We start from the raw sequence: 101,551 nt of genomic DNA, 5'->3' as shown, positions 1-101,551 counted from the left end.
GCGGGCTTTTTCTGTGTTTAGGTACCGTCAATCGCATGAATGACATTGTGGTGCGGGGTATACGGACCGACGAATGGCGTCCGGTGAAGGCGTTGCGACTGGAAGCGCTCCAGGATTCCGATGCGGCGATCGCCTTTCTTGAGACCTACGAGGACGCCGCGGCGCGGCCGGACTCCTTCTGGCATGGGCGGGCCCTCGGGGCCGGGGCAGAGGACGGCGGTGTGCGCCAGTTCGTCGCCGAGGCGGCCGATGGGGAGTGGGTCGGGACCGTCACCGTGCTGGTGGAGGAGGCCGGCAGCGTCGACTGGGCCGGGCAGCCCGTCGAGCGGCGGCAGGGGCATGTGGTGGGCGTGTACGTGCGGCCTGAGTGGCGGGGCGTGGGGGTGATCCAGGCGTTGTTCGAGGCCGGGGTGGCGTGGGCGTGGGGGGTCGGAGTGGAGCGGGTGCGGTTGCTGGTGCACCAGAAGAATCTGCGGGCGCAGCAGGCCTATCGGAAGGCGGGCTTCGCACCGAGCGGGGTCACGGTGCCCGTAGGGGAGGGAATCGGGGATCTCTCGGGGGAGATCGAGATCGAGTTCGTGCGCGAGCGCGGGTAGGACTTCCTCAGACCGGTAGTTCGTGGTGGGGCCAGCGGGCCCTGGCCTGTTCGCGGGAGCGCAGCAGGGCCAGGGTGGGCAGGCCGCGGTCCGCACCGGTTGCCAGAAGGTCCGGGAGTTGGGGGAGAGGTGCTACGGCGGCGATATCGTCCAGGATCAGGGTCAGTGGTGGGTCGAGGCGACCGGAGGATGACCGTTCGGCCATGCGCCGGCCGCGCTCGACCACGCTGGAGACGAGGGCCGTAAGGAGAGGCATGGCGCCTGGGTTTGTCCTGGGGTCCTCGAGGGATTCGCCGACCACGTAAAGCGTTCCCCCTTCTTCCACGAAGGAATCCAAGGCGAGGGCATCATTTCGGTGAGGAGTGCATGCTTCGCGGATGTTGATCGTGGAAAGGGCGGCGAGGGCGCGGGAGGCGAGCTCGTGGGCGATGTCGCGGCGCTCGGGGTGGGCGGTGAGGGCGGCTTCCAGTTCGCCGGCCGAGCCCGGGGCGGCCTTCGGGTTGGTGCGGAGGGTGCGGACCGCGTCCTGGATTCCGGTGCCCTGGGACCAGCGGTGGACGTGGCGGATGGTGCGGCCGTCGATGGCGGCGGCGTGGAGGTAGCTGCGGAGGAGGGTTGCGGCGGTGTCGGTGACGGCTTGGTCGAGGCGAGCCGTGGGGCGTACGGGGGTGAGGAGGGCGGTGGCTCGGAGGGCCGCCGTCGCCTTGTCCTCGCAGCCGGTGGTGGGGGACCAGTGGAGGCGGGCGGGGGTGTCGCAGAGGTGAGTCGGGTCGTAGAGGTGGACCGGTCCCAGTTTGGCCCGGGCGTCCTTGGTCTCCTGCCAGAGGGAGGGGTTGGAGGTGAGGACGAGGGCCGCGCCCTCGGCGTCTCGGAGGGCCTGGGCGGCGGCGGCCTTGCGGGTGTCCGGTGGCGCGCAGAGGACGCCGCCTTCGGCGCGGGTGCTTCCCCCGCCGCCCGCCGACCCTTCATCCGGCGATGGGGAGGCCGACGTCGAGGGCGTCCCCACAGCCGGAGCGTCGGGGAGCTGTGGCTGGATGCGAGGCGGTTCCTCCGTCGGAACGGCTTCTTCGCGCGGTACCGGCACCTCGTGCCGCTGTGGGCCGCCGGCGGCTCGTCTGCGGGCCCGCACGGTCCGCCATCTGGCCACCGTCCCTATGGCGAACACCGTGAGGACGAAGAGGATCATCAGCTGGCCGATGAGGAGGCCCCAGAAGAGGCCGTAGCCGGAGAGGGCGGTGGGGGTGGCGTCGGGCCAGGCGCCGGGGATGTCGTGGGGCTGGGCGATGAGGTGGCGCATGGCCAGGGGGGTGCGGGTGAAGGTGACGCCCTTGGGCCAGGAGCCGTGGGTGAAGAGGGCGGCCAGGCCCGTGGCCGTCCAGACCAGGAGGGTCATGCCGAGGAGGAAGGCCAGCAGGCCCACCAGGAGGCCGTCGGGGATGCCGCCGGCCTGGCCGCCTTCGCGGCCGGGGGCGCGCTCGTCACCGGGTCTCATGGCACCCCCTTGCCGCTAGGCCACCGTCGACTCGGACGAGTCGTCCAAGTCGGCCAGGTGCTGTTCCATGAAGGCTGCCGCCCGGCGTTCCTGTTCGAGTTCGGCGGCGTGCAGGGCGTCCTCGGAGGTCAGGTGGTCCGTGGAGGACTCCGTCATGGCCCGGTCGGTGAAGACCAGGGGGCGTTCCGTCTCCGTGACCAGGTGTTTGACCACCTGGACGTTGCCGTTGACGTCCCAGACCGCGATACCGGGGGTGAGGGTGGGGATGATCTCCACCGCCCAGCGGGGGAGGCCCAGGACCCGGCCGGTGGCCCTCGCCTCGTCCGCTTTCTGGGCGTAGATCGTCCTCGTCGAGGCCATCTTGAGGATCGCCGCGGCTTCCTTCGCCGCCGCGCCGTCCACCACGTCGGACAGATGGTGGACCACCGCGACGAAGGACAGGCCGAGACGGCGGCCGAACTTCAGCAGGCGCTGGAAGAGCTGGGCCACGAAGGGGCTGTTGATGATGTGCCAGGCCTCCTCGACCAGGAAGATGCGCTTCTTCCGGTCGGGGCGGATCCAGGTGTGTTCCAGCCAGACGCCGACGATCGCCATGAGGATCGGCATGGCGATGGAGTTGCGGTCGATGTGGGAGAGGTCGAAGACGATCAGGGGGGCGTCCAGGTCGATGCCCACCGTCGTCGGGCCGTCGAACATGCCGCGCAGGTCGCCGTCGACCAGGCGGTCCAGGACCAGGGCGACGTCCAGGCCCCAGGCGCGGACGTCGTCTATGGCGACGTTCATCGCCTCCGCCGACTCCGGTTCGGGGTGGCGGAGTTGTTCGACGATGTCGGTGAGGACCGGCTGGCGTTCGACGATCGTCTCGTTGACGTAGGCGTGGGCGACCTTGAGGGCGAAGCCGGAGCGTTCGTCCAGGCCGTGGCCCATGGCCACCTCGATGATCGTGCGGAGCAGGGCCAGCTGGCCCGTCGTCGTGATCGAGGGGTCGAGGGGGTTCAGCCGGATGCCGTCGTTGAGGGCGGCCGTCGGGTCCAGGCGGATGGGGGTTATGCCGAGGGCCTGGGCGATGAGGTTCCATTCGCCGACGCCGTCCTCGCCCTGGGCGTCCAGGACGACGACCTGGCGGTCGCGGAAGCGGAGCTGGCGCAGGACGTAGGTCTTCTCCAGCGCCGACTTGCCGTTGCCGGACTCGCCGAGGACCAGCCAGTGCGGGGCGGGGAGCTGCTGGCCGTACAGCTGGAAGGGGTCGTAGATGTAGCCCTTCCCGGAGTAGACCTCGCGGCCGATGATGACGCCGGAGTCGCCGAGGCCGGGGGCGGCCGTGGGGAGGTAGACCGCCTGGGCCTGGCCGGTGGAGGTGCGGACGGGCAGGCGGGTGGTCTCGACCTTGCCGAAGAGGAAGGACGTGAAGGCGTCGGTGAGGACGGACAGCGGGTCCCGCATGTGAAGCCCCTACCTTCGGATGCCGGTGGCGAACGGGAGCGTGTTCACGAACGCGCGGTGGTGCTCGCGGTCGCACCACTCCAGCTTCAGGTACGACTTGCCTGCGGACGCCCTTATCGTGCGCTTGTCGCGGGCCAGGGCCTCGGGGGTCCGGGAGGAGACGGTGATGTAGCCGACCAGGTTGACGCCTGCGGCGCCGGAGGCCAGGTCCTCGCCCCGCTGGTCGAGACGGGAGTGGGCGGCGACGTCACGGGGGTCGACGGTGCGGTTCATCTTGGCGGCCCGGCTGGCCTCGGCCTCGTCGTTCGTCTTCTCGGTGAGCATGCGCTCGATGGCGATCTCGGTGGGTTCGAGGTCCATCGTGACGGCGACGGTGCGGATGACGTCCGGGGTGTGGACCAGGAGCGGTGCCAGGAAGTTGACGCCGACGGGGGTCATCGGCCATTCCTTCACCCAGGCGGTGGCGTGGCACCAGGGGGCGCGGGTGGTCGATTCGCGGGTCTTGGCCTGGAGGAACGTGGGTTCCATGGCGTCGAGCTCGGCCGGCCAGGCGTTGCGCCGGGTCATCGCCTGGATGTGGTCGATGGGGTGGTCCGGGTCGTACATGGAGTGGACGAGGGAGGACAGCCGGCCCTGGCCCAGGGGCTGGCGGACGCGGATGTCCGCCTCCTGGAGGCGGGAGCAGATATCGGTCAGTTCGCGGGCCATGACGACGGCGAGGCCGGCGTCGCGGTCCAGTTTGCGGCCGGACTGGGGGCGGGCGGCGCGGGCCATGGCGTGGGCCTCGGCGGCCAGCTCGCGGGTGTAGTGCATACAGGCGACGAGGTAGGCGCGGTGCTGCTCGCTGCTGGTGGAGACCATGGACTGGAGCTGGTCGTAGGACTGGGCCAGCCAGCCCGGTGCCTTGTCGTCGCCGCGCTGGGCGACGTCCTTGGCGTGGGCGTCGGGGTCGGCGGGGAGGGTGCGGGCGAGCATCTGCAGGCGGGTGACGAAGCCGTCGCCGTTGGCCACGTGCTTGAGGAGGGTGCCGAAGCGGTCGACGAGGGCTTCCTGGTCCTCGCTGTCGCGCAGGCCGACGCCGGGGCCCTCGATCTCGATGGCGGCGGTGACGGTACGCCGGTCGGCGTGCAGGAGTACGGCGATCTCGTCGGGGCCGAAGGGGGCGGCGAGCCAGTTGATGCGGCCGATGCCCGGGGGCGGGCCGACCTCGACCTCCTGGCCGTCGATGCGGGTGCCGGCCTCCATGGCGCCGGAGCGGTAGGTCGTGCCCTGGCGGAGGGTGCGCTTGTAGCTGCGGTTGATCTCGAACCACTTGTAGAAGGTGCGGTGCTTGTACGGCACGTAGACCGCGGCGAGCGCGATCATCGGGAAGCCGGTGAGCAGCACGATGCGCAGGGGGAGGAGGGGGACGAGGAGGCCGCACATCATGCCGAGGAACGCGCCGATGACGATGAGCGCGATCTCGCCGGTTTCGCGGTTGCGGCCGACGATGGCGTTCGGCCGGGCGCGGCCGATCAGATATGTGCGGCGGGGCGAGACCACGTGGGACACGTGGGCCAGATGGGAATCCGTCGTCAACGCCCTTCACCTCCCGTGCGGTTGTTGCGGGTGTTGCCTGCGTGCGGGGTGTTCACCGCGCTGCTGGAGCGGGGCGCGGGTGCGGCGGAGGGGACAGATCCGCCGCCTCCGTTCGAGGGACGTGAGCTGTGTGCGGCGACGCCGCCCGAGGCGGGGTTCGAGGGGCGGGGGCCGGAGGAGGGCTGGCCGCCTGCGCCGTTGTTGTCGGCGCGGGTGCTGTGGGTCTTGATGCCCTGGGCGACGAGGGTCGCGGGGGAGCTGATGACGGCGGCGGCCTTGCCCTCGGCGCCCTGCATGATCCGGTTGCTGCGGGAGTTCGCGATCTCGTCGCCGAAGCCGGGGACGAAGCGGTAGATCATCGCGCTGGCGAAGATGGCGAGCAGGATGATGGCGAGGCCGGAGACGACGGCGGAGAAGGCGTTGGGGCCGTCGTCGGAGGAGAGGGCGCCGGCGAGGCCGAGGACTATCACGATGACCGGTTTGACCAGGATGACGGCGATCATGATGCCGGCCCAGCGGCGGACGTGGCTCCAGAGGTTCTTGTCGACGAGGCCGGCGTAGACGACGGTGCCGAGGAGGGCGCCGACGTAGAGGAGGGCGGCCCGGATGACGAGCTCCAGCCAGAGGACGCCGGCGGCGAGGATGGAGACGAGGGAGACGACGATCAGCATGATCGGGCCGCCGCCGATGTTCTCGCCCTTGGCGAGGGCGGCGGAGAAGGTGCCGAAGAAGGTGTCGGTCTGGTCGCCGGTGGTCTTCGCGAGGACTTCGGTGATGCCGTCCGTGGCGGAGACGACGGTGTAGAGGATCAGGGGGGTGAAGGCGGACGCGAGGACGGTGAGCCAGAGGAAGCCGACGGCTTCGCCGATGGCGGTGGTGAGGGGGACGCCGCGGACGGCTCGCTTGGCGACGGCCAGGAGCCACAGGACGAGGGTGAGGACGGTGGAGGCGGCGAAGACGACGGCGTACTGCTGGAGGAATCTGGTGTTGGTGAAGTCGACGTTCGCGGTCTCCTTCACGGCTTCGCTGAGCTTGTCGACGGTCCAGGAGGCGGCGTCGGCACAGCCCTTGGCGAGGGAGGAGAGGGGGTCGAGGGTGTCGGAGACGCCGGGGTTGGTGGTGGTGCCGGTGGAGGTGTTGCCGCGTTCGCAGTACTTCTTGGCTTCGCCGGGGATGAGGCTGCAGTCGAGGGAGCCGCTGGGGGAGGGGGATGCCGAGCCCGACGGGGTGGGTGAGGGGTCGGGTGTGGGGGCCGCGAAGGCGCGGCCGGCCAGCAGGACGACGCTCGTCTGAACGGCCGTCACGACTCCGGTGAGCCTGAGCAGGCGGTGCGGGTTACCGGGCATAAGTGAACCCTCCGTACTCCTCGATGGCCTTGCTGATCTCGTCGGAGGCGGCGGCCTGATCGTCGCCGGGGACCGGGGCGGGGCCGTCCTTCTGGCTGTCGGTGCTGATCTTCCAGTCGCCGTCGGTCCAGGTCAGGTCGAAGGTCCAGGTCTTCCACGACGAGGTGACGGGGTCGGTCGAGTCCGTGCCGGACATGCCGATGAGGCCCAGGTACCAGACAGCGACCTGGGTGGTGGTGTCCGCGTATTTCCCGACCGTCGTGCCGACGGGGATCACGCGGGAGACGAAGGTGTTGCCCTTGGGTGCGTTGCCGTCCGCGTCGAGGCCCATCTTGGCGAGGAAGTCCGCCGAGTAGGCCTGGTCCATGGCGCCCTGCAGCCTGGCCGCGGCGTCCTTGGTGTAGACGGTGTCGACGAGGGTGTGTCTGCTGTTCTTCTGGAACATGCCGGTCGAGCCGAGGGCCACCGCGTAGTTGGCGGCGGCGGACTGGGCGCCCTGCGCGGTGTGCGCGAAGCCCGAAGGGATTCCGCCCGTCTTCGTGTCCACCGGCTTCGTCCCGCTCGCCGCGGTGGACGTCGTCTTCGGCTTGTTCGTGTCGGGGGTGGTTTCCGAGGTGGTGGAGTCGTCGCCGCCTCGGTTCGCGAAGGCGATGGCCGCGATGAGGAGGACGACGACGCCGACCACCGTGACCAGGCTGCGGGAGGAGGAGCGGGCGGGGCGGCGGGCGCCGCCGTAGGGGTCGGCCTCGGGGAGGCGGACGCGGGTGCCCGAGGGCTCGCCGTAGTCGTGTTCGTCGCCGGGAGTCATGTCGCGTTCGCCCCCTCGTTGCCGTACCGAAAAGCGTAGAAGTACGACGGTAGCCGTGCTGGTTCCCGCGCGGGCGCGGTGTGGTGACTCGACATCAGGGAAACGCAACCTCAGCCGGTGGGCACGACGGGTGGGTGGGGGAGGAGGGACGCCGGCGGGCGGCTATACGGCCATGCCGTACACGATGGTGAACAGGGTGCCGAGGGAGCCGATGATGAAGACGCCGGTGAGTCCGGCGATGATGAGGCCCTTGCCCTGTTCCGCACTGAAGGTGTCCCTCAGGGCCGTGGCGCCGATGCGCTGTTTGGCCGCACCCCACACGGCGATGCCGAGGCAGAGGAGGATGGCCACCGCCATCACGACCTCGATCATCACCTTCGCCTCGTTGCCCAGGCTGCCGAAGGGCCCCCAGTCCGGAGCGATTCCGCCGATGATGGTGTTGATGTCGCCCTTGTCGGCCGCGAACAGCATGTAAGTCACCGCCCCTGGTGGGTAGTTCCGCGTGGCCCCTGCCGAGTGCAGAGGTCAGGCCTCATTGTCGCCGACGATGCCGCAGTCGTATGTCGACTTGGCGTCATTGGCGGGTGGGATTCGTATGAATGGTGGGTATCGTCACTCTGTGTATCACGGGAGGTCACGCCGGGCAATGAGGCCGGAACGGAACCTGGGTGTGGTTCCGTCGTTGACCCACTTCGCGGCTCCGTACCGTTTCTGACGGCTGGTCGGGTGAGTGCACGTTTCGATGGTCTCATGTCCGCGTGGAACGCACGGCGAACAGGCCGCGGCTGGTTGCCGCGGCCCGTTCGCCCTTGCCGCCGTGGCCCCCACGGTCCACTGCGGTCGTTCTGGGGTGGTGAGGGGATGTCAGCCGGTGAAGGCGTCGGTTCCCTCGGGGGTGCCCACGCCGGTGGGGCCGTCGTAGCCCGTCCTGGCGGTGCACAGGTAGCCGGCGCTGGAGGAGCAGGTGCCGTTGCTGCCGCTGGTGACGTCGTTCAGGGACGAGGTGCCGAGGTGGGCGTAGGGGTACGAGGCCGGGTAGTCGCCGCTGCCGGGGGTGCCGGCGAGGGCGTAGACCGCGGCGATGATGGGCGCGGAGGCGCTGGTGCCGCCGAAGGTGTACCAGCCGGCGGTGACGCCGTAGGAGTCGTAGACCGAGACGCCGGTGGCGGGGTCGGCGACGGCGGAGACGTCGGAGACGGTGCGCTTGGCGCAGCCGGTGTCGGTCTGCCAGCCGGGCTTGGCGTCGTAGGAGGAGCAGCCGGAGCCGGTGCCCTCGGTGGAGCTGGTGTTCCAGACCTTCTCGGTCCAGCCGCGGGTGGTGGAGGACGAGGTCGACAGGGCGGTGCCGCCCACCGACGTCACGTACTTGGACGCGGCGGGGTACTCGGCGCCGTAGCCCTCGTCGCCCGCGCTGACGGTGATGGCGACGCCCGCGTGGTTGAAGTAGGAGGAGTCGTAGGAGGTGTCCGAGGAGGACTCGGAGCCGCCGTAGCTGTTGGAGACGTATTTCGCGCCGAGGGTGACGGCCCGGTTCACCGCGGTGCCGAGGTTGGCCATGGTGGCGGATTTGGCCTCGACCAGCAGGATGTCGCACTGGGGGCAGACCGCGCTGGCCATGTCGAGGTCGAGGGAGATCTCCTCGGCCCAGCCGCTGTCGGCGGAGGGGAGCGAGGTGGTGGAGCCGGTCTGGCCGACCTTCTTGAAGCAGCCGTTGGCGGTGGTGCAGGCGGGGAGTCCGTAATGGCTGCGGTACTTGGCGAGGTCGGCCTCGGCGTTGGGGTCGTCGTACGCGTCGACGATCGCGAGGGTCTCGCCGTCGCCGTTGCTGGCGGCGGCGTCGGTCAGGCCGTAGGCGTCCTGGAGGTCGGAGGGGCCGTAGCCGGTGGGGTCGGCGGCGGCGGCCTTGGGGGTGACCTGTGCGGTGTCGCCGGTCCGCCGGGCCTGCGCCTTCTGGAAGGCGGTGGTGCCGCCGGTGACGCGGAAGGAGTGGCAGGTGAGTTCGCCCGCGTGCTTGGGGGTGGCGCAGGGGGTGGCCGCCCAGGTGACCTTCGAGGGCTTGGCGGGGGAGGTGGTGGGGGCCGCGTCGGCGTGGGCCGCGGTGCCCAGGCCGGTGAGCACGAGGGCCGCGGTGCCGAGGAGGGAGGCGCCGGCGCGGCGCCATCTGCCGGGGGAGGCAGGGAGGGTGGGGGAAGTCGTCGTACGCAACGGACAGCTCCTGATGGTGGGTGACAGGGGCGGTGCGGGTGGGGGGTGATGCGTGGCCGTCGGTACGCGGTCCCCGGCGGCGGGCGGCGGCCCGCGACGACTGTGCGCTTGTTGAGTACGCGACAACAAGGAGCGTTGCGGAGTTCTGACTTCCGCCTTACTCGCGGGGGTGGGGGGATTGCCCGCCGATGGGGGGAGGATGGGTGGCGGGTGGCCGGTCCTTGACCCCGCTCACAGGCGGGCCACAGGGGTGCCGGGGCGGGCGGTCAGTGGCGGATCAGGCCGTGCAGGGTGTGGTGGACCAGATCGGCGACGCCCGCGAGGACCTCCTCGGGGGTGAGCATCTCGTTCGCGGCGAACGAGGCGTACCCGTGCAGGGTGGAGCCAAGGAACAGGGTCAGCCGGGCCGGTTCGCCCTCGACGATCTCGCCGCGCCGCTGCCCGTCGGCGATCAGCCGCTCCAGGCTGCCCACCGTGCGGTCGATCGCGGCGGCCATCCGGTCGGCGACGTCCGGGGTGGTGGGGGCGTGCTTGCGGGCGTACATCAGTTCCAGCAGCGCGGCGTTGTCGAGGGCGAAGCCCAGGTAGGCGCGGGCGAGCGTGGTGAGCCGCGGTTCGAGGGGGAGGTCCGGCGCGTCGGCGGCCTCCAGGGTCTCGGCCATGCGGTCGAAACCGGTGAGGGCGAGCGCGTCGAGCAGGGACTGCTTGTCCTTGAAGTGCCGGCCGGGCGCGGCGTGGCTCACGCCGATCTCGCGGGCGAGTTCGCGCAGGGAGAGGGCGGTGGCGCCCTTGTCGCGCAGGGTGCGCTCGGCGGTGGCGAGGAGGGCGGAGCGGAGGTCGCCGTGGTGGTAGGGGCGGCTCTCGGTGGGCGACGACGGCATGCGGACCATCGTATCCCGGTGTTGACGGCGTCAGCATTGTTGTCGCTGTCATCTTTGTTGACGTCGCCATCTTTGTTGTCGTTGACATCATTGTTGTCGGCGTCTACTTTGGCGGTATGGCAGCTGAGAAGAAGGCATGGAGTGCCGCGGACCTCCCCGACCTCACCGGACGCACGGTGATCGTCACGGGCGCCAACAGCGGCATCGGGTTCACCGCGACGCAGGCGCTGGCGGGGGCGGGGGCGCATGTCGTCCTCGCGGTACGGGACCCCGAGCGCGGGCGGGCCGCCGCCGCGCGGGTGAGCGGCGGCACCGAGGTGCGGCGGCTGGACCTCGCCGATCTGTCGTCCGTGCGGCAGTTCGCGGCGGACTGGGCCGGGGCCCCGCTGCACACCCTCATCAACAACGCCGGCGTGATGATGGTGCCCCGGGAGTCCACCGCGGACGGCTTCGAGCGGCAGTTCGGCACGAACCACCTGGGCCACTTCGCCCTCACCAACCTGCTGCTGCCGGCCGTCACCGACCGGGTCGTCACCGTCGCCTCGGGCGCGCACCGATGGGGCGGCGCGGTGATCCACTTCGACGATCCGAACCTCAGGGCCGGCTACACCCCGCAGCGCGCCTACGCCCAGTCCAAGCTGGCGAACCTGTTGTTCACGCTGGAGCTCCAGCGCCGGCTCGCCGCGTCCGGCTCGGCCGTACGGGCCCTGGCCGCGCACCCCGGATACTCCGCGACCAATCTCCAGAGCCACGCGGCCAGTCCGCTCGCCCGGGTCCTCATGCGCGTGGGCAACGCGCTGTTCGCCCAGGACGACCGCGCGGGCGCGCTGCCCACCCTGTACGCCGCCACCCAGGACCTGCCCGGCGGGAGCTACGTCGGGCCGGACGGCGTGGCCGAGATGCGCGGGGCGCCCACGCTGGTGGGACGCTCGGCGGCGGCGAGCGACGCGGAGGCGGCGCGCCGGCTGTGGACCCTGTCGGAGGAGCTGACGGGCGTGCGGTCGGGGGTCGGCGTGGGGTGAGCGCCCAAGGCCCCGGCCGCGCTCAGCGAGGGCCGAGGGTCCACACCGAGAGGGTGCGGTGGTCCTCGCTGTACGTGTACCAGTGGCCGGGGCCCAGGCCGGCCGGGGAGCTGGTGACCGGGGCCGGGTAGACGAGCGGCTCGGGGCGGGGCGTGTCCCGGGTCACCAGCCAGTGCCGGCCCTCGCCCCACTCCTCGTCCTGCCACACGGTCCCGGCGACCATCGTCGCGTCGTCGACGAAACCGCCGGCCCAGTCCCAGGCGGGCCACACCTCGTCGTCGCCCGGACCGGCGTCCGGGTGCCGGGGCACGCGCTCCTCCACGTCCCACTCCCCGACCTGCGTCCCGGCCGCCGTGTCGTACAGCGCGAGCGTGTCCTGGTCGTGCGAGACGGTCATGAAGTGCGCGCCGGACGGGCTCACGTCCAGCAGGGCCAGGTCCAGTCCCTCGAAGTACTCCACCGCCAGCCGCTCACCGTCCCAGCGGCCCCAGCGCATCGGCGCGCCGTCCTGGCCCTCGCCGATGCTCAGGCCCATCCGGCAGGGGTCCGGGTGCGGGACGTGGTCGCTGCCCGCGGCGGCCGACCGTGCGTCCACCCGGGCCAGCACCCGGCCGTCCTCGGGGGTGAGCAGCAGCCACTCGTCCACAGGCTGTGCATCCCGCTCGCCGCCCTCGGCCAGCGGGCCGCGTATGTGGGCCCACAGCAGCGAGCCGTCCACGGAGAAGCCGGCGGAACCGCCCTCGGGGTACCGGTGCCGGCGGTCGGTCGCGTACTCCTCGAACGAGCCGTGCGCCTCGGGGCAGCCCCAGCAGCCGTGCCGTATCTCCCACAGCGTGGCCCCGCCCGGGTCCACCGCGCGCAGGGCGTGCGTGCCCGCGAAGACGACGACGTCGGCGTCGGGGGAGACGGCACAGGTGCCGAAGCGGTGGGTCCACGGAGCCGGGATGCGTATGCGCTCCACCGGCCGGAACGCGTCGTCCAGCGGCTGTACGACCACCTCGTGGTCACCGCGCTGCACGAGCGCCGTACGCCCGCCGCGCAGCCGGAGCACCGTCGCGGGGGTGACATCGGGGCCGGGGAGCGGCGCGTCGAGCGTGGCGACGAGCCGGGCGGTGCGGGTCATGGCTCGAACCGTACGACACCCCACTGACAACGCCCCTCCCGTCACCCGCCGAGCTCGACGCCCTCCACGAAGTGGTCGAACTCCCCCGCGCGGACACCGAGGACGAAGGCGTCCCACTTGCGGCGGTTGGTGGTGACCACGTTGTCCGGGGCGGTGGTCTCGCGGAGGTAGACCGGGGCCTCGCCGTCGTCGTCCCCGTCCCCCTCGCCGAAGGCGATCTCGATCCACGGTCCGGGGCCGGTCGCCTCCGGCGGGGCGGCGCGCACCCAGGTGAGGCCGGCGGGGATGTCGGGGGATGCGGTCATGGGGGTGTTTCCTTCCCGCCGGGTGCAGGGCGTCGGGCTCTCGTCATCCGTATGGACCAGTGGTCCCCCCATTGTCTGACGCTTCTCTCACCTTTGTGGGTCACAGTGGGTCCGGTGAAGCCGGTGAAGCGAAACGCTCTGCTCGGTGCGGTCGGGCTGCTCGCCGTGGCCGCCACCTCCGCCTCCGAGGCGGCGGCCGACGGTGGGCCGGGCCCCCTGGGGGTGACCACGGTGGCCGCGGCCACGGCCGATTCGGCACGTGTCGGCGCGCTGTTCGACGCGGCGGACGCCGGCCGTCTGACCGGCGCCCACTTCTGTACGGCCTCCGTGGTCCACTCGCCCCACCGCAACCTCCTCGTCACGGCCGCCCACTGCCTCGGCGGGGACGGCGACCTCGTCTTCGTCCCGGGATACCGGGACGGCGGGGCGCCGTACGGCACCTGGAAGGTCGCCCGCGTCTTCCTGCCCGACGGGTGGGCGAAGGGCCAGGACGAGGACAGCGACGTCGCCTTCGCGACCCTGCGCGCCGACGGCGGCAGACAGATCGAGGACGTCGTGGGCGCCAACCGGCTCGCGACCCGTACGGCCACCGGCGCCACCGCCGTGACCGTCACCGGCTACCCGAACTCCCGCGAGACACCGGTCCGCTGCGTCAACCGCCCCACCGCCCACAGCTCCACCCAGCAGCGCATCGACTGCCCCGACTTCACGGGCGGCACCAGCGGCAGCCCCTGGGTCAACGGCGACGACCGGATAGTCGGCGTCCTCGGCGGCCACGAACAGGGCGGGGCGACGGCGGACATCTCGTACAGCGTGGTGCTGGGCGCGGAGGCCACTGAGCTGTACCAGGACGCGGCCTGCGATCCGTAAACCTCCCGGAGCCCGGAGAACCTGCAGAAACCACCCCGTACATGATCACCCCGAGGGACGGGGGCGCCTCTACACTGGCCGGGGCGGACTCCCGGTCGGCGAGGGGCGGTTGACGGTGCGTAAGGCATGGATCGTGGCGACCGCTGCCGTCGGTGCCGGTGCCGCCTTCATGATGGTGCTCGTCGTCGGGGTCTACATCGTCGCCGGGAACATGGTCAACGGCGTGGGGGGCAGCACCAGGTCGCTCGCCAAGGGCGCCGTGCCCGCCGCCTACAGCGCGATCGTGCAGAAGTGGGGCAATCTCTGCTCCGCCATCAATCCCGCGCTGCTCGCCGCGCAGTTGTACCAGGAGAGCGGGTTCAACCCGCGCGCGCAGAGCGCCGCCGCCGCACAGGGGATAGCGCAATTCATCCCGGGAACCTGGGCCACGCACGGCATCGACGGCGACGGCGACGGCGATCGCGACGTATGGGACCCGAATGACGCGATTCCATCGGCCGCTTCGTACGACTGCCAGCTCGCCTCGTACGTGAAGGACGTTCCCGGGGACCCCACGAAGAACATGCTCGCCGCCTACAACGCGGGGGCGTACGCGGTCATCAAGTACGGCGGTGTGCCGCCCTACAGCGAGACCCGGAACTACGTGAAGACGATCACGACGCTGGAGGAGTCGTTCGCCGCGCCCGTCTCCCGGGTCGATCCGTCGGAGCAGGCCGCCGGGGCCATCTACTTCGCCCAGAAGAAGCTCGGCACGCCCTATCTGTGGGGCGGCAACGGAACGGCTGACCAGGGGGGACGCTTCGACTGCTCCGGGCTGACCAAGGCCGCCTACGAGAGCGTCGGGATCACCCTGCCCCGGGTCGCCAACGACCAGTACAACGCCGGGCCGCACCCCAAGCGCAGTGAACTGCTGCCGGGGGACCTGGTGTTCTTCTCGACCGATCCCGGCAACTCCCGGGCCATCCACCACGTGGGTATCTACGTAGGCGGCGGATACATGATCGACGCGCCCTACACGGGGGCCGTGATCCGGTTTGATCCCATCGACACGGCTGAGTACTTTGGTGCCACCCGAGTGACCGAAGATGGCGCGAAAGCGCTCCCGACGAACGTCTGAGGCAGTCCGGGAAAATCCCCCTGAGCTGCGGCTTTGCATCTCTCTTCGATAACGTCTGAGTGATCATTCAGTGGAGAGTGGAACGTATCAACCGGGGCCGTGCGTTCCTGTTGAGGCGTGCGCACGAGAGATGCGCTGGGCAGAAGACGACGAAGGGGCCGCAGCACCATGGCTGGACTCGCCGATTCCGGGTCGAACCCCGACGTCGACCTGCTCTACGACATCAACGGTCTCGCCAAGGACGCCCCCCATTGGTTCGACCGGATCGTCGAGTTCGTGGGGGAGTACGGGCTGCTCCTCGCCATGGTCCTGCTGATTCTGTGGTGCTGGGCCGACGGGCGGCGCACGGTGCGGGGGGCCGAGGAGGCCTCGGCCGCGGTCGCCGCGCTCGTGTGGGCGCCGCTGGCGGCCGCCGTCGCCGTGCTGGTGAACGTGCCCATACGGGGATTCGTGGAGAGGCCCCGGCCGTTCCTCGATCACCAGGGGCTCGAGGTGCTGGTCTCCGGGAAGACCGACTACTCGTTCGTGAGTGATCACGCGACGCTGACCATGGCCATGGCCGTCGGACTGTTCGTCGCCAACCGGAAGTTCGGGTTCTACGGGATAGCGATCGCGCTGCTCGAAGGGTTCTGCCGGGTCTACATGGGCGTGCACTACCCGACCGACGTGGTGGGCGGGTTCGCGCTCGGGACCGCCGTCGCGCTGCTGCTGTCGCCGCTCGCCTCGCTGGCGCTCACCCCGCTGCTGAAGGCCGTCGAGCGCTCGCCCCGGGTGGGGTGGATCGTGCGGAGCAGGCAGGCGAGGGAGCGGGCCCGGGACGCGTTCATCCCGGGGGCCCGCTCCGGGGCCGCCGCCGAGGAGCGGGACCTCGCCGCCTGAGGCGCCCCGGGGATCAGAGCGCCTGCGGGTAGGTGAAGAAGCCCGTCGGGTCGTACTGCCGCTTCAGCTGGGTCAGGCGCGGCAGCGCGTCGCCGTAGTACGCCTTGCGCCAGTTCGTCAGGGTCGGGTCGGCGTAGTTCTGGTAGGCGGCGCCCGAGGCGTACGGCTGCATCGCCCGGTGGGCCGTGTTCAGCCAGGACTGGGCCGTCGAACCCGTCGTCCCCGCCCGCCAGGACACGAGGTACTGGGCCAGCATGCGTGAGCGGCGGTGCACGAAGGCCGTGGCCGTCGGGGAGACACGGTTGATCGCGCCGCCCAGGGCGGTGAGGGCGATGCTGCCGGCGCCGCCCTGGACGGCCTTGATCTCCTTCAGCAGGGTCTGGATGCCCGCCGAGGACAGGGAACGGTCGAAGAAGTCGCTGCGGGCGGTGTACGTCTCCCGGCCCAGCCTGCCCTGCGGGGAGCGGCCCGGGGTGGAGCCGGGCAGGTGGCACTGGGCGTCGGCGCTGAAGGAGGAGCAGCCCGCGTAGGCCTCCATGGCCTCCTCGTAGCCCTTGCGGCGCAGGGACACCGAGGACGCCGGGGCGCCCACCCGGTCGGCCAGGCGGTCGACGGCGTTCTGGAGCTGGCCGTAGGTGCCGATGCAGAAGGCGGCGACGGCGACCCGGGGGGTGCCGCCCGCGGAGTTCTCCAGGTGCAGGGAGGACCAGATCTCGTCCGGCTGGGACGGGCCCCACTCCTGCCAGGCCTTGATCACCGCGGCGGCCTTCGCCCATGGCCAGGTGAGATAGCCGGTCACGGCCTGCGGGGCGGCGTGGGTGCGGAAGCGCAGCTCGGTGACGACGCCGAAGTTGCCGTTGCCGGCGCCGCGCAGCGCCCAGAACAGGTCCTTGTTCTCGGTGGCGTTGGTGACGAGCTGCTTGCCGTCCGCCGTGATGACGGTGGCCTGGGTGAGGCTGTCGCAGGTCAGGCCGTAGGCGCGGGAGACGACGCCGTGGCCGCCGCCGAGGACCAGGCCGGAGACGCCGACGGTCGGGCAGGAGCCGGCCGGGATCGTGACGCCCTTCGCGGCGAGGGCGCGGTAGACGTCGATCAGCTTGGCGCCCGCGCCGACGACGGCCGAGCTTCCGCTCGCGCGGACGGTCCGCAGCCGGGAGACGTCGACGATGAGCCGGCCGTCGCCGGAGGACCAGCCGCCGTAGGAGTGGCCGCCGTTGCGGATCGCGACCTTGGTGCGGTGTGCGCGGGCGTAGGACAGGACGGCGCGGATGTCGTCGGCGTGGGCGACGTACGCCACGGCCGCCGGCTTCAGGTTGTCGAAGCGGGTGTTGTAGAGCTGACGGGCCGTCGTCCAGGAGGCGTCGCCGGGGCGGACCAGGGTGCCGTCCAGGTCGCGGGCGAGCGCCGCCCAGTTCGCGGGCCCGGTTCCGGCGGTGGTGGTGAGGAGGGTGAGGCCGGTGGCGCCGGCACTGGCGGAGGCGCTCGCTCCGCCGCTCTTCGAGGTGCTGCACGCCGCCGTGGTGACCGCGGCGACAGCGGCCGTTCCGCCTGCGATGAACGTACGCCGTTCCATGTTCTGCGCCTTCCGTCCGCCTGTCGGCATCTCGCGGCCTGTCGGTTTCATGGTGCGAGACGGGGCCCCGCGGCTACGGGTTCCCGCGGGCGGCGGCGGTGACGGAACGGTGACGTCAGCCGCGGGCGTGTCCCTCGGCGTCGGACCGGGCCAGGCTTCTCGCTCTGCGGGCCGGCCCGCGCCAGCCGCAGGTGCACCGGGCCAGGCAGAACCGGCCCTGCTCGACGGTCGTGGTGGTGTGTTCCCCGCCGGTGCGGGGAGGGGCCGAGCCGTCCTGCTGCGTCACGCAGACAACGTTACCCAGGAAATGTAAGAGGCACGTATGCCGGGGAACGGGACGGCGCGGACGACCCGTTCGGCGGTCGCGCGGGGGGTGGCGCGCGTGACGGGGGCACGTGACCGTCGTTAGGCGGGACGACAGGGGGACCCGTGACGGACGTACCGGCTGGGGGTAGGCAGACGATGACGGAGTGGTGGTACAGGCGGCGCGGACGGGGCGGTGCGGTGGTCGTGGCCGCCGGGCTGGTGGCCGGGGGGTGTCTGGGGGCGGCCGGGTGCTCGGGCGCGGGGGGCGCGGGCGGGATGGCCGACGGGGTGGCGGGTGCGGGGCACGCGCGCGGCGGTGAGGCGGTACGGCTGGTGCGCGGGGCCGCCGACACGCTGCGGGAGGCGGGCAGTTCGAAGGCGCGTACGTCCATGGAGATGGCCACCGGCGGGACCCGGGTGACCATCCGGGGCGAGGGGGTCTACGACTACCGCCGGCAGCGGGGGCGGCTGACGGTGCTGCTGCCGCAGGACCCGGCGGGGACGAGCGAGCACCGGCCGATCACCGAACTGCTCGCGCCGGGCGCGCTGTTCATGAAGCACCGCGGGGCCGGGGTGCCGGACGACAAATGGGTCCGGGTGGAGACGGCGACGCTGTCCGACGGGAACCTGGTGACGGGCGGGGCCACGGATCCGTTCGCCGCGGCGGAGGTGCTGCGCGGAGCGCGGACCGTGACGTACGTGGGGCGGACCGCGGTCGCGGGGACGGCGGTGCGGCACTACCGGGGGACGGCGGATCTGGCGGTGGCGGCGGAGGGTGCGTCGGCGGGGAGCAGGGGGGCGCTGGCCGCGGCGGCGAAAGGGTTCGCCACGGCCCGGGTGCCGTTCGACGTGTACCTGGACGACGCGGGGCGGATCCGGAAGGTCAGGCACCGGTTCAGCTTCGTCAACGGGCGGCAGGCGGAGGCCGTGGCGGTCGCCTCGACGACGCTGCTGTACGACTTCGGGGCCCCCGCCGACGTACGGCTGCCGGCGGCTCGGGACATCTTCGCGGGGCGGATCGCGGAGGACTGAGGTCACCGGGCCCGCGCAAGGACTAGCCCGTCCGTGCCATGCGCGCCGTGTGCACCGCTCCCTACTCTAGGAAGCCGGTGACGGCAGAGACGAGGTGATGCGCGTGGCTCCGGTCGGCGGTACGGCAGTTCAGGACTACGTGGCCCTCGCCGAGATAGAGCTGTGCGGGGAGCTGATCATCGCGGCCTCGGCGGCCGGGGAGGAACGGCTCAGCCTGGAGAGCATCGACCAGGTGCTGCGCGTGCGGGAGACGCCGGACGGGGGCGGGGCCGCGTCAGGTGCGCAGTAGACGGCCGATCGCCTTGGTCGCCTCCTCCACCTTCGCGTCGATCTCGTCGCCGCCCTTGAGGGCCGCGTCGGCGACGCAGTGGCGCAGGTGTTCCTCCAGGAGTTGCAGGGCGAAGGACTGGAGGGCCTTGGTGGAGGCGGACACCTGGGTGAGTATGTCGATGCAGTAGGTGTCCTCGTCGACCATGCGCTGGAGGCCGCGGATCTGGCCCTCGATCCGGCGCAGGCGCTTGAGGTGCTCGTCCTTCTGCTGGTGGTAGCCGTGCGTGACGTGCGGCACTGTCTCGGCGGGTGCCGGGTCGGTGGGCTCGGTGGCCTGTGTCGTCGTCATCGCGTCCTCCCGTTACGGACATATACCCCTGCCGGGTATATCGTAACGAACTTTGCCGGGTACAGGCCCCGTGCGGCCCCCGTGCTGATCACGCTGTCCGATAGGTGACACTGGGGGACGGCCCGATAGCCATGTCCGGATGGTGCGCTTAGCATCACCCCTGGCCACTGGCTTGACCGAAACCGATGCATCCCGAGGACCCCAAGTGCGCTTTCGTCTGACCCCCAGGGAGACGAGCTTCTACGACATGTTCGCCGCATCCGCGGACAACATCGTCACGGGCTCGAAACTCCTGATGGAACTGCTCGGGGCGGACACCGCCGGCCGGGCCGAGATCGCAGAGCGTATGCGGGCCGCGGAACATGCCGGTGACGACGCGACGCACGCCATCTTCCACCAGCTGAACTCCTCGTTCATCACGCCGTTCGACCGCGAGGACATCTACTCCCTCGCCTCCTCCCTCGACGACATCATGGACTTCATGGAGGAGGCCGTCGACCTGGTCGTCCTCTACAACGTCGAGAATCTGCCGAAGGGCGTCGAGCAGCAGATCGAGGTGCTGGCGCGGGCGGCCGAGCTGACCGCGGAGGCCATGCCGAACCTGCGGACGATGGAGAACCTCACCGAGTACTGGATCGAGGTCAACCGGCTGGAGAACCAGGCGGACCAGATCCACCGCAAGCTGCTGGCTCATCTCTTCAACGGCAAGTACGACGCGATCGAGGTGCTGAAGCTCAAGCAGATCGTGGACGTGCTGGAGGAAGCTGCCGACGCGTTCGAGCATGTGGCGAACACGGTGGAGACCATCGCCGTCAAGGAGTCCTGAGCTTTTCATGGACACCTTTGCTCTGGTCGTGACCATCTGTGTCGCGCTCGGTTTCACTTATACGAACGGTTTCCACGACTCGGCGAACGCGATCGCGACGTCGGTGTCGACACGGGCGCTGACGCCGCGGGCCGCGCTGGCGATGGCCGCGGTGATGAATCTCGCCGGGGCCTTCCTGGGGAGCGGGGTCGCCCATACCGTCAGCAGCGGGCTGATCGAGACGCCCGAGGGCTCGAAGGGGATGGGGATCCTCTTCGCCGCGCTGGTCGGGGCGATCGTCTGGAATCTGGTCACCTGGTACTTCGGGCTTCCCTCGTCCTCCTCGCACGCGTTGTTCGGCGGCATGGTGGGGGCGGCGCTGGCCGGGGGGACCCAGGTCATCTGGTCGGGCGTGCTCGACAAGGTCGTCATCCCGATGTTCCTCTCGCCGGTCGTGGGACTGGTCGGCGGGTACCTGGTGATGTGCCTCATCCTGTGGATCTTCCGGCGGGCCAATCCGCACAAGGCCAAGCGGGGGTTCCGGATAGCCCAGACCGTCTCCGCCGCGGGGATGGCGCTCGGGCACGGTCTGCAGGATGCGCAGAAGACGATGGGCATCGTGGTGATGGCGCTGGTCATCGGGGATGTGCAGACGGCCGAGGATCCGATTCCGGTGTGGGTGAAGGTCGCCTGTGCGGTGATGCTGTCGCTGGGGACGTACGCCGGTGGGTGGCGGATCATGCGGACGCTCGGGCGGAAGATCATCGAACTGGATCCGCCGCAGGGGTTCGCCGCGGAGACGACGGGGGCGTCGATCATGTTCACGACGGCGTTCCTGTTCAAGGCGCCCATTTCCACGACGCATGTGATCACGTCGGCGATCATGGGGGTGGGGGCCACGAAGCGGGTCAACGCGGTGCGGTGGGGTGTCGCGAAGAACATCGTGCTGGGGTGGTTCATCACGATGCCGGCTGCTGCGGTGGTCGCTGCGGGGGCGTTCTGGGTGGTGAACCTGGCGTTCCTGTAGGCGCGGGGTGGTGGCTGCGCGCCGCCCGAACCCGCCTTGCCCACCCGCCCACCCGTCTCGGTCCGTCGAGGGGTGGGCGCTGTGTCGGGGACGTGAGGGGAGGGGCGGGGCGGGGTGCGCGGGCCGTCGGGGACCGGCGGGGTCTCCCCCCGGGTACACATCGGCGGGGCTGCGCCCCGTGAGGCTGGAACGATGCCGGGGCCGCGACCGGGCCTGCGCCTGCCGCCGCGCCGGGTTGCCGGGTTGCCGGGTCGTCGTCCGAGAGCGACCGCGCCTGCGGTTGCCGTAGCTCCAGCGGTTGCCCGGAAGGGCCGCGTCCGTGCGGGTTCCCCTGCCGGGGCGTCGTTCGAGGTGCTCGTGGCTGCTGTTGCCGTTGTGTCGGGCGTTGCCCGACGGCAGTTCACTTGGGCCTGGGCTCAGACGTACCTGGGCCCGCCCCCCGAGGCAGTCGGGGGGCGGGCCCTTTGGCCTCGCGGTGGCACCGCCATGCAGCACCGCGAGGGGTTCGTGGTGTGCCTCGGTCAGCCGAAGCGGCCCGAGATGTAGTCCTCGGTGGCCTGGACGGACGGGTTGGAGAAGATGCGCTCCGTGTCGTCGATCTCGATCAGCTTGCCGGGCTGGCCGACGGCGGCGAGGTTGAAGAAGGCCGTGCGGTCGGAGACGCGCGCCGCCTGCTGCATGTTGTGCGTCACGATGACGATCGTGAAGCGCTCCTTCAGTTCACCGATCAGGTCCTCGATGGCGAGGGTGGAGATGGGGTCCAGGGCCGAGCAGGGCTCGTCCATGAGGAGGACCTTCGGCTCCACGGCGATCGCGCGGGCGATGCACAGACGCTGCTGCTGGCCGCCGGAGAGGCCGGAGCCCGGCTTGTTGAGGCGGTCCTTGACCTCGTTCCAGAGGTTCGCGCCCTTGAGGGACTTCTCGACGATCTCCGAGAGCTGCGACTTCTTGTAGTTGCCGTTGAGGCGCAGGCCCGCGGCCACGTTGTCGAAGATGGACATCGTGGGGAACGGGTTCGGGCGCTGGAAGACCATGCCGATCTCGCGGCGGACGGCGACGGGGTCGACGCCCGCGCCGTACAGGTCCTCGTCGTCCAGCAGGACCTTGCCCTCGACCCGGCCGCCCGATGTCACCTCGTGCATACGGTTCAGCGTGCGCAGGAACGTCGACTTGCCGCAGCCGGACGGGCCGATGAAGGCCGTCACCGTGCGCGGCTCGACCGTCATCGAGATGTCCTCGATCGCCTTGTGGGTGCCGTAGTAGGCGGTGAGCCCGCTTACATCGATTCGCTTGGACATGGTTACTACTTCACTTCCGTCTCGGTCGCTGAGCTGAGGGGCCGCGTCAGCGACCGGTCTTCGGGGCCTTCCAGCGGGCGATGGCCCGGGCCACGAGGTTGAGGATCATCACGAAGGCGATCAGCGTGAGCGAGGCCGCCCAGGCACGGTCGTACGCCGCCGTGGAACCGGCGCTCTGCGAGTACTGCTGGTAGATGTACAGCGGCAGAGACGCCTGCGCGCCCTCGAAGGGGTTGTTGTTGATGAACGGGTTGCCGAAGACGAGGAGCAGGACGGGGGCCGTCTCACCCGCGATTCGGGCGATCGCCAGCATGACGCCGGTGATGATGCCGCCGATCGAGGTGGGGACGACCACCTTGAGAATGGTGCGCCATTTCGGCACGCCGAGCGCCAGGCTCGCCTCACGCAGTTCGTTCGGGACGAGCTTGAGCATCTCCTCGGTCGAGCGTACGACCACCGGCATCATCAGGATCGCCAGCGCGAGGGAGCCCGCGAAGCCGAAGGGCTGCATGTCGAACATCAGCATGAGGCTGAGGATGAACAGACCCGCGACGATGGACGGGATGCCCGTCATGACGTCGACGAAGAAGGTCACTGCCTTCGACAGGCCGCCGCGGCCGTACTCGACGAGGTAGATCGCCGTGAGGATGCCGATCGGGGCGCCGATCAGGGTGGCGAGGCCGACCTGCTCCAGGGTGCCGATGATGGCGTGGTAGATACCGCCGCCCGGCTCGGAGTCGGCGACGACTCCCATGGAGTGGGTCAGGAAGTAGATGTCCAGGACCTTCACACCGCGCACGATGGTGGTCCACAGCAGGGAGACCAGGGGGACCACGGCCAGGACGAACGCCACCCAGACCAGGGAGGTCGCGATGCGGTCCTTCGCCTGGCGGCGGCCCTCGACCTTGGCTGCGATGCCGTAGGTGCCGGCGACGAACAGGAGTCCGGCGATCAGGCCCCACTGGATCTTGCTGTCCAGACCGGCGGCCAGGCCGATCCCGACGGCGACGACGATCGAGCCGCCGGCGATCGCGTACGGGGACCAGGTGGGCAGGCTCGCGCCGCGCAGCGTGCTGGGGCGCTTGTCGGCGACTGCGGTTGCGTGGCTCATGCGTTGGCCCCCGAGTACTCCTTGCGGCGGGCGATGATCATGCGGGCCGCGCCGTTGACCAGCAGGGTGATGACGAAGAGGACGAGACCGGAGGCGATCAGCGCGTCACGGCCGTACTCCGTCGCCTCGTTGAACTTGCTGGCGATGTTCTGGGCGAAAGTGCCGCCGCCGGGGTTCAGCAGGCTGGCGTGGATGTCGAAGTCGGGGGAGAGGACCGTGGCGACGGCCATCGTCTCGCCGAGCGCGCGGCCGAGGCCGAGCATGGAGGCCGAGATGACACCGGAGCGGCCGAAGGGGAGCACCGCCATGCGGATGACCTCCCAGCGGGTGGCGCCGAGCGCCAGGGCCGCCTCCTCGTGCATCTGCGGGACCTGGCGGAAGACCTCGCGGCTGACGTTCGTGATGATCGGCAGGATCATGATCGCCAGCAGGACGCCGACCGTCAGCATGGAGCGCGGCGCGCCCTGGTCCCAGGAGAAGATCCCGGTCCAGCCGAAGTAGTCGTTGAGCCAGCCGAACAGTCCGTTCATGTGCGGCACGAGGACGAGGGCGCCCCAGAGGCCGTAGACGATGGAGGGGACGGCGGCGAGCAGGTCCACCACGTACGCGATGGGGCCGCTCAGACGGCGCGGGGCATAGTGCGTGATGAACAGGGCGATCGCCACGGCGATCGGGACCGCCAGCGCCATCGCGATGATCGACGACACGACCGTGCCGAAGGCGAGGACCGCGATGCCGAACTTCGGCGGGACGAGGCCGGTGTTCCACTCGAAGGTGGTGAGGAAGTTGGCGTCGTCCTTGCTGATGGCGAGGTAGGCGCGGTAGGTCAGGAAGACCGCGATCGCCGCCATGATCACCAGCAGCAGGATGCCCGACCCGCGGGAGAGACCGAGGAAGATCCGGTCGCCGGGTCGGGTGGCGCCGCCGGCCGCGCGCTTCTGGGGGCCGTTGGCGGAGGTCGTGGGGGGAGGGTTGTCGTGGGGCGGGGGTGCGCCGTCGGCGCCTGTCTTCTGTGTGGATATGTCCATCGGGGTCTCCGGTCTGCGGAGCCGCTGCGGGAGTGGGCGGCTCGGGCGGGGCCGGCCCTCGGGCGGCCCCTGGCGGCGGTGCACCGGAAGGGTGCGGTCCGGTCCGGGTCTCCCCGGTGCCGGACCGCACCTTCAGATCAGCTCAGGCCGTCGATCGTGGTACGGACCTTGGAGATGATCGCGTCGGGGATCGGCGCGTAGTCGATGCCCGAGAGGATGCCCTGGCCCTCGGTGGAGGCGAGGTAGGTCAGGAACGCCTTCGTGGCGGGCAGGGTGGCGGCCTTGTTGCCCTTGTCGCAGACGATCTCGTACGTCACCAGGGTGATCGGGTAGGCGCCGTCGGCCTTGGTGGTGTAGTCGAGCTTCAGCGACAGGTCGCTGCCGGTGCCGACGACCTGAGCGGCGGCGACGGCCTTGGTCGCGCCCTCGGAGGAGGCCTTGACCGGGGCGGAGGCGCCGGTGTTGATGGAGACGACACCCAGGCCGTCCTTGGCGTACGACAGCTCCATGTAGCCGATGGCGCCGTTGGTCTGCTTCACGCCCTGGGCGACACCGGAGGAGCCGGCGGCGGACTGGCCGCCCTTGGCCTGCCAGGCCTTGCCACCGGAGTACTTCCAGTCGCTCGGGGCGGCGGCGATCAGGTACTTGGTGAAGTTGTCGGTCGTGCCCGACTCGTCGGAGCGGTGGTACGGCTGGATCTTCAGGTCGGGAAGCTTCGCGCTGGGGTTCAGCTTCTTGATCGCGGCGTCGTTCCAGTTGGTGATCTTGCCGTCGAAGATCTTGGCGATCGTCGAGGCGTCGAGCACCAGGTTGTCCACGCCGGAGACGTTGTACGCGACGGCGATCGGGCCCGCGACCATCGGCAGGTCGATGCCCTGGCCGCCGGAGCAGACGGACTTGGAGGCGGTGACCTCTTCGGGCTTCAGCGCGGAGTCGGAACCGGCGAAGGCGACCTGGCCCTGGGTGAAGGCGGTGACGCCCGCGCCCGAGCCGGAGCCCTTGTAGTTGACCTGGACGCCCGAGCAGGCCTGCGTGAAGTTCTTCACCCAGGCGTCGATCGCGTTCTTCTGCGCGGAGGAGCCGTCGGCCAGGAGCTGGCCCTTGGCGTCGTCACACTTGATCGAACCGGCGGCGGCGGTCGCGGAGGAGCTGCTGCTGCTGTTGCCGCTCGAGCCCGTGTCGTCGGAACCGCACGCCGTGAGGGCCAGGGCGCCGGAGACGGCGAGAGCGCCGAGGGTGAGGGCCCGCCGGTTCATGCGCTGAAGCTTCACTTGAGGGAGATCCTTCCAGTAGCCGCCGTCCTGAATTCGGCGGCGTGCGAAAGTCATGGGTGGCATGGGCGGGGCCTTTCGACCGCGCACCGCACCGGGTAAGGCTGAAATTAGGCAGATCAGGTGAAGGCGCCTACGGGCACGAGTGAACGGCGGGTGAACCCATGGGGAAGGCCCGGTTAGGTCACGGAACGCTTACGCCGAGGACACGGCGCGGTCCCGGGTCGGGTCCCGGGTCAGGAGAGGCGCAGGGTGTTCAGGAGAGCGTCCACCAGGTCACGGTCCCGGGGCTGGGTGAGGCGGGTGCGGGCCGCCGACGGGGACAGCCACAGGAGGCGGTCTACCTCGTCGTTCGGGCTGAAAGCGCCGGATACGGCCTCGGCCGCCCAGTAGCGGACCTGCTTGGGCCGGCCGTTCGCGTAGTAGCTCACGCTCGGCAGCACCGCGCCGGGCTCCGCCCGGTACCCGGTCTCCTCCCCGACCTCGCGCAGGGCGCCGGTCAGCGGGTCCTCCCCCCGCTTGAGCTTGCCCTTCGGGTGTGACCAGTCGTCGTATTTGGGCCGGTGAACGAGGCACACCTCCAGTTCACCGCCACTGGGCGAGCGCCGCCACAGGACGCAGCCTGCGGCCTGTACGGGGGTGGTCTGCAGGGGGGTCCGGTTCGGGGAACTCACTTCGTCCTCACCGCCTGGCTTTCCTACGTTCCTACATTCCGACGTCCTGGCCTGATGTCTTCCCGGCCGCCTGTCCTCCTGTTTACGGGCTGCTGTCCCGCGTCTTACGGCCGGGTGTCCATGACGTGCCGACCGCTGCTGTGCTACCTGCGCTACCTGTGCTCTACGGCCTCCGCTGTCCGACGGCCGCTGTTCGACCTCTGCTGTTCTACGACACGACGGCCGGGGTGCGCATCTCGGCACCGCCGCTACGGCGTACCGACGGTCTGCTTCTGCCAGCAGTGCTGGAACGCGTACCGCGCGGCCTCCACCTCGTGCCGCTGGTCCGCGTGCAGCACGCCGAGCGCGTACGCGGTGGCCGGCGCGATCCGGGGCGTGCGGGCCGCCTGGGCCGCGGCGGCCGCCGCCTCCGAGGCGTCCCGGTGCCGGTCGAGGGCCTGGCCCGCGGTCAGCAGCCGCACGTCCGAGGGGGCTCCGGGACCGTACAGGACCTCGCAGGCGTAGCGGTGCAGCCGCAGCAGCAGCCGGACCTGGTGCCACGGGGCGTCCTGCGGGTGCGGGGCCGGGTCCGGGGAGAGGCCGTGGATCAGGGCCTCGGCGTTGTAGGGGCTGCCCGCGGTGAGGAGGGGGAGCGTGGCGACGGCGTCCGCGAGGCGTTCCTCGGCGGCCGCGGCGAGGGGGCGCAGGTCGGTGGCGGGGGCGGCCGGGGTGAGCCGGACCTCGCTGGCGAGGACCGCGACCTGGTCGGCGACCGCGTGGAAGCGGGAGGAGCCGAGGGCCTGCAGGGCGGTGCTGTGGGCGCGGGTGCGGGCGAGGGTGAGCTGGCGGTCCAGGAGGGCGCCGGCCTTGGCGGCACCCACGGTGAGATTGGCGCGGTCGGGGTTCGCGGCGGTGCGGGTACCGCCCGGGGCGGCTGCCGCTCGCTGGGTGTGGGGGGCCGCGGCGGCGCCGCCCCGGCTGCCCGCCGCCGTGCCGGTTGCGGCCGTCCCCGTCCCGGCCGAGCGGCTCACGGCCGAGCGGGTCCCGGCCGTGCCGGCTGCCGGGGTTCCCGGTGTCTGGGGCGGGACCGGCGTGGAGCCCGAGAGGCGGTGCAGGGCGAGGAGCAGGCGTTCCAGGCGGGCCTCGTACGCGTGTTCCAGGGCCAGTGTGCCCGAGAGCCAGGCCAGTTCCGGGCGGATCTGCTCCGACCACTCGGGGTCGAGGAGCGGGCGGAAGGTGTGCAGGCTGCCGCTGATCCGGCGGGCCGTACGGCGCAGGGCGCGCGCCGCGTCGACGGCGTCCTCCGCGCCGCCCGGCGCACCGGGGGACGCGGCGGGGCCGGCGGCCGACGCGCCGCCCACCGCCGTACCACCGCCTCCCGTCTCCCGGTGCAGCCGCAGCGCACGGAGGAAGTCCGTGGCCTGGGCCCGCAGATAGCCCGCCAGCGCGTCCCCGGTCACGGGCCCGGGGGCGACACCCGGCCCGGCCGCGGAGTCCGTCACGTCATGGTGTTGCTGTGCCACGCCGGCGCCTCCGGGCGTCTATGAGCATCTCCTGGACGTTGCGCAGGGGCTGGCCGTCCGGGTCGGTCGCGTGCCGGGTCCATTCGCCGTCCGGGCCGAGGTGCCAGGAGGAGGTGGCGTCGGACATGCCGGTCTCCAGCAGGCGGTTCAGGGCGGCCCGGTGCGCCGGGTCCACGACCCTGACCATGGCCTCGATACGGCGGTCGAGGTTGCGGTGCATCATGTCGGCGCTGCCGATCCACACCTCGGGCTCGCCGCCGTTGCCGAAGGCGAAGACCCGGGAGTGCTCCAGGAAGCGGCCGAGTATCGAGCGGACCTTCACGTTCTCCGACAGGCCGGGCACGCCCGGGCGCACCGCGCAGATGCCGCGCACCCACACGTCGACGGGCACGCCCGCCTGGGAGGCCCGGTAGAGGGAGTCGATCAGGGCCTCGTCGACGATCGAGTTGACCTTGATCCGGACGTACGCCGGACGCCCCGCGCGGTGGTGCTGGATCTCCTTCTCCACCCGGGAGATCAGTCCGTCGCGCAGCGACTTGGGGGCGACGAGGAGACGGCGGTAGGTCTCGCGGCGCGAGTAGCCGGAGAGCCGGTTGAACAGGTCGGAGAGGTCCGCGCCGACCTGCGGGTCCGCGGTGAGCAGCCCGAGGTCCTCGTAGAGCCGGGCCGTCTTCGGGTGGTAGTTGCCGGTGCCGACGTGGCTGTAACGCCGTAGCGTCTCGCCCTCCTGACGGACCACCAGGGACAGCTTGCAGTGCGTCTTCAGGCCGACGAGGCCGTAGACGACATGGCAGCCGGCCTCCTCCAGCTTGCGCGCCCACTTGATGTTGGCGTGCTCGTCGAAGCGGGCCTTGATCTCGACCAGCACGAGGACCTGCTTGCCGGACTCGGCCGCGTCGATCAGCGCGTCCACGATCGGCGAGTCGCCGGAGGTGCGGTACAGGGTCTGCTTGATCGCGAGGACGTCCGGGTCGGCGGCCGCCTGCTCCAGGAAGGCCTGGACGGAGGTGGAGAAGCTGTCGTACGGGTGGTGCAGCAGCACGTCGCGGCTGCGCAGGGCGCCGAAGATGTCGGGAGGGGAGGCGGACTCCACCTCGGCGAGGTCGCGGTGCGTGCCGGCGATGAACTTCTTGTACTTCAGCTCGGGCCGGTCGAGGCCGTGGATGCGGAAGAGACCGGTGAGGTCGAGCGGGCCGGGCAGCGGGTAGACCTCCGCCTCGGAGATCTTCAGCTCGCGCACCAGCAGGTCGAGCACCGTGCGGTCGATGGACTCCTCGACCTCCAGGCGCACCGGCGGGCCGAACCGGCGCCGCATGAGCTCCTTCTCCAGGGCCTGGAGCAGGTTCTCGGCGTCGTCCTCCTCGACCTCGAGGTCCTCGTTGCGGGTGAGCCGGAAGGCGTGGTGCTCCAGCACCTCCATGCCCGGGAACAGCTCCTCCAGGTGGGCGCCGATGACGTCCTCGATGGGGACGTACCGGCCGGGGGAGGCCTCCAGGAAGCGGGAGAGCAGCGGCGGCACCTTGACGCGCGCGAAGTGGTCGTGCCCGCTCACCGGGTTGCGGACGACGACCGCGAGGTTCAGCGAGAGACCCGAGATGTACGGGAAGGGGTGCGCGGGGTCGACGGCCAGCGGGGTGAGGACCGGGAAGATCTGGTGCCGGAAGAGGGTGAACAGGCGGGCCTGTTCCTTCTCGGTCAGCTCGTTCCAGCGGACGAGGTGGATGCCCTCCTCCGCGAGGGCGGGGGCGACGTCCTCGTGGTAGGTCGCGGCGTGCCGGGCCATGAGCTCGCGCGAACGGGCCCAGATCATCTCCAGCACCTCGCGGGGCTGGAGTCCGGAAGCGGACCGGGTGGCGACACCGGTCGCGATACGGCGCTTCAGTCCGGCCACCCGGACCATGAAGAACTCGTCCAGGTTGCTCGCGAAGATGGCGAGGAAGTTCGCCCGTTCGAGCAGGGGTGTGTTCGGGTCCTCGGCGAGTTCGAGCACCCGCTCGTTGAAGGCGAGCCAGCTGCGCTCCCGGTCGAGGAAGCGGCCCTGCGGGAGCCGGACCCCGTCGGCCTGGGATTCCTCGTACGCGTCGAGGTCGGCGTCGATGTCGGGTTCCAGATCGGAGACCGCGGCCGCGACGGTGTGCGGGCGGTGCGCGGCTATGGAGCCCACGGAGGGCTGCGGGTGCTGGACATCGGCCTGAGGGGCGTGTGACTGGCTCATGGACCCATTCTTCCGCGTCAGCAGTGATACGGGCGCGTCAGAACGTGCAGGCGGGAGCATGACGGGCTGCCCGTCGGGGTCGTTCCCCTCGGGGGGCGGCGAGGCCTCGGGCGCGGCGGGCTTCATTCGCCGAGCCTCGCAAGGTCGTCTTAACCGATGGTTACGGAGACATGGCGTGCGGGATATCGGGGGGCGGCTCGCGGGCGTCGGGGCCGGGTGGTGTGAGGGCTGGTGGCGCTGGGTGGGGTGGACGGGGTCCGGTGGCGCGCTGGGTGGGGTGGACGGGATCTGATGGCGTTGGGTGCGGTGACGGGGTGCGTACGGCCGTCTCCCCCGCGGAGGGGCGTACGCACCCCGGGCTCACCCGGGCCGCCGCCGGTTCAGGCCGTGCGGCGGCGTACCAGCCGGTAGACGGCCACGGTGGCGAGGACGGTGACGGCGAGCACGATCCCGGTCTCCAGGAGCTGGATCGGCCAGTAGTGGGATTCGGGGTGGTAGGAGGCGTAGTAGCCGGTGAGGCCCTGCTCGTCGACGCAGCGCCGCATCTCGGCGGCGCTGCCGTCGCACCGCCAGGACGCGAAGTTCGCGACCCGCCGGCCGTGGATCAGCGCGCCGTTCTCCACCTGCCATGCGGCGTCGGGGATGTGGGGGTGGCCGTTCGTCGTCGAGGTGCTGGTCACCGTGGGCCACAGCCGGGCGCGGTACAGCGAGATGCCGAAGGAGAGTGCCCAGGTCGTACCGGTGGCGGCGGCGAGGGCGGGCAGCGCGCGGCGCAGCAGCAGCCCGGCGAGCGCGCCGATGGCGAGGGCGCACAGCACGTAGGCGACGGCCGCCGGGCCGCGGGCGGTGAACGCTTGGCCCATCCAGTCGTGGTAGAGGAGGTCCCGGTTGCCGTCCCAGGCCCAGCGGAAGAGGAGGACCAGCGCGGTGGTGCTCGCGGTCAGCACCAGCGCGGGCACGGCGAGCTTGGCGGTGAGCCAGCGGACGGGGCTGATGCCCTGGGTCCACGCGAGGTGTGCGGTGCCGTTCTCCATCTCGCGGCCGATCAGCGAGCCGCCGGCGAAGGCGGCCACCACGAGCAACGAGTAACCGAGGCACAGACCGATCAGGTCCATGCCACTCATGAAGTACAACGTCGTCGTGTCGCAGAAGTCCTGGCCCACGCGGTCGCAGGCCTCCTGGGCGGCGCGCTCGTCGTCGGCGGTGACCGTGCCGAGCCACACCAGGCAGCCGCTCAGGCCGACGACGACGAGCGTCCAGACGACGAGCGCGGTGCGGTGCAGCCGCAGGACCGTACGGACGGTGCCCCAGGAGGCACCGGGCGACACGGCCTCGGTGGCGGGCTGCGGGGCGGCGCCGGTTCGCGGGCGGGCGACGGCGGTCATACGGCTGCCTCCTGAGCGGGGTAGGGCGAGCGGGCGGGTCGGGGAGTGCTGACGGTGCTGCCGGTGTCGGCAGTGGTCGCGGTGTTCACGGTGCTCTCCGTACTCACGCCAGGGCCTCCTCGGGGGCGGCCGGGGCGAGGGAGGCGGCGTCGGGGTTGCGCAGATAGGCGAGGAGGAGTTCCTCCAGGGAGGGCGCCGAGGTGCGCCAGTCGTCGGGGAGGCGGCCGGCGGGGCGGATCAGCGCGGTGACCTGGCGGCCGGTCACCCGGGACTCGACGACCGTGTGCGCGGAGAGGCCGGCGAGCCCGGCCACCGCCGTGCCCTCCACGCCTTCCGTGCCCTCCACGCCTTCCGTGCCCTCCACGCCTTCCGTGCCCTCCACGCCCTCCGTGGCCTCCACGCCCTCCGCCGTCGCGCTCACGCGCGCGTGGGCGGCCAGCAGCTCGTCGATCTCCCCGGCCAGCCGCACCCGGCCGCCGCCGACCAGCAGCAGATGGTCGCAGGAGTCCTCCAGCTCGGCGACGACGTGCGACGACATCATGATCGTCGTCCCGTGCTGTGCCGCCTGGGACATGAGGGCGCCCATCAGCTCGTGCCGGGCGAGCGGGTCGAGGTCGGCCATCGGCTCGTCCAGGAGCAGCAGCTCGGGCCGCTTGGCGAGGGCGAGCGCGAGGGCGACCCGGGTGCGCTGGCCGCCGGAGAGCGCGCGGATCCTGCGCCGGGGGTCGAGCTCGCCCGCGGCGACGATCCGCTCGGCGGCCGCGGCCTCCCAGCGGCCCGGGTTGAGGTGGGCGCCCATGCGCAGGGTCTCGGCGATCGTGAGCTGGGGGTGCAGCGGCTTGTCCTGGGCGACGTAGCCGACACGCGCGCGTGCGGACGCGGGGTCGGTGCCGAGGACGGTGACGGTGCCCTCGGTGGGGACCAGCAGCCCGGCGGCGAGGGAGAGGAGCGTGGACTTCCCGGCCCCGTTGGGCCCGACGACGGCGCAGACTCGTCCGGCGGGCAGCCGGAACGTGCAGTTCCGCAGTGCCCAGCCCCCGCCCCCGCGTCGGCCGAATCGCCTGCCGAGCGCGGTGGCCGTCATGGCGAGGTCGGTCATGAGGGGTCTCCTTGGGGGTGTGCGGGCTCCGTGCGAGCGGCCGGCGGGGCGAAGTGTTCATCGAGTACGGCGGTGAAGAGCGCGGCGACGTCCTCGCGGTCCAGGCCGGTGTCCCGGGCGCGTACGGCCCAGGCGTCCAGTTCGGTGCGCAGGGGCGAGTCGGCCGGGGCGGTGCTCAGGCCGCGCCGCACGAACGTGCCGAGCCCGCGTCGCGCCTCCACCAGCCCCTCGCGCTCCAGCTCGCGGTACGCCTTCAGCACGGTGTTCGGGTTGATGGCGGTCGCCTCGACGACCTCGCGGGCGGTGGGCAGCTTGTCCCCGGGCCGCAACACGCCGAGCCGCAGGGCCTGTTTGGTCTGCTGGACGATCTGGACGTAGGTGGCCACGCCGCTGTGCCGGTCGATGCGGTACTCGACCACGCGGATCACCCCCTTCCCTACTTTCACTAATTGAGTAGTGAAAGGGTGGTGGAAGGGAGGGGGGAAAGTCAAGATCGAGAAGGCTGCCGGTCCGCCCCGGGCGCTTCCGCCGGAGACCCAACTGCCCTTTCGCGGACCCGTGATCGGGACGAAAGGCCAGGTCGCGGCGGTGGGCGGCGGCGCGCCACGGCTCGAGGAAAATTCGTGGGCCGGACCGTGAACCGATCGGCGGGGCCGGACCGATGAGGGGATGTGAGCGAAACGAGAAGCGACGGGGAGCTGCTGCGGGCCATCGCGGCAGACGCGGACCGTCACGCCTTCGAGGAGCTGTACCGGCGGTTCGCGCCGTGGCTGACCGCGCGCATGCGCGGCCGCTGCGCCGACCCCGGGATAGTCGACGACGTCGTGCAGGAGACGTTCCTCGCGGTGTGGCGGGGCAGCGCCCGCTATCGCGAGGAGGGCGACGTGGCCGGCTGGCTGTGGCGCATCGCCGCGCGCCGGCTGGTCGACGCCCTGCGCGGCGACGGCGCGCGCGGCCGCCTGCGCCAGGTCCTGTCGCGCCTGCGCCACCGCGACGAGGCCTCGGCGGAGGAACGCGTGCTCGCGGGGGTGGAGCACGGGGACCTCGCCGGGGCCCTCACCCGCCTCTCACCGGAGCTGCGGGCCGTCCTCCAGGCCACCGTCATCGACGGACTCACCACCAGGGAGGCCGCGGTCCTGCTCGGCATCCCGCCCGGCACGGTCAAGACGCGGGCTCTGCGCGCCCGCAAGCAGTTGCGGGAGGCGCTGGCATGAGACGGATCGCGGACGACCGGGACGACCGCTCGGACGACGGTGCCGACCGGCACCTGCCGAGGGAGGCACAGGCATGACCGAGGGAGGCACAGGCATGACATGGCATGTGGCAGAGGACGATCTGCGGGCCTACGCCCTCGGCGAGTTGGCGCCACCCCTGCTGTGGTCCACCGACACGCACCTCACCCGGTGCGCGCAGTGCCGGGCCAGGCTCGCGGCCGGCACGGACCCCGTGGCGCTGGACTCCGCCTGGGAGCGGCTGGACGCCGAACTGGACGCGCCCCGGCCGAGCCTGACCGAGCGCCTGCTGGTGCGGATCGGCGTGGCCGACCACACCGCGCGGCTGCTCACGGCGACCCCGATACTGCGCCGCTCCTGGCTGCTGTCGGTGCTGTTCCTGCTGGTCATGACGGTGCTGGCGGTGCGGGTCGCGGACCTGCCCGGACTGTTCCTCGCGCTCGCCCCGCTGCTCCCGCTGGCCGGAGTCGCGCTGTCCTACGGCCCCGGACTCGACCCGACCTACGAGATGGCGGTCGTCGCCCCGCTGCACGGCTTCCGGCTGCTGATGATCCGCACCGTCGCGGTCCTCACCGCCGGCCTCGCGCTCAACGGACTGGCGACCCTCGCCCTGCCGGGGTACGGACTGCTGGCCCTGGCCTGGCTGCTGCCCGCCCTCGCCCTCACCACCACCGGCCTCGCCCTCTCCGCCCGGCTGGGCCCGGTCCTCGCGCCCGCGCTGGTCGGCGGCGCCTGGCTGACCCTGCTCGCCGTGCTGGAGACCCAGCCGCACACCGCGGGCCCCCTCGCCCCCTTCACCGCGGCCGGCCAGTCCGTCGCCGCCGGGCTGACGGTCGTCGGCGCCGTGCTGCTCTACCAGGCCCGGGACCGCTTCGACGCCCGCCCGCTGCGCGGCTTCGCGGACGGGGGCCCGGCATGAGCCCTGCCCGCACGCGCGGCGACCTCGCGGACCCGGCCCGCCGAGCGCCCGCCTCCCCGACCTCTCCCCCTTCCAGGACCTTCAGGAGCCCTGCGTGACCATCGACCCCCTGACCGAGCCCAGCACACTGCGGGCCGACGGGCTGGCGCTGCGGTTCGGCGGCACCCGTGCCCTCGACGGAGTCTCCCTCCGGCTGACGCGCGGCGTCACCGGGCTGCTCGGCCCCAACGGCGCCGGGAAGACCACCCTGCTGCGGGTGCTGGCCACGGCCGTACCGGCCGACGACGGCCGGTTCACCGCCCTCGGTCACGACCCCCGTACCGCCGCCGGCCGCCTCGCCCTGCGCCGCGAGCTCGGCTATCTGCCCCAGACCCCCGGCTTCCACCCGGACTTCACGGCCTTCGAGTTCGTCGACTACGTGGCGATCCTCAAGGAGCTGACCGACCGGGGGGCCCGGCACCGCGAGGTCCGCCGTGTCCTCGACGCCGTCGACCTCTCCGACGTGCGCGGCAAGCGTCTCAAGCGGCTCTCCGGCGGGATGCGCCAGCGGGTCGCCCTGGCCGCCGCGCTGGTCGGCGACCCCGGATTCCTCGTCCTGGACGAGCCGACCGTCGGCCTGGACCCCGAGCAGCGCATGCGCTTCCGGGACTTGATCGCCCAGGCCGGCGAGGGCCGCACGGTCCTGCTGTCCACCCACCAGACCGAGGACGTGGCGATGCTCTGCCACCGTGTCGTCGTCCTCGCCGCCGGCCGGGTCCGCTTCGAGGGCACCCCCGCCGAGCTGACCGCCCGCGCGGCGGGCCGGGTCTGGAGCAGCGCGGAACGCGCGGCGGGCGCACTGGCCGGCTGGCGCACCGGGGCGGGCACCTTCCGCAACATCGGCGACCCGCCCCCCGGCGCCGATCTGCTCGAACCCACCCTGGAGGACGGCTATCTGCTGGCCCTGGACGGCGAGAGCGCGGAGGTGACGGCATGAGCCCCGCCCCCGCCGCCCCCGACGCCCCGGTCACCCCGGCCGGCCCCCCGGCCGCGCCCCTCGACGAGGCGCCCCCCAGCGGCTCCGGGCAGCCCGACGAGCGCCGCCGCTTCGGCGCGGTCCTCGCCCTGGCCCGCTTCGAGACGCGCGATCTGCTGACGCAGGTCCAGATCCTGTTCTTCTTCGCCCTGTGCCTCGTCCTCGTCGTCGTGCAGATGGTGCGGCAGGAGGGCATGGACGACTACCCGATCCTCACCATGGTGGACCGGGAGACCCAGGCGGTGTCGCCGCTGTTCGCGCTCGCGGTGCTCGTCTGCGCGAACGCGGCCGCGCTGCGGTCCCGCAAGCACGGCACCGGCCATCAGCTCGACGTCCTGGCCATGGACCCGTGGCGGCGCACCCTCGCCCACATCCTGTCCGTGGTGCCCTTCGCGGCGCTCACCGCGCTGCTCGCCCTCGCGCAGTACCTGCGGGAGGCGCTCAAGCCGGGTGCGATCGGCCACGGCTCGCTCGGTGAGCTCGCGGTGGGGCCGCTGACCGTCCTGCTGGCCGGGGTCGTGGGGGTGCTGCTGGCCCGTCTGCTGCCCCTGTCCTTCGCGCCCATACTGTTCGTCATCGTCTTCTACCTGGCCCTCGTCATCGCCGCCGACCTCGCCGACCAGGGCAAGGGCTGGGCCTGGCAGTGGCTCAGCCCGTTCTCCCTGGACTCCCTGCCCAGCGGCGACCCCGTCCCCTCCGACCTGCTCGGCCGCCCCGCCGCCTGGCACGCCCTCTACCTGCTCGGTCTGTGCGCCGTGGTGGCCTGCGCGGCCCTGCTCCTGTCCGGCGGCCGCACCCGTGCCGTCAAGGCGGCCACGGCTCTCGCCCTGGTGACCACCGCGGTCGGTGTGATCGGCCAGGCACCCCGGGACACGGCAGCTCTGGAGGCGGCCCGCAAGGTGGCGACCGAGACGCCGCAGAAGGTGCAGTCCTGCACCGAGTACGACGGCTCGACGTACTGCTCCTTCCCCGAGTGGAACGGGGTACGGGACGACTGGGCCGGTGTGGTCCGGCGCGTGCGGTCCCAGGCGGGCGGCACCGCCGCGACGAGACCGCTGACGATCCGCCAGCGCATCGACCTCAGCGGCGGCGTGGAACAGGACAGCTCCCTCTCCGCCCTCACCACGCCCGACGAGGTCACGGTCGGCACACACTGGGGCGGCAACCGCGTCCCGGAGTTCGCGGTCGGTGTCGCCTCCGTCCTCGTGGCCGGCAGGGAGGACGTGACGAGCGGGCAGCTCTGCGGCGACGCCCGCGCGGTGACGATCATGTGGCTGGCGCTGGGCGCGGACCCCGACCCGCTCGCCACCTTCCGTGACGTCCGGCTCGACGACAGCGACCACGGCTCCGCGGTGATCCTCGCCCCGACCAACGGCTTCTCCCTGGGGGCGGACCAGACGAAGGTCGTCCGGGAGCTCCTGGACCGCCCGCGGGCCGCGATCACCGAGCGGGTCAAGGCCCACTGGACGGAGCTGACGTCCGCGTCGACGACGACGGTCCGGGCCGCCGAACTGCTGGGCGTCCCGGCCCCGAAGGAGGCCGACAAATGCGAGGAGTAGAGGAGACCGGGGGAATGAAGGACGACGGCGCGAAGGCCCGGGCGGACGAGGCCGTCAAGGCGACGGCGGACGCGAGCAGCCGGCCCACCGCGGCCCTGCTGCGCCCGCTGCTGGTGCCGGTCTGGCGCACCCTGCCCCGGCGGGCCCTGACGATCGCCGGCGCGGTGGGCCTGCTGCTCGCGGCGAGCACCCGCCTCCCCGACCACGCCCCGGGTGCCGAGCCGGGCCTGGCCGTCCTGCGCCTCACGGCACTCTCCGGCGCCCTGGGCCTGGCCTTCCTCCTGGACGACCCGGCCCGCAACACCAGCGCGACCACTCCGGTCGCCCGCCCGCTGCGGACGGTCCTGCGCCTGGCGATGGTGCTCCCGCTGACCGCCCTGTGGTGGACGACGGCCCTCCTCCTCGTGCCGTCGCCGACCCGCCCCCCGCTCCTCCCGGTCACCCTCCAGGCGGCGGCGACGACCGCGGCCGCCCTGGCCCTCGCCACGCTCGCCGTCCGATTCTCGGACTCCCCCGAGGTGGGCAGGAGCACGGCGATATGCCTGCTCACGGCATCCGCGGTGGCCGTCCTGACCCCCAACCGCTGGGGCCTGCTCGCCACTCCGTCCGACCCCTGGTGGGAGCCGACGCAGCTGCGATGGGCGTCGGTCCTGGCGGTGACGCTGGCGGTGTGCGCGCTGTGGACCCGGGAACCGCTCGGCCCGGGGCGGGCGCTCAGGCGGCCGGGGTCCCCTGGTGGAAGTACATTCGCCAGCCCGTCGCGGTAAGACGCCACAGGGAGCTGCGCCACACCCGGCGGCCCCGGTGGTCGGAGAGGTAGGTGAGATGCACGAGACCCGGAGCGAGAAGGGTCCCGGTCATCTCATCGACCTCGACCGGAGCCTCGGCGGAGACATCCCCGTCACCGGTCACGGCGAGGATCGTCTCCACGTCCCACCGGCGCCCGGAGGACCCGATCTCCTCGAACTCCGGATCCAGCAGCGCCAGCACCCGCTCGCGGGAGGCACGCACCTCGGGATCGAGCAGCGTCAGCTCGCCCCCGATGGCCGCCCGCACCGCCTCCTCCTGATCGTCCGTCACGTCTCCGTCCGGTACATCAGGTCCGTCTCGTGGGTGACGAAGCCCAGACCCTCGTACACCGCCACCGCCGCCTTGTTGTCGGCGTCGACGTACAGCATGGCCGTGGGCAGTCCCTGGGCCGCGAGGTGCCGCAGGCCGATCGTGGTGAGGGACTTGCCGAGACCGCCGCCCTGGGCTCCGGGGGCGACGCCGAGGACGTACACCTCGCCGAGCTGTTCCTCGGCGTGGACCTTGGTCCAGTGGAAGCCGATGAGTTCGTCGCCGCGGAAGGCGAGGAAGAAGCCGGCGGGGTCGAACCAGGGCTGGGCCTTGCGGTCGTCGAGGTCGCGCTGGACCAGCGATCCCTGCTCGGGGTGGTGGGCGAAGGCCGCGGCGTTGACGGCGAGCCAGGCGGCGTCGTCCCGGCCGGGCTCGAAGGTGCGGACGGTGACCCCGTCGGGCAGCACCGGCTCGGGCAGCGCGAGGTCGCCCAACGGCCGCCGCAGCTGACGCAGTTCACGGAACAGGGTCAGCCCGAGGACCTGGGCGAGATGGCGGGCGGCGGAGTGCCCGCCGTGGGCCCACACCCGCAGCCGCTTGCCGGAGGCGGCGAGCAGCGCGGCGCCGAGGGCGCGGCCGTGGCCGTGGCCGCGGTGGGAGGGGTGGACGACCAGCTCGGCCGCCGGGGCCTCGATCGGGTCGGTGTCCTCCAGCTGGGCGTAGCCGACGAGTTGGCCGCCGACGGTGAGGACCAGATGGGAGACGCCTTCGCGGGGACCCCCGCGCAGTTGTAGCCGGCCCTGCTCGGACACCGCCTGCTGCCCGTCCGTGCGGAGGGCCTCCGCGAGCAGGTCGAGGACGGCATCGGTCTGTTCGGGGGAGAGCTCGACGAGGGTCTCGATGGATCGGGAGCCGTAGGGCCGTGCGATGTCGTCGCTGGTCATGCGTACGAGGGTAAGGGGAGGGCGCCGCAAAGTGGGGGCAAAGAGGAGGGCAAAGGGAAACCAGGATGTAACCCGGAACCCCCTGTCGCGCTACGCGCGTTGACCTTAGGCTGCGCCGGACGGCCACCTATCTCAGCCGATACACAGGGGGGCGCATGCCAGCCACTTCCCAGCCGGACCCGGGCCGCAGACGTCGTACGTACCGTCTGCTCGCGGCCGCTGCCACGCTCGCCACCACGGGTGCGCTGGCTGCGGCTCTTCCGGCGGACGCGCACGACGCACACCACGGCAAGCCGCTGCCGAGCCGCTACCAGGACGTGCAGCTGCTGTCGTTCAACGATCTGCACGGCAATCTGGAACCGCCGTCGGGCTCGTCCGGCCGGGTGACGGAGCTTCAGGCGGACGGCACGACGAAGACCATCGACGCGGGCGGTGTCGAGTACCTCGCCACCCATCTGCGCGAGGCCCGCAAGAACAACGCGTACTCCATCACCGCGGCCGGCGGTGACATGGTCGGCGCCTCCCCGCTGATCTCGGGTCTGTTCCACGACGAGCCCACCATCGAGGCGCTCAACAAGCTGGACCTGGACGTCACCTCCGTCGGCAACCACGAGTTCGACGAGGGCGCGAAGGAACTGGCCCGGCTCCAGCGCGGCGGCTGCCACCCCACGGCCGGCTGCTACACGGACAAGAGGTTCAAGGGCGCCGACTTCCCGTACCTGGCGGCCAACGTCCTGAGCGAGAAGACCGGCAAGCCGATCCTCGCGCCGTACTGGGTGTGGAAGAAGAAGGGCGTCAGGATCGGCTTCATCGGGGTGACCCTGGAGGACACCCCGGGCGTCGTCTCCGCCGACGGCGTCAAGGGCCTGAAGTTCAAGGACGAGGTCAAGACGATCAACAAGTACGCCAAGGTGCTCCAGAGCCAGGGCGTGCAGTCGATCGTGGCGCTGATCCACGAGGGCGGCCAGCCGGCGTCGGGCGCGTACAACTACAACTGCGACTCCCCGGGCGCAGGCGACGGCATCTCCGGCCCGATCGTGGACATCGCGAAGAACATCTCCCCGTCCGTGGACGCGCTGGTGACGGGCCACACTCACGCCGCGTACGTCTGCACGATCCCGGACCCGGCGGGCAACCCGCGCATGGTCACCTCGGCCGCCTCGTTCGGCCGCCTCTACACCGACACCACGCTGACGTACGACCGCTTCACCGGCGACATCGCGCGCACGTCCGTGAAGTCGGCGAACCACGTGGTCACCCGGACCGTCGCCAAGGCGCCGGACATGACCGAGCTGATCAGCAGGTGGAACACGCTCGCCGCCCCGATCGGCAACCGCGCCATCGGCTACATCTCGGCCGACGTGCCCAACACGGGCACCGAGTCCCCGATGGGTGACCTGATCGCGGACGCGCAGCTGGCGTACGGCAAGGGCCTCGACCCCGAGACCGACCTCGCGCTGATGAACCCGGGCGGCGTCCGGGCCGGCCTCACCTATGCGGCCAAGGGCAGCGAGGGCGACGGCGTGGTGACGTACGCCGAGGGCTTCACGGTCCAGCCGTTCTCCAACACCGTGAATCTCCAGGACTTCACCGGCGCCCAGCTGATCCAGATCCTCAAGGAGCAGGTCAGCGGTTCGAACGCGTCGGCGCCGAAGATCCTCCAGCCCTCGGCGAACCTGACGTACACGCTGGACCTGACGAAGAGCGGCGCCGACCGGGTCGTCACCGACTCCATCCGGCTGAACGGCGCGGCCGTCGACCCGTCGGCCACCTACCGCATCGCCACCAACAGCTTCCTCGCGGGCGGCGGCGACGGCTTCACCACCCTCGGCCAGGGCACGGGCGACCTCGTCGGCACGGACGACCTCGCAGCCCTGGAGCAGTACCTGACCGCCAACTCCTCGGCGACCAGCCCGATCACCCCGCCGACGGCGAACCGGATCACGATCGTGCGGTAGCCCACGGCTCATCCCCGGACGAGGCCGTCGCGTCATCGACGCGGCGGCCCGTTCAGCTCTCCCGGAGTACGGGGAAGTCCGTGGTCCTACGGTGTCTCCGGCACCTCGGGCGGAGGCATCGGCGCCCCCGGCAGCCGTACGGTGGCCACCGTGCCGCCGCCGCCGGCGCGGGCCAGCTCGACCCGGCCGCCCGCCTGCTCGACGGTGCGGGCCACGATGGACAGGCCGAGGCCGGAGCCGGGGAGGGCGCGGGCGCTGGGGGAGCGCCAGAAGCGGTCGAAGACGTACGGGAGTTCGTCCTCGGGGATACCGGGGCCGTGGTCGCGGACGGTCAGGACACCGCGACTGAGCTGGACGTCGATGGTGCCGCCCTCGGGGCTGAACTTCACCGCGTTGTCCAGGATGTTGACCACCGCCCGCTCCAGCGCGGCGGGCTCCGCCCGGGTGAACCAGGGCTCCAGGTGGGCGGTGATCGTCAGCTCGGGGCCGCGCAGCCGGGCCCGGCGCAGAGCCGCCTCGACCGTGTCCTCCAGGTCGACCACCTGGACGCGTTCACCGCGCTGGCCCTCCGAGCGGGACAGCTCCTGGAGGTCGCCGATGAGGGACGCCAGCTCCGTCACTTGCGCCTTGACACTCGCGAGCAGCGCCTTGCGGTCGGCGGCGGGGATCGGGCGGCCGGTCTCCTCGCTGCGGGTGAGCAGCTCGATGTTCGTCCGCAGGGACGTGAGCGGCGTCCGCAGCTCATGCCCGGCGTCCGCGATCAGCTGCTGCTGGAGCTCACGGGAGCTGGCGAGGGAGGCGGTCATCGAGTTGAAGGAACGGGAGAGCCGGGCGATCTCGTCGTCGGAGTCGTCCTCGACGGGGATGCGCGTGTTCAGATCGTCCGTGCGGGCCACGTGCTCGACGGCCTCGGTGAGCTTGTCGACGGGCCGGAGTCCGGCCCGGGCGACGGCGAGACCGGCGGCGCCGGCGCCGAGGACTCCGACGCCGGAGACGAGGAGGAGGATGAGGGCGAGGTCGTTGAGGGTGGACTTGGTGCCCGCCAGCGATACGGCGATGCTGATGGCGACGTAGGACTGCTCACCAGTGGCGGGGTCCTGGGCGGGTTGGGGGATGGTCATCACGCGCACCGGCGTACCGTCGTCGGCCGTGCCATTGCGGACTACCCCGCGCTTGGAAGCACCGTTCTTGATGACTTCCTTGTCCGCCTGAGTCACCTTGATCGCGCCGAGGGAGTCGTCCGTCACGCAGGCGGTCCCCTCCGACGTGACCACCTGGGTGTACAAGTTGCGGAACGGCCTCGGAGTCTGCGGAGTCTTCGTGCAGTCGATGAGCGCGTTCTGCATCTGCACCCAGTTCCCGGGCTTCATCCGGGCCGCCTGTTCCAGGTCCTCGTTCACCTGCTCGTACAGCTTCCCCTGCACGATGAACCAGCACGTCACCGAAACCGCCGCCACCGCGAACGCCACAGCGGCGGCGACCAGCATCGACAGCCGCGCCCGAATCGGCAGCGTCCGGAAGCGGCGGACCAGCTTGTTCACTCCGCGCCGCCCTGGCGCAGCACGTACCCCACACCCCGCACCGTGTGCACGAGCCGCGGTTCGCCGGCCGCCTCGGTCTTGCGGCGCAGGTACATCACGTACACGTCCAGGGAGTTGGAGGACGGCTCGAAGTCGAAGCCCCACACCGCCTTCAGGATCTGCTCCCGCGTGAGGACCTGCCGCGGGTGCGCCATGAACATCTCCAGCAGGGTGAACTCCGTGCGGGTCAGCTCGACGGGCCGCCCGGCCCGGGTGACCTCGCGGGTGGCGAGGTCCATGCGCAGGTCGGCGAAGGTGAGCGCCTCGTCCTCCTCCACGTCGGCCGCGCCGGCCGCCGCCGCGTAGGAGCTGCGCCGCAGCAGCGCGCGCACCCGGGCGAACAGCTCGTCCAGTTCGAACGGCTTGACCAGGTAGTCGTCGGCGCCCGCGTCGAGCCCGGTGACCCGGTCGCCGACCGTGTCACGGGCCGTGAGCATGAGGATGGGGGTCGTGTCGCCCGCGCCCCGGATGCGGCGCGCGGCCGTCAGGCCGTCCATGCGGGGCATCTGGATGTCGAGGACGACCAGGTCGGGGCGGTAGGCCGTCGCCTTGTCCAGGGCGTCGGCGCCGTCGACGGCGACCTCGGTGTCGTAGCCCTCGAAGGCGAGACTGCGCTGGAGTGCCTCACGCACCGCCGGCTCGTCGTCGACGATCAGGATGCGCTGGATGTCACGGTCGCCTTCGGCGGGGCTCATGGGCGTCGATCCTCGGGTGCGGTGGGTCGGACGGGGACGAGACCTTCAGCCTCGCACGCTTCCCGGTCCGTGCGGGAAGAGAGGGCGGCGGGGGATCAGCCGCGCACCGCGGTGAGGCGGTTCAGCGGAACCTTGCGGCGGTGCGGGCGGGTGGCGGGCGTGCGCAGGCCCATCAGCTGCGGCGCCGCCACCTCCGGGGCCCTTACGACCGTCTCCCGCACGGGCTCGTGCAGCTCGTACGCCACGCCGAGGGCCAGGGCGAGGTCGGCCGCGCCGACGCCGGTCACCGTGTGCGAAACCTGCTTGATCATGACGTGCTCCCTGAGTGGCCGGAGGGTGGATCAGCTGTCGGAACCGCCGGCCCGCAGGGTCGCGAGGTCGGCCTTGACGGTGTTGATCGGGATGGCGAAGCCGAGGCCGACGCTGCCGGCGTCCGAGGAGGAGGACGAGGCGGCGGAGTACATGGCGGAGTTGATGCCGACGATGTTGCCGTTCGCGTCGATGAGCGCGCCGCCGGAGTTGCCGGGGTTGAGCGAGGCGTCCGTCTGGAGCGCCTTGTAGGTGGTGGTCGAGGAGCCGGTGTCGCCGTTGAACTGCCGGCCGCCGAACTCGAACGGCCATCCGCCGCCGCCCTGCTGTTGCTGCTGGCCCTGGCTCTCGTCGGTGGAGACGGTCACGTCACGGTTGAGCGCGGAGACGATGCCGCTGGTCACCGTGCCGGTCAGGCCCTCGGGGGAGCCGATCGCCACGACCTGGTCGCCGACCTGGACCCCGTCGGAGTTGCCGAGGGTCGCCGCCTTCAGACCGGAGGCGTTCTCCAGCTTGATCAGCGCGAGGTCCTTCTTGCTGTCGGTGCCGACCACCTTCGCGGTGTAGCTCTTGCCGTCGCTGGTCCTCACCTTGATCGAGGAGGCGCCCGCGATGACGTGGTTGTTGGTGACGATCTCACCGTCACTGGTGATGATCACACCGGAGCCGGTGGAGGAGCCGTTGCTGAGGGTGGCGTTGACCTCGACCACGCTCGGGCTGACCGCGGCGGCGATCGAGGCGACGTTCCCGGTCTTGCTGGACGGCACCACGCTGGTCGTGGTGGAGGAGGAGACCACCTGGTCCTTGCCGGTCAGCTCCTGTATGCCGTACGCCGTGCCGCCTCCGATGGCCGCGGCGACGATCGCCACGGCGGCGAGCAGGGCCAGGGGACCGCGGGTGCGCTTCTTCCCGGGCTCCGGGGCGCCGGGCCCGGCCGCCGCGGGGGTGAGGAGAGCGGTTCCGCCGCCGTGGCCGTCCCCGCCGCCCGGCGCGGCCTGCGTCCGCCACACCGCGGTGGGCTCGACCACCGGCTGCGGCTGCGGCTGGTGGTGCTGCTGCGGCTGCTGGTACGCGCCCTGCTGCATCGGCTGGTACGCCGGCGGGGGCGGCCACTCCGGGTTGACGGGGGAGGAAGCGTGCTGCTGGGCGCCCCGGTGAGGGGTGTCGAAGTTCTCGTACTCGCCGCTGCGGCGGAAGCTCTCGGTCATGGAAAGAAGCTTGTCCCGTGACCATGAGAGCTTCCTGAGTGCTCCCTGAGAACGCCGCCAGAACCTCGTATGCCCGATATAAAGCCGGAACAGGCACCGGACGCGGGCCTCTCAGAGACCTCTCATACGGTGACGCCGTACGGTCAGGCGCAGCCGCACGAGCGGCGGGTCACCAGCCGGGACGGGAACTGCTTGAGGCGTTCGCGGCGGGAGCCCGCGATCCGCACCCCGTCGTCCAGGACCAGGTCCACGGCCGCGCGGGCCATCGCCGAGCGGTCCGATGCGATCGTTGTCATGGGCGGGTCAGCGAGGGCGGCTTCCTTGATGTCGTCGAAGCCGATGACGGCCAGCTCGCCCGGTACGTCGATGCGCAGCTCGCGGGCCGCGCGCAGCAGGCCGATCGCCTGGTCGTCGGTGGAGCAGAAGATCGCGGGCGGCCGGTCCGGGCCCGAGAGCAGGTCGAGGGCGACGCGGTAGGCGTCATAGCGGTTGTACGGCGCCTCGAAGAGCCGGCCCTCGGTGCTGAGCCCGGCCTCGGCCATGGCCTGCCGCCAGCCCTCGACGTGGTCGGAGACCGGGTCGCCGACGGAGGGGGTCTCGGCGGTGCCGCCCATGCAGGCGACGTACGCGCAGCCGTGCTCCAGGAGGTGACGGACGGCGATCCGGGCGCCGCCCAGGTCGTCGGTGACGACGGCGACGTCGTCGATGGCCTCGGGCCGCTCGTGCAGCAGGACCACCCGGGCGTCCCAGGCGTCGATCTCGGCCGCGGCCAGGTCGTTGAGCGCGTGGCTGACGAGGATCAGGCCGGAGACCCGCATCCCGAGGAACGCCCGCAGATAGTGGACCTCGCGCTCGGCGACGTAGTCGGTGTTGCCGACGAGGACCATCTTCCCGCGCTCGGAGGCGGCCTGCTCGACCGCGTGGGCCATCTCGCCGAAGAAGGGCTGGCGGGCGTCCGGGATGATCAGACCTATGAGGTCCGTGCGCCGGGACGCCATCGCCTGCGCGACCCGGTCGGGCCGGTAGCCCAGCTCCTTGATCGCGGCGAGGACGCGCTCGCGCGTGGCCGGGGCGACCGGCCGGGGTCCGTTGTTGATGACGTAGCTGACGACGGCGGTGGAGGTCCCCGCCAGTCGTGCGACGTCGTCCCGAGTCACCTTGGCCACGCGCGGAGTCTACGCGGATGGACCCGCTCTGGGCAGGGCGTACGTCACGTCCCTGTGCGGAAGCAATGCCTCCGCCGAGCGGATCCGGCCCGGTACCGGTGAGTAACCGAGAGGTACCGGCGAGTACTAGGCGTCCGCTGTGACCTCTTCGGCGCCGACGGCGACCGTGTTGTCCGGATCGTCCGCGTTTACCCGGCCGGCCTTGGCCTTCGCCTCGTCGCTCCCGCGCTCCGCCTTCTCGGGCGTAACGAATCGATAACCCACGTTCCGGACGGTGCCGATCAGCGACTCGTGCTCCGGGCCGAGCTTGGCGCGCAGCCGCCGTACGTGCACATCGACCGTGCGGGTGCCGCCGAAGTAGTCGTAGCCCCACACCTCCTGGAGGAGCTGTGCGCGGGTGAACACCCGGCCGGGGTGCTGGGCCAGGTACTTCAGCAGCTCGAACTCCTTGAAGGTGAGGTCGAGGACCCGGCCCTTCAGCTTCGCGCTGTACGTCGCCTCGTCCACCGACAGATCGCCGTTGCGGATCTCCATCGGGGAGTCGTCGTTGACGATCTGCTGGCGGCCCATGGCGAGCCGCAGCCGCGCCTCCACCTCCGCCGGGCCGGCGGTGTCGAGGAGGACGTCGTCGATGCCCCAGTCGGCGGTGACGGCGGCCAGGCCGCCCTCGGTGACGACCAGGATGAGCGGACAGCCCGGTCCGGTCGAGCGCAGCAGCTGGCACAGGCTGCGCACCTGCGGGAGGTCGCGCCGGCCGTCGATCAGGATGACGTCGGCGCCCGGGGTGTCGACGAGTGCGGGCCCCTCCGCCGGAGCGACGCGCACGTTGTGCAGCAGCAGGCCGAGGGCGGGCAGCACCTCGGTCGACGGCTGGAGGGCATTGGTCAGGAGCAGCAGAGAACTCATATGTCTGGTTCCTCCTCGGTCCCTGCGAGGACGTTTGCGGCACTACGGCACTGCGGCACTGCACTGCACGTTCCCGAAGGCCCCGTACACCCGCGGTCACCTGGAGTTTCCCGCTTCGTATACAACGCTTCCGAAAGCACAAAAGGACCCGGGGGCTACGCTGCCCGAGTCCTCTGCCCAGCAGAATAGCCCACATGAGCAACAGCCGGGCAGGTCATGTGGCCCGTTCCACCGTACGTCCGAACTATGAGACGGGCACCCGCACACCTTTGCGGACGTTTCGGCGCACCGTCGACGGTATTCCGATCGATTCCGTATACAACCCGGGTTCGGTCGTATACAACAGTGCGCCGCCATCCCCCGTTCACCCGGTGTTCGTGATCGCGCACGGCTTCACCGGCGACGCCGACCGCCCCCAGGTACGCCGGGTCGCCGAGGCCTTCGCGCGGTACGGGGCCGTCGTCACCTTCTCCTTCCGGGGCCACGGGCGCTCCGGCGGGCGTTCGACGGTCGGCGACAAGGAGGTCCTGGACCTGGAGGCCGCCGTCGCGTGGGCCCGCTCGCTCGGCCACGCGCGCGTGGTGACCGTCGGCTTCTCGATGGGCGGCTCGGTCGTGCTCCGGCACGCGGCCCTGCACCGGGGGGTGGACGCCGTCGTCTCCGTCAGCGCGCCCGCCCGCTGGTACTACCGGGGAACCGTCGCCATGCGCCGGGTGCACTGGCTGATCACCCGCCCCGAGGGCCGGCTGCTCGGTCGCTGGGGCTTCCGCACCCGTATCCACCACCGCGACTGGGACCCCGTACCGCTCTCCCCGACCGAGGCGGTCCCGCGGATCGCGCCCGCCCCGCTGCTGATCGTCCACGGCGACCGCGACGGCTACTTCCCCCTCGACCACCCCCGGATGCTCGCCGCGGCGGCGGGCGAACACGGCGAACTCTGGCTGGAACCCGGCATGGGCCACGCCGAGCACGCGGCCGACGACGCCCTGCTGGCCCGGATCGCGGACTGGGCGGTGGCCCGGGCGGGCTAGCCTGAACCCTGTCGGTGAACCGACGACGGACCGGCGAGACGACGGCCCGACGAGACGGCGGACCGACCGGGACGACAGAACAGACGACGGAACAACCGAGACGCCAGAACAACCGATCCGAGAAGGAACGCGATGCCCAAGGTCACGGTGCGCTACTGGGCGGCCGCCAAGGCCGCGGCCGGGGTCGACGAGGAGCCGTACGACGCGGACACCCTCGCCGAGGCCCTCGACGCCGCGCGTGTGCGACACCCCGGTGAACTCACGCGTGTGCTGCGGCGATGCTCGTTCCTGATCGACGGTGACCCCGTGGGCACCCGCGCACATGAGACGGTACGGCTGGCCGACGGCGGCACGGTCGAGGTGCTCCCGCCGTTCGCAGGAGGGTGAGGATGACCGACCAGCAGCCGTATCAGCAGTACCCGGGATACGACCAGCAGAACTGGCCCGCGCAGCAACAGGGCCACGACGACCCGCAGGCGCACCTCCAGTACACCCAGCAGTGGCAGGGCCAGACCTGGGAGACCAGCGTCCAGCCGCCGGTCACCGCGGACGCGCCGGGCGCGTACCCGGGGCACGCGGGGCCTGGGGGGCACGCGGGGCCCTCCGCGCCTGCGGGGCACGTGGGTCCCGCCGGGCCTGCACGTCACGCCGGGCAGCCTGGCCACCAGGGCTACCCCGGCCACCCCGAGCACCAGGGCTACTCCGCCCACCAGGCCTACGCAGGCCAAGCCGCCGCACCCGCCCAGCCCGAGGCGACCGCGGCCTTTGGTCCCGCCCAGCCCGAGGCGACCGCGGGCTATGGCCCCGCCCAGCCCGAGGCGGCCGCGGCCTACGGTCCCGCCACCCTCGCCGGCAACTCCCGGGTGACCGACGCCCAGCGGGCGCGGCTCGAAGGGCGTTCGCCGATCATCGAGCCCGGGATGCAGCCCGCCGCGCTCACCGCGCTGCTGGGCCTGCTCCTGTCCGGCGCGGCGGCCATCGGTTCGTACGCCCTGCTCGTGCCGCTCGTCGTGCTCCAGGCGGTGACGGCGGCCGGCTGGTTCCGGCTGAACGGCATGTGGCCCGCCCGGCAGGGCATCGCGCTCGCCTTCCTCGGCGCGCTGGTCTCGGACGCGGCGCTGCTCGCCGCCGGCCGGGGGAACGCGCCCGCCGCGATCCTCGGCACCCTCGGCGTGTGGGTGCTGCTCTGCCTGGTGCTCCAGCTCCGCTCGCACGCCGACCCCGACGAGCGGATGTACGGCCTGATGGCCACCATCGTCTCCGCCGCGCTGGCGATCACCGCGACCGGACACCTCGGCGCGGACCCCGACGCGGTGACCGTGGGTGCCGCGGCCGTCGCCGTCGCCGTCCTGGCCCGCGCGCTGCCGCTGCCGACCCCGGCCTCCGTCGTCGTCTCGCTGCTCGCCGCCGCGGGCGCGGGCATCGCGGTCGGCGGGGTGACCGGGATGGGCGCGCCGGGCGCGCTGCTCGGCGCGGGCGCCGCGGTGTGCGCCCTGATCGGCCACCGGGTCGCGAGCTACGACTACCCCTCCCGCTTCGTCCACTTCACCGCGGGCGTGGCCCTGCCCCTCGCGGCCGCCGCACCGGCGGTCTACGTGCTGGGGCGGGCGCTGGGCTAGACGGCATGGACTACGGGATGTAGGGGACGGCGTGTCACAGCTGATCGACAGTTCCGCGGTGTCCCTTGCCCCCAGGGTTACGGTGGGCCGCAAAGCGACCTGAACCGGGGGACACCTTCATGCGCGCGCTTCGCATACTGCTGATCATCGTCGTGGTCCTGGGGGGCCTCTTCGTCCTCGTGGACCGCCTCGCCGTCCACTTCGCCGAGGGCGAGGTGGCGGACAAGCTGAGGACCACCGAGGGTCTCGCCACCACCCCCGACGTGTCCATCAAGGGCTTCCCCTTCCTCACCCAGATGGCCGGCGGCTCGCTGGACGACATCGAGGTCGGCATCGAGGACTACGAGGCCGACACCGGCGTCAACGGGCAGAGCCTGCGCATCGACGACCTCCGGGCCGACATGAGGGGCGTCGCGTTCTCCGGCGACTACAGCTCGGCCACCGCCACCACGGCCTCCGGCACGGCGACCGTCGCCTACGACGAGCTGCTGAAGACCGCCAAGTCCGAGGAGACCCGGGTCGCGCCCGGACTCACCGCCGAGGTCGTCGGCCTCTCCGACGGCGGCAACGGCAAGATCAAGGTCACCGTCGAGGCGACCGTCCTGGGCGTGAGGCTCAAGAACCCCGTCTCCGTGCTGAGCTCGGTCAGCGTCGAGGGCGACACCGTGCGGGTGCACGCCGACTCGCTTCCCGACTTCCGCGGGGTGACGGCCGCCGAGAGGGAGGTCCGCACCGTCACCGACTTCCGGCAGAAGATCGAGGGGCTGCCCGGCGGCATCACTCTCGACAAGGTGCAGGCGGGCAGGGACGGTGTGGAGATCACGGTGAAGGGTTCGAACGTCCGGCTCGCCGGGTAAGCGCCCCTGGTGCCGGGATGTCCGTGACAGGCGTCTGAGAGACGCCTGTAGAGAGACGTCTGTAGAGAGACGTCCGAGAGAGCGTTCCGACAGGCGAGACGCCGCCGTCCGAACCGTAGATGTGGCGAGCAATACATGAGCCCCGAGCCCCTGCGGGGACGCCCTGGCGCCTCCTCCGTCCCGACATCTGGACGATCGCATCTCATCATCCGGCCCGCTGGTGACACGCCTGCCTGTCCGTCCCTACGATCGACGGCATGATGCAGCGACAGGCGGATCTCACGAAGCGGCGGGCAGTAGACCTGTGCCGCGTCGCCGCCATGCTCTGTCGCACCGTCTGACAGCGGAAGCGCCGCCGGCCTTCCGCGCCTCCCGGCGCCCTCGAACCGAGGGCATCCGTGCGCCGGCCGCCGGCGAGCCCCGGCCGCGCACCCCTCTTCTTTCTTGCACACCCCCGCCGCAACTGCCCCGGAGGAGAACGAGCATGAGCCGCAGCGAAGTCCTGGTCGATGCCGACTGGGTCGAGGCCAACCTCGACAACGCCGACATCGCCATCGTCGAGGTCGACGAGGACACGTCGGCCTACGAGAAGAACCACATCCGCAACGCCATCCGGATCGACTGGACCCAGGACCTCCAGGACCCGGTCCGCCGCGACTTCATCGACCAGGAGGGCTTCGAGAAGCTCCTGTCGGCGAAGGGCATCGGCAACGACACCCTGGTGATCCTCTACGGCGGCAACAACAACTGGTTCGCCTCGTACGCGTACTGGTACTTCAAGCTCTACGGCCACGAGAACGTCAAGCTCCTCGACGGCGGCCGCAAGAAGTGGGAGCTGGACGCCCGCGAGCTGGTCGACGAGGTCCCGGTGCGCGCCGAGACCACGTACACCGCCAAGCCGCAGAACACCGCCATCCGCGCCTTCCGTGACGACGTCGTCGCCGCGATCGGCTCGCAGAACCTGGTCGACGTCCGGTCGCCCGACGAGTTCTCCGGCAAGCTGCTCGCCCCGGCCCACCTGCCGCAGGAGCAGTCCCAGCGCCCGGGCCACGTCCCGACCGCGCGCAACATCCCGTGGTCGAAGAACGCCAACGACGACGGCACCTTCAAGTCGGACGACGAGCTCAAGGAGCTCTACGCCGCCGAGCAGGTGGACCTCTCCAAGGACACCATCGCCTACTGCCGCATCGGCGAGCGCTCGGCCCTGACCTGGTTCGTCCTGCACGAGCTGCTCGGCGTCGAGAACGTCAAGAACTACGACGGCTCCTGGACCGAGTACGGCTCCCTGGTCGGGGTGCCGATCGAGCTCGGCGCCAACAAGTAACCCACCCAGCCCGCAAACCCGACCGACCGGCCTTCCTTCCGTCCGGTCAGACCCCGATGGAGAAAGACATGTGTGGAGCGAAGGCCGGCGGCCCGGACGCCTCGACGATCAAGCCCGGTGAGACCACGATCCAGGGCCAGGTGACCCGCGACGGCGAGCCCGTCGTCGGTTACGTCCGGCTGCTGGACTCGACCGGCGAGTTCACCGCGGAGGTCCCCACCTCCGCCACGGGCCAGTTCCGCTTCTACGCGGCCGAGGGCACCTGGACCGTCCGCGCCCTCGTCCCCGGCGCCACCGCCGACCGCACGGTCGTCGCCCAGCAGGGCGGACTCGCCGAGGTCGCGATCGCGGTCTGAGACCGCAGGGCTCGGCGGTCTGTGACGGACGCCGACAGGTCTGACGACGGTCCGAGGACGTCTGACGACGTCTGACGACCGTATGACGGTGTAAGGCCGGAAGGGCCGTATCCCTCGTGGGGTACGGCCCTTCCGGCCGCCCGGACCTACGCTGGAAGCATGTACGCGCGCCGGCGCCACCTCTACTTCGCGATGATGGGCACCTGCATCGGCCTGTTCGTCCTGGCCTGGGCCGTTGTGCGCATCTGGTCCGTGCCGGTGGCGGTCGGCATGTGCGTGGTCGCCATGGTCATCCCGCCGCTCGCGGCGATGGTCGCCAACCGGCGCGGCCCGGAGGACCGCTGGTGGGACGACCCCTCCGGCGACCCGGAGTCCGACGAGTGGTGGGACGAACTGGACGGCAGGAAGCGCCGCCCGTAGCCGTCGGGGGACGCCGCCCTCAGCCGTCAGTAGACGAGGGCCTGGGCGCCGTCGGCCAGGGCCTCCTGCACGAACACCTGCGCACCCGCGATCCGTACGCCCTCGATGACGTCCTTCTCCGTGATGTCCCGCCGGGCCGCGCACTGCGTGCAGAGCGTGAGCCGCCCGCCGGCCAGGACGGACTCCAGGAGATCCGGCAGCGCGGCGGAGTGCGGCAGCTCGAATTCCGCGGCCCGGCCCGGCAGCGCGAACCACGCGGACTCCCCGGTCAGCCACAGCGACACCTCGACCCCGCTGGCCACGGCCACCGCCGCGACCGTGAACGCCTGCGAGCACCGCTCGGGGGCGTCGGCCCCGGCGGTCACCTTGATCACGAGCTTCTTCGCCATGGCCGCATCGTAATCAGCTCCCTCGCACAGGGGGCCGGTCCCCGGCCGCGTAAGCTGGGGGCCGGCCCTGTGTACGTACGGAACAACCACGCTCATCCGAGGAGCACCCCGTGGAGATCTTCTTCGAAACCCTGCTGGTCCTGGTCTGCGTCGGTGTCCTCGCCTTCGCCGCCCTGACCGTGAAGAAGCTGTACCAGGGCCAGCGCTGACCCACCGATCCAGGAACTGCCAACCATGATCGAGATCCCGTCCGACCTCCACAAGGACCTCGTCCCCCTCGCCTTCCTGCTGGGCACCTGGGCGGGCGCCGGGGTGCACGACTTCCCGGGTGCGGAGAAGTGCAACTTCGGCCAGGAGGTCACCTTCGGCCACGACGGCCGTGACTTCCTGGAGTACCGGTCCCACACCTGGGTCCTGGACAGCGACGGCAACAAGGTCCGTCCCCTGGAGTCCGAGTCCGGCTTCTGGCGTATCGACGGCTCCCGCAAGGTCGAGGTGACGATGACCCGCGACGACGGCGTCATCGAGATCTGGTACGGCGAGATGGCCGACAAGAAGCCGCAGATCGACCTGTTCACGGACGCCGTCGCCCGCACGGCCGCCTCCCGCCCCTACACCGGCGGCAAGCGGCTCTACGGCTACGTCAAGAGCGACCTGATGTGGGTCGGGGAGAAGCAGACCCCCGAGGTCGAACTGCGCCCCTACATGTCGGCCCACCTGAAGAAGGTCGTCACGCCCGAGGACGTCGAGCGCTGGGCCAAGGCCCTCCCCGACGACATGCCGGACGACGGCATCGCGTTCTTCAAGTAGGTCTTCCGCCCCGACACAGCGTCCTGCAACCGAACGCGCTCCGGCGGGCAGGGCCATACGTCCAGTACGCGGGCGGGGTCACGTCCTCGGACACCGGGGGGTTCTGCCGGCTGAGCCGTGATCAGGATGAACCCGGCCTAAACTGGGGAGTGTGGTGAGCACCGACTGGAAGAGCGACCTCAGGCAGCGCGGCTACCGGCTGACGCCGCAGCGGCAACTCGTGCTGGAAGCCGTGGACACCCTGGAGCACGCGACCCCCGACGACATCCTCACGGAAGTGAAGAGGACGGCGTCGGGGGTCAACATTTCCACCGTCTACCGGACCCTGGAGCTCCTGGAGGAGCTGGGCCTGGTCAGCCACGCCCATCTGGGGCACGGCGCGCCGACGTACCACCTCGCCGACCGGCACCACCACATCCACCTGGTCTGCCGGGACTGCGAGAACGTGATCGAGGCGGATGTGCAGGTGGCCGCCGAGTTCACCGCCAAGCTGCGGGAGAGCTTCGGCTTCGAGACGGACATGAAGCACTTCGCGATCTTCGGCAGGTGCCGGGACTGCACGTCGAAGGCCGTGGCGGACGGACGTTCGGCTGCCAGGAGTTCCATTACCGAGTCGTAGGCTTGGCACATGAAGAGCCCTCTGCTGTCCCTGCCCGGCGCCGTCCCCGCCGAGGGCGTGGACGAAGGTGTCGCCGCCCACTACGGCGACCTGTTCCGTGAGCAGCGCGCCCTCGCCGACGGCACCGGTTTCGTCGACCTCTCGCACCGCGGGGTCGTCACCGTCACCGGTGAGGACCGTCTGAGCTGGCTGCACCTGCTGCTCACCCAGCACGTCAGCGACCTCCCGGCCGGCGAGGCCGCCGAGGCCCTGATCCTCTCCGCGCACGGCCACATCGAGCACGCGCTCTACCTCGTCGACGACGGCACCACGGTCTGGGCCCACGTCGAACCCGGCACCCAGGAGGCGCTCCTCGCCTACCTGGAGTCGATGAAGTTCTTCTACCGGGTCGAGGTCGCCGACCGCACCGCCGACACGGCCGTCGTGTACCTCCCCGCCGGCTCCATCGCCGAGGTGCCGGAGGGTGTCGTCGTCCGCGAGACCCCGTACGGCCGGGATCTCTTCCTCCCGCGCGCGGACCTGGAGTCGTACGCCGACAAGACGGGCCCCGCGGCCGGGATCCTCGCCCATGAGGCGCTGCGCGTCGAGCAGTACCGCCCCCGCGTCGGCTTCGAGACCGACCACCGCACCATCCCGCACGAGCTGGGCTGGATCGGCACCGCGGTCCACCTCCAGAAGGGCTGCTACCGCGGCCAGGAGACGGTCGCCCGCGTCCAGAACCTGGGCAAGCCGCCCCGCCGCCTGGTCTTCCTGCACCTCGACGGCAGCGAGGTCCACCTGCCGCCCCACGGCACGGAGCTGCGGGTCGCCGACGAGGCCCCCGACGGCCGCAAGATCGGCTTCATCACGACCTCGGTACGCCACCACGAACTGGGCCCCGTGGCCCTGGCCCTGGTGAAGCGGAACGTCCCCGTGGACGCCCCGCTGATGGCCGGTACGACGGCGGCGGCCCAGGAGACGGTGGTCGAGCCCTAGGAGGGCCGACGCCTCAGATCTCCAGGAGCACGGTGAAGGGGCCGTCGTTCGTCAGCGACACCCGCATCCGCGCCCCGAACCTGCCGGTCGCGACGGTGGCCCCCAGCGCCCGCAGCTGCGCCACGACCTCCTCGACCAGGGGCTCGGCGACGGGCCCCGGCGCGGCGGCGTTCCAGGTGGGCCGCCGTCCCTTGCGCGCGTCGCCGTACAGGGTGAACTGGCTGATCACCAGCAGCGGGGCGTCGATGTCACTGCACGACTTCTCCTCGTGCAGCATCCGCACCGACCACAGTTTGCGGGCGAGCTGGGCCGCCTTCTCCTTGGTGTCCTCGTGCGTCACCCCCACCAGCACGCACAGGCCCTCGCCGACGATCTCCCCGACCGTCTCGCCGTCCACGACCACACTCGCGCCGTCCACCCTCTGCACCACAGCTCGCATGCGGACATCATGCCGGGTGCCCCGCACGGACTCGCGGAGGGCCCAATTTTGATCCTTTAGGCCCTGTCTGGGGCCGTTCGGGGGGACTCGGTCACCTCGCGGCGACTTGGGGTGGCACGATGCTTTCCACCACACGCCGGTCGAGGGGACGGTAGAGGGACATGAGCACACCGAGTACCGAGCGGCTGGAGACACACCGGCCGCCCGCCCAGCGCGGCGAGAGCACCGGGCCGCCCGCGGAACCTCCGGGGCCCGAGCTGGCCCGGCTCAGCCTGCCCGAGCTGCGCACCCTGCGCCAGGGCGCCCAGCGCGACGAGGCGGACCTGAGCTACGTACGACGATTGTTGCAGGGCCGGATCGACATCCTGCGCGCGGAGCTGGCCCGCCGTTCCCCGTCGGGCGCCGCGTCGGTCGTCGAACGCCTCCCGGAGATCCTCACCGACGCCCCTGCCCGCCACCGCTCCTCGGCGCGGCACGTCACCCTGGGCACCCCGCACAGCGAGGAGTACGGCCGCCTCGCCGCCGACATGCTCGCCGACGTCGAGCTCTCCGACCTCGACGCCCGCACCGACCCGGAGCTGCACGCGGCGATGGCCCGACTGGTCGGCTACGAACAGCAGGTCTCCCGCCGCCGCCAACACCTCCAGCGCACCGCCGACGACTGCGGAGCGGAAATCACCCGCCGCTACCGCGAGGGCGAGGCCCAGGTGGACGACCTGTTGGTGTGACATCGCGGGCGGGTGGGCCTCGCCGCGCGGCTGGCCTCCCCGGGCGGTGGCCTTGCGTGGGGATGGCCTCGCTGGCCAGCTGCCTCACGGGCGGATAGGCCTCTCCGGGCGGGTGGTCTCGCCGGGCGGGTGGTTTCGGCGGGCGGGTGGCTTCGGCGGGCGGGTGGTTTCGCCGGGCGGATCGGCTCGCGGGCGGATCGGCTCGCGGGGCGGCTGGCCTTGCCGGGCGGACGGCTTCGTGGGCGTGTGGTCTCGTCAGGCGGATGGGCCTCGCCAGGGCGGCCGACCTCGCGGGGGCGGATGGGCTCGCCGGGGGGCCGACCGGTGGCAGACCTCATCGGACAGATGCCTCGCCGGGCTGATGACCTCCTGGGCGTCCAGCCACGCGCCCCGGTCCCACGGGGCGTGCCCCTCCCGGCGGCGGTCGGAGGGCAGAAAGTGCGGGCAGAGGGCGGAGGGGTGAAAATCTGGCGACACCCGCTCCCGCCCTGCCTACCGTGGCCCCATGGACGTCCGCCCTCTCGCCGACCACGAACTCCCCGCCTGGATGCGCGCCCTGAACACGGGCTTCCTGCGTCCCCCGGCCGTCACCGAACAGGCCGTCGCCGCCCGGCGGGCCACGCTCGGTGACTCGCGGCTGACCGGCGCCTTCGACGCCGACACCTGTGTGGCCACCTTCCGTTCCTTCCCGCAGGAACTCACCGTCCCGGGCGGCGCGCTCGTCGCCGCGGACGCCATCTCCAACGTCGCCGTCCTGCCGACCCACCGCCGCCAGGGCCTCCTCACGCGGCTGATGGCCGACGACCTCGCGGCCGCGAAGGACCGCGGGGACGTCGTGGCGACCCTCATCGCCGCCGAGTACCGCATCTACGGCCGGTACGGCTTCGGCCCCGCCACCACCATGACCGAGTGGACGATCGACGTACCAAGGGCCGGCTTCGACCCCCGCCACCCGGTCCCGCTGGCCGGCGGCCGTATCGACCTGGTGGACGGCGCGGAGGTCCGCAAGCTCGGGCCCGTCCTGCACGAGCGACTGCGCCGCGGTCAGCCGGGTGCCGTCAGCCGCCACGAGCACTGGTGGGACATGAACACCGGGGTGATCCACCTGCACGGCGAGGACGGCTGGACCGAGCCGTTCTACGCGGTGTACCGCTCGGCGGACGGCGAGGTCGAGGGGCTGGTGTCGTACCGGGCGGACGACCACTGGACGGACGCCAAGCAGCCGCGGAACACGGCCTCGGTGAACTGGCTGCTCTCGGTGACCCCGGCCGCCGCCCGTGCCCTGTGGCACTACCTGTGCTCCGTCGACTGGATCACCCGGGTGAAGTCGGGCTGGCGCTCCCCGGACGACGTGCTCCCCCTGCTGCTGCCCGACCCGCGGGCGGCGAGCGTCACCACCCAGGCGGACTGGCTGTGGGTGCGGCTCCTGGACGTCGCGGAGGCCCTGGCGGCACGGTCGTACGACACGGCGGGCGCCCTGGTCCTGGAGGTGGTCGACGGGTCCGGCCCGGCCGGGGGCCGCTTCCTGCTGGACGCGGCCCCCGACGGCGCCTCCTGCGCGCGGACGACCCGCGACGCCGATCTCACGCTGGACGTGGCCGAGCTGGCGTCCCTGTGGCTCGGTGACGAGTCGGCGGTACGACTCGCGGCGCTGGGCCGGCTCCGGGAAGAACGAGCGGGCGCCGCCCGGGGGGCCGACGCCCTGCTGCGTACGTCCGGGCGACCGTGGTGCCCGGACCTGTTCTGACGCTCCTTTCGACGTCCGGCGGCGGGGAAGGTGGTGGTGCATCCGTAGCTGTTCGGTTGTGGCTGTGCGGCGATCTGAAGTTGTGGCTGTGCGGCGTTCTGAAGTTGTGGCTGTGCTCAGGTGTCGGCTTCGCGGGCTCCCGGCTCCCCTCCGGATGGGAGTCCGACCGGCCAACCGTCCGGAAGTTTGACCATGTTGTTGAAGTTGGCTGCCAACTTCACTGTACTTATGTCCGCTTGGAAGCGTCCTATAACCATCTCTCTGAGAACTGCCACAAGATGGCGGGAAGTTGTACTGTTCCTTCGTGGAGCCGGAACATGCCCCCGTCAACCGACAGGGGAGAGCGGGGCGGCCCCAGCCCTCGCACCGCGAGGTGGCCGACGAGCTGCGCACCCGGATCAGGACCGGAGTGCTGCGGCCGGGCGAACGCATGCCCACGCAGGCCAGGTTGGCGGACGAGTTCGGGGTGGAGCGGGGGGCCGTACGCCAGGCGCTGCGCATTCTGCAGTCGGAGCACCTGCTCACCAACGTCTCCAAGGGAAGCCCGGCCACGGTCGCCCCGCCGCCGGGCGCGGCCGGCCCGCCGATGGGTCCGCAGGCGGTCCCGCAGCCGTCCATGGTGGGTCTGCCCCCGCGGATGACCGAGGCCTTCGCGGCCCAGCATGTCCAGGTCGACGCCCTCTGCCTCACGGCGGTCTCACTGACGGCGGCGATCGGCGAGCCGCTGCGCCGGATCCACGCCGGACAGCTGAAACCGGCCAAGATCGACGTCCGGGTCCTGCTGCCCTCCCGGAACATCGACCTGGCGTTCCCCGCGGCGGTGGACACCTCTGCCACCGAGCGGCTCCAGCGGCACTGGCTGGCCCACCGCAACGCGCAGGGGCAGGTGCTGCGGCACAATCTGCTGAGCCTGCGCTCCACGCACGGCATCGATGTCAGCGTCACCTTCCGCGCGCTGCCGTTCACCCCGCCCGTGAAGCTGTACCTGCTCAACGGCACGGACGCGCTGTTCGCGTACTACACGGTGCGGCTGCGCGAGGAGACGATCGACCAGGAGAACCTGGAGTTGTACGACGCCGAGGGCACGCGGTCGGTGCTGTTCGCCTTCGAACAGGGCTCCGGGCCGCGCGACTCGGCGTTCGTGGAACAGTCCCAGCTGTGGTTCGACGCGCTCTGGGAGACGATCAGCTCGGAGCTGCTGCTCACGAGCTGACGGCGGGTCCGGTGGCCACGAGGGCGAGGACCACTGCGCCGACCGAGCTGAGGGCCGGGCTCCTGACCTTGATCCCGACGCTGAGCAGCAGCAGTCCCACGGCGCCGGTGGTGCCGTACTTCCACTGGATGGCCTGCTCGACGCCGACGACGAAGGCGGCGGAGACGAGGGTGAGGACAGGCATGGCGTTCCCCCCTTCTTCGCCAACTCGATCGAGTTGGCAACCAACTCTAAATTTGTTGTCCCCACTTGGTACCAACTCCTAAACAACTTCCAGGCAACTCCCCATAGATGGATCTAAGTTGTAGCGTTTGGTCGTGACCCAGGAGAACGTGGCGGAGAACACGGCAGTGAACACGGCAGTGAACGGCAGCAGAAGGTCGCCCAGGGAGATCGCCGACGTCCTGCGGCGGCGCATCCGCTCCGGTGAACTCAAGGCCGGCGACCGCCTGCCCACCCAGGCCGAACTCGCCGACGAGTTCGGGGTGGAGCGCGGCGCCGTACGCCAGGCCCTGCGCGAACTCCAGCTCGACGGCCTCCTCACCCACGTCAGCAAGGGCAGCCCGCCGCGGATCGCCGAACCGCCCGCGCCCGGTCACGACGAGCCCCAGCGCACCATGGTCGGCCTCGCCCCCCGCCTCATCGAGGCGTTCTCCGCCCCGCACGTCCGCATCGACGCGGCCTGCCTGACGGCCGAGAGCCTGATCCCCGCCCTGGGCGAGCCCCTGCGCCTCATCCACGCGGGCGTGCTGCACCCCCGGAAGATCGACGTCCGGATCCTCCTGCCCTCCCGCCGCATCAATCTGGCCTTTCCCGTCCCGGTGGAGGGCCGCAGCGACGACGACCCGGTCCACCAGCGCTGGCTGGCCATGCGCAACGCCCAGGGCCACGTCCTGCGCCACAACCTCCAGACCCTGCGCTCCCACGGCATCGACGTCGACATCACCTTCCGCGCCCTGCCGTTCACCCCGCCCGTGAAGCTGTACCTGCTCAACGGCACGGAGGCGCTGATGGCGTACTACATGGTCGAGCGCCGGGCGGAGGACACCGACACCGGACCGCTCGACATGTACGACGTCCTCGGCACGGAGTCGCTGCTGTTCTCCTTCCAGTCCTCGGCCGGTCCGCGCGACACCGCGTTCGTCGAGGAATCCCAGAAGTGGTTCAACGCCCTCTGGGAAACCATCACGACGGACCTGACACTCTCCTAGTGACTTCTGATACGACGCGGACTGAACAGGCGGCAGCCGACACCGACCACACCCAGGGAAACGGAACCGCAGATCTGCGGGAGCTGATCGCGCGTACGAGGGTCGTCCTGTGGGACTTCGACGGCCCCATCTGCCGGCTCTTCGCCGGCCACTCGGCGGAGGACGTGGCCGACGGACTGGTGGAATGGCTCGAAGGGCGGGGCCTGCACCATCTGCTGACGGAGTCGGAGCGGGAGTCGCTGGACCCGCACGTCGTCCTGCGCGCGGTGGACCGCCTGCGGCCCGGCAGCGACCTGGTCGCGGAGCTGGAGGAGCGCCTCACCCAGGAGGAGCTGCGGGCCGCCTCCTCGGCGATGCCCACGGCCTGGGCGGACCCCCTGATACGCACCTGGACCGCCCTGGGCCTGCGCCTGGCCATCACCACCAACAACTCCCCCCGCGTGGTCGCGAAGTACCTCACCGGCAGGGGCCTCACCTCCTGCTTCACCCCGCACGTCTACGGCCGTACGCAGGAACTCCACCTGCTCAAGCCCCACCCGCACTGCCTCCAGCGCGCCCTGCGCGCCACGGGCTCCGCCCCCGACACCGCCCTGATGATCGGCGACACCCCCTCCGACTTCCTCGCCGCCCGCGAGGCCGGCGTCCCCTTCCTGGGCTACGCGCGTAACGAACGCAAGGAGAAGCTGTTGCGGGGCGCGGGGGCGACGGTGGTGGTGAACTCGCTGGAGACGGTGCTGCGCGTGGCCAGAGGTCAGGCCTGACTGGCGAGCACCACGAGCAGCACGGCCGCCGTGCCGGCGAGGCCGTGGTGACGTGCGCGGATGCCCACGGCGAGCAGGAGCACGAGGGCCGGTCCCAGCGGGCCGAGTCTGGCCTGCGCCAGGCTCCCCAGGGCGACGCTCAACAACTCCCGGGACGCGGCTAAAAGGAGCATGCCATTCCACCTCCATACAACTGTCAGTGAAGCTTTCATATGTCGGTCCAATTGGACTGGTTGCCTTGAATCGGATGTGCCCTGTCCGATTGATCCCTTAACCAGCAGGCCAATTCGACCTGCTAGTTGACTGAAAGTGGTTTGTCGGAAACCGCGCGGCGGTACGGTCGCGGTGTGGGAGATCGTCAGAGTGACAGCGGCGGCAGGGAATTCCACCGGGTCGCCGACGAGTTGCGCGCCCGCATGGCCGACGGGCTGTACCCGGTGCGCTCGTTCCTGCCGTCCCAGCGTGAGCTGGCCGAGGAACTGGGCGTCTCCCGGGACACCGTGCAGCGCGTCCTGCGCGTCCTCGGCAACGAGGGCTGGATCGAGTCACGGCAGGGCAGCGGCTCGCGCGTGATCAGGACGCCCCGGATACCGACCCCGACGCACAGGGTCGGCCGGCAGCGCCGGACGGTGACCCTGGGCCCTCTGATCGGCGAGGCCTTCGAGCAGCCCGAGGTCACCCTCGACGTCTACACCCTGACGTCCGAGTCCCTCGACGCGCACATCCGCCTGCAGGCGGAGCGCATCCACCTGCAGGCCATCGCACCGCAGCGCATCACCCTGCGCCTGCTGCTGCCCGGCCGCGACCAGGTCCTGCCCTATCCACGGGTGAAGGACGACAGCAGCGACGGGCGGCTCGGGAACCGGCTGCACGACATCACCGACCGGCACACGGCCTCGTTGCGGGGTCTGCTCACCGACCTGCGGACCGACGGACTCGTTCCCTCGATCGACCTCAGGATCCGATACGCCCCCCTGGTCCCGGCGTTCAAGCTCTACCTCCTCAACGGCACCGAGGCCCTGCTGGGCCCCTACGAGGTGGTCGAGCGCCAGATCGAGCTGCCGTCCGAGGAGATCGTGAACGCCCTCGACGTGCTGGGCCTCGGGGCCACGCTCACTCATCACGTCAAGGACGACGACCCCAACTCGGTCGGCACGGTCTTCGTCGACACCTGGCAGGCGTGGTTCGACTCGGTCTGGAACCTGCTCGCCGAGTGACCACGGCTTTCACCGGTTTCCGCGGGGGAGCGTGCGCTAGCATGCGCCAACATCAAGCGAGCAACCGCTCCCGTCCGTACGTATGAGATGGCGTACAAGCCACCATCGAACGGCCTCACTGAAGAGTGGCAGGCCACCCATGACGGCCACTCCCATGTCACTCGGGCCGCCTTTCGCATTTTCCGGCATCCCTGTTGCCGTACCCGTTCAACCGTGCGAGTTCCTCGGAGCTGCAAGTGGCCGACCCCAGCGCCGCCCTTCGGACTTTCGTCGAGAAGGCGGAGTCGGAGAAGGTGTCCAGCGGACACCACAACCTGAATTACGTCGTCGAGGTGACCGACGACGTGGCCGGCCTCCTGGGCCGCAAGGCCGGCACCCGGGTGACCGTGCGCATCCGGCGTGCCGACGCCCTGCGCGTGGTGATCAGGACCTGGCAGGACGAGCCCGCGATCCTGGAGGCCGTGGGAAGCGTGTTCGAGGACGCGCCCCTGTGCCTGGCGCGCCGGCCGGACTTCGCGATCCACAGCCATGTGGAGGGCGTCCCGCTCTCCACGGTCTGCGGAAACGGTAAACCGGTCGACACCCTGCTGGTGAAGGCGATGGCCGAGCTGCTGGCCCGGATGTCCCGGGTGCGTCCTCCGGCGCTGCCTGCCGAATGGCCCGCCCAGCACAACGGCAGCCAGGCCTTCCTGCGGTGGCTGGTGAGGCTCGCCGACGAGCAGATCCGGGTGCCCAACTGGGACGAGTACGGTGGCCTGTTCATCGCTCTGGGCATCCGGGAGGACGCCCTGCTCGCGCTGGCCGACCGGATCCCCCCGATGACCCGGCGGCCGTACAGCCTGCTCCACGCGGACCTGCACCGGGACAACCTGATCATCCCCTACGACGGCAGTCCGCCCCTGGTCTGCGTCGACTGGGAACTCGCGACCTACGGCGATCCCCTGCACGATCTCGCGACGCATCTGGTGCGCATGCAGTACCCGCCCCACCAGTGGGCCGAAGTGATCGACGCGTGGGTGGAGGCCATGCGGGTGATGCGCCCCACCGCGGTCCGGGGCATCGCGAACGACCTGCGCCACTACCTGGATTTCGAGCGGGCGCAGTCGGTCTACCCGGACGTGATACGGGCCGCGCGGTCGCTCCAGGACGCGTTCACCCAGAAGCGCCTGGACCTGGCGACGGCGGAGGTGAGCCGGGCCCTGGGCGCCGCGAAGGAACCGCTCGGCCTCGACGACGTCCCGAAGAAGAAGGAGATCGAGCGGGCCCTGTGCCGCTGGCTGATGTCACGCGGCGGCGGCATAAAGGCCGGCGAGTGGATCGCGCCCGCCTACCACTGGGACCCGGACCCGGACTTCCCTGAACCGTCCGACTTCCCCGCGTCCGACGTGCACGAGGCCCTGCTGGCCGAGGGGGGCGCACCGGCGTCCCGGGTGTTCAAGGGGGCCGCGCACCTCAACACCGTCGTCCGGATGCCGGGAAACCGCGAGCCGGTGGTCGTGCGGCGCATACTGCCCGACGTCTGCCGCAGGGAGCCCGTCTACCTCAAGGAACATGTCGTCCTGCGGGCGATTCACGCGTCGAACGCGAAGGTCGCCGCGCCTCGGGTGCTCGCCCTGGGGACCAGCTACAAGGACGACCGCTTCGCCGTGCACACCTACGTCGGCTCGGCGGACCGCCCGTGGCCCAGCCATCCGGTGGACGGTCTGCTCCCGCACGAGGCGGACGCCCTGGTGGATCAGCTGTGCGAGCTGACGAAGGTCGACACCGGCACGGTGGGCTGGAACGCCGGTGGCCTCGACTTCCACGAGTGGCTGAAGCGGCAGCTCGTCGCCCTGGTACGCGATCTGCCGAAGGAGACGCTGCAACTGGCCCGCGCGCTCGGACTGCCCGACCACGTCCGGCTCGGCGAGATCCTGTCCGGGCGGCAGATGACCCGTCGGCCGTCCGTACTGCTGCACGGTGACCTCAATCCGTGGAACCTGGTGCGCCGAGACGACGAGCTGGTCCTGACCGTCATCGACTGGGAGATGGCCCTCGTCGGGGATCCCCTCTACGACCTGGTCCGGCACATGCATCTGACGCCGACCCGGCCCGAGATCAGGAAACGCATGTTCTGGCGCTGGAAGACGCGGCTGCCGGAGGAGTACACGGTCGACTGCCGCCGGGACGCGCGGGTCTACGGGCACCTCGAGGTCGTCCGCTCGGCCTATGTCGACCTCGACCGCCTGGTCACCCGGGCGAGCCTGGACGCTCCCAACGTCCGCCGTGCCGTGGACTCCTACGACGCCACCCTGTCGGCGGCCATGGCGGCGCTCGGTCTGCCGGTCCCGCACACCTCGAACCCCTATCTGGCCAGGGCCCTGGCCCGACGCAGGAGATAGTGGCGCCGGGCGGCGGCGGGAAGCGGCGGCGGGAAGCGTACGGCGACGGCGCCGTACGCTCACCCCATGAGCGACCCCGGGCTGCGTGAGCGCAAGAAGCGGCGGATGTACCAGGCCGTGTCGGACACCGCCGTGCGGATGTTCCTGGAGCGGGGCTTCGACGCCGTGTCCGTCGCCGAGGTGGCCGCCGCGGCCGACATCTCCAAGCCGACCCTCTTCCGGTACTTCCCGGCCAAGGAGGACCTCGTCCTGCACCGGATCGCCGACCACGAGCGGGAGGCCGCCCGGGTGGTGGAGGACGGACGGGCCGAGGGGGTCGCGCCGCTCGTCGCCCTGCGCCGGCACTTCCTGGCGGGGATCGCCGCCCACGACCCGATCACCGGGCTCAACGACCACCCGGCCGTCCGCGCCTTCTACGACCTCCTCTACGGCACCCCGTCCCTGGTCGCCCGGCTCCACGCGTACCTGGAGCGTTCCGAGGCCGCCCTCGCCGAGGTGCTCGGCGGCGACCTCGCGGCACGGCTGGCCGCCGGGCAGATCATCGCCGTACGACGCATCCTCGCCGAGGAGAACTGGCGCCGGATCTCGGCCGGGGAGCCGGTGGAGGACGTGCGCGAGGAGGCGGCCCGGGCGGCCGAGCGGGCGTTCGCGACGCTGGAGGCGGGGATGCCGTACCTCGCCTCTGGTGTTACTCAGTAAAGTATTTAACTCGGTTACGGACTTCGCTATCCTCGGTCGCATGACGTCTGCCGAGCCGGCCCCGCCTGCCGTGACGGAACCCGATCACGGCCTCGACACCGCCCTGCGCCGGGAGCGCGCCCACCACGACACCTGCCGCGCCGCCCTCGCCGCCATGGTCGACGGCGCCGACCTCCAGGTCGTCATCGGCGAGGACGTCTCCGCGTCCGGCGCCGACGCCGAAGTCCTCGGCCACGGGCTGCGCAGCCGCGCCAAGGCCCTGCGCGAACTCCCCGAAGGACCGCTCTTCTTCGGCCGCATCGACCTCGCACAGGGCGGCGCGCACCACATCGGCCGGCTGCGGATCAGCGAACACCCCGCCGCCCCGCCCCTGGTCGTCGACTGGCGCGCCCCCGTCTCCCGCGCCTTCTACCAGGCGAGCGCCCGCGCCCCGCAGGGCGTGACGGTACGGCGGCGGTTCGGATGGGCGCCCGGCAGCCGCGGCGACTCCGCCGACCTGACCGGCCTGGAGGACGAGCACCTCACGGGCGGCGGGCCGGCCGCGGGCCCCGGCGGCCTCCTCCTCCGGGAGCTCGAGAGGCCCCGAGTCGGCCCCATGCGGGACATCGCCGCCACGATCCAGCCCGAGCAGGACGACCTCGTGCGCGGCGGCCTCACCGACTCGGTCTGTGTGCAGGGCGCCCCCGGCACCGGCAAGACCGCCGTCGGCCTGCACCGGGCCGCCTACCTCCTCTACACCCACCCGCAGCGCGTCAAGCGCGGCGGCCTGCTGATCCTCGGCCCCAACCGCACCTTCCTCTCCTACATCGCCGAGGTGCTGCCCTCCCTCGGCGAGACCGGCGTACGGCAGTCGACCCTCGTGGACGAGATCGCCCGGCACCCGGTCACCGGCACCGACACCGAACAAGCCGCCGCCCTCAAGCACGACCCCCGGATGGCCGAGGTGCTGCGCCGGGCGGTGTACGGCCGGGTGACGGCCGGCCGCGCCGAGGACCTGGCCGTACCGGACGGGACCTACCGCTGGCGGATCACGGGGGACCGGCTCACCGACATCGTGGGCGCGGTGCTCGCCGAGGAGCCGCCGTACGAGGTCGGACGGGAACGGGTCCGCAGCCGGATCGTGCGCCGGCTCCTCACCCAGGCGGAGCGGCGCGGCGGACCGCCCCCGGCCGCCTGGCTGCGGCGGATCGAACGGGCGCGGGCGGTGAGCGCCTGCGTGGAGGAGCTCTGGCCCCGGCTGCGGCCGGAGGAGGTGCTGGCCGGGCTGCTGGCCGACGCGCAGGCGCTGGCCCGGGCGGCCGACGGGCTGCTGGAGCCGGCCGAGCAGGAGGCCCTGCTCTGGGCCCGGCCGCCACGCTCACCGAAGTCCGCACGCTGGTCGGCCGCCGACCTCGTCCTCCTCGACGAGATCGCCGGGCTCCTCGAACACCCCCGGGGCTACGGCCATGTCGTCGTCGACGAGGCCCAGGACCTCTCGCCGATGGAGTGCCGGGCCATCGCCCGCCGGGTCCCCTTCGGCTCCCTCACCGTGCTCGGCGACCTCGCCCAGGGCACCACGGCGTGGGCGGCGCGCTCCTGGCGGGTCCAGATGACCCACCTGGGCAAGCCCGACGCGACGGTCGTCCCGCTCACCACCGGCTTCCGGGTCCCCGGCGCCGTCCTCGCCCTCGCGGGCCGGCTCCTCGCCCGCCTCGACACGGACGTCCCCGCGGCCCGCTCCCTGCGCCACGACGGCACCGTCCGCATCCGCCGCGCCCCGGACGGCGGCCTCACCGCCACGGTCCTCGCCGCCGTACGCGACGCCCTCACCCACGACGGCTCGATCGGCGTCATCACGCCGGACACCGAGACCCCCCGCATCCGCGAGGCCCTCACCGCCGCCGGGCTCGTCCCGCCGAACGGCCGGGTGACGGTCATCGGCGCCACCCTCGTCAAGGGCCTCGAATACGACCACGTCGTCGCCGTGGAACCGACCACGATCGCCGAGTCCGAGCAGCGCGGCCTCAACCGCCTGTACGTCGTCCTGACCCGCGCCGTGTCCCGCCTGGACGTGGTCCACGAACGTCCGGAGCTGCCCTGGGGCGCGGAAGAGACCGCCGCGGGCTGATCGCGGGCTCATCCTTGAAGGATGCCGCCACTGCTCTTCCTCGACGTCGACGGGACGCTGATCCCGTTCGGTGGACCGGGTCCCTACCGGGAGTACGGCACCTCGTCCCACCCTCTGCTGCCCCGCCTGGACCCGGCCCTGGGGCCCCGGCTGCTCGCGCTGGGCTGTACACCGGTCTGGGCGACCACCTGGCTGGACGAGGCGAACGAACTGCTCTCTCCCTGGCTGGGGTTGCCCCCGCTGGGCGTGGTCGACTGGCCGGAGGACGCAGAGGTGCCGGCCGGGCGGTGCGGTGCCGCTCTCCACTGGAAGACGCGGGTGCTGGTCGAGCGGGCCGCGGGGCGGCCGTTCGTCTGGCTCGACGACGAGATCGGTGACGCCGACCGCGCCTGGGTGCGGGCGCACCATCCGGGCCCGGCGCTGCTGCGCCGGATCGACCACCGGTACGGGGTCGGGGAGGAGGACTTCGCGGCTGTGCGGGCGTGGGCCGCGGAAGCGGACCGGGGCGGGTGGCGCGGGCGCGCCTCAGGAGCGCAGCGCGTCGACGGGCTCCATGCGGGAGGCCCGGAGTGACGGGTGGAGACCCGCCAGGAGCCCGACGAGCGCCCCGGCGACCGGGGCGCCGAGGGCGAGCCGGCCGTCCACGGCCATGGTCTGGCCGCTGACGTCCCCCGGGGCCACCACGTCGTTCGCCCGTACCTGGACGCTCGCGGCGGGCCCGCTACGCGGGCGGTCCGGAGACGAGGTCGCCGTTCTCGTCGTAGGGCCAGGCGTTGGCGACACAGCCGTGCAGGCCCTTGATCTGCTGCATCATCACGGGGGCGAGCCGCCCGGGACCCGCACAGCCCTGGTGCGTGTAGTCCAGGAAGTGCCCCATCTCGTGGTTCACGATCAGCGCCCGGTACTCGTGGATCGGACCGTCGAACGTGGGCGAGCCCTGCACCCAGCGCTTGAGGTTCACCACCACGCCGTCGGGAACCTCGCAGTTGTACTCGCCGTGCGTGTCCTGGCGGATGCCCGCCCAGCACAGGGCGTCCGCGGTCCCCGGTGTCGCGATCTTCACCTTGAGGTCATAGGGCTGCCCCGCGCTCACCAGCTGGAACGAGGTCGTCCCGTTCCGGGTCCAGCCCCGGGGCGCGCCGAGGATGTCGGCGATCTCGCTAGCCGCCCGGTCCGGCGAGATGCCGAGCCCCGTCTCGACCTGCACCACATAGCGGAGCGGACGCGCTCCCCGACCGGCCTTGGCGCCACGGGCCCGCGCGGTGACGAAGGTGCCGGGCCCCGCGGCGGGCACGTCGATCCCGGAGGAGGCCGGGGTCGAGGCCGGTGTCGAAGGCGGTGTCGACGGCGGCGCAGGCGTCGGTGTCGCGGGTGGAGTCCGGGTCGGGGTGGGGCTCGTGGTGGGGCTCGTGGTGGGCGCCGTGCCGCGCGGGCGCGGCGCGGAGGCCGTCGTGCCCCCTCGTCCACCGTCCACCAGGAAGAACGCCGTGGAGCCCAGCAGACCGACCGTCACCAGTGCGGCGGCCAGGTGGGTCCGGCCCCGGCGCCGCGGACCTCCCCGGCGGTGGGAGGGCCGGTGGCGGCCACCGGTGGGCGGTGCGGAGTCCCGCTCTCGTACCGAATGCATGGCAGCTCAAGCTGGCCATGTCACATGATCGCGCCGAGCTCAAACTGTCACGGGACAGTAACGACGGTGTCCGTCCGCCACCGCCTCCGTCGTGGCCACCTCCTGCCGGCCTCGGTGTCCACGAGCGGTGGCCACGCCTCCCGACCCACGAGCGGTTCGCGAGTACGCCGAACGCCATGAGCGGGCCGCGCTCGTGGCCAAGCACTTCCATGCCGCCCAGCAGTGGGACTACGAGAGCTGGCAGCAGCGCCGCGTCGAAGACAAGCAGGGTGGCGCGTGATCCACTACCTGCTCGACTCCTCGGGTCTGTGGCGCCTCCTGCGCGAGGAGCAGCTGAGGGACGCGTGGCTGGAGACCACCACCCTCCGGGCCATCGGGTCGTGCGCCCCCCCAGCGGGCCGAGTCTCCGGCGCTCAGCGCGTAACGCCGCTGAGTACGAGGCCATGGGGAAATGAGGTGAACTGCTCACCACTTACCAGAAGCAGCACCTGTTCGACCTTGCGAAAGCCTGCCTTCGCCAGATGAAACAGGGCCGGGAGGGGGGACGATGGAGGTGTACCTGCCGACCGTGCTTTCCCGGAGGAGGTAGCGGCATGACTTATCCCCACGATTCCTCGGGCGTCGGCCCTGCGCGCCGCATCGAGCCACAAGACGCCCCCTTGACCGAGGGCCTGGGCGCCTTGGCGAACATGGGCTGGCAGATACTTCTCACCACGGGCCTGGCGACGATCGCCCTGGGCATCGTGATCTTTGCCTGGCCTGAGGAGACGCTGCAGGTCGTCGGCGTACTCTTCGGCATCTACCTGCTGGTTACCGGTGTCTTCCAGCTGGCCGCCGCCTTCGGCACGCACGTCCCCCGGCATCTTCGGGTGCTGCACTTCCTCACGGGCGCGCTCTCCGTCCTGCTGGGGCTGATCTGCTTCCGGGGCACTCTGCAGTCGGTATTTCTGCTCGCTCTGTGGATCGGCTTCAGCTGGCTGCTGCGCGGCATCATGGTGACGGCTGCGGCGGCCTCCGCCGAGGACATGCCGGCACGCGGCTGGCAGCTCTTCTACGGGATCATCAGCGTTCTGGCGGGCATCGTGCTGATCGTCTCGCCGTTCACCTCGATCGCCGCACTCACCCTGGCGGTGGGCGTCATGGCCGTGGTCCTGGGGGTGGTCGAAGTGTTCCAGGCCATCAGGATGCGCGTCGAAGTCGGTCGCCTCGCTCCGAGCGGCACTGCCGCACAGCGGCGGCCTCTGTTCCACCGCCCGCACCCCCAGCACTGATCACCGGGACCGTGCCGAGATGCCGGGAGCAGCGGGGAAAGCTCCAGTCGCCGGCCTCCCTCCCGGCTCCGCCCAGGACAGCCGGAACGGCTGTGAGGGGATGCCTGTCACCAGGGGGCGAAGTCGAGCCCACCCCACTGAATGCCCGGAGACCTCTGAGACGTCAGCTCAGAGGCCCGGACATCTCCGAGACTGCCCGCACCTCACACAGCCAGGAGAACTTCACACTGAAGACCCGGCGCTTCCCCCTGTGGCGCGACACACTATTGCAAGCAGGTGCTTGCAATAGTTAGCGCGGGTGGTGCACAGTGGAGACATGGCATCGCTCAACGTCGGCAATCTCGGTGACTACCTGCGCGAGCAGCGGCGCAACGCCAAGCTCTCGCTCCGGCAGCTCGCCGACGCCGCCGGGGTGTCGAATCCCTATCTGAGCCAGATCGAGCGCGGGCTGCGCAAGCCGAGCGCGGAGGTGCTGCAGCAGGTCGCCAAGGCCCTGCGGATCTCCGCCGAGACGCTGTACGTGCGCGCCGGCATCCTCGACGCGGAGCGGGACCGGGACGAGGTCGAGACCCGCGCGGTCATCCTTGCCGATCCCACCCTGACGGAGGCGCAGAAGCAGGCACTGCTGCAGATCTACGAGTCCTTCCGCAAGGAGAACGGATTCGAGAGCGGTCAGGAGAGCCGGCCCGGGGACGAGGGCGACGCCGATCCGCAGCAGACGGCCAGTTGACCGGACCAGGGGACCGGCCGCCGACTGCGGACTCGTACGACCCTCAGCCGAAGACGACGAACGTGAATCCGGGAGGACCTACCACCATGGCCATCACCGACGACCTGCGCAAGACCTTCAGCGACCCGACCCCGCTCTACTTCGCCGCGGGCACCGCGGACCTGGCCCTCCAGCAGGCGAAGAAGGTGCCGGCCCTGGTGGAGCAGCTGCGCGCCGAGGCCCCGGCCCGTATCGAGGCCGTGCGCAACACCGACCCCAAGGCCGTGCAGGAGAAGGCCGCCGCCCGCGCCAAGGAGGCCGGGGCCAAGGCCAAGGAGGCGCAGGAGACCTTCCAGACGAAGGTCAACGACTTCATCTCCACCCTCGACGGCGACATCAAGAAGCTCGGCACCACGCTCGACGCCGACCTGAAGAAGCTCGGCGAGTCCGCCCAGGACCTCGCGCTGCGCGGTGTCGGCGTCGCCGCCGAGTACGCCGTCAAGGCCCGCGAGACCTACGAGAAGGTCGCCGAACACGGCGAGCAGGCCGTGAAGACCTGGCGCGGCGAGGCCGCGGAGGAGATCGAGGAGCTGGCGATCGTCGTCGAGGGCAAGGACGCCCCCGCCCCCGCCACCGCCACCGCCACGGCCCCTGCCCCCGCCGCCGAGCCGAAGCCCGAGCCGAAGTCCGCCCCGGCCGCCGAGGCCAAGGCCGAGCCGGCCCCGGCGCCCGAGAAGAAGACGGCCGCGAAGAAGGCCCCGGCGGCCCGCCGGACGACCGCGAAGAAGACGACGCCGCCCGCCAAGTGAGACGCGGCGCCGGCCTCGACGCCGACACGGAGATACGGTCACGGGCCGGGCACGGAAACGCTGCCCGGCCCGTTGTACGGGGTGACGAGCGCGCGGTTGCGGGTACGGTGACCGCGTAAGGACGAACCGGGTCGTGCCTAGTCGGGTGGTGGACGTAGTGCTGATGCAGGGTTTCGCAGGGTTCATGTCACTGTTGAGCCTGGCCCTGATCGTGTTCAGCGGCTTCGCGCTGATCGACGCGGCCGTCCGCCGCGAGGACGGCTACCGCGCCGTCGACAAGCAGACCAAGCCCTTCTGGATGATCATCCTCGGGATCGCCTTCGTGGTGAACCTGATCTTCCCGATCCTGTCGTTCCTGCCGGTCATCGGTCTCGTCGCGACGATCGTCTACATGGTCGACGTCCGCCCCGCCCTCCGAGGCCTCCCCGGCGGCGGCCGCAGCCAGCGAGGCGGGGGCTCCAGCAGCGACGGCCCCTACGGCCCGTACAACGGCGGCCGGTAGGAATCCTCGGGACGGGCGCAGCCCCGTCACCAGGGGCGCGGGGAACCGCCCGACCAGCCACGGACGGCCCTCACCAGGAAGACCACCCTCACGGCGAAGCCCTCACGGCGAAGCCCCTACGGCACCCGGTCCAGCAGTACCACCGCCACGTCGTCCGTGAGCTCCCCTCCGTTGAGCTCCCGCACCTCACTCACCGCGGCCCGCAGCAGCTCCTCCCCGCTCAGCCCCTCGGAGAACTGCCGCCGGATCATCTCCACCATGCCGTCCTGCCCGAGCCGCTCCTTGCGTCCCGAGCCCACCCGCCCCTCGATCAGCCCGTCGGTGTAGAGCATCAGGCTCCACTCCGACCCCAGCTCCACCTGCATCCGGGGCCAGCGGGCCCCCGGCACCAGTCCGAGCGCGGGCCCGTTGTTCTCCTGCGGCAGCAGCCGCGCCGGCCGCCCGGGGGCGGCGATCAGCGGCGCCGGGTGCCCGGCCAGGCAGAGCCCGGCCCGCCGCCCGTCGGGCGCGATGTCCACCGTGCACAGCGTCGCGAAGATCTCGTCGTCGTCCCGCTCGTGCTCCAGCACCTGTTGCAGGGTGCCGAGCAGTTCGTCACCGCACAGCCCCGCCAGGGTCAGCGCCCGCCAGGCGATGCGCAGCTCCACGCCGAGCGCCGCCTCGTCCGGGCCGTGCCCGCAGACGTCGCCGATCATCGCGTGGACCGTGCCGTCGGGGGTGCGGACGGTGTCGTAGAAGTCGCCCCCGAGCAGCGCGCGCGAGCGGCCGGGGCGGTAGCGGGCGGCGAAGCGCAGCGGGGAGCCCTCCAGGAGCGGTGTGGGCAGCAGCCCGCGCTCCAGCCGGGCGTTCTCCTGGGCGCGCAGCTTGCCCTCGGCGAGCCTGCGTTCGGCCGTGTCGGAACGTTTCCTCTCAACGGCGTAGCGGATCGCACGGCTCAGCAGTCGGCCGTCCAGCTCGTCCCGGAAGAGATAGTCCTGGGCGCCGACGCGCACGGCCTCGGCACCGCGCTCGGCGTCGCCGGAGGCGGTGAGCGCGAGCACGGCGTGCCGGGGCGCGAGCCGCAGGACGTGCCGCAGCACGGCCAGTTCCTCGGTCTCGCCGGCCTTCGCGGCCCGGCCCGGCGCGGGAAGCGCGAGGTCGAGCAGGATGCAGTGCACGTCGTCGGTGAGCAGCCGCTCGGCCTCGGTGAGGTTGCGGGCGGTGCGGACGCGGATGGGCTTGCCGTCCGAGTCGAGCAGATCGGGGACGATCGGCGCGGCCGTGGGGTCGTCCTCGATCAGCAGCAGGGTGAGCATGGGGTGCGTGGTGTCGTTCTCGGCCGTGGCGGCCTCGCGCACGGTCTCGTCGTCGGTGCGGGCGGCGTCCCGCCGGGGCGGGTACGCGTCGCCGGAGGGGCGGCCTGCTGCGGGCACGGCCTGCGCCTGACCACACTCCGCGGCCGGGATCGCTCTCTGCCGCGGTACGGGTGCGGGCATGTGTCGGGTTCCTTCCCTCCCCCCGAGGGCACGGCGGGGACGAGGGACCTCGACCCACCGACCGGGACCATAGCGGCAGAAGGCGCCACAGCGGAATGGTGTGCGGCACGCTGCTTGATCTCAGGCCACTGTCATATGCCGCGTTTCCTGCCGCAGTTGGGCAGGCTGGTACAGGACGCGGATGACGAAGGTCACGTCCGTAGGGGGTTTGGGGCGTCCGGCCGGGTGCCGTGGGTCACGTGTCCGGGGTCACGAGGGCGGTGAGGGAGCCGGTTCGGGGCTTTCGCTCCTATGCGTCCGGGCGCACCACCGCGAGGATCGGCATGGTGCCGGCCCCGGCGAGGGTGACCGTACGGCCCGGGCGGGGGGCGTGGATGATCGCGCCGTCGCCGACGTAGAGCGCGACATGGCTCGCGTCGCCGAAGTAGATGATCAGGTCGCCGGGGCGCATGTCCTCGACGGGCACATGCTGGAGCTGCTTCCACTGCTCCTGCGAGGTGCGCGGGATCGGGTGCCCGGCGCTCTTCCAGGCCTCGGAGGTCAGCCCGGAGCAGTCGAAGGAGTCCGGACCCTCGGCACCCCACACGTACGGCTTCCCTATCTGCGCGGTCGCGTAGGCGATGGCCTTCTTCCCGGCCGCGCTCGCCTTGCCGTCGATCTCGTCGAGGATGCCGGTGTTCAGCCAGGCGGTCTGTGCCTTCTGGTCGGCCTGTTCCTGGAGTTGGGCGAGGCGTTCCTTCTCCGCCTTCTCCAGCTGGGACTCCAGCTCCTCGGCCGCGGAGATCTGCTTCTCGATCTTCTTCTGGGCCGTCGCCTTGGCCTTGCGGTTGGCCTCCAGCTTGGTCCACTGGGCGGAGGCGTCCGCGGAGTACTGCTCCAAGTCCTCCTGGATGCGGGTCAGTTCCGCGATCAGGCCCTTGGTCGCGCGCTGGCCCTGGAGCACCCGGCCGGCTCCGTCGAGGAAGTCGCCCGGGTCGTCGCTCAGCATGAGCTGGGCCTCGTCGGGCAGCCCGCCCGTGCGGTACTGGGAGCGGGCGGCGGCACCGGCCCGGTCCTTCAGCTCCGCGAGCCGCTCCCGGCCCTCGACGATCTTCTGGGCGAGGGCGACGATCTCCGCGGACTGCTTCTTCGCCGCCTCCTCCGCCGCGTTGTAGGCGTCGGTGGCGACGGCGGCCGCGTGGTAGAGCGACTCCAGCTTCTCGCGGACCTCTTCCAGGTCCCCGCTGGGCGGGAGGGTGAGGTCGGGGGCGGTCGTCGCCGTCGGGGACGGGGTGGGGCTGTCAGGGGCGGCGAACGCCGCGCCGGGTGCCCCCAGCACGGTCACCGCGCAGACGACCGCCACCGCGACCGCGAACAGGCCGCGCTTGCCCGGACCCATACCTCTTCCCCCCAACTGATTTCTCGTCAGTAACCCACGGTGCTCGGGGGATCGTGCCACGTCATGGCCGAAAGTGACAGAGTCAGGCCCGGAACCGACTGGTGCCGAACAGCTGAGCCCTTCCCCGCGCGCCCTTCGGCACGCCCCCGGAATGATGATCGCCCTGCCGATGTGACGAACGACTCAAGGAGATCGTTCCCATGTCCCACCAAAGGGTGAACGATCGGTGAAACAGCGGCGAGGCGGGCCTCCGTCAGCCCCGGGCCTCCTTCAGCCCCGGGGCGCCAACGCCCCCCACCGCACCGTCGCCTCCCCCTGCCGCCACCGCGCCGGGCCGTCCGTCACCGGCCAGTCCGCGGCGAGGTCCCGCACCGCGCGGATCCAGCGCTGGCGGGCGCCGTACGAGGCGTAGGGCGCCGCGGCGGCCCAGGCGCGGTCGAAGTCGCGCAGGAACGCGTGCACCGGCTCGCCCGGCACATTGCGGTGGATCAGCGCCTTGGGCAGCCGCTCCGCCAGGTCCGACGGCCGCTCCAGGGACCCCAGCCGGGCCGCGAAGGTGACGGTGCGCGGCCCCTCGGGCCCGAGCGCGACCCAGACGTGCCGGCGGCCGATCTCGTCGCAGGTCCCCTCCACGAGCAGCCCGCCCGCCGACGCCCCGCCGGCCGGCGCGAGCCGCGCGCACAGCCGCTCCCACACCCCGGCGACCTGCTCCTCGTCGTACTGGCGCAGCACGTTGGCGGCGCGCACCAGCTGGGGCCGCTGGGGGAGGGGCAGTTCGAATCCTCCGTGCCGGAAGGACAGCCCCTCACGCTCGTACGGCTTCGCGGCGGCGACCCGCGCGGGCTCGATCTCGACGCCCACCACGCGCGCGCGTGGCGCCACCGACCGCAGCCGGCCGAGCAGCTCGACGGCCGTCCAGGGCGCCGCGCCGTACCCGAGGTCGACGGCCACCGGGTCGGCGGCCCTGCGCAGCTCGGCGCCGTGCGTCGCGGCGATCCAGCGGTCCATACGGCGCAGCCGATTGGGGTTGGTGGTCCCGCGGGTGACGGTGCCCACGATGCGCAGGGGCGGGCGGGAGCTCATGGCATACGAGGGTAGGCGGTGTGCGGGACGGGCTATGACGCGTCCGCCGGACGCCTGCGGCGATCGAACGGTTGAGCGATCCGGGTAATGCTCAGGCAAAATACACCGTCCCGGTGATCCTGCCCGGGAATGGGAACACCTCGCTCCGGTGTTCCAGCCCCCCGGGAGGCTTTCGCCCCCTCCGTCCGGCATGCCCGCAACAAGGAGGAACGCCACGTGAGCCACCACGCCAGCCGGCTCGGGCGTCGCTCTCCGGCGGTACCCCCGCGGCTCAGGCTCCACCGCCGCCCCCGCCGAGTCGCGATGCTCTCCGTGCACACCTCGCCGCTCCACCAGCCCGGCACCGGCGACGCCGGCGGCATGAACGTCTACATCGTGGAGCTCGCCCAGCGCCTCGCCGCGATCAACATCGAGGTGGAGATCTTCACGCGCGCGACCGCCGCCGCCCTCCCCCCGAAGGTGGAGATGGCCCCCGGCGTCCTCGTCCGCCACATCGACGCCGGCCCCTACGAGGGACTCAACAAGGAGGACCTCCCCGCCCAGCTGTGCGCCTTCACCCACGGCGTGATGCAGGCCTGGGCCGGCCACCGCCCCGGCTACTACGACCTGGTCCACTCCCACTACTGGCTCTCCGGCCACGTCGGCTGGCTCGCCGCCCAGCGCTGGGGCGCCCCCCTGGTGCACGCGATGCACACCATGGCCAAGGTCAAGAACGCGAACCTCGCCGACGGCGACACCCCGGAACCCGCCGCCCGGGTCATCGGCGAGACCCAGATCGTGGAGGCCGCCGACCGCCTCATCGCCAACACGGCGGAGGAGGCCGACGAACTCGTCCGGCACTACGGCGCCGACCCCGGCAAGGTCGCGGTCGTCCACCCGGGCGTCAACCTCGACCGCTTCTCCCCGGCCGACGGACGCGCCGCCGCCCGTGCCCGCCTCGGCCTCCCGCAGGACGCGCTGATCCCCCTCTTCGCGGGGCGCATCCAGCCCCTGAAGGCCCCCGACGTCCTCCTGCGCGCCGTCGCCGCCCTCCTCGACGTACGCCCCGATCTGCGCACCCGGCTCGTCGTACCGGTCGTCGGCGGTCCCAGCGGCAGCGGCCTCGCCAAGCCGGAGGGCCTGCAGAAGCTCGCCGCCCGGCTCGGGGTCGCGGACGTCGTACGGTTCCGCCCGCCCGTCGGCCAGGACCAGCTCGCGGACTGGTTCCGCGCCGCCTCCGTGCTCGTCGTGCCGTCGTACAGCGAGTCCTTCGGCCTGGTCGCCATAGAGGCCCAGGCGGCCGGCACCCCGGTCCTCGCCGCGGCGGTCGGCGGCCTTCCGGTCGCCGTGCGCGACGGCGAGACGGGCTTCCTCGTCCAGGGCCACGACCCGACCGCGTACGCGCGCGTGCTCGAACGTTTCGCCGACACCCCGGAGCTGCCCGCCCGGATGGGCACGGCCGCCGCCGCCCACGCCCAGTCCTTCGGCTGGGACACCGCGGCCGCGGTCACCGCCGACGTCTACACGGCCGCGACCCAGGCCCACCGCCGTCCCGTACGCTCCCAGCATGGGTGAGGCGGAGAAGAACGCGGCGCGGATCATCGAGGCGTACCTCGCGGGCGCGGAGCTGGAGTGGGAGGCCCCGCGCCCCGGCTCCTACGTCGTCCAGCTCCCCGGCACCGCCAAGCTGAAGACGACCGTCTCCCTGCTGGTCGGCCGCCACTCCCTCTCCCTCAACGCCTTCGTCATCCGCCACCCCGACGAGAACGAGCCCGGCGTCCACCGCTGGCTGCTGGAGCGCAACCTCAAGCTGTACGGCGTGAGTTACGCCGTCGACCAGCTCGGAGACGTGTACGTCACCGCCCGGCTGCCCCTGCCGTCGGTGACGCCCGACGAGGTGGACCGCCTCCTCGGCCAGGTCCTGGAGGCGGCGGACGGTGCCTTCAACACCCTGCTGGAGCTCGGGTTCGCCTCCGCGATCCGCAGGGAGTACGCCTGGCGCGTCTCCCGCGGCGAGCCGACCCGCAACCTGGACGCCTTCGCCCACCTCACCGGGCACGCGGACGGGCCCCGGCCGGCCGAAGGGTGACCGGGGGGTGGCCGGGGGGTGGCCGCCTTGCGCGCGTACCGCCCCGGCGGGACCCCCACCGACCTGCGGAGGTGCCGGGTGGGACGGAACTGCTCGAAGAAACCGGCCGCCACGGCCACCTGGGCCTTGGGCGTATGAACGGCAACCGTGCGGCGGTGGCGGCCCCTGGCTCCCGCCCGGGCGGATGCCCCCTACCGCACGCGCCGGTGATTGGCCCCCGCCTCACGCGTCGGCGGATGCCCCCGCCTCACGCGCCGGTGCCCGACCCGCTCCGCATCGCCGCCGTGCGCCCCTCCTCCGTCACTTCGCCCACTTCGCCGCCGTCGCTGACGGGCTCCTCGCCCGCCGGACGTCGCATCAGCACGGCGTAACCGGCCCCGGCGAGCGTCCCCACGACCGCGCACGTCCCCCACAGCCACTCCGCTCCGAACCGGTCGATGACGAAACCGGACATCACGGGCGCGACCAGCGAGGCGACGGCCCAGGACAGGGTGTACATGCCCTGGTAGCGCCCACGGCCGTGGGTGGGGGAGAGGGCCACGACGAGCCCGGTCTGGGTCGGCGCGTTGACGATCTCGGCGAGGGTCCACACGCAGACGGTGAGCGCGAAGACACCGACCGACCCGGCGAAGGCGGTGAGCCCGAAGCCGTACCCGGCGAGGGCCGAGGAGATGACCAGCAGCCGGCGGGGGTCCCGGTGCTCGATGAAGCGGGTGACCGGGATCTGGAGCACCACGATCAGCACACCGTTGACCGCGATGGCGAAACCGTAGTCGGCGGGCGTGAACCCGGCGGCGCCCATGGCCACCGGCAGCCCCACGGACCCCTGCTGGAAGACGAGCGCGACCAGGAACGACAGCCCGACGACACTCATGAACCGCAGATCGCGCACCACGGTCCCAAGCCCCACCGACTCCTCCCGCACCGCCGCCTTGCTCTCCCGCTCCGGCCGGGACTCCGGCAGCTTGAGGAAGATGACGACCGCGCACACGAGGGTCATCCCGGCCTCCAGCAGGAACCCGGCGCGGTAGCTGACCTCGGCGATGAACCCGGCGGCCATGGAGGAGACGGCGAACCCCAGGTTGATCGCCCAGTAGTTGAGGGAGAAGGCCCGCACCCGGTCCTCGGGCCGCACGATGTCGGCCATCATCGCCTGCACGGCCGGCCGTGAGGCGTTCGACGCGGCGCCGACGACGAACGCGACCCCGGCGATGGCGACGGGATCGGTGACGAACCCGAGCACGGCGACCGACCCGGCCGTGGCGATCTGCGAGAGCAGCAGCGTGGGCCGCCGCCCGATCCGGTCCGCCATCACCCCACCGCCCAGCGAGGAGACGACCCCGCCCAGCCCGTGCAGCGAGGCGACCAGGCCGGCGTAGGAGGCGGAGTACCCCCGGTCGAGCGTCAGATACAGCGCCATGAAGGTGGCGACGAACCCGCCCAGCCGGTTGACGAGCGTGCTCGTCCAGAGCCACCAGAACTCACGGGGCAGCCCGGAGAGGGTCTCGCGGGCGGCACGTCTGAGTGCGGTGACGGACATGGCGGAGCCCCCCGTGGGTCAGAGCCGGTAAGTGGCGCAAGTGATGCGCACAACTTACGAAGCGGGGGCCGCCGGAAGCGAGCGGATTAACAGAACCAGTCAACCGTCCGAGGAACGAGCAGGGGCGCACCGCATCAGGACGGTGGATTACGCTCATAGCCATGGCCGACGCACCGTACAAGCTGATCCTCCTCCGCCACGGCGAGAGCGAATGGAACGCGAAGAACCTGTTCACCGGCTGGGTGGACGTCAACCTCAACGAGAAGGGCGAGAAGGAGGCGGTCCGCGGCGGTGAGCTCCTGAAGGACGCCGACCTGCTGCCCGACGTGGTCCACACGTCCCTCCAGAAGCGCGCCATCCGCACCGCGCAGCTCGCCCTCGAGTCGGCGGACCGCCACTGGATCCCGGTCCACCGCTCCTGGCGCCTGAACGAGCGCCACTACGGTGCCCTCCAGGGCAAGGACAAGGCGCAGACGTTGGCCGAGTTCGGCGAGGAGCAGTTCATGCTCTGGCGCCGCTCCTACGACACCCCGCCCCCGCCGCTCGCCGACGACTCGGAGTTCTCCCAGGCCGCGGACGCGCGCTACGCCTCCATCCCCCCGGAGCTGCGTCCCCGCACCGAGTGCCTGAAGGACGTCGTCGTCCGGATGCTCCCCTACTGGTACGACGGCATCGTCCCCGACCTCCTGGCCGGCCGCACGGTCCTGGTCGCGGCCCACGGCAACAGCCTCCGCGCCCTGGTCAAGCACCTCGACGGCATCTCGGACGCGGACATCGCGGGCCTGAACATCCCGACGGGCATCCCCCTGTCCTACGAACTGGACGCCGACTTCAAGCCCCTGACCCCGGGCGGCACCTACCTCGACCCCGAGGCGGCGGCCGCGGCGATCGAGGCGGTCAAGAACCAGGGCAAGAAGAAGTAACCGCCCACGCGTAAGCCCCCTACCTGCGGGTTCTTCGCTGGGAGGGGGCTTTTCGCTGCCTCTGGGCCGTCTCTGGGCCGTCAGGCCGATGGGGCCGTGCGCTTTCCGGGTTCCGGCTCTTGTCTCCACTCCGCTCCGGCTCCGGCGCTTTGGAGCACAGCGACAGCGGACTGAGCCCTGTACGCAGACAGACCCCCAAGGAGGGTTACGGGCGCTTGGCGCGCCAGGACCCGGCTGTGCCACAAGCTCTGCCCCGTCACCTTGCGCACTGCTCGGATCACATCCATCTCCCGGGGCCCGCAGTCGATGAGCACCACCTCGTGGGACGGGTCGTCGCAGAGCAGCATGTAGTACTCGGTGGACTCGTCGTCGGCCATCTCGCCCTCCTGGCTCAGCGAACGGGAGCGTATGCGCCCGCGAAAACGGCAGCCACGGCTTTTCGGGTGCGCTCCTGGCTGGACGGCATGAGGTGTGCATACACGCGGACAGACCCGGGTCCGAGTGACCGAGGTACTCGGCGAGGGCCTTGAGATGGCCGTGACGGCGACGGCGGCCAGGAGCGCGGTGAGGACGACGACGCCGACGAGGACGGCTGCGACGGTCTTCTGATCGATGGAGACCGAGGGGAGCGCCGGGCGCCGGGCGGGGGCCGGGTCGCTGGGGCGTGGGTGTAGGTGGGCTGCGGGGTGGGGTTGTCCGGGTACTTGTGCAGGACCACAGCTGCAACCTCCTGGTTCAAGCCCAGGCTGCGCTCCGCTCCGCCGGGCGGCTCCCGGCTCCGCTCGGGGCGCCGCTCCTGCCCTTCGGCCCGCTCCGCCTGGGCTGCGCCGACGCCCACCCGCATATGGATAGGGCCGGGGCCAAGAGTCGAGCCCCGGCGTCCGCGGCCCACGGCTCCGGCGGGGGATCGGCCGGCACCGGGTGGGAGGCGGCGCCGTTCCCGGGCGCGGGCACATCGTGGCGAGCGTGGAGCCGGGAGGGTGGTGGGTTGCCGTCGAGCGCTTGTGCTGCGATCGCCGAGAACCTCTTATCTTGCTCAAAGTCGGCGTCATGCGCATGCCGGAGACATAGATTCACTTCGACTATAAACGGCAAGGGCGGGGCGTTCACACGATGGCGAAGAAGCCGGTACGTGCAGCACTGGGTGATGTCTGGCTCAACTGCCAGGTCTGCCACGGGGATCTGTTCCGAGAGCGGGATGTCCTGCTCAACAGCGCCGGCATGGAGTTCATGAATTTGGCCTGGGCCAACGAGAACGCCACCGGCCTCATCTGCTGGCGGTGCGGCTACGTCCACCTCTTCGTCAACAAGGACATCAAACTCTACCGAGCGGACAGGTAATTCATGATTTATTCAGGCCCGCGGGCATGGTTCGCCGGATGCGCTGTGGCAGCGTCTGTGATCCTGCTCAGCTCATGCACATCTGGCAGCGGTGAAGATAAGGCCTCCGCTGCTCCCTCGTCGTCCGCGTCGAATCGGTCTCAGGTGGCAACCGGGTCCTCCGAGGAGAAGTTCACCAAGCAGGCTCAAGCGGCCCTTTCTACCGTCCACATCGGGAAGCTGGTCGAGGCTGGCGCGGAGCGGATGGCCGACGGCATCCATACGGAGCCGAACCTGGGTGAAGGCAAGACCTACAAGCTCAACTTGGTATGCGTTGGCAAGGGCAGCGTGCAGCTCACATTCATACCGACGGCTGCTGGCACAAAAGCCGAGGTGCCGTGCGATCAGGAAGTGGTCCAGCAGCGGATTACTGTTCGCAAGCCGATACACATTGATGTCGACGGAGCCAAAGGATCAACCGGTGTGATCGCCTGGCAGATCGACGCCATCTGATCAGTGCAGCGGGTGCCCTCGCGCAGATACTGAGGGCGTTCAGTCCGTACAGCAGCGAAATGCAGCAACCCCAGCAATTTTCAGCGACAGATACCGGTCGCCACGCCCCACTCCGCAGCATGTATGACCTCCAACGGCCGATCTATACAGAGCTACGGATCAGAAGGGTTTCGAACCGGCCGCCAGGGTGGAGGCCAGGGCACCTCGCGCAAGGTGCCAATCTCAGCTATCCGCAGGCTCCGCCGAGCATGCCGGTAGAACTCGACGCGAGCAGCCCGGTAGTCACTGAAAGCCTGTGTCCACGATGTTGGATCGCCAGCCAACTGCCCGCGAGCGAGCCATTCGAGATGCCAAACGCATCGATTGAGTTTTTGCACCGCCTCAGCCGTGGCAGCGTCGGTCAGGAGACTGAGAGCCTCCACCATGGCCGACCTCCGGCCTTCAATGGTTGCAGCCTGCTCCAGCTCCACATCGGTCGGTTCGAGGGGCGCCGGATGGTCAGTGAGACCGCGATGTGCGGCAAGCCGCTGGTAGCGGGTGGCACACTCCTTCACCGCATGGCTGTAATCGCTGTATGCCTGAAGAAGCTGACCATCCCAGCGTGTCTCCTGCTGCCTTCGCCATCGACTTCGCTCGGTCAGCGCCCCCACCACATACGACATTAGGCCACCAACCACCACGCCCAAGAGCGTCGGCAGCTGGTCAACGATCCCACTCATATGCCCCCCAGCACTGAGACCTCTGAGGACTACATACCCGCACGGGGGCGACAACGGCACTCCGCGTTGGAGCGCCGATCCCTCGGACCACTCCTGCGCTGTATGGCACTGCACGTCGGGGGCCGGCAGCACCACGACCGCGCCGGATCGAGCGGGAATCGCGGGGAATCACGGTGAAAGCGGCCGAGCCCGCTGAGGTGGCAAACCTGCCGTTCGAGCAGGTCAGCGCCCACAGCAGGCCCTAGATGTCCGCAGCTTCCCAAGCTGGTGGCTCGCGCACCGTCGTGACGGGCCAGCCGTCGCGGCTTGCTCTGGTCGACTTCACAAGCCGGTAGCGTGGCTGAGGCCGGGGGGCCAGCGAGGCATACGTGTGCGTGGTCGGCCGACACACCCCCCGTCGTGGCTGACTGTCGTCGGCTGAGGTTCGTGCCACTGCCGTGCCAGATGCAGGGTCAGCCACGGTCAACGGGGTGTCTCGCGGTCGAGTCGCCAGCAGTCTGACCAGGTATCGAAGCCCCAGCTCAGCGGCACGCCCCCTCCTCTCTCCTGCAGTGGTTGTCCAGCCTGTTCACCGACTCCACACGCGATGGAACTCTTCCGTCGGGATGGCCTTCAGCGGATCCTGTTCCGGATCGATCGCTTGGTCGGTCAGGCCGCCGTGCTCGTCCTCCAGGTGCTCCCAGCTGTACCGGTGGAGCTGGCCGGCCGCAGTAAGCTCGGCCTGCTTGATGACGATCAACTCGCCGCGGACGGGTACGGCCTCGATGTACCAGAGGCCGCCTTCTTCGTCAGCGTGGCGGAAGTGGCGCCGCAGAGTGGCGCCCTCGTCGATTGCTCGGTAGTACGCCATGATCTCTGCTGCGATGCGCTCCAGGTCGTCCACGGAGCCATCGTGCCAACGCGCGAGCGTAGTTCGGCCGTTCTGGCATCTACGAGTGACATCAACGGCACCGGACACCAGCAATCCCAGGCTCAGGAGGACTTCCTCCCAGACTGACCCTTCGGTCGTGTTCGGGTGCGCCAGAGATCCTGGAAGTGCAGCTCAGCTGTCGGCGAGTCGGCTCTAGTTCGGGTGAGGAGCTGTCATGCCGCCTGCCGTGTCTGTGGCAGCCACTGAAATCACTCGCTTCAGAAATGCTCGACTAATCGCTTGCTCATTACTCCCGCATGTCCGCCTCACGGCCTTCTTCGTCCCCGTCCTCATCTACTGGCGACACATTCGCCCTATAAGCCTTCTTCGCGCGGTGCCATGCCGCAAACACATCCGGGAGCTGATCAAGCAATCCCCGGACTACAAACAACAGGATGGTCACCACGCCGGAAGCAGCCAGCAAAGAGAGAATGATCTGAGAATCCACCCGTTCGACACTTTCTGATCGGCAGTCGAACTCGGGTGAATCCACTCAGCTCGACCGCAACTTAAACGGTCAGAACTGAGATCCACGCCGACAGTAAAGCTCAGATCATGCAAGAAAGAGTTGTAAGGCGGCGCACTAATGGGCGCCACAGGTGGATGACGAGGGCAGGAGTCCGGGTCGTGGTTCACGGATCATCCAGTTCCGATGCGACATGTCGGCTCGCACCGGAATGGCCTGCTACTCGTACGTTATCGGCAACAGCCACTCACGGAGCGGATCAACGAAAAAAGCTGACAGTCGTATCTGCTTTGTGATAAAGGCCAACCGGACAAGGCTCACCCGTACACAAGCTCCTCCCGTGACGTCTCGGGGCCGGGAGGGGCTTGTTGATGACCAGCTCTGACACGACTACCAAGTCGGCAGACTCTCCGCTGGCAGGGCGGAACCAGTGCCCAGCCCAGCGGTCCTCAATGACCCTCCAGCCGATAGTCGTGCCACTCGCGTGCCAGATCCTGGAGGGGCTCACGGGGAATAGTGGGGAATCGGTCGCAGATTTCCCAAGGCTGGAGCACCATTCCGGCGCAGGTCAGTGAGGTAGTCGCCGCCAGAAGACCCGAGCTTCCCAAGCTGAGTGCTCCTGACAGCAAGCATGATCAGCAACTGGCACACCCTTATGAGTAGAAGCCGGCCCCGTACTCGTCATGACCGCATACGAAGTCACCCGGACGCTCCGCCTTCAGCACCTCGTACCTGGCGGCAACGACATCCAGGGCCTCATGAAGCGAGCAGCCGAGATGGTCACGGAGTGTCTTGAGGCCCAGGATGATTTGGTTGGAAAGTATCTGCTCGTCGGCAACGTCGACTGCGGCGCCATTGACCATGACTGCGATCGAAGCCGATAGATGGCTCACTGGGAAACGAGGTTTGTGGAGCACGGGCGTCCTGTCCTGGGCCAGTGAGAGCGTGGCGTGCGCGGTCGCGGCGGGGCCCGGCCGAACCAGGGCCGTCTCTGGGCCGTCCGAGGACGCTCGACAGCGGCCAATGACGACCAACGACGACCACCAGGCGCACGAGCCCACCACCCCAGAGCAGCGAAAACGCAGGTGGTCAAGAGCCGGGGCTGTGCCGTCGGTAGGGTCGGCGCCGTGAGTGAAGACGCCGGCCTCATGGCGAACCACCGGGTCCACGTCGTCCCCGCGGTACTGGCCCTGGCCAATCCGCCGTGGCAACGCGACGTCTGGCTCGACGCGGCAGTTTTCGAGAACGTGGACCATGTCTTCCACACGCTGTTCGACGACTTCTGTGATGCCGACGAACCGGAGCGGTTCCTCGGTATCAGTTTGAGGACGGAGGAAGAGGTCGCTCTCATGCGGGAGCTGGGAGTCGCTCTGAACAGCGCGGTGGCCCAGGTGCCCGACGACACGGACGAGGGGTGTCTGCGGTCGCCGTCATGGCCGGAGGTCGTCGCCGTCGCCGGGCGTCTCGCTCAGGTCATGGTCGCGAACGACCTGAAGGAACTCGCTGCCCTGCACGAGTGGCCTCGCCGTCGCCGTGGTTGTGCCCGTGCCCGCGGGGAACTCGGGAGGTGACGTGTGGAGGTGCTGAGATGACCGCCGGAGAGAGAGTCAAGGCGAAGGCCGAGCAGGTCGTTGGGAAGACCGTGCGAAAGGCGGCCCGCGCCCTGCACAAGAACACCCTCGCGGCAAAGGGCGCCGCCCTGGAAGCGCGGGGGAAGATGCGTGCGGAGAAACAGAGACTCAAGGGCGCCGTCAAGCGCTGATGCCGGCGTCGTACAAGCCTGGGTAGTGGTTCCGTGGCTTCCGCACCGCGCACTCGTCACACATTCCACCGTCGTCTCCGACTCTGTGCGGCTTCCCTGCTTCTCACGCTGGCCGTTCTGCTCGCGCCCGTCACCGTCGTCGCCACGTGGGTGAACTCCGAGATCACCGACGTCGATCGGTACGAGCAGACCGTCTCCCCTCTCGCCAGGGACCCCGCCGTGCGGAAGGTGGTGATCGACCGGGTCACCGACGGGCTGGTGAAGAAGATCGACGTGCACAGGGTCAGCCGTGCGCTCGCCGACACGCTGGCCGACCGCGACGCGCCCCGCTTCCTCGTCGACACGGCCCGGTCGCTGGACGACCAGCTCAAGGCCGGGGTGACGACCGGCGTGCGCTTCGCGGTCGGGAAAGTGGTGACGAGCGACGCCTTCGCCAAGGCGTGGGACAGCGTCAATCGCGGCGCGCACACCGTCGCGACGAACGTCCTCACCGGAGAGGGAGGCGGGGCGCTCGAGATCAAGGGCGACACCCTCACCCTGAACGTGGGCCCGGTGGCGGAAGAAGTGCAGAGGCAACTGATCGGCGCGACGCTCGTCAAGGCGGAGGACATCCCCGGTGCCGACAGGTCGATCGTGCTGGCCCGCAACGACAATCTGGGCGCGGCCCGCGACGGTGCCCGCTGGCTCGGCGTCGTCGGCCCGTGGCTGCCCCTGACGGTGGTTCTGCTCGGCGGCCTGGGCATCTGGGTGGCGCCCTCCCGCCGGGTCGCGCTGATGGCCGGCGGCATCGGCACCGGCCTCATGATGTGCGGCCTCCTCGTCGGGCTCGCCGTCAGCCGTCAGATCTACCTGGACGCGGTGACTCCGGCCGCTCAGTCGCGGGATGCCGCGGCAGCGGTCTACGACACCCTGGTGCGGTTCCTCCGGGAAGCCGCCCTCACCGCGCTCCTCGCCGCCCTGTTCGTCGTGAGCGCGGGGTATCTGTACGGGCCCGGCCGCGGCGCGACCGCCGTGCGCTCGGCTGCGGCCCACGGCACCGCGACCGCCGGGCACGCGCTCGCCCGCAGGGGGGTGCGGACCGGGGCTGCCGGACAGTGGCTGCGCACGCACCGGGCCGCCACCACGGCCGTGGTCGTCGGCGCCGGTGGCCTCGTCCTCTTCCTGTGGAACTACCCGACGACCACCACCGTGGCCGTTCTGGCCCTGCTGGTCGTGGTCGTGCTGGTGATCCTCGGCATCCTCGCGGCCGCGGGCGCGGCCGCGGACGCGAGCGAGGAATCGGACCAGCGCTTATCGGGCGAAGCCCGGCCCCGGTGCCCGTCTCGCCTCCGCCCGCGCCCGCGCCGCCCGCCCGCCCGGAGCACCTCGGCCGCTTCAGAGCAGCCCCAAGTCCCCCAGTTCCTTGTGCAGGTCCGCCCGAGGGTGCCCGGCGGGGGCCGTGGTGCCGGGGAGTTGGGGGGACGAGTCGGCTGAAGAGCCGGATGTCGAGCCGGCGGGAAGGCCGGAAGGACGGTCGGAGGAGTCTCGCCGGGGCCTGGCCGCCTGCGGGCGCCTGGCGCGGTCGCGGAACAGCCACGCGCCCAGGAGCCCGCCGGCCAGGCCGCCCAGGTGGGCCAGCCAGCTGACGCCCGGTGTGCCGGGGACCGCCACCGTGAGCATGTAGGCGAAGGACGCCGCCATCACCATCCCGATGAGCGTGTCGACGAGATGGCGGTCGAAGAGGCCGCGGACGACGACGTAGCCGAAGTAGCCGAAGATCAGGCCGCTCGCGCCGACCGTCTCCGCGTTCCCGCCCTCGAAGAGCCAGACCGCGAGGCCGCTGGTCACCGCCACCAGCAGGCTCAGCCCGAGAAAACGCAGCACCCCGCGGTACGCGGCCAGGAAGCCGAAGATGAACAGGGGACCGGAGTTGCTCTCGATGTGCGCCCAGCTCCAGTGCAGGAAGGGCGCCGTGAGGAGGTGCGGCAGGGAGCCGACGTCGCCGGAGACCAGGCCGTACTCGCGGGCCGGCGCGTAGTCGTCGGCGAAGTTGGCCAGCTGTACCAGCCAGACCAGCACCAGGAACCCGAACATCACGAAGAACGCCTTGCGTGCCTCCGCGACCATCAGCTGTGCGTCGGACGACGTCGGCCTGTCCATGGTGTCTCCCCCTCCACCCGACGGACTCCCACCCGCCGTACCTCCATCATGCAGCTTTCACACCTGGAGCGGGACCGCGTGGACCTCGTCGGCCCGGTGGCCCGTGCGCTCGTGGATGCGCTGCACCGCATCCGCCGACGGGGCTTCCGAGAGGCAGTAGACGACGCCGGAGTCGGGGTCCGCCCACGCGGACTCGAAGTGGACGCCCTCTTCCCCCTCTATGGCGAGGTCGGCCTGGTGCGCCTGGAGGAGCTGCTCGCGGGTGATGCCCTTCATGTTGTGGTGGACGTCCATGAACTTGGCCATGGTGCCCACCCCCTTTCCGGCTGAGGTGCCTGCACGTCCTCTCCATGCTGCGCCCGCACCGGCGCACCCGCGACAAGAGGGCGGGGCCCGGTGTGGTCACCGGGCCCCGCCCCGTCGTACCTACGACGCCGCGCTCAGCCGCACTGGCACGGGCTGCCCGACTGGCACCCGCAGCCGCACCCCGAACCGCAGCCGCACGCGCCGATCAGCATCAGGTTCCTGATCTCGGCGGGCTGCCCGGTCGGGCGTTCCTGGGTGGGGTCGGGCTGAGGCGTGCTGGGGGACTCGGCCATGGGTTCCTCCCGGAGGCGTAGGGCCTGTGCCCATTTCATGCCCCTTGTGCCGGGCGCATCAACGGCGCACAGTGGCGCCCGCACGCCCTCCGGAAGCCCATCACCTGCCTCCCCGGCGGCGCTACGCCCCCTCGGTCCCCGTGGCCGACTGGATGTCCGGCTGGACGTCGGCCTGGAGCTCGTCCGCGTGCTCACCGGTCACCAGGAACACCACGCGCTTGGCGACCGCCACCGCGTGGTCGGCGAACCGCTCGTAGTAGCGGCCCAGCAGGGTCACGTCGACGGCGGTCTCGATGCCGTGCTTCCAGCGGTCGTCGATCAGGTGCTGGAAGAGCGTGCGGTGCAGCAGGTCCATCTCGTCGTCGTCCTGCTCCAGCTGGAGCGCCAGGTCGACGTCCTTGGTGATGATGCACTCCGCCGCCTTCGCCATCAGGCGCTGCGCGAGCTGGCCCATCTCCAGGATCGTGGCGTGCAGGTCGCGCGGCACCGCCCGGTTCGGGAAGCGCAGCCGGGCGAGCTTCGCCACGTGCTGGGCGAGGTCGCCCGAGCGCTCCAGGTCGGCCGACATCCGCAGCGAGGTGACGACGATCCGCAGGTCGGTGGCGACCGGCTGCTGGCGCGCGAGCAGCGCGATGGCCTTCGCCTCCAGGTCGTGCTGCAGGTCGTCGACCCTCTGGTCGTTCTCGATGACGCTCTCGGCGAGCTTCAGGTCGGAGTCGAGGATGGCGGTCGTGGCGCGCCCGATCGCCGACCCGACCAGCCGGGCCATCTCCACCAGGCTGTCGCCTATCGAGTCAAGTTCCTCGTGGTACGCGTCCCGCATCAGGATTCCCTCTCGTACGTACGTATGCTCCGGGGCGAACCCCACGGTGCCACGGTCTGCCCGCTACGCGTCGGATTCAGTCACCTCAAATGAACCACTACTGGCTCCAAGGTGAACTCTGGGCGACGAGTGTTCGAGGTCGCACCCGCATGGCTGTGGTCACGCCGGATCCCGTGCCTAACCTGGACGCATGGACGTGAACGCGGCGGTCGCCGCAGCGGCAGCGATCGCCGGGGTGCTCACCGGTGTCATCGCCATGCTGGCGTTCCGCTGGAGCGAGCGCGACCAGGCACGCCCCACCCGTAGCTCCCTGCACACCGATCCCGTGCTCCCGCCCGGCGTGGATACGGTCCTGTCGGTGCTGCGTTCGTCGGCCGTCGTCCTGGACGAGGCCGACGCCGTCGTCAAGGCGAGTTCCGCGGCGTACGCCCTGGGACTCGTCCGTGGCGGAAAACTGGCGGTCGAGCCGATGCTCAAGATGGCCCGGGACACCCGGCGCGACGGGGAGATACGGCAGGTCGAGCTGGACCTGCCGCGGCGGGGCACCGGGCGCGGCGAGGCCCTCGCGGTCTCCGCGCGGGTGGCGCCGCTGGGCTCCCGGCTGGTGCTGCTGCTCGTGGAGGACCTCACCGAGGCCCGCCGGATCGAGGCGGTGCGGCGGGACTTCGTCGCCAACGTCAGTCATGAGCTGAAGACCCCGGTCGGCGCGCTCTCCCTGCTCTCCGAGGCCGTCATGGACGCCTCGGACGACCCGGAGGCGGTGGAGCGGTTCGCCGGGCGGATGCAGATCGAGGCGACCCGGCTGACGAACCTGGTGCAGGAACTGATCGACCTCTCGCGGGTCCAGAACGACGATCCGCTGGAGGACGCCGAGCCCGTGGGCGTCGACGAACTGGTCGCCGAGGCCGTCGACCGCTGCCGGCACCAGGCCGGCACCAAGCAGATCACCATGGCCACGAGCGTGGCGGCGCCCGAAGGACTCGAACAGGGTGGTGGGGGACGGGCGGACGGCACCGCCGCCCTGCGGATCTTTGGCAACCGCGGCCAGCTGGCCGCCGCCCTCGGCAACCTCGTCGAGAACGCCGTCAACTACTCGCCCGCCCGCACCCGGGTCGGCATCGCCGCCCGCCGGGTGACCGCGCCGGGCGGGGACCTGATCGAGATCGCGGTGACCGACCAGGGCATCGGGATCTCCGACAAGGACAAGGAGCGCATCTTCGAGCGCTTCTACCGAGTCGACCCGGCCCGCTCCCGTCAGACGGGCGGTACGGGCCTCGGGCTCGCGATCGTCAAGCACGTGGCCGCCTCGCACGGCGGGGAGGTCACGGTGTGGAGCGCCGAGGGACAGGGCTCCACGTTCACCCTGCGGCTGCCCGAGGCCGCGGCGGCCGCCCGCGACCGCGATCGCGCCCACCAGCATCCGGATCCCGACGACCCGGAAGGCCTCGAAGGTCTGGACACCTTCGACGACCTGGACGACCTCAATGACGAGGACGGGCAGGCCGGCGGCATCTCACCCACCCCCTCCCCCACCTCGTCCCGCCGCTCATCCCCCGATTCGACCGCGTACCAGACGCTTTCCGCCCCGGAGGTCCTTCCGTGACCCGAGTGCTCGTCGTCGAGGACGAGGAGTCCTTCTCCGACGCCCTGTCGTACATGCTCCGCAAGGAGGGTTTCGAGGTCGCCGTCGCGACCACCGGGCCCGACGGACTCGACGAGTTCGAGCGCAACGGCGCCGACCTCGTCCTCCTCGACCTGATGCTGCCGGGTCTGCCCGGCACGGAGGTGTGCCGGCAGCTGCGCGGCCGCTCCAACGTCCCCGTGATCATGGTGACGGCCAAGGACAGCGAGATCGACAAGGTCGTCGGCCTGGAGATAGGAGCCGACGACTACGTCACCAAGCCGTTCTCCTCGCGCGAGCTGGTCGCCCGGATCCGGGCCGTCCTGCGCCGCCGCGGCGAGCCGGAGGAGGTGACCCCGGCCGCCCTGGAGGCGGGTCCGGTCCGCATGGACGTGGACCGCCACGTCGTCACGGTCTCCGGCTCCAAGGTCGACCTGCCCCTCAAGGAGTTCGACCTCCTGGAGATGCTGCTGCGCAACGCCGGCCGCGTCCTGACCCGGATGCAGCTCATCGACCGGGTCTGGGGCGCCGACTACGTGGGCGACACCAAGACCCTCGACGTCCACGTCAAGCGCCTCCGCGCCAAGATCGAGCCCGACCCGGGCGCACCCCGGTACCTGGTGACGGTCCGCGGGCTGGGGTACAAGTTCGAGCCGTAGACCGGCCCAGCGGTTCTGGCATACGACAGGGGCGGCACCCTCGGCGAGGGTGCCGCCCCTGTCGTGGGTGTACGGGGCTCAGTGGCCCGACGCCGACTCGGAGGGGGACGCCGAGGCGGACGCGGACTCGGAGCTGCCCGCGGCCGGGGACTCGGTGGCCGTGGCCGTCGCCGAGGCGCTCTCGGAGGGGGACGCCGCGGGGGTGCTCGGGATGTCGCTGGGGCCCCAGCTGGAGAAGTAGCTCTTGGCCGGCACGACGAAGGCCGCCAGGCTCACGGCGCCGGTGTCGCTGAGCGTGAAGGTGGTCTTCTGGGCGTTGCCCTCGATCGATGCCGCGTCCGGGTGCTCCAGGACGGCGGAGGCGTTGCCCTCGCCGCCGATCACGACGACACCGCCGGCCGGGACCGTCAGCTTCTTCTGCCCCTTGGCGGGCGAGAGCTTGGCGGTGCCGAGGCCCTGGACGTCGATCGACTCGATCGTCTGGGCCTGCTTGCCGGTGTTGAAGACGGTCGCGGAGACCGCGACCGGCCCGCCCCCGGTGGGGTCCGGCTGGGTGATGACGACAGCGTTCTGGATCTTGATGTCGCCCACACTGGTGGAGGCGTTGTCCGGCTTGATCTCCAGCGTCTGGCTGTTGTTGCCGGCGCCGCAGGCGGCGAGCGTGGCGATCGAGAACGCGAGGGCGGATGCGGCGAGGGCGCCGCGTCGAAGGCTGCTGCTCACGGCGGCGGCAACTCCTTGAACGCACACGGGCAGCTCACCTGTGATAAAGCCGCCCTAAGGGTCTGTCAGCGGCCTTAGGTTACCGAGCCGTCCCCACGCCGCCGCACCCGACCCGCCTCTAACGCCTCCGGGGGCCGCCGCGGGCCGTGATCTCCCTGGTCGTCACACCGGGCACGACACTCTCGGTCGACCCGTAGGTCACTTGGACTTCATCCTTGCTCTTCCTGCCCGTCGGTCGTCGTACGTCATTCACATATCCGCGCGCGGCCTCGGGCTTAAGCGCCGCCGCGCCCCGCTCGCGGATTTTCCGTGAAGGAATGCGGGGCCGTCCGGGAAATTGATCACCGGTCTGCTCGAAGCCCCGGTGATCAATTCCGGAAACGGCGGGTATCCGGCCACGGACACCGAACGGAGTAGCGCAAGTCGCACATCTGGAAGCGGACATATGTGGACGTTCGGCCGCCCGGAGGGGGCCCGGGACGCGTGTAACGTCGGCGTTTCACCCCCCTCGAAGAGCCGCTCCGACCTGCGAATACCTGCCTCCCGGAGCCGCCCGAAGCACGTTCGTGTTGCACTTGTCAAGCCCCGAGATATGCCCTGACCTGCGAAAACGCCATTCAGGAACCGCAGTTTCCGTGTTACCCTGGATAGCCACGGAAGGGGTACCTGTCACATGACGTTCAAGGTTGGCGACACCGTGGTCTATCCCCATCACGGGGCCGCGCTGATCGAGGCCATCGAAACTCGCCAGATCAAAGGCGTGGACAAGACCTACTTGGTGCTGAAGGTCGCCCAGGGTGACCTGACGGTGCGTGTGCCAGCGGACAATGCGGAGTTCGTCGGCGTGCGTGATGTGGTCGGTCAGGACGGGCTGGACCGGGTCTTCGAGGTGCTGCGCGCGCCGTACGCCGAGGAGCCCACGAACTGGTCGCGTCGTTACAAGGCAAATCTGGAGAAGCTCGCCTCCGGCGATGTCATCAAGGTCGCGGAAGTCGTGCGTGACCTGTGGCGTCGCGAGCGCGAGCGCGGACTCTCCGCGGGTGAGAAGCGCATGCTCGCCAAGGCCCGCCAGATCCTGGTGAGCGAGCTCGCCCTCGCGGAGAACACCAACGAGGACAAGGCCGAAGCGCTGCTCGACGAGGTTCTCGCGTCCTGACGCCGGCGAAGGCCGACGCCGACGCACACCGTTGAACACCGAAATGCCGCGGTGCCCGATGACGAATTCCCGTCGCCGGGCGCTGCGGCATGTCCGCGTCCGGATGCCGAACGCATACCCACGGACCGTCACTCACGGGCCGTCCCACCGCACCGCCCCACGACCTGCCTCCGGAGCACTGCCACGGAGCACTGCCTACGATCCCGGCGAACCGTCCCCTCGGGGAAACCCCGATACTTTGCGTGCCGAGCCCGGGCAGCCGCTCGACCGGCGCGTCACGGAAGGGTCCGGTCAAGGCGTCGCGCCCGGCACGCTGTCTCCGTACCCACCTAGGCCGAGCACACAAACCTGACAGGAACCGATGTCTGACGATTCGCGTCCCTCGCCCGCGCCCGCCCGCACGGCCGCGGTGATTCCGGCCGCCGGCCGAGGCGTACGCCTCGGGCCGGGCGCCCCCAAGGCACTCCGCGCGCTGAACGGCACGCCCATGCTGATCCACGCGGTGCGCGCCCTCGCCGCCTCCCGCGCCGTCTCCCTGGTGGTCCTCGTGGCCCCGCCCGACGGCGCCGCCGAGGTCAAGTCGCTGCTCGACGCGCACGCGCTGCCCGACCGCACCGACTTCGTCGTCGTCCCCGGCGGCGACACCCGGCAGGAGTCCGTGCGCCTCGGCCTGGACGCCCTGCCGCCCGAGTACGACATCGTCCTCGTCCACGACGCGGCCCGGCCCCTGGTCCCCGTGGACACGGTGGACGCGGTCATCGAGGCCGTCCGCGAGGGCGCTCCCGCCGTCGTCCCGGCGCTGCCGCTCGCCGACACGGTCAAGGAGGTCGAACCGGCCGCCGTCCCCGGCGGGCCCGAGCCGGTCGTCGCCACCCCGGTCCGCGCCCGGCTGCGCGCCGTCCAGACCCCGCAGGGCTTCGACCGCGCCACCCTGGTGCGCGCCCACGAGACGGTCACCGAGGACGTCACCGACGACGCGAGCATGGTCGAGCAGCTCGGCCTGACCGTGGTGGTCGTCCCCGGCCACGAGGAGGCCTTCAAGGTCACCCGTCCCCTCGACCTCGTCCTCGCCGAGGCGGTCCTGGCCCGCAGGAGGCTCAACGATGGCTTCTGAGCTCCCCCCGCTGCCCCAGGTCGGCATCGGCACCGACATCCACGCCTTCGAGGAGGGCCGCGAGCTGTGGTGCGCGGGCCTGAAGTGGGAGGGGGAGGGGCCCGGCCTGGCCGGCCACTCCGACGCCGACGTCGTCGCGCACGCCGCCTGCAACGCCCTCTTCTCCGCCGCCGGCCTCGGTGACCTCGGACAGCACTTCGGCACCGGCCGCCCCGAGTGGTCCGGCGCCTCGGGAGTGACCCTGCTGACGGAGGCGGCGCGGATCGTCCGCGAGGCCGGTTTCACCATCGGGAACATCGCCGTACAGGTGGTGGGGCCGCGGCCGAAGATCGGCAAGCGGCGGGCGGAGGCGCAGAAGATCCTGTCGGAGGCGGCCGGGGCCCCGGTGTCGGTGTCGGGGGCGACCACGGACGGCCTGGGGTTCCCGGGGCGGGAGGAAGGCCTGATGGCCGTGGCGACCGCTTTGGTGGTCAGACTGGGGTGAGGAGAGCACCTGCCGCCCACTACCCTAGGCATCGTGACTATTCGCCTGTACGACACCAGCGCCCGGCAGATCCGTGACTTCACCCCGCTCCAGCCGGGCTGCGTCTCGATCTACCTCTGTGGCGCCACCGTGCAGGCGGCCCCGCACATCGGCCACATCCGTTCCGGCCTGAACTTCGACATCATGCGCCGCTGGTTCGAGTACCGCGGCTACGACGTCACGTTCATCCGGAACGTCACCGACATCGACGACAAGATCATCACCAAGTCGCACGAGCAGGGCCGCCCCTGGTGGTCCATCGGTTACGCCAACGAGCGCGCGTTCAACGACGGCTACCGCGCCCTCGGCTGCCTGCCGCCCACGTACGAGCCGCGGGCGACGGGGCACGTCCCCGAGATGATCGAGATGATGCGCGGCCTCATCGAGCGCGGTCACGCGTACGAGGCCGACGGCAGCGTCTACTTCGACGTGCGCTCCTACCCCGGCTACCTGGCGCTGTCCAACCAGGACATCGACGATCTGCGCCAGCCCACCGAGGAGGGCATCACCGGCAAGCGGGACCGGCGCGACTTCGCGATGTGGAAGGCGACCAAGCCGGGCGAGCCCGACTGGGAGACCCCGTGGGGCCGCGGCCGTCCCGGCTGGCACCTGGAGTGCTCGGCGATGGCCCACAAGTACCTGGGCTCCGCCTTCGACATCCACGGCGGCGGCCTCGACCTGATCTTCCCCCACCACGAGAACGAGATCGCCCAGGCCAAGGCCTACGGCGACGCGTTCGCCCAGTACTGGGTGCACAACGCGTGGGTCACCATGAGCGGCGAGAAGATGTCGAAGTCGCTCGGCAACAGCGTGCTGGTCAGCGAGATGGTCAAGACCTGGCGGCCGATCGTGCTGCGCTACTACCTCGGCACCCCGCACTACCGCTCGATGATCGAGTACAGCGAGGAGTCGCTGCGCGAGGCCGAGTCGGCGTTCGCGCGGATCGAGGGGTTCGTGCAGCGCGTCGTCGAGAAGGCGGGGGGCGTCGTCGAGCCCGCCGCCGAGGTGCCGCCGGCCTTCGCCGAGGCGATGGACGACGACCTGGGCGTCCCGCAGGCCCTCGCCGTCGTGCACACCACCGTCCGCCAGGGCAACAGCGCGCTCGCCGCCGACGACAAGGAAGCGGCCGTGGCTCGGCTCGCCGAGGTCCGCGCCATGCTCGGCGTCCTCGGCCTGGACCCGCTCGACGCGCACTGGGCCGGCGAGGCGGACCGGGGCGAGGATCTGCACGGCGTGGTCGACAGTCTCGTACACCTGGTCCTCGACCAGCGGGAGGCCGCCCGGGCGCGCAAGGACTGGGGGACCGCGGACGCCATCCGTGACCAGCTGGGCCAGTCCGGGCTGACCATCGAGGACAGCCCGCAGGGACCGCGCTGGACCCTCGGGCCGCGCTAGCCCGTTCCCTTGATCGATTGTGCCGCCCGGCTCCCCGGGCGGCACACTGCATAGACGTACGCACACCTCCGCACAGAATCAGGTAGGTCATGGCAGCCAACAACCGCCGCATGTCCGGCAAGAAGGGCGCGCAGGTCGGCAGTGGCGGCCAGCGGCGCCGGGGCCTTGAGGGCAAGGGCCCGACCCCGCCCGCCGAGATGCGCAAGGGGCACAAGAAGAACCGCATCGCCACCGCCAAGGCCAAGCAGGTCCAGCGTCGCCCCGTGGCCCGCGGCCGGGGCGGCAAGAGCGCCTCCGAGCTGGTCGTCGGCCGCAACCCGGTGGTCGAGGCGCTGCGCGAGGGCGTCCCCGCCTCCACGCTCTACGTCCAGCAGTTCATCGACAACGACGAGCGGGTGCGCGAGGCGCTCCAGCTCGCGGCCGAGCGCGGCGGCATCAACCTCATGGAGGCGCCGCGCCCCGAGCTGGACCGGATGACGAACGGCCTCAACCACCAGGGGCTCGTCCTCCAGGTCCCGCCGTACGAGTACGCCCACCCCGAGGACCTGGTCCACGCCGCGCACGACGAGGGCGAGGACCCGCTGATCGTCGCGCTCGACGGGGTGACCGACCCGCGCAACCTGGGTGCCGTCGTGCGCTCGGTCTCCGCGTTCGGCGGCCACGGCGTGGTCGTCCCCGAGCGCCGCGCGGCCGGCATGACCGCGGGTGCCTGGAAGACCTCCGCGGGTACGGCGGCCCGTACGCCCGTCGCCCGCGCCACCAACCTCACCCGCGCCCTGGAGGCGTACAAGAAGGCCGGGATCGCGGTCGTCGGCCTGGCCGCCGACGGCGAGGCCGAGATCGGTGCGCTTCAGGCGCTGGACGGCCCGGTCGTCATCGTCGTCGGCAGCGAGGGCAAGGGCCTGTCCCGACTGGTCGGCGAGACCTGCGACTTCCGCGTCCGCATCCCCATGCCCGGTGGCGCAGAGTCCCTCAACGCCGGTGTGGCGGCGGGGATCGTGCTGTACGAGGCGGCGCGGCGCCGCGCCTGACGGCGGTCCGCCCCGGCCCCCTGCCGGATCTGGACGCCCGTCCGCCCGTTCACCCCGACGGGTCAATTCCGGCGGGGAGGGCAACCTTGACGGAGTCCGGACAGATCCGGCGGGTCAAAGCAGTGTCCTAACCACACGTCACTCGGTTAGATGAGTGTGGACACCAGAACACCCCGCACACCCACGGGGGGCCGCTCGTCGGGCTTCGCATCAGGCCTCGACGACGCTCCCGCGCTGAGCATGGTGAAGGTGCCGAGCGATCCGGCGCAGATCATCGTCAATCACGCGAGCTTCCGCGTGCAGTTGGGCGTGTCGGCGCGGCGTAACCAATCCCCGCGGATCGCCCGGCATGCGAGCGCCAGCCAGGACACCACGCGCGTCCCCGTCGTCGGGGCGGCGGGCAGGGCGGGTGCCGCCTCCGGGGCGCGCCGCCGGCCCGTCGTCTGGAGCGGCCAGACCGCCCCGGACGACACCGGCGCCCACCGGCTGCTGCAGGCGGTGCGGGCAGGCAGCGTCGGCCACGGCGGACCGCCCGGGGCCGACGCCGGAGCCACCCAGGTCATCCCGCGCGTGGGCGACGGCTACGACGGCGGCCTCACCGCGCAGACCCTGGAGACCCCGATCGTCGGCGCCCAGCGCGCCCCGGCCCCCGGCGAGCACCGGCTGCTGCCGCAGATGCGCACGGTCGGCAGCGCCTACGACGAACCCCCCTACGACGACGCCGAGTTCGAGGACTTCGGGGAGGCGCTCGCGGAGGCGGTCGAGCCGCGCGGCAGACGCCACGCCGGCGACGCGGACGCCTCCCGGCACGCCTACTACCCCGGTCGCCGCATGAACCTGGGCGTGGTGCTGCTCCCGCTGCGCGTCTTCCTCGGCTTCATCTCCATCTACGCCGGCATGGGCAAGCTGTGCGACCCCGTCTTCTTCGACGGCGGCAAGCGCGGCTCCATGGTGAAGTGGCTCGACACCCTGCACCCGTGGGAAGTCGCCGAGCCGCTGCGCCAGTTCGCCCTGCACCACCCCGTCGGTTCGGGGCTCGTCATCGCCTTCCTCCAGGTCGTCGTGGGCGTCCTCACGGTCCTGGGCTGCTGGCAGCGGGTCGCGGCGGTGGTCGGCGCGGGTCTGTCGGCGGCGATCCTCGTCACCGTCAGCTGGAAGACCGCTCCGGTCTACGACACCCCCGACATCATCTGCCTCGCCGCCTGGTCGCCGCTGATCATCGCGGGCGCCCCGGTCTACTCCGTCGACGGCCGGCTGGCGGCCGGGGCCTGGCGCCGGCTCGGCCCCCGCTCCGACATCTGGGAGCTGCGCCGGTACGTCCTGCGCCGCGGCGCCCTCATCACCGCGATCGCCGTCGGTCTCACGCTGCTGATCGGCGCCCTGCTGGGCGGCGCGGTCCGCGACGCCGACCGGGTCGTCGTCCCCGGCCCCGGCGAGGCCCCGCGCAACGAACTGCCCGGCGCCCCGCTCCCGGAGGAGTCCGGCACCCACGAGTCGTCCCGCAGCCCCGAGGCGTCCACCTCGCCCACCCAGGGCGCGACCTCGGCGGCACCGACGGCCGGCACGGACAGCACGCCGACGGCCCGGGACACGGACACCGCCACCACGGGCGGCGCGCCCAGCCAGACCCAGGGGACCGCGGGCCAGGCCCCGCCGCAGCAGTCCGCCCCCACGGGCGGCGGCGAGGCGCCCAGCACCAGCTCCGGTCCCGGGGCGGGCGGTGGCGCGACGAGCACCTCCGGCGGTTCGACCGGGGGCACCTCGGGTGGATCGTCGTCCTCCGGTCAGCCGGGGCTGGTGGGCGGATTGCTGGGCTAGGCAGGTACACGCAGGTGCCGTGCGCTCGTCAGCGCACGGCACCTGTGGTCTTTCAGGGGCGCGGGGAAAGCGCGACCAGCCCCCACCGGCCCGCACCCGGAGAACGGCCGAACCGTCAGCGGCCCAGCGCCGCCAGCTCCTTGGCCGCCTCCGTCAGATCCTTCGCCGTGTCGATGGCCCGCCAGTACGCCCCCTGCGGGATCGGGAACCCGGCGAGCCTGCGCTCCCGCGCGAGATGGGGGAACGTCGTCCGCTCGTGGTCCCCGCGCTCGGGGAGCAGGCCGGCGAACTCGGGGGAGAAGACGTACACGCCCGCGTTGATCTCGTACGTCGTCGGCGGCGCCTCGATGAAGTCGGTGATGTGGCCGAAGCCGTCGGTCTGCACCGCGCCCCACGGGATCCGCGGCCGCGCCAGCGCGAGGGTCGCGACGGCGTCGCGCTCGGTGTGGAAGTCGGCCATCTCGCGCAGCGAGAAGCGGGTCCAGATGTCGCCGTTGGTGGCGTACCAGGGCCGGTCCGGGTGGGGGAGGCGCGCGGCCGCGTACTTGAGGCCGCCACCGCGGCCGAGGGGCTCGGTCTCGACGACCGTCAGGACGTTCACCGGCAGGTCGGCGGTCTTCAGCCAGTCCTGGAGGACCTCGGCGAGATGCCCGCAGGAGACGACGACGTCGGTGACGCCCTCCTCGGCGAGCCAGGTGAGCTGGTGGCCGATGATCGGTGTCCCCGTGCCGGGGATCTCCACCATGGGCTTGGGCCGGTCGTCGGTGTACGGACGCAGCCGGGACCCCTGGCCACCGGCCAGGACGACGGCT

107 protein-coding genes and 1 pseudogene (1 of these 108 cut by a window edge) are annotated in these 101,551 nt (G+C 71.2%); 57 read left to right on the top strand and 51 right to left on the bottom strand.

Annotated elements, in window-relative coordinates; translation table 11 throughout:
• The first annotated feature begins 35 nt into the window (after positions 1-35).
• Positions 36-596: a GNAT family N-acetyltransferase gene (locus tag AQJ58_RS19600; protein ID WP_107122083.1), complete on the top strand. Its 561-nt coding sequence runs from the start codon at positions 36-38 to the stop codon at positions 594-596.
• A 7-nt stretch (positions 597-603) separates the two neighbouring features.
• Here the strand turns inward: AQJ58_RS19600 and AQJ58_RS19595 are convergent, their stop codons facing one another.
• The 8 genes from AQJ58_RS19595 to AQJ58_RS19560 form a co-directional block, all read right to left on the bottom strand.
• Positions 604-2,088: a type IV secretory system conjugative DNA transfer family protein gene (locus tag AQJ58_RS19595; RefSeq protein ID WP_067251764.1), complete on the bottom strand. Its 1,485-nt coding sequence runs from the start codon at positions 2,086-2,088 to the stop codon at positions 604-606.
• A 15-nt stretch (positions 2,089-2,103) separates the two neighbouring features.
• Complete coding sequence (locus tag AQJ58_RS19590) at positions 2,104-3,531, bottom strand: ATP-binding protein (protein ID WP_067251762.1); 1,428 nt, start codon at positions 3,529-3,531, stop codon at positions 2,104-2,106.
• A gap of 9 nt (positions 3,532-3,540) precedes the next feature.
• Positions 3,541-5,109, bottom strand: a complete 1,569-nt coding sequence (locus tag AQJ58_RS19585; protein ID WP_067251760.1) for an SCO6880 family protein — start codon at positions 5,107-5,109, stop codon at positions 3,541-3,543.
• Positions 5,106-6,455, bottom strand: a complete 1,350-nt coding sequence (locus tag AQJ58_RS19580) for a hypothetical protein (protein WP_067251759.1) — start codon at positions 6,453-6,455, stop codon at positions 5,106-5,108. The genes AQJ58_RS19585 and AQJ58_RS19580 overlap by 4 nt, the downstream gene beginning before the upstream one ends.
• Positions 6,445-7,263 (bottom strand): DUF8175 domain-containg protein, encoded by an 819-nt coding sequence (locus tag AQJ58_RS19575; protein ID WP_067251757.1) that lies wholly within the window; start codon positions 7,261-7,263, stop codon positions 6,445-6,447. The genes AQJ58_RS19580 and AQJ58_RS19575 overlap by 11 nt, the downstream gene beginning before the upstream one ends.
• Positions 7,264-7,425: 162 nt before the next feature.
• Entirely contained in the window at positions 7,426-7,734 is a 309-nt protein-coding gene (locus tag AQJ58_RS19570) for a hypothetical protein (RefSeq protein WP_014673544.1), read from the bottom strand.
• 393 nt (positions 7,735-8,127) lie between these two features.
• Positions 8,128-9,468 (bottom strand): S53 family peptidase, encoded by a 1,341-nt coding sequence (locus tag AQJ58_RS19565; RefSeq protein WP_067251755.1) that lies wholly within the window; start codon positions 9,466-9,468, stop codon positions 8,128-8,130.
• A gap of 266 nt (positions 9,469-9,734) precedes the next feature.
• Positions 9,735-10,358, bottom strand: a complete 624-nt coding sequence (locus AQJ58_RS19560) for a TetR/AcrR family transcriptional regulator (protein WP_067251753.1) — start codon at positions 10,356-10,358, stop codon at positions 9,735-9,737.
• A 107-nt stretch (positions 10,359-10,465) separates the two neighbouring features.
• On the opposite strand from AQJ58_RS19560, the gene AQJ58_RS19555 reads away from it, so the two are divergent.
• Positions 10,466-11,371, top strand: a complete 906-nt coding sequence (locus tag AQJ58_RS19555) for an oxidoreductase (protein WP_067251752.1) — start codon at positions 10,466-10,468, stop codon at positions 11,369-11,371.
• A gap of 22 nt (positions 11,372-11,393) precedes the next feature.
• Here the strand turns inward: AQJ58_RS19555 and AQJ58_RS19550 are convergent, their stop codons facing one another.
• Positions 11,394-12,494 carry a hypothetical protein gene (locus AQJ58_RS19550; protein ID WP_067251750.1) on the bottom strand — a complete coding sequence of 367 codons (1,101 nt, stop codon included), beginning with the start codon at positions 12,492-12,494 and terminating at the stop codon, positions 11,394-11,396.
• Between the two features lie 41 nt (positions 12,495-12,535).
• Entirely contained in the window at positions 12,536-12,799 is a 264-nt protein-coding gene (locus tag AQJ58_RS19545; RefSeq protein ID WP_067251748.1) for a DUF397 domain-containing protein, read from the bottom strand.
• Between the two features lie 123 nt (positions 12,800-12,922).
• Here AQJ58_RS19545 and AQJ58_RS19540 point away from each other — a divergent pair, with 123 nt between their 5' ends.
• The 3 genes from AQJ58_RS19540 (at position 12,923) to AQJ58_RS19530 (ending at position 15,665) form a co-directional block, all read left to right on the top strand.
• Entirely contained in the window at positions 12,923-13,669 is a 747-nt protein-coding gene (locus AQJ58_RS19540; protein ID WP_234360102.1) for a trypsin-like serine peptidase, read from the top strand.
• Positions 13,670-13,778: 109 nt separating this feature from the next.
• The gene (locus AQJ58_RS19535) at positions 13,779-14,786 is read left to right on the top strand and encodes a C40 family peptidase (protein ID WP_067251745.1); all 1,008 of its coding nucleotides are present in this window, start codon (positions 13,779-13,781) and stop codon (positions 14,784-14,786) included.
• Between the two features lie 168 nt (positions 14,787-14,954).
• A complete protein-coding gene (locus AQJ58_RS19530; RefSeq protein WP_067251743.1) occupies positions 14,955-15,665 on the top strand; it encodes a phosphatase PAP2 family protein in 711 nt (236 codons plus the stop codon).
• Between the two features lie 13 nt (positions 15,666-15,678).
• On the opposite strand, the gene AQJ58_RS19525 is transcribed toward AQJ58_RS19530, so the two are convergent.
• Together AQJ58_RS19525 and AQJ58_RS43845 are read right to left on the bottom strand one after the other, a co-directional pair.
• On the bottom strand, positions 15,679-17,238 hold the full coding sequence (locus AQJ58_RS19525; RefSeq protein ID WP_067251885.1) for an FAD-binding oxidoreductase: 1,560 nt from the start codon (positions 17,236-17,238) through the stop codon (positions 15,679-15,681).
• Positions 17,239-17,353: 115 nt separating this feature from the next.
• Complete coding sequence (locus AQJ58_RS43845) at positions 17,354-17,524, bottom strand: hypothetical protein (protein WP_199844618.1); 171 nt, start codon at positions 17,522-17,524, stop codon at positions 17,354-17,356.
• Between the two features lie 176 nt (positions 17,525-17,700).
• Here AQJ58_RS43845 and AQJ58_RS19520 point away from each other — a divergent pair, with 176 nt between their 5' ends.
• Both AQJ58_RS19520 and AQJ58_RS19515 read left to right on the top strand, forming a co-directional pair.
• A complete protein-coding gene (locus tag AQJ58_RS19520) occupies positions 17,701-18,576 on the top strand; it encodes an SCO4651 family lipoprotein (RefSeq protein ID WP_067251742.1) in 876 nt (291 codons plus the stop codon).
• Positions 18,577-18,673: 97 nt separating this feature from the next.
• Positions 18,674-18,865, top strand: a complete 192-nt coding sequence (locus AQJ58_RS19515) for a hypothetical protein (protein WP_067251883.1) — start codon at positions 18,674-18,676, stop codon at positions 18,863-18,865.
• Here the strand turns inward: AQJ58_RS19515 and AQJ58_RS19510 are convergent.
• Positions 18,851-19,195 (bottom strand): metal-sensitive transcriptional regulator, encoded by a 345-nt coding sequence (locus tag AQJ58_RS19510; protein ID WP_067251740.1) that lies wholly within the window; start codon positions 19,193-19,195, stop codon positions 18,851-18,853. The genes AQJ58_RS19515 and AQJ58_RS19510 overlap by 15 nt on opposite strands.
• Positions 19,196-19,400: 205 nt before the next feature.
• Between AQJ58_RS19510 and AQJ58_RS19505 the strand changes: the two genes are divergently transcribed.
• A complete protein-coding gene (locus tag AQJ58_RS19505) occupies positions 19,401-20,021 on the top strand; it encodes a DUF47 domain-containing protein (RefSeq protein ID WP_067251739.1) in 621 nt (206 codons plus the stop codon).
• Between the two features lie 7 nt (positions 20,022-20,028).
• A complete protein-coding gene (locus tag AQJ58_RS19500; protein ID WP_067251737.1) occupies positions 20,029-21,027 on the top strand; it encodes an inorganic phosphate transporter in 999 nt (332 codons plus the stop codon).
• A gap of 521 nt (positions 21,028-21,548) precedes the next feature.
• On the opposite strand, the gene pstB is transcribed toward AQJ58_RS19500, so the two are convergent.
• The 10 genes from pstB to AQJ58_RS19450 all read right to left on the bottom strand — a co-directional run bounded on the left by pstB (position 21,549) and on the right by AQJ58_RS19450 (position 33,029).
• On the bottom strand, positions 21,549-22,325 hold the full coding sequence (pstB, locus tag AQJ58_RS19495; protein ID WP_067251735.1) for a phosphate ABC transporter ATP-binding protein PstB: 777 nt from the start codon (positions 22,323-22,325) through the stop codon (positions 21,549-21,551).
• Positions 22,326-22,371: 46 nt separating this feature from the next.
• Entirely contained in the window at positions 22,372-23,436 is a 1,065-nt protein-coding gene (pstA, locus tag AQJ58_RS19490; protein WP_067251733.1) for a phosphate ABC transporter permease PstA, read from the bottom strand.
• Positions 23,433-24,464: a phosphate ABC transporter permease subunit PstC gene (gene pstC / locus AQJ58_RS19485; RefSeq protein ID WP_067251731.1), complete on the bottom strand. Its 1,032-nt coding sequence runs from the start codon at positions 24,462-24,464 to the stop codon at positions 23,433-23,435. The genes pstA and pstC overlap by 4 nt, the downstream gene beginning before the upstream one ends.
• A gap of 137 nt (positions 24,465-24,601) precedes the next feature.
• Entirely contained in the window at positions 24,602-25,735 is a 1,134-nt protein-coding gene (gene pstS / locus AQJ58_RS19480) for a phosphate ABC transporter substrate-binding protein PstS (protein WP_067251730.1), read from the bottom strand.
• 236 nt (positions 25,736-25,971) lie between these two features.
• Complete coding sequence (locus tag AQJ58_RS19475; protein ID WP_234360101.1) at positions 25,972-26,409, bottom strand: NUDIX hydrolase; 438 nt, start codon at positions 26,407-26,409, stop codon at positions 25,972-25,974.
• Positions 26,410-26,657: 248 nt separating this feature from the next.
• The gene (locus AQJ58_RS19470) at positions 26,658-27,911 is read right to left on the bottom strand and encodes a CHAD domain-containing protein (protein WP_067251728.1); all 1,254 of its coding nucleotides are present in this window, start codon (positions 27,909-27,911) and stop codon (positions 26,658-26,660) included.
• Positions 27,892-30,252, bottom strand: a complete 2,361-nt coding sequence (locus tag AQJ58_RS19465; RefSeq protein ID WP_420712162.1) for an RNA degradosome polyphosphate kinase — start codon at positions 30,250-30,252, stop codon at positions 27,892-27,894. The genes AQJ58_RS19470 and AQJ58_RS19465 overlap by 20 nt, the downstream gene beginning before the upstream one ends.
• 254 nt (positions 30,253-30,506) lie before the next feature.
• Positions 30,507-31,511 (bottom strand): ABC transporter permease, encoded by a 1,005-nt coding sequence (locus AQJ58_RS19460; protein WP_067251725.1) that lies wholly within the window; start codon positions 31,509-31,511, stop codon positions 30,507-30,509.
• A gap of 103 nt (positions 31,512-31,614) precedes the next feature.
• Positions 31,615-32,610, bottom strand: a complete 996-nt coding sequence (locus tag AQJ58_RS19455; protein WP_067251723.1) for an ABC transporter ATP-binding protein — start codon at positions 32,608-32,610, stop codon at positions 31,615-31,617.
• Positions 32,607-33,029, bottom strand: a complete 423-nt coding sequence (locus AQJ58_RS19450) for a GntR family transcriptional regulator (RefSeq protein ID WP_067251879.1) — start codon at positions 33,027-33,029, stop codon at positions 32,607-32,609. The genes AQJ58_RS19455 and AQJ58_RS19450 overlap by 4 nt, the downstream gene beginning before the upstream one ends.
• A gap of 252 nt (positions 33,030-33,281) precedes the next feature.
• On the opposite strand from AQJ58_RS19450, the gene AQJ58_RS19445 reads away from it, so the two are divergent.
• The 5 genes from AQJ58_RS19445 (at position 33,282) to AQJ58_RS19425 (ending at position 38,102) form a co-directional block, all read left to right on the top strand.
• On the top strand, positions 33,282-33,824 hold the full coding sequence (locus tag AQJ58_RS19445; RefSeq protein WP_067251722.1) for an RNA polymerase sigma factor: 543 nt from the start codon (positions 33,282-33,284) through the stop codon (positions 33,822-33,824).
• 94 nt (positions 33,825-33,918) lie between these two features.
• Positions 33,919-34,761: an anti-sigma factor family protein gene (locus AQJ58_RS19440; RefSeq protein ID WP_067251720.1), complete on the top strand. Its 843-nt coding sequence runs from the start codon at positions 33,919-33,921 to the stop codon at positions 34,759-34,761.
• 94 nt (positions 34,762-34,855) lie between these two features.
• The gene (locus AQJ58_RS19435) at positions 34,856-35,737 is read left to right on the top strand and encodes an ABC transporter ATP-binding protein (RefSeq protein WP_234360100.1); all 882 of its coding nucleotides are present in this window, start codon (positions 34,856-34,858) and stop codon (positions 35,735-35,737) included.
• Positions 35,734-37,335, top strand: coding sequence for an ABC transporter (locus AQJ58_RS19430; RefSeq protein ID WP_067251718.1), 1,602 nt, complete (start codon positions 35,734-35,736; stop codon positions 37,333-37,335). Before AQJ58_RS19435 ends, AQJ58_RS19430 begins: the two co-directional genes overlap by 4 nt.
• The gene (locus AQJ58_RS19425; RefSeq protein ID WP_199844617.1) at positions 37,323-38,102 is read left to right on the top strand and encodes an ABC transporter; all 780 of its coding nucleotides are present in this window, start codon (positions 37,323-37,325) and stop codon (positions 38,100-38,102) included. Before AQJ58_RS19430 ends, AQJ58_RS19425 begins: the two co-directional genes overlap by 13 nt.
• Here AQJ58_RS19425 and AQJ58_RS19420 read toward each other — a convergent pair.
• Together AQJ58_RS19420 and mshD are read right to left on the bottom strand one after the other, a co-directional pair.
• On the bottom strand, positions 38,050-38,415 hold the full coding sequence (locus AQJ58_RS19420; RefSeq protein ID WP_067251717.1) for a nuclear transport factor 2 family protein: 366 nt from the start codon (positions 38,413-38,415) through the stop codon (positions 38,050-38,052). The two genes, AQJ58_RS19425 and AQJ58_RS19420, sit on opposite strands and share 53 nt — an antisense overlap.
• Positions 38,412-39,338 carry a mycothiol synthase gene (gene mshD / locus AQJ58_RS19415; protein ID WP_067251715.1) on the bottom strand — a complete coding sequence of 309 codons (927 nt, stop codon included), beginning with the start codon at positions 39,336-39,338 and terminating at the stop codon, positions 38,412-38,414. The genes AQJ58_RS19420 and mshD overlap by 4 nt, the downstream gene beginning before the upstream one ends.
• Positions 39,339-39,493: 155 nt before the next feature.
• Between mshD and AQJ58_RS19410 the strand changes: the two genes are divergently transcribed.
• Entirely contained in the window at positions 39,494-41,296 is a 1,803-nt protein-coding gene (locus AQJ58_RS19410) for a bifunctional metallophosphatase/5'-nucleotidase (protein WP_067251714.1), read from the top strand.
• A gap of 86 nt (positions 41,297-41,382) precedes the next feature.
• On the opposite strand, the gene AQJ58_RS19405 is transcribed toward AQJ58_RS19410, so the two are convergent.
• From AQJ58_RS19405 to AQJ58_RS19380, 6 genes are all read right to left on the bottom strand, one after another.
• Positions 41,383-42,837 (bottom strand): HAMP domain-containing sensor histidine kinase, encoded by a 1,455-nt coding sequence (locus AQJ58_RS19405; protein WP_067251713.1) that lies wholly within the window; start codon positions 42,835-42,837, stop codon positions 41,383-41,385.
• The gene (locus AQJ58_RS19400; protein ID WP_067251711.1) at positions 42,834-43,571 is read right to left on the bottom strand and encodes a response regulator transcription factor; all 738 of its coding nucleotides are present in this window, start codon (positions 43,569-43,571) and stop codon (positions 42,834-42,836) included. The genes AQJ58_RS19405 and AQJ58_RS19400 overlap by 4 nt, the downstream gene beginning before the upstream one ends.
• 95 nt (positions 43,572-43,666) lie before the next feature.
• A complete protein-coding gene (locus AQJ58_RS19395) occupies positions 43,667-43,882 on the bottom strand; it encodes a hypothetical protein (protein WP_067251710.1) in 216 nt (71 codons plus the stop codon).
• A gap of 30 nt (positions 43,883-43,912) precedes the next feature.
• Positions 43,913-45,088, bottom strand: a complete 1,176-nt coding sequence (locus AQJ58_RS19390) for a S1C family serine protease (protein WP_067251708.1) — start codon at positions 45,086-45,088, stop codon at positions 43,913-43,915.
• 143 nt (positions 45,089-45,231) lie between these two features.
• Complete coding sequence (locus AQJ58_RS19385) at positions 45,232-46,254, bottom strand: LacI family DNA-binding transcriptional regulator (RefSeq protein ID WP_067251706.1); 1,023 nt, start codon at positions 46,252-46,254, stop codon at positions 45,232-45,234.
• Positions 46,255-46,380: 126 nt separating this feature from the next.
• Complete coding sequence (locus tag AQJ58_RS19380; RefSeq protein WP_067251704.1) at positions 46,381-47,160, bottom strand: response regulator transcription factor; 780 nt, start codon at positions 47,158-47,160, stop codon at positions 46,381-46,383.
• A gap of 194 nt (positions 47,161-47,354) precedes the next feature.
• Here AQJ58_RS19380 and AQJ58_RS19375 point away from each other — a divergent pair, with 194 nt between their 5' ends.
• From AQJ58_RS19375 to AQJ58_RS19345, 8 genes are all read left to right on the top strand, one after another.
• The gene (locus tag AQJ58_RS19375) at positions 47,355-48,191 is read left to right on the top strand and encodes an alpha/beta hydrolase (protein ID WP_199844616.1); all 837 of its coding nucleotides are present in this window, start codon (positions 47,355-47,357) and stop codon (positions 48,189-48,191) included.
• A gap of 132 nt (positions 48,192-48,323) precedes the next feature.
• Positions 48,324-48,578 carry a MoaD/ThiS family protein gene (locus AQJ58_RS19370; protein ID WP_067251701.1) on the top strand — a complete coding sequence of 85 codons (255 nt, stop codon included), beginning with the start codon at positions 48,324-48,326 and terminating at the stop codon, positions 48,576-48,578.
• Positions 48,579-48,580: 2 nt separating this feature from the next.
• Positions 48,581-49,810 carry a hypothetical protein gene (locus AQJ58_RS19365; protein ID WP_067251699.1) on the top strand — a complete coding sequence of 410 codons (1,230 nt, stop codon included), beginning with the start codon at positions 48,581-48,583 and terminating at the stop codon, positions 49,808-49,810.
• A gap of 119 nt (positions 49,811-49,929) precedes the next feature.
• A complete protein-coding gene (locus AQJ58_RS19360; protein WP_067251697.1) occupies positions 49,930-50,667 on the top strand; it encodes an LmeA family phospholipid-binding protein in 738 nt (245 codons plus the stop codon).
• Between the two features lie 257 nt (positions 50,668-50,924).
• Positions 50,925-51,008 carry a putative leader peptide gene (locus AQJ58_RS45895; protein WP_352348054.1) on the top strand — a complete coding sequence of 28 codons (84 nt, stop codon included), beginning with the start codon at positions 50,925-50,927 and terminating at the stop codon, positions 51,006-51,008.
• A gap of 143 nt (positions 51,009-51,151) precedes the next feature.
• Positions 51,152-51,991: a sulfurtransferase gene (locus tag AQJ58_RS19355; protein WP_067251695.1), complete on the top strand. Its 840-nt coding sequence runs from the start codon at positions 51,152-51,154 to the stop codon at positions 51,989-51,991.
• A 68-nt stretch (positions 51,992-52,059) separates the two neighbouring features.
• Positions 52,060-52,347 (top strand): DUF1416 domain-containing protein, encoded by a 288-nt coding sequence (locus tag AQJ58_RS19350; RefSeq protein ID WP_020122955.1) that lies wholly within the window; start codon positions 52,060-52,062, stop codon positions 52,345-52,347.
• Between the two features lie 159 nt (positions 52,348-52,506).
• On the top strand, positions 52,507-52,767 hold the full coding sequence (locus tag AQJ58_RS19345) for a DUF3099 domain-containing protein (RefSeq protein WP_067251694.1): 261 nt from the start codon (positions 52,507-52,509) through the stop codon (positions 52,765-52,767).
• A 26-nt stretch (positions 52,768-52,793) separates the two neighbouring features.
• Here AQJ58_RS19345 and AQJ58_RS19340 read toward each other — a convergent pair whose 3' ends face one another.
• Positions 52,794-53,156 carry a DsrE family protein gene (locus tag AQJ58_RS19340; protein WP_067251692.1) on the bottom strand — a complete coding sequence of 121 codons (363 nt, stop codon included), beginning with the start codon at positions 53,154-53,156 and terminating at the stop codon, positions 52,794-52,796.
• A gap of 234 nt (positions 53,157-53,390) precedes the next feature.
• Between AQJ58_RS19340 and AQJ58_RS19335 the strand changes: the two genes are divergently transcribed.
• The 3 genes from AQJ58_RS19335 to AQJ58_RS19325 all read left to right on the top strand — a co-directional run bounded on the left by AQJ58_RS19335 (position 53,391) and on the right by AQJ58_RS19325 (position 55,560).
• Positions 53,391-53,966 (top strand): heme-binding beta-barrel domain-containing protein, encoded by a 576-nt coding sequence (locus tag AQJ58_RS19335; protein WP_067251690.1) that lies wholly within the window; start codon positions 53,391-53,393, stop codon positions 53,964-53,966.
• 151 nt (positions 53,967-54,117) lie between these two features.
• Complete coding sequence (locus AQJ58_RS19330; RefSeq protein WP_067251688.1) at positions 54,118-54,585, top strand: Fur family transcriptional regulator; 468 nt, start codon at positions 54,118-54,120, stop codon at positions 54,583-54,585.
• A 9-nt stretch (positions 54,586-54,594) separates the two neighbouring features.
• Complete coding sequence (locus AQJ58_RS19325) at positions 54,595-55,560, top strand: CAF17-like 4Fe-4S cluster assembly/insertion protein YgfZ (protein ID WP_067251687.1); 966 nt, start codon at positions 54,595-54,597, stop codon at positions 55,558-55,560.
• 13 nt (positions 55,561-55,573) lie between these two features.
• Here AQJ58_RS19325 and dtd read toward each other — a convergent pair whose 3' ends face one another.
• Positions 55,574-55,999 (bottom strand): D-aminoacyl-tRNA deacylase, encoded by a 426-nt coding sequence (gene dtd, locus AQJ58_RS19320; RefSeq protein ID WP_067251685.1) that lies wholly within the window; start codon positions 55,997-55,999, stop codon positions 55,574-55,576.
• 161 nt (positions 56,000-56,160) lie between these two features.
• On the opposite strand from dtd, the gene AQJ58_RS19315 reads away from it, so the two are divergent.
• The 3 genes from AQJ58_RS19315 (at position 56,161) to AQJ58_RS19305 (ending at position 59,687) form a co-directional block, all read left to right on the top strand.
• Positions 56,161-56,727 (top strand): RsiG family protein, encoded by a 567-nt coding sequence (locus AQJ58_RS19315; RefSeq protein WP_067251683.1) that lies wholly within the window; start codon positions 56,161-56,163, stop codon positions 56,725-56,727.
• 505 nt (positions 56,728-57,232) lie between these two features.
• Positions 57,233-58,474: a GNAT family N-acetyltransferase gene (locus AQJ58_RS19310; RefSeq protein ID WP_067251681.1), complete on the top strand. Its 1,242-nt coding sequence runs from the start codon at positions 57,233-57,235 to the stop codon at positions 58,472-58,474.
• 304 nt (positions 58,475-58,778) lie between these two features.
• Positions 58,779-59,687: a winged helix-turn-helix domain-containing protein gene (locus tag AQJ58_RS19305; RefSeq protein WP_234360099.1), complete on the top strand. Its 909-nt coding sequence runs from the start codon at positions 58,779-58,781 to the stop codon at positions 59,685-59,687.
• Here the strand turns inward: AQJ58_RS19305 and AQJ58_RS19300 are convergent.
• Positions 59,677-59,871, bottom strand: coding sequence for a hypothetical protein (locus AQJ58_RS19300; RefSeq protein WP_067251678.1), 195 nt, complete (start codon positions 59,869-59,871; stop codon positions 59,677-59,679). The genes AQJ58_RS19305 and AQJ58_RS19300 overlap by 11 nt on opposite strands.
• Before the next feature lie 127 nt (positions 59,872-59,998).
• On the opposite strand from AQJ58_RS19300, the gene AQJ58_RS19295 reads away from it, so the two are divergent.
• Positions 59,999-60,898 carry a FadR/GntR family transcriptional regulator gene (locus AQJ58_RS19295; RefSeq protein WP_067251676.1) on the top strand — a complete coding sequence of 300 codons (900 nt, stop codon included), beginning with the start codon at positions 59,999-60,001 and terminating at the stop codon, positions 60,896-60,898.
• Complete coding sequence (locus AQJ58_RS19290; protein WP_234360098.1) at positions 60,898-61,659, top strand: HAD family hydrolase; 762 nt, start codon at positions 60,898-60,900, stop codon at positions 61,657-61,659. Before AQJ58_RS19295 ends, AQJ58_RS19290 begins: the two co-directional genes overlap by 1 nt.
• Here the strand turns inward: AQJ58_RS19290 and AQJ58_RS19285 are convergent.
• Positions 61,650-61,832 carry a hypothetical protein gene (locus AQJ58_RS19285; RefSeq protein ID WP_067251674.1) on the bottom strand — a complete coding sequence of 61 codons (183 nt, stop codon included), beginning with the start codon at positions 61,830-61,832 and terminating at the stop codon, positions 61,650-61,652. The two genes, AQJ58_RS19290 and AQJ58_RS19285, sit on opposite strands and share 10 nt — an antisense overlap.
• A 174-nt stretch (positions 61,833-62,006) precedes the next feature.
• On the opposite strand from AQJ58_RS19285, the gene AQJ58_RS19280 reads away from it, so the two are divergent.
• From AQJ58_RS19280 to AQJ58_RS19260, 5 genes are all read left to right on the top strand, one after another.
• Positions 62,007-62,876, top strand: coding sequence for a winged helix-turn-helix domain-containing protein (locus AQJ58_RS19280; RefSeq protein WP_067251673.1), 870 nt, complete (start codon positions 62,007-62,009; stop codon positions 62,874-62,876).
• A 236-nt stretch (positions 62,877-63,112) separates the two neighbouring features.
• Positions 63,113-65,257, top strand: a complete 2,145-nt coding sequence (locus AQJ58_RS19275; protein ID WP_067251671.1) for a phosphotransferase family protein — start codon at positions 63,113-63,115, stop codon at positions 65,255-65,257.
• Between the two features lie 66 nt (positions 65,258-65,323).
• Positions 65,324-65,956: a TetR/AcrR family transcriptional regulator gene (locus tag AQJ58_RS19270; RefSeq protein WP_067251669.1), complete on the top strand. Its 633-nt coding sequence runs from the start codon at positions 65,324-65,326 to the stop codon at positions 65,954-65,956.
• A 40-nt stretch (positions 65,957-65,996) separates the two neighbouring features.
• Positions 65,997-68,063 carry a HelD family protein gene (locus AQJ58_RS19265; protein ID WP_107122081.1) on the top strand — a complete coding sequence of 689 codons (2,067 nt, stop codon included), beginning with the start codon at positions 65,997-65,999 and terminating at the stop codon, positions 68,061-68,063.
• 21 nt (positions 68,064-68,084) lie between these two features.
• Positions 68,085-68,636, top strand: a complete 552-nt coding sequence (locus AQJ58_RS19260) for an HAD domain-containing protein (RefSeq protein ID WP_067251666.1) — start codon at positions 68,085-68,087, stop codon at positions 68,634-68,636.
• 148 nt (positions 68,637-68,784) lie between these two features.
• Here the strand turns inward: AQJ58_RS19260 and AQJ58_RS19255 are convergent, their stop codons facing one another.
• Positions 68,785-69,690, bottom strand: a complete 906-nt coding sequence (locus AQJ58_RS19255) for a DUF3152 domain-containing protein (RefSeq protein WP_079079034.1) — start codon at positions 69,688-69,690, stop codon at positions 68,785-68,787.
• Positions 69,691-69,817: 127 nt separating this feature from the next.
• On the opposite strand from AQJ58_RS19255, the gene AQJ58_RS19250 reads away from it, so the two are divergent.
• The 5 genes from AQJ58_RS19250 to AQJ58_RS19230 all read left to right on the top strand — a co-directional run bounded on the left by AQJ58_RS19250 (position 69,818) and on the right by AQJ58_RS19230 (position 72,981).
• Complete coding sequence (locus AQJ58_RS19250; RefSeq protein ID WP_234360097.1) at positions 69,818-69,970, top strand: hypothetical protein; 153 nt, start codon at positions 69,818-69,820, stop codon at positions 69,968-69,970.
• A 313-nt stretch (positions 69,971-70,283) separates the two neighbouring features.
• Entirely contained in the window at positions 70,284-70,961 is a 678-nt protein-coding gene (locus tag AQJ58_RS19245; RefSeq protein ID WP_067251661.1) for an HdeD family acid-resistance protein, read from the top strand.
• Between the two features lie 316 nt (positions 70,962-71,277).
• Positions 71,278-71,691: a helix-turn-helix domain-containing protein gene (locus tag AQJ58_RS19240; protein ID WP_055638318.1), complete on the top strand. Its 414-nt coding sequence runs from the start codon at positions 71,278-71,280 to the stop codon at positions 71,689-71,691.
• 86 nt (positions 71,692-71,777) lie between these two features.
• Positions 71,778-72,479, top strand: coding sequence for a hypothetical protein (locus AQJ58_RS19235; protein WP_067251660.1), 702 nt, complete (start codon positions 71,778-71,780; stop codon positions 72,477-72,479).
• Positions 72,480-72,642: 163 nt separating this feature from the next.
• Positions 72,643-72,981 carry a DUF2516 family protein gene (locus AQJ58_RS19230; RefSeq protein ID WP_079079049.1) on the top strand — a complete coding sequence of 113 codons (339 nt, stop codon included), beginning with the start codon at positions 72,643-72,645 and terminating at the stop codon, positions 72,979-72,981.
• 116 nt (positions 72,982-73,097) lie between these two features.
• On the opposite strand, the gene AQJ58_RS19225 is transcribed toward AQJ58_RS19230, so the two are convergent.
• From AQJ58_RS19225 to AQJ58_RS19215, 3 genes are all read right to left on the bottom strand, one after another.
• The gene (locus AQJ58_RS19225) at positions 73,098-74,456 is read right to left on the bottom strand and encodes a PP2C family protein-serine/threonine phosphatase (protein ID WP_067251656.1); all 1,359 of its coding nucleotides are present in this window, start codon (positions 74,454-74,456) and stop codon (positions 73,098-73,100) included.
• Between the two features lie 289 nt (positions 74,457-74,745).
• Positions 74,746-75,834 (bottom strand): C40 family peptidase, encoded by a 1,089-nt coding sequence (locus AQJ58_RS19220; RefSeq protein ID WP_067251654.1) that lies wholly within the window; start codon positions 75,832-75,834, stop codon positions 74,746-74,748.
• Between the two features lie 270 nt (positions 75,835-76,104).
• Entirely contained in the window at positions 76,105-76,917 is an 813-nt protein-coding gene (locus tag AQJ58_RS19215; RefSeq protein WP_067251653.1) for a methylase, read from the bottom strand.
• A gap of 216 nt (positions 76,918-77,133) precedes the next feature.
• Here AQJ58_RS19215 and mshA point away from each other — a divergent pair, with 216 nt between their 5' ends.
• Complete coding sequence (gene mshA, locus AQJ58_RS19210; RefSeq protein ID WP_067251651.1) at positions 77,134-78,471, top strand: D-inositol-3-phosphate glycosyltransferase; 1,338 nt, start codon at positions 77,134-77,136, stop codon at positions 78,469-78,471.
• Positions 78,464-78,985, top strand: coding sequence for a type III secretion system chaperone family protein (locus AQJ58_RS19205; protein WP_067251649.1), 522 nt, complete (start codon positions 78,464-78,466; stop codon positions 78,983-78,985). The genes mshA and AQJ58_RS19205 overlap by 8 nt, the downstream gene beginning before the upstream one ends.
• A gap of 247 nt (positions 78,986-79,232) precedes the next feature.
• Here AQJ58_RS19205 and AQJ58_RS19200 read toward each other — a convergent pair whose 3' ends face one another.
• The gene (locus tag AQJ58_RS19200) at positions 79,233-80,525 is read right to left on the bottom strand and encodes an MDR family MFS transporter (protein ID WP_067251647.1); all 1,293 of its coding nucleotides are present in this window, start codon (positions 80,523-80,525) and stop codon (positions 79,233-79,235) included.
• Positions 80,526-80,686: 161 nt separating this feature from the next.
• On the opposite strand from AQJ58_RS19200, the gene AQJ58_RS19195 reads away from it, so the two are divergent.
• Complete coding sequence (locus tag AQJ58_RS19195) at positions 80,687-81,448, top strand: phosphoglyceromutase (protein WP_067251645.1); 762 nt, start codon at positions 80,687-80,689, stop codon at positions 81,446-81,448.
• Between the two features lie 80 nt (positions 81,449-81,528).
• Here the strand turns inward: AQJ58_RS19195 and AQJ58_RS19190 are convergent, their stop codons facing one another.
• Both AQJ58_RS19190 and AQJ58_RS44500 read right to left on the bottom strand, forming a co-directional pair.
• The gene (locus AQJ58_RS19190) at positions 81,529-81,825 is read right to left on the bottom strand and encodes a ribosomal protein L7/L12 (protein ID WP_067251644.1); all 297 of its coding nucleotides are present in this window, start codon (positions 81,823-81,825) and stop codon (positions 81,529-81,531) included.
• Between the two features lie 150 nt (positions 81,826-81,975).
• Positions 81,976-82,166 (bottom strand): annotated as a pseudogene (locus tag AQJ58_RS44500) (SpdD protein); the annotation flags it as partial.
• A gap of 395 nt (positions 82,167-82,561) precedes the next feature.
• Between AQJ58_RS44500 and AQJ58_RS19185 the strand changes: the two are divergent.
• Both AQJ58_RS19185 and AQJ58_RS19180 read left to right on the top strand, forming a co-directional pair.
• On the top strand, positions 82,562-82,789 hold the full coding sequence (locus AQJ58_RS19185) for a hypothetical protein (protein ID WP_067251642.1): 228 nt from the start codon (positions 82,562-82,564) through the stop codon (positions 82,787-82,789).
• A gap of 144 nt (positions 82,790-82,933) precedes the next feature.
• On the top strand, positions 82,934-83,281 hold the full coding sequence (locus AQJ58_RS19180) for a hypothetical protein (protein ID WP_234360096.1): 348 nt from the start codon (positions 82,934-82,936) through the stop codon (positions 83,279-83,281).
• Between the two features lie 152 nt (positions 83,282-83,433).
• Here the strand turns inward: AQJ58_RS19180 and AQJ58_RS43360 are convergent, their stop codons facing one another.
• From AQJ58_RS43360 to AQJ58_RS19170, 4 genes are all read right to left on the bottom strand, one after another.
• The gene (locus tag AQJ58_RS43360) at positions 83,434-84,000 is read right to left on the bottom strand and encodes a hypothetical protein (protein ID WP_159056266.1); all 567 of its coding nucleotides are present in this window, start codon (positions 83,998-84,000) and stop codon (positions 83,434-83,436) included.
• A gap of 568 nt (positions 84,001-84,568) precedes the next feature.
• Positions 84,569-84,883: a hypothetical protein gene (locus AQJ58_RS19175; RefSeq protein WP_234360095.1), complete on the bottom strand. Its 315-nt coding sequence runs from the start codon at positions 84,881-84,883 to the stop codon at positions 84,569-84,571.
• 274 nt (positions 84,884-85,157) lie between these two features.
• The gene (locus AQJ58_RS40960; protein WP_079079033.1) at positions 85,158-85,358 is read right to left on the bottom strand and encodes a hypothetical protein; all 201 of its coding nucleotides are present in this window, start codon (positions 85,356-85,358) and stop codon (positions 85,158-85,160) included.
• A gap of 671 nt (positions 85,359-86,029) precedes the next feature.
• A complete protein-coding gene (locus AQJ58_RS19170) occupies positions 86,030-86,239 on the bottom strand; it encodes a hypothetical protein (protein WP_067251869.1) in 210 nt (69 codons plus the stop codon).
• 264 nt (positions 86,240-86,503) lie between these two features.
• Between AQJ58_RS19170 and AQJ58_RS19165 the strand changes: the two genes are divergently transcribed.
• The 3 genes from AQJ58_RS19165 to AQJ58_RS19160 all read left to right on the top strand — a co-directional run bounded on the left by AQJ58_RS19165 (position 86,504) and on the right by AQJ58_RS19160 (position 88,611).
• Positions 86,504-86,947, top strand: a complete 444-nt coding sequence (locus AQJ58_RS19165; RefSeq protein WP_067251867.1) for an SCO4402 family protein — start codon at positions 86,504-86,506, stop codon at positions 86,945-86,947.
• Between the two features lie 17 nt (positions 86,948-86,964).
• Positions 86,965-87,138 (top strand): hypothetical protein, encoded by a 174-nt coding sequence (locus AQJ58_RS43840; protein ID WP_199844615.1) that lies wholly within the window; start codon positions 86,965-86,967, stop codon positions 87,136-87,138.
• A 150-nt stretch (positions 87,139-87,288) separates the two neighbouring features.
• Positions 87,289-88,611 (top strand): hypothetical protein, encoded by a 1,323-nt coding sequence (locus tag AQJ58_RS19160; protein WP_067251639.1) that lies wholly within the window; start codon positions 87,289-87,291, stop codon positions 88,609-88,611.
• Here the strand turns inward: AQJ58_RS19160 and AQJ58_RS19155 are convergent.
• The 3 genes from AQJ58_RS19155 to phoU form a co-directional block, all read right to left on the bottom strand.
• Positions 88,513-89,277 (bottom strand): rhomboid family intramembrane serine protease, encoded by a 765-nt coding sequence (locus tag AQJ58_RS19155; protein WP_067251638.1) that lies wholly within the window; start codon positions 89,275-89,277, stop codon positions 88,513-88,515. The genes AQJ58_RS19160 and AQJ58_RS19155 overlap by 99 nt on opposite strands.
• A gap of 57 nt (positions 89,278-89,334) precedes the next feature.
• A complete protein-coding gene (locus AQJ58_RS19150) occupies positions 89,335-89,583 on the bottom strand; it encodes an SCO4226 family nickel-binding protein (RefSeq protein WP_067251865.1) in 249 nt (82 codons plus the stop codon).
• 414 nt (positions 89,584-89,997) lie between these two features.
• The gene (gene phoU / locus AQJ58_RS19145; protein ID WP_067251636.1) at positions 89,998-90,699 is read right to left on the bottom strand and encodes a phosphate signaling complex protein PhoU; all 702 of its coding nucleotides are present in this window, start codon (positions 90,697-90,699) and stop codon (positions 89,998-90,000) included.
• A gap of 190 nt (positions 90,700-90,889) precedes the next feature.
• Here phoU and AQJ58_RS19140 point away from each other — a divergent pair, with 190 nt between their 5' ends.
• Together AQJ58_RS19140 and AQJ58_RS19135 are read left to right on the top strand one after the other, a co-directional pair.
• A complete protein-coding gene (locus tag AQJ58_RS19140; RefSeq protein ID WP_067251634.1) occupies positions 90,890-92,302 on the top strand; it encodes a two-component system sensor histidine kinase PhoR in 1,413 nt (470 codons plus the stop codon).
• Entirely contained in the window at positions 92,299-92,979 is a 681-nt protein-coding gene (locus tag AQJ58_RS19135; RefSeq protein ID WP_015659563.1) for a two-component system response regulator PhoP, read from the top strand. The genes AQJ58_RS19140 and AQJ58_RS19135 overlap by 4 nt, the downstream gene beginning before the upstream one ends.
• 78 nt (positions 92,980-93,057) lie before the next feature.
• On the opposite strand, the gene AQJ58_RS19130 is transcribed toward AQJ58_RS19135, so the two are convergent.
• Positions 93,058-93,702: a DUF461 domain-containing protein gene (locus AQJ58_RS19130; protein ID WP_067251632.1), complete on the bottom strand. Its 645-nt coding sequence runs from the start codon at positions 93,700-93,702 to the stop codon at positions 93,058-93,060.
• A 673-nt stretch (positions 93,703-94,375) separates the two neighbouring features.
• Between AQJ58_RS19130 and AQJ58_RS19125 the strand changes: the two genes are divergently transcribed.
• From AQJ58_RS19125 to AQJ58_RS19100, 6 genes are all read left to right on the top strand, one after another.
• Positions 94,376-94,858, top strand: coding sequence for a CarD family transcriptional regulator (locus AQJ58_RS19125; protein ID WP_003953493.1), 483 nt, complete (start codon positions 94,376-94,378; stop codon positions 94,856-94,858).
• A gap of 361 nt (positions 94,859-95,219) precedes the next feature.
• Positions 95,220-95,972 carry a 2-C-methyl-D-erythritol 4-phosphate cytidylyltransferase gene (ispD, locus tag AQJ58_RS19120; protein WP_067251630.1) on the top strand — a complete coding sequence of 251 codons (753 nt, stop codon included), beginning with the start codon at positions 95,220-95,222 and terminating at the stop codon, positions 95,970-95,972.
• The gene (gene ispF / locus AQJ58_RS19115; protein WP_067251629.1) at positions 95,962-96,456 is read left to right on the top strand and encodes a 2-C-methyl-D-erythritol 2,4-cyclodiphosphate synthase; all 495 of its coding nucleotides are present in this window, start codon (positions 95,962-95,964) and stop codon (positions 96,454-96,456) included. Before ispD ends, ispF begins: the two co-directional genes overlap by 11 nt.
• A 33-nt stretch (positions 96,457-96,489) precedes the next feature.
• Positions 96,490-97,890 (top strand): cysteine--tRNA ligase, encoded by a 1,401-nt coding sequence (gene cysS, locus AQJ58_RS19110; protein WP_067251627.1) that lies wholly within the window; start codon positions 96,490-96,492, stop codon positions 97,888-97,890.
• An 89-nt stretch (positions 97,891-97,979) separates the two neighbouring features.
• On the top strand, positions 97,980-98,921 hold the full coding sequence (gene rlmB, locus AQJ58_RS19105; protein ID WP_067251626.1) for a 23S rRNA (guanosine(2251)-2'-O)-methyltransferase RlmB: 942 nt from the start codon (positions 97,980-97,982) through the stop codon (positions 98,919-98,921).
• 150 nt (positions 98,922-99,071) lie between these two features.
• Positions 99,072-100,739 carry a DoxX family membrane protein gene (locus AQJ58_RS19100; RefSeq protein WP_079079031.1) on the top strand — a complete coding sequence of 556 codons (1,668 nt, stop codon included), beginning with the start codon at positions 99,072-99,074 and terminating at the stop codon, positions 100,737-100,739.
• Between the two features lie 115 nt (positions 100,740-100,854).
• On the opposite strand, the gene AQJ58_RS19095 is transcribed toward AQJ58_RS19100, so the two are convergent.
• Positions 100,855-101,551: the 3' portion of a nucleotidyltransferase family protein gene (locus AQJ58_RS19095; protein ID WP_067251622.1), read on the bottom strand. 35 nt of this gene lie beyond the right edge of the window; 697 of the gene's 732 nt are visible here — the last part of the coding sequence; its start codon lies off the right edge, out of view; it ends in the stop codon at positions 100,855-100,857.

The organism is Streptomyces sp. DSM 15324 (genome assembly GCF_001514285.1).
In the GTDB taxonomy this organism is placed as follows: Bacteria; Actinomycetota; Actinomycetes; order Streptomycetales; family Streptomycetaceae; genus Streptomyces.
The sequence above is the reverse complement of the archived record's forward strand: the minus strand, read 5'-3'. Positions and strand labels throughout refer to the sequence as shown.

Excerpts from the sequence above, each read along its gene's own strand:
- ispD (WP_067251630.1), top strand. The coding sequence starts at position 95,220 with ATGTCTGACGATTCGCGTCCCTCGCCCGCGCCCGCCCGCACGGCCGCG.
- rlmB (WP_067251626.1), top strand. The coding sequence starts at position 97,980 with ATGGCAGCCAACAACCGCCGCATGTCCGGCAAGAAGGGCGCGCAGGTC.
- AQJ58_RS19425 (WP_199844617.1), top strand. The coding sequence starts at position 37,323 with ATGCGAGGAGTAGAGGAGACCGGGGGAATGAAGGACGACGGCGCGAAG.
- AQJ58_RS19375 (WP_199844616.1), top strand. The coding sequence starts at position 47,355 with ATGAGCAACAGCCGGGCAGGTCATGTGGCCCGTTCCACCGTACGTCCG.
- AQJ58_RS19285 (WP_067251674.1), bottom strand. The coding sequence starts at position 61,832 with ATGCTCCTTTTAGCCGCGTCCCGGGAGTTGTTGAGCGTCGCCCTGGGG.
- AQJ58_RS45895 (WP_352348054.1), top strand. The coding sequence starts at position 50,925 with ATGATGCAGCGACAGGCGGATCTCACGAAGCGGCGGGCAGTAGACCTG.
- AQJ58_RS19570 (WP_014673544.1), bottom strand. The coding sequence starts at position 7,734 with ATGCTGTTCGCGGCCGACAAGGGCGACATCAACACCATCATCGGCGGA.
- AQJ58_RS19590 (WP_067251762.1), bottom strand. The coding sequence starts at position 3,531 with ATGCGGGACCCGCTGTCCGTCCTCACCGACGCCTTCACGTCCTTCCTC.
- AQJ58_RS19335 (WP_067251690.1), top strand. The coding sequence starts at position 53,391 with ATGATCGAGATCCCGTCCGACCTCCACAAGGACCTCGTCCCCCTCGCC.
- phoU (WP_067251636.1), bottom strand. The coding sequence starts at position 90,699 with ATGCGGGACGCGTACCACGAGGAACTTGACTCGATAGGCGACAGCCTG.
- AQJ58_RS19150 (WP_067251865.1), bottom strand. The coding sequence starts at position 89,583 with ATGGCCAAGTTCATGGACGTCCACCACAACATGAAGGGCATCACCCGC.
- AQJ58_RS19360 (WP_067251697.1), top strand. The coding sequence starts at position 49,930 with ATGCGCGCGCTTCGCATACTGCTGATCATCGTCGTGGTCCTGGGGGGC.
- AQJ58_RS19315 (WP_067251683.1), top strand. The coding sequence starts at position 56,161 with ATGAGCACACCGAGTACCGAGCGGCTGGAGACACACCGGCCGCCCGCC.
- AQJ58_RS43360 (WP_159056266.1), bottom strand. The coding sequence starts at position 84,000 with ATGAGTGGGATCGTTGACCAGCTGCCGACGCTCTTGGGCGTGGTGGTT.
- AQJ58_RS19240 (WP_055638318.1), top strand. The coding sequence starts at position 71,278 with ATGGCATCGCTCAACGTCGGCAATCTCGGTGACTACCTGCGCGAGCAG.
- AQJ58_RS19555 (WP_067251752.1), top strand. The coding sequence starts at position 10,466 with ATGGCAGCTGAGAAGAAGGCATGGAGTGCCGCGGACCTCCCCGACCTC.
- AQJ58_RS19500 (WP_067251737.1), top strand. The coding sequence starts at position 20,029 with ATGGACACCTTTGCTCTGGTCGTGACCATCTGTGTCGCGCTCGGTTTC.
- AQJ58_RS19345 (WP_067251694.1), top strand. The coding sequence starts at position 52,507 with ATGTACGCGCGCCGGCGCCACCTCTACTTCGCGATGATGGGCACCTGC.
- AQJ58_RS19245 (WP_067251661.1), top strand. The coding sequence starts at position 70,284 with ATGACTTATCCCCACGATTCCTCGGGCGTCGGCCCTGCGCGCCGCATC.
- AQJ58_RS19215 (WP_067251653.1), bottom strand. The coding sequence starts at position 76,917 with ATGAGCTCCCGCCCGCCCCTGCGCATCGTGGGCACCGTCACCCGCGGG.
- AQJ58_RS19390 (WP_067251708.1), bottom strand. The coding sequence starts at position 45,088 with ATGACCGAGAGCTTCCGCCGCAGCGGCGAGTACGAGAACTTCGACACC.
- AQJ58_RS19265 (WP_107122081.1), top strand. The coding sequence starts at position 65,997 with ATGACGTCTGCCGAGCCGGCCCCGCCTGCCGTGACGGAACCCGATCAC.
- AQJ58_RS19520 (WP_067251742.1), top strand. The coding sequence starts at position 17,701 with ATGACGGAGTGGTGGTACAGGCGGCGCGGACGGGGCGGTGCGGTGGTC.
- pstC (WP_067251731.1), bottom strand. The coding sequence starts at position 24,464 with ATGGACATATCCACACAGAAGACAGGCGCCGACGGCGCACCCCCGCCC.
- mshD (WP_067251715.1), bottom strand. The coding sequence starts at position 39,338 with ATGACCAGCGACGACATCGCACGGCCCTACGGCTCCCGATCCATCGAG.
- AQJ58_RS19300 (WP_067251678.1), bottom strand. The coding sequence starts at position 59,871 with ATGCCTGTCCTCACCCTCGTCTCCGCCGCCTTCGTCGTCGGCGTCGAG.
- AQJ58_RS19365 (WP_067251699.1), top strand. The coding sequence starts at position 48,581 with ATGACCGACCAGCAGCCGTATCAGCAGTACCCGGGATACGACCAGCAG.
- AQJ58_RS19515 (WP_067251883.1), top strand. The coding sequence starts at position 18,674 with ATGCGCGTGGCTCCGGTCGGCGGTACGGCAGTTCAGGACTACGTGGCC.
- dtd (WP_067251685.1), bottom strand. The coding sequence starts at position 55,999 with ATGCGAGCTGTGGTGCAGAGGGTGGACGGCGCGAGTGTGGTCGTGGAC.
- AQJ58_RS19235 (WP_067251660.1), top strand. The coding sequence starts at position 71,778 with ATGGCCATCACCGACGACCTGCGCAAGACCTTCAGCGACCCGACCCCG.
- AQJ58_RS19100 (WP_079079031.1), top strand. The coding sequence starts at position 99,072 with ATGAGTGTGGACACCAGAACACCCCGCACACCCACGGGGGGCCGCTCG.
- AQJ58_RS19380 (WP_067251704.1), bottom strand. The coding sequence starts at position 47,160 with ATGAGTTCTCTGCTGCTCCTGACCAATGCCCTCCAGCCGTCGACCGAG.
- AQJ58_RS19200 (WP_067251647.1), bottom strand. The coding sequence starts at position 80,525 with ATGTCCGTCACCGCACTCAGACGTGCCGCCCGCGAGACCCTCTCCGGG.
- AQJ58_RS19310 (WP_067251681.1), top strand. The coding sequence starts at position 57,233 with ATGGACGTCCGCCCTCTCGCCGACCACGAACTCCCCGCCTGGATGCGC.
- AQJ58_RS19355 (WP_067251695.1), top strand. The coding sequence starts at position 51,152 with ATGAGCCGCAGCGAAGTCCTGGTCGATGCCGACTGGGTCGAGGCCAAC.
- AQJ58_RS19430 (WP_067251718.1), top strand. The coding sequence starts at position 35,734 with ATGAGCCCCGCCCCCGCCGCCCCCGACGCCCCGGTCACCCCGGCCGGC.
- AQJ58_RS19195 (WP_067251645.1), top strand. The coding sequence starts at position 80,687 with ATGGCCGACGCACCGTACAAGCTGATCCTCCTCCGCCACGGCGAGAGC.
- AQJ58_RS19410 (WP_067251714.1), top strand. The coding sequence starts at position 39,494 with ATGCCAGCCACTTCCCAGCCGGACCCGGGCCGCAGACGTCGTACGTAC.
- AQJ58_RS19545 (WP_067251748.1), bottom strand. The coding sequence starts at position 12,799 with ATGACCGCATCCCCCGACATCCCCGCCGGCCTCACCTGGGTGCGCGCC.
- AQJ58_RS19340 (WP_067251692.1), bottom strand. The coding sequence starts at position 53,156 with ATGGCGAAGAAGCTCGTGATCAAGGTGACCGCCGGGGCCGACGCCCCC.
- AQJ58_RS19225 (WP_067251656.1), bottom strand. The coding sequence starts at position 74,456 with ATGCCCGCACCCGTACCGCGGCAGAGAGCGATCCCGGCCGCGGAGTGT.
- AQJ58_RS19270 (WP_067251669.1), top strand. The coding sequence starts at position 65,324 with ATGAGCGACCCCGGGCTGCGTGAGCGCAAGAAGCGGCGGATGTACCAG.
- AQJ58_RS19580 (WP_067251759.1), bottom strand. The coding sequence starts at position 6,455 with ATGCCCGGTAACCCGCACCGCCTGCTCAGGCTCACCGGAGTCGTGACG.
- AQJ58_RS19125 (WP_003953493.1), top strand. The coding sequence starts at position 94,376 with ATGACGTTCAAGGTTGGCGACACCGTGGTCTATCCCCATCACGGGGCC.
- AQJ58_RS19260 (WP_067251666.1), top strand. The coding sequence starts at position 68,085 with ATGCCGCCACTGCTCTTCCTCGACGTCGACGGGACGCTGATCCCGTTC.
- AQJ58_RS19205 (WP_067251649.1), top strand. The coding sequence starts at position 78,464 with ATGGGTGAGGCGGAGAAGAACGCGGCGCGGATCATCGAGGCGTACCTC.
- AQJ58_RS19595 (WP_067251764.1), bottom strand. The coding sequence starts at position 2,088 with ATGAGACCCGGTGACGAGCGCGCCCCCGGCCGCGAAGGCGGCCAGGCC.
- AQJ58_RS19510 (WP_067251740.1), bottom strand. The coding sequence starts at position 19,195 with ATGACGACGACACAGGCCACCGAGCCCACCGACCCGGCACCCGCCGAG.
- AQJ58_RS19230 (WP_079079049.1), top strand. The coding sequence starts at position 72,643 with ATGCAGGGTTTCGCAGGGTTCATGTCACTGTTGAGCCTGGCCCTGATC.
- AQJ58_RS19455 (WP_067251723.1), bottom strand. The coding sequence starts at position 32,610 with ATGACCGACCTCGCCATGACGGCCACCGCGCTCGGCAGGCGATTCGGC.
- AQJ58_RS19395 (WP_067251710.1), bottom strand. The coding sequence starts at position 43,882 with ATGATCAAGCAGGTTTCGCACACGGTGACCGGCGTCGGCGCGGCCGAC.
- ispF (WP_067251629.1), top strand. The coding sequence starts at position 95,962 with ATGGCTTCTGAGCTCCCCCCGCTGCCCCAGGTCGGCATCGGCACCGAC.
- AQJ58_RS19325 (WP_067251687.1), top strand. The coding sequence starts at position 54,595 with ATGAAGAGCCCTCTGCTGTCCCTGCCCGGCGCCGTCCCCGCCGAGGGC.
- AQJ58_RS19550 (WP_067251750.1), bottom strand. The coding sequence starts at position 12,494 with ATGACCCGCACCGCCCGGCTCGTCGCCACGCTCGACGCGCCGCTCCCC.
- AQJ58_RS19525 (WP_067251885.1), bottom strand. The coding sequence starts at position 17,238 with ATGGAACGGCGTACGTTCATCGCAGGCGGAACGGCCGCTGTCGCCGCG.
- pstA (WP_067251733.1), bottom strand. The coding sequence starts at position 23,436 with ATGAGCCACGCAACCGCAGTCGCCGACAAGCGCCCCAGCACGCTGCGC.
- AQJ58_RS19185 (WP_067251642.1), top strand. The coding sequence starts at position 82,562 with ATGGCGAAGAAGCCGGTACGTGCAGCACTGGGTGATGTCTGGCTCAAC.
- AQJ58_RS19600 (WP_107122083.1), top strand. The coding sequence starts at position 36 with ATGAATGACATTGTGGTGCGGGGTATACGGACCGACGAATGGCGTCCG.
- pstB (WP_067251735.1), bottom strand. The coding sequence starts at position 22,325 with ATGTCCAAGCGAATCGATGTAAGCGGGCTCACCGCCTACTACGGCACC.
- AQJ58_RS19220 (WP_067251654.1), bottom strand. The coding sequence starts at position 75,834 with ATGGGTCCGGGCAAGCGCGGCCTGTTCGCGGTCGCGGTGGCGGTCGTC.
- AQJ58_RS19155 (WP_067251638.1), bottom strand. The coding sequence starts at position 89,277 with ATGGACAGGCCGACGTCGTCCGACGCACAGCTGATGGTCGCGGAGGCA.
- AQJ58_RS19350 (WP_020122955.1), top strand. The coding sequence starts at position 52,060 with ATGTGTGGAGCGAAGGCCGGCGGCCCGGACGCCTCGACGATCAAGCCC.
- AQJ58_RS19465 (WP_420712162.1), bottom strand. The coding sequence starts at position 30,252 with ATGAAGCCCGCCGCGCCCGAGGCCTCGCCGCCCCCCGAGGGGAACGAC.
- AQJ58_RS19140 (WP_067251634.1), top strand. The coding sequence starts at position 90,890 with ATGGACGTGAACGCGGCGGTCGCCGCAGCGGCAGCGATCGCCGGGGTG.
- AQJ58_RS19560 (WP_067251753.1), bottom strand. The coding sequence starts at position 10,358 with ATGGTCCGCATGCCGTCGTCGCCCACCGAGAGCCGCCCCTACCACCAC.
- AQJ58_RS19255 (WP_079079034.1), bottom strand. The coding sequence starts at position 69,690 with ATGCATTCGGTACGAGAGCGGGACTCCGCACCGCCCACCGGTGGCCGC.
- AQJ58_RS19370 (WP_067251701.1), top strand. The coding sequence starts at position 48,324 with ATGCCCAAGGTCACGGTGCGCTACTGGGCGGCCGCCAAGGCCGCGGCC.
- AQJ58_RS19170 (WP_067251869.1), bottom strand. The coding sequence starts at position 86,239 with ATGGTCAATGGCGCCGCAGTCGACGTTGCCGACGAGCAGATACTTTCC.
- AQJ58_RS19530 (WP_067251743.1), top strand. The coding sequence starts at position 14,955 with ATGGCTGGACTCGCCGATTCCGGGTCGAACCCCGACGTCGACCTGCTC.
- AQJ58_RS19460 (WP_067251725.1), bottom strand. The coding sequence starts at position 31,511 with ATGACCGCCGTCGCCCGCCCGCGAACCGGCGCCGCCCCGCAGCCCGCC.
- AQJ58_RS19400 (WP_067251711.1), bottom strand. The coding sequence starts at position 43,571 with ATGAGCCCCGCCGAAGGCGACCGTGACATCCAGCGCATCCTGATCGTC.
- AQJ58_RS19440 (WP_067251720.1), top strand. The coding sequence starts at position 33,919 with ATGACATGGCATGTGGCAGAGGACGATCTGCGGGCCTACGCCCTCGGC.
- AQJ58_RS43840 (WP_199844615.1), top strand. The coding sequence starts at position 86,965 with ATGACCGCCGGAGAGAGAGTCAAGGCGAAGGCCGAGCAGGTCGTTGGG.
- AQJ58_RS19190 (WP_067251644.1), bottom strand. The coding sequence starts at position 81,825 with ATGGCCGACGACGAGTCCACCGAGTACTACATGCTGCTCTGCGACGAC.
- AQJ58_RS19575 (WP_067251757.1), bottom strand. The coding sequence starts at position 7,263 with ATGACTCCCGGCGACGAACACGACTACGGCGAGCCCTCGGGCACCCGC.